110 protein-coding genes, 2 tRNA genes and 4 pseudogenes (2 of these 116 running past the window's edge) are annotated in these 111,294 nt (G+C 61.4%); 61 read left to right on the plus strand and 55 right to left on the minus strand.

From position 1 onward, the window contains the following. On the plus strand, positions 1-74 hold the 3' portion of the coding sequence (locus NBT81_RS10415; protein WP_338738238.1) for a DUF7115 domain-containing protein. The gene continues 1,003 nt to the left of window position 1, outside the view; the window shows 74 of its 1,077 coding nt (coding positions 1,004-1,077); its start codon lies off the left edge, out of view; the stop codon is at positions 72-74. Here the strand turns inward: NBT81_RS10415 and NBT81_RS10420 are convergent. After that, complete coding sequence (locus NBT81_RS10420; protein WP_338738240.1) at positions 71-469, minus strand: DUF5830 family protein; 399 nt, start codon at positions 467-469, stop codon at positions 71-73. The two genes, NBT81_RS10415 and NBT81_RS10420, sit on opposite strands and share 4 nt — an antisense overlap. A 57-nt stretch (positions 470-526) precedes the next feature. On the opposite strand from NBT81_RS10420, the gene NBT81_RS10425 reads away from it, so the two are divergent. Next, a complete protein-coding gene (locus NBT81_RS10425; protein WP_338738242.1) occupies positions 527-1,159 on the plus strand; it encodes a VTT domain-containing protein in 633 nt (210 codons plus the stop codon). Positions 1,160-1,166: 7 nt separating this feature from the next. On the opposite strand, the gene gpmI is transcribed toward NBT81_RS10425, so the two are convergent. Beyond that, the gene (gene gpmI, locus NBT81_RS10430) at positions 1,167-2,681 is read right to left on the minus strand and encodes a 2,3-bisphosphoglycerate-independent phosphoglycerate mutase (protein WP_338738244.1); all 1,515 of its coding nucleotides are present in this window, start codon (positions 2,679-2,681) and stop codon (positions 1,167-1,169) included. Positions 2,682-2,805: 124 nt separating this feature from the next. On the opposite strand from gpmI, the gene NBT81_RS10435 reads away from it, so the two are divergent. Together NBT81_RS10435 and NBT81_RS10440 are read left to right on the plus strand one after the other, a co-directional pair. After that, complete coding sequence (locus NBT81_RS10435; protein WP_338738246.1) at positions 2,806-4,158, plus strand: RimK family alpha-L-glutamate ligase; 1,353 nt, start codon at positions 2,806-2,808, stop codon at positions 4,156-4,158. Positions 4,159-4,201: 43 nt separating this feature from the next. Further along, the gene (locus NBT81_RS10440) at positions 4,202-5,302 is read left to right on the plus strand and encodes a hemolysin family protein (protein ID WP_338738248.1); all 1,101 of its coding nucleotides are present in this window, start codon (positions 4,202-4,204) and stop codon (positions 5,300-5,302) included. On the opposite strand, the gene NBT81_RS10445 is transcribed toward NBT81_RS10440, so the two are convergent. Continuing rightward, positions 5,290-5,865, minus strand: a complete 576-nt coding sequence (locus tag NBT81_RS10445) for a DNA-3-methyladenine glycosylase 2 family protein (RefSeq protein ID WP_338738250.1) — start codon at positions 5,863-5,865, stop codon at positions 5,290-5,292. The two genes, NBT81_RS10440 and NBT81_RS10445, sit on opposite strands and share 13 nt — an antisense overlap. Next, positions 5,862-6,551, minus strand: a complete 690-nt coding sequence (locus NBT81_RS10450) for a DUF1405 domain-containing protein (protein WP_338738252.1) — start codon at positions 6,549-6,551, stop codon at positions 5,862-5,864. The genes NBT81_RS10445 and NBT81_RS10450 overlap by 4 nt, the downstream gene beginning before the upstream one ends. 96 nt (positions 6,552-6,647) lie before the next feature. Between NBT81_RS10450 and NBT81_RS10455 the strand changes: the two genes are divergently transcribed. The 3 genes from NBT81_RS10455 (at position 6,648) to NBT81_RS10465 (ending at position 9,255) form a co-directional block, all read left to right on the plus strand. Further along, positions 6,648-7,892 carry a TIGR00300 family protein gene (locus tag NBT81_RS10455; RefSeq protein WP_338738254.1) on the plus strand — a complete coding sequence of 415 codons (1,245 nt, stop codon included), beginning with the start codon at positions 6,648-6,650 and terminating at the stop codon, positions 7,890-7,892. A 65-nt stretch (positions 7,893-7,957) separates the two neighbouring features. Beyond that, complete coding sequence (locus NBT81_RS10460; protein WP_338738256.1) at positions 7,958-8,971, plus strand: DUF7490 domain-containing protein; 1,014 nt, start codon at positions 7,958-7,960, stop codon at positions 8,969-8,971. Next, positions 8,968-9,255 carry a hypothetical protein gene (locus NBT81_RS10465; RefSeq protein ID WP_338738258.1) on the plus strand — a complete coding sequence of 96 codons (288 nt, stop codon included), beginning with the start codon at positions 8,968-8,970 and terminating at the stop codon, positions 9,253-9,255. The genes NBT81_RS10460 and NBT81_RS10465 overlap by 4 nt, the downstream gene beginning before the upstream one ends. Here NBT81_RS10465 and NBT81_RS10470 read toward each other — a convergent pair. Further along, positions 9,252-10,073: a ZIP family metal transporter gene (locus NBT81_RS10470; RefSeq protein WP_338738260.1), complete on the minus strand. Its 822-nt coding sequence runs from the start codon at positions 10,071-10,073 to the stop codon at positions 9,252-9,254. The two genes, NBT81_RS10465 and NBT81_RS10470, sit on opposite strands and share 4 nt — an antisense overlap. A 66-nt stretch (positions 10,074-10,139) precedes the next feature. Beyond that, positions 10,140-10,817 carry an SDR family oxidoreductase gene (locus NBT81_RS10475; RefSeq protein ID WP_338738262.1) on the minus strand — a complete coding sequence of 226 codons (678 nt, stop codon included), beginning with the start codon at positions 10,815-10,817 and terminating at the stop codon, positions 10,140-10,142. A 139-nt stretch (positions 10,818-10,956) separates the two neighbouring features. On the opposite strand from NBT81_RS10475, the gene NBT81_RS10480 reads away from it, so the two are divergent. From NBT81_RS10480 to cruF, 6 genes are all read left to right on the plus strand, one after another. Further along, positions 10,957-11,091: a hypothetical protein gene (locus NBT81_RS10480; protein ID WP_338738264.1), complete on the plus strand. Its 135-nt coding sequence runs from the start codon at positions 10,957-10,959 to the stop codon at positions 11,089-11,091. A 49-nt stretch (positions 11,092-11,140) separates the two neighbouring features. Further along, complete coding sequence (locus tag NBT81_RS10485; protein ID WP_338738266.1) at positions 11,141-11,590, plus strand: hypothetical protein; 450 nt, start codon at positions 11,141-11,143, stop codon at positions 11,588-11,590. Between the two features lie 70 nt (positions 11,591-11,660). Then, positions 11,661-13,079, plus strand: a complete 1,419-nt coding sequence (locus NBT81_RS10490) for an FAD-dependent oxidoreductase (RefSeq protein ID WP_338738268.1) — start codon at positions 11,661-11,663, stop codon at positions 13,077-13,079. Between the two features lie 108 nt (positions 13,080-13,187). Beyond that, the gene (locus tag NBT81_RS10495) at positions 13,188-14,690 is read left to right on the plus strand and encodes a phytoene desaturase family protein (RefSeq protein ID WP_338738270.1); all 1,503 of its coding nucleotides are present in this window, start codon (positions 13,188-13,190) and stop codon (positions 14,688-14,690) included. Next, positions 14,687-15,529 (plus strand): prenyltransferase, encoded by an 843-nt coding sequence (locus NBT81_RS10500; RefSeq protein WP_338738272.1) that lies wholly within the window; start codon positions 14,687-14,689, stop codon positions 15,527-15,529. The genes NBT81_RS10495 and NBT81_RS10500 overlap by 4 nt, the downstream gene beginning before the upstream one ends. Further along, positions 15,522-16,376, plus strand: a complete 855-nt coding sequence (cruF, locus tag NBT81_RS10505) for a bisanhydrobacterioruberin hydratase (protein ID WP_338738274.1) — start codon at positions 15,522-15,524, stop codon at positions 16,374-16,376. The genes NBT81_RS10500 and cruF overlap by 8 nt, the downstream gene beginning before the upstream one ends. Here cruF and NBT81_RS10510 read toward each other — a convergent pair. From NBT81_RS10510 to NBT81_RS10520, 3 genes are all read right to left on the minus strand, one after another. Then, on the minus strand, positions 16,373-17,398 hold the full coding sequence (locus tag NBT81_RS10510) for a phytoene/squalene synthase family protein (protein ID WP_338738276.1): 1,026 nt from the start codon (positions 17,396-17,398) through the stop codon (positions 16,373-16,375). The genes cruF and NBT81_RS10510 overlap by 4 nt on opposite strands. Before the next feature lie 66 nt (positions 17,399-17,464). Then, the gene (locus tag NBT81_RS10515) at positions 17,465-17,584 is read right to left on the minus strand and encodes an HVO_2523 family zinc finger protein (protein ID WP_338738278.1); all 120 of its coding nucleotides are present in this window, start codon (positions 17,582-17,584) and stop codon (positions 17,465-17,467) included. Positions 17,585-17,731: 147 nt separating this feature from the next. Continuing rightward, positions 17,732-20,845 carry an adenosylcobalamin-dependent ribonucleoside-diphosphate reductase gene (locus NBT81_RS10520; RefSeq protein ID WP_338738280.1) on the minus strand — a complete coding sequence of 1,038 codons (3,114 nt, stop codon included), beginning with the start codon at positions 20,843-20,845 and terminating at the stop codon, positions 17,732-17,734. Positions 20,846-21,344: 499 nt separating this feature from the next. On the opposite strand from NBT81_RS10520, the gene NBT81_RS10525 reads away from it, so the two are divergent. Continuing rightward, complete coding sequence (locus tag NBT81_RS10525; protein ID WP_338738282.1) at positions 21,345-21,539, plus strand: hypothetical protein; 195 nt, start codon at positions 21,345-21,347, stop codon at positions 21,537-21,539. On the opposite strand, the gene trpG is transcribed toward NBT81_RS10525, so the two are convergent. The 4 genes from trpG to trpD are packed head-to-tail and all read right to left on the minus strand — an operon-like array spanning position 21,536 to position 25,417. Further along, the gene (trpG, locus tag NBT81_RS10530) at positions 21,536-22,168 is read right to left on the minus strand and encodes an anthranilate synthase component II (RefSeq protein WP_338738284.1); all 633 of its coding nucleotides are present in this window, start codon (positions 22,166-22,168) and stop codon (positions 21,536-21,538) included. The genes NBT81_RS10525 and trpG overlap by 4 nt on opposite strands. After that, positions 22,165-23,784 (minus strand): anthranilate synthase component I, encoded by a 1,620-nt coding sequence (gene trpE / locus NBT81_RS10535; protein WP_338738286.1) that lies wholly within the window; start codon positions 23,782-23,784, stop codon positions 22,165-22,167. Before trpE ends, trpG begins: the two co-directional genes overlap by 4 nt. Then, complete coding sequence (locus tag NBT81_RS10540) at positions 23,781-24,422, minus strand: phosphoribosylanthranilate isomerase (protein ID WP_338738288.1); 642 nt, start codon at positions 24,420-24,422, stop codon at positions 23,781-23,783. Before NBT81_RS10540 ends, trpE begins: the two co-directional genes overlap by 4 nt. Beyond that, the gene (gene trpD, locus NBT81_RS10545) at positions 24,422-25,417 is read right to left on the minus strand and encodes an anthranilate phosphoribosyltransferase (RefSeq protein ID WP_338738290.1); all 996 of its coding nucleotides are present in this window, start codon (positions 25,415-25,417) and stop codon (positions 24,422-24,424) included. Before trpD ends, NBT81_RS10540 begins: the two co-directional genes overlap by 1 nt. Before the next feature lie 185 nt (positions 25,418-25,602). Here trpD and NBT81_RS10550 point away from each other — a divergent pair. Then, positions 25,603-25,677, plus strand: a tRNA-Val gene (locus NBT81_RS10550). Between the two features lie 347 nt (positions 25,678-26,024). Here the strand turns inward: NBT81_RS10550 and NBT81_RS10555 are convergent. Then, positions 26,025-26,225, minus strand: coding sequence for a hypothetical protein (locus NBT81_RS10555; protein ID WP_338738293.1), 201 nt, complete (start codon positions 26,223-26,225; stop codon positions 26,025-26,027). A gap of 42 nt (positions 26,226-26,267) precedes the next feature. On the opposite strand from NBT81_RS10555, the gene NBT81_RS10560 reads away from it, so the two are divergent. Then, positions 26,268-29,645 (plus strand): hypothetical protein, encoded by a 3,378-nt coding sequence (locus tag NBT81_RS10560; protein WP_338738295.1) that lies wholly within the window; start codon positions 26,268-26,270, stop codon positions 29,643-29,645. A 252-nt stretch (positions 29,646-29,897) separates the two neighbouring features. On the opposite strand, the gene NBT81_RS10565 is transcribed toward NBT81_RS10560, so the two are convergent. After that, a complete protein-coding gene (locus tag NBT81_RS10565) occupies positions 29,898-31,109 on the minus strand; it encodes a polymer-forming cytoskeletal protein (RefSeq protein WP_338738297.1) in 1,212 nt (403 codons plus the stop codon). 379 nt (positions 31,110-31,488) lie between these two features. Between NBT81_RS10565 and NBT81_RS10570 the strand changes: the two genes are divergently transcribed. Together NBT81_RS10570 and NBT81_RS10575 are read left to right on the plus strand one after the other, a co-directional pair. Then, positions 31,489-32,715: an IS701 family transposase gene (locus NBT81_RS10570; protein WP_338738299.1), complete on the plus strand. Its 1,227-nt coding sequence runs from the start codon at positions 31,489-31,491 to the stop codon at positions 32,713-32,715. 122 nt (positions 32,716-32,837) lie between these two features. Then, positions 32,838-33,557, plus strand: a pseudogene (locus NBT81_RS10575) (IS1595 family transposase); the annotation flags it as partial. A gap of 250 nt (positions 33,558-33,807) precedes the next feature. Here the strand turns inward: NBT81_RS10575 and NBT81_RS10580 are convergent. Together NBT81_RS10580 and NBT81_RS10585 are read right to left on the minus strand one after the other, a co-directional pair. Further along, on the minus strand, positions 33,808-34,158 hold the full coding sequence (locus NBT81_RS10580) for a hypothetical protein (RefSeq protein WP_338738301.1): 351 nt from the start codon (positions 34,156-34,158) through the stop codon (positions 33,808-33,810). 236 nt (positions 34,159-34,394) lie between these two features. Continuing rightward, the gene (locus NBT81_RS10585) at positions 34,395-34,619 is read right to left on the minus strand and encodes a hypothetical protein (protein ID WP_338738302.1); all 225 of its coding nucleotides are present in this window, start codon (positions 34,617-34,619) and stop codon (positions 34,395-34,397) included. Between the two features lie 694 nt (positions 34,620-35,313). Between NBT81_RS10585 and NBT81_RS10590 the strand changes: the two genes are divergently transcribed. Continuing rightward, positions 35,314-35,913, plus strand: a complete 600-nt coding sequence (locus NBT81_RS10590) for an IS6 family transposase (RefSeq protein ID WP_338742546.1) — start codon at positions 35,314-35,316, stop codon at positions 35,911-35,913. A 626-nt stretch (positions 35,914-36,539) separates the two neighbouring features. Here the strand turns inward: NBT81_RS10590 and NBT81_RS10595 are convergent. Beyond that, positions 36,540-37,532, minus strand: a complete 993-nt coding sequence (locus tag NBT81_RS10595) for a transposase (protein ID WP_338738304.1) — start codon at positions 37,530-37,532, stop codon at positions 36,540-36,542. 44 nt (positions 37,533-37,576) lie between these two features. Here NBT81_RS10595 and NBT81_RS10600 point away from each other — a divergent pair, with 44 nt between their 5' ends. Continuing rightward, on the plus strand, positions 37,577-39,361 hold the full coding sequence (locus NBT81_RS10600; protein ID WP_338738306.1) for a hypothetical protein: 1,785 nt from the start codon (positions 37,577-37,579) through the stop codon (positions 39,359-39,361). A 414-nt stretch (positions 39,362-39,775) separates the two neighbouring features. On the opposite strand, the gene NBT81_RS10605 is transcribed toward NBT81_RS10600, so the two are convergent. Further along, on the minus strand, positions 39,776-39,982 hold the full coding sequence (locus tag NBT81_RS10605) for a hypothetical protein (RefSeq protein ID WP_338738308.1): 207 nt from the start codon (positions 39,980-39,982) through the stop codon (positions 39,776-39,778). 96 nt (positions 39,983-40,078) lie between these two features. Further along, positions 40,079-40,366 (minus strand): annotated as a pseudogene (locus NBT81_RS10610) (DUF6166 domain-containing protein); the annotation flags it as partial. Positions 40,367-40,484: 118 nt separating this feature from the next. Between NBT81_RS10610 and NBT81_RS10615 the strand changes: the two are divergent. Further along, positions 40,485-41,849 carry a restriction endonuclease gene (locus NBT81_RS10615; RefSeq protein WP_338738310.1) on the plus strand — a complete coding sequence of 455 codons (1,365 nt, stop codon included), beginning with the start codon at positions 40,485-40,487 and terminating at the stop codon, positions 41,847-41,849. Between the two features lie 13 nt (positions 41,850-41,862). Here the strand turns inward: NBT81_RS10615 and NBT81_RS10620 are convergent, their stop codons facing one another. From NBT81_RS10620 to NBT81_RS10665, 10 genes are all read right to left on the minus strand, one after another. After that, a complete protein-coding gene (locus NBT81_RS10620; RefSeq protein ID WP_338738312.1) occupies positions 41,863-42,435 on the minus strand; it encodes a hypothetical protein in 573 nt (190 codons plus the stop codon). 272 nt (positions 42,436-42,707) lie between these two features. Then, positions 42,708-43,127, minus strand: coding sequence for a hypothetical protein (locus NBT81_RS10625; RefSeq protein ID WP_338738314.1), 420 nt, complete (start codon positions 43,125-43,127; stop codon positions 42,708-42,710). Position 43,128: 1 nt separating this feature from the next. Then, complete coding sequence (locus NBT81_RS10630; protein ID WP_338738316.1) at positions 43,129-44,673, minus strand: hypothetical protein; 1,545 nt, start codon at positions 44,671-44,673, stop codon at positions 43,129-43,131. Then, positions 44,666-46,321, minus strand: coding sequence for a hypothetical protein (locus NBT81_RS10635; RefSeq protein ID WP_338738318.1), 1,656 nt, complete (start codon positions 46,319-46,321; stop codon positions 44,666-44,668). Before NBT81_RS10635 ends, NBT81_RS10630 begins: the two co-directional genes overlap by 8 nt. Beyond that, positions 46,318-47,982 carry a hypothetical protein gene (locus tag NBT81_RS10640; protein WP_338738320.1) on the minus strand — a complete coding sequence of 555 codons (1,665 nt, stop codon included), beginning with the start codon at positions 47,980-47,982 and terminating at the stop codon, positions 46,318-46,320. Before NBT81_RS10640 ends, NBT81_RS10635 begins: the two co-directional genes overlap by 4 nt. 478 nt (positions 47,983-48,460) lie before the next feature. Next, entirely contained in the window at positions 48,461-49,096 is a 636-nt protein-coding gene (locus tag NBT81_RS10645) for a hypothetical protein (protein ID WP_338738322.1), read from the minus strand. An 82-nt stretch (positions 49,097-49,178) separates the two neighbouring features. Further along, positions 49,179-49,574 (minus strand): DUF7567 family protein, encoded by a 396-nt coding sequence (locus NBT81_RS10650; protein WP_338738324.1) that lies wholly within the window; start codon positions 49,572-49,574, stop codon positions 49,179-49,181. Positions 49,575-49,652: 78 nt separating this feature from the next. After that, complete coding sequence (locus tag NBT81_RS10655; RefSeq protein WP_338738326.1) at positions 49,653-50,018, minus strand: DUF7568 family protein; 366 nt, start codon at positions 50,016-50,018, stop codon at positions 49,653-49,655. A 3-nt stretch (positions 50,019-50,021) separates the two neighbouring features. Beyond that, positions 50,022-50,513 carry a hypothetical protein gene (locus NBT81_RS10660; protein WP_338738328.1) on the minus strand — a complete coding sequence of 164 codons (492 nt, stop codon included), beginning with the start codon at positions 50,511-50,513 and terminating at the stop codon, positions 50,022-50,024. A 104-nt stretch (positions 50,514-50,617) separates the two neighbouring features. After that, entirely contained in the window at positions 50,618-51,040 is a 423-nt protein-coding gene (locus NBT81_RS10665) for a hypothetical protein (RefSeq protein WP_338738330.1), read from the minus strand. A gap of 689 nt (positions 51,041-51,729) precedes the next feature. Between NBT81_RS10665 and NBT81_RS10670 the strand changes: the two genes are divergently transcribed. Next, positions 51,730-52,473 (plus strand): type IV pilin, encoded by a 744-nt coding sequence (locus NBT81_RS10670; RefSeq protein WP_390278549.1) that lies wholly within the window; start codon positions 51,730-51,732, stop codon positions 52,471-52,473. A 76-nt stretch (positions 52,474-52,549) separates the two neighbouring features. On the opposite strand, the gene NBT81_RS10675 is transcribed toward NBT81_RS10670, so the two are convergent. Then, positions 52,550-53,371, minus strand: a complete 822-nt coding sequence (locus NBT81_RS10675) for an IS5 family transposase (protein ID WP_338738332.1) — start codon at positions 53,369-53,371, stop codon at positions 52,550-52,552. 58 nt (positions 53,372-53,429) lie between these two features. Between NBT81_RS10675 and NBT81_RS10680 the strand changes: the two genes are divergently transcribed. The 6 genes from NBT81_RS10680 (at position 53,430) to NBT81_RS10705 (ending at position 57,743) form a co-directional block, all read left to right on the plus strand. After that, a complete protein-coding gene (locus tag NBT81_RS10680) occupies positions 53,430-54,317 on the plus strand; it encodes a hypothetical protein (RefSeq protein ID WP_338738334.1) in 888 nt (295 codons plus the stop codon). Between the two features lie 9 nt (positions 54,318-54,326). Beyond that, the gene (locus NBT81_RS10685; RefSeq protein WP_338738336.1) at positions 54,327-55,076 is read left to right on the plus strand and encodes a hypothetical protein; all 750 of its coding nucleotides are present in this window, start codon (positions 54,327-54,329) and stop codon (positions 55,074-55,076) included. Positions 55,077-55,126: 50 nt separating this feature from the next. Next, positions 55,127-55,783, plus strand: coding sequence for a hypothetical protein (locus tag NBT81_RS10690; protein ID WP_338738338.1), 657 nt, complete (start codon positions 55,127-55,129; stop codon positions 55,781-55,783). Between the two features lie 699 nt (positions 55,784-56,482). Continuing rightward, on the plus strand, positions 56,483-56,845 hold the full coding sequence (locus NBT81_RS10695; protein ID WP_267665571.1) for a hypothetical protein: 363 nt from the start codon (positions 56,483-56,485) through the stop codon (positions 56,843-56,845). Positions 56,846-57,107: 262 nt separating this feature from the next. Beyond that, positions 57,108-57,377 carry an AbrB/MazE/SpoVT family DNA-binding domain-containing protein gene (locus NBT81_RS10700; RefSeq protein WP_338738344.1) on the plus strand — a complete coding sequence of 90 codons (270 nt, stop codon included), beginning with the start codon at positions 57,108-57,110 and terminating at the stop codon, positions 57,375-57,377. Between the two features lie 15 nt (positions 57,378-57,392). Beyond that, positions 57,393-57,743 carry a type II toxin-antitoxin system PemK/MazF family toxin gene (locus NBT81_RS10705; RefSeq protein ID WP_338738347.1) on the plus strand — a complete coding sequence of 117 codons (351 nt, stop codon included), beginning with the start codon at positions 57,393-57,395 and terminating at the stop codon, positions 57,741-57,743. Positions 57,744-58,252: 509 nt separating this feature from the next. Here NBT81_RS10705 and NBT81_RS17345 read toward each other — a convergent pair. Further along, positions 58,253-58,957 carry a tyrosine-type recombinase/integrase gene (locus NBT81_RS17345; protein ID WP_425498642.1) on the minus strand — a complete coding sequence of 235 codons (705 nt, stop codon included), beginning with the start codon at positions 58,955-58,957 and terminating at the stop codon, positions 58,253-58,255. A 240-nt stretch (positions 58,958-59,197) separates the two neighbouring features. Here NBT81_RS17345 and NBT81_RS10710 point away from each other — a divergent pair, with 240 nt between their 5' ends. After that, positions 59,198-59,569 carry a DUF7475 family protein gene (locus tag NBT81_RS10710; protein ID WP_338738349.1) on the plus strand — a complete coding sequence of 124 codons (372 nt, stop codon included), beginning with the start codon at positions 59,198-59,200 and terminating at the stop codon, positions 59,567-59,569. Positions 59,570-59,757: 188 nt separating this feature from the next. Continuing rightward, a complete protein-coding gene (locus NBT81_RS10715; protein ID WP_092695449.1) occupies positions 59,758-59,988 on the plus strand; it encodes a hypothetical protein in 231 nt (76 codons plus the stop codon). Positions 59,989-60,330: 342 nt separating this feature from the next. Here the strand turns inward: NBT81_RS10715 and NBT81_RS10720 are convergent, their stop codons facing one another. Together NBT81_RS10720 and NBT81_RS10725 are read right to left on the minus strand one after the other, a co-directional pair. After that, positions 60,331-61,485, minus strand: a complete 1,155-nt coding sequence (locus NBT81_RS10720; protein WP_338738357.1) for a hypothetical protein — start codon at positions 61,483-61,485, stop codon at positions 60,331-60,333. A gap of 587 nt (positions 61,486-62,072) precedes the next feature. Further along, on the minus strand, positions 62,073-62,708 hold the full coding sequence (locus tag NBT81_RS10725; protein ID WP_338738359.1) for an IS6 family transposase: 636 nt from the start codon (positions 62,706-62,708) through the stop codon (positions 62,073-62,075). Between the two features lie 103 nt (positions 62,709-62,811). Between NBT81_RS10725 and NBT81_RS10730 the strand changes: the two are divergent. After that, positions 62,812-62,996: pseudogene (locus NBT81_RS10730) on the plus strand (IS5/IS1182 family transposase); the annotation flags it as partial. 275 nt (positions 62,997-63,271) lie between these two features. Then, positions 63,272-65,038 carry a transposase gene (locus NBT81_RS10735; protein ID WP_338738361.1) on the plus strand — a complete coding sequence of 589 codons (1,767 nt, stop codon included), beginning with the start codon at positions 63,272-63,274 and terminating at the stop codon, positions 65,036-65,038. A gap of 204 nt (positions 65,039-65,242) precedes the next feature. On the opposite strand, the gene NBT81_RS10740 is transcribed toward NBT81_RS10735, so the two are convergent. Beyond that, positions 65,243-65,653 (minus strand): DUF5684 domain-containing protein, encoded by a 411-nt coding sequence (locus NBT81_RS10740; RefSeq protein ID WP_338738363.1) that lies wholly within the window; start codon positions 65,651-65,653, stop codon positions 65,243-65,245. 732 nt (positions 65,654-66,385) lie between these two features. Beyond that, positions 66,386-66,538, minus strand: coding sequence for a C2H2-type zinc finger protein (locus tag NBT81_RS10745; RefSeq protein ID WP_338738365.1), 153 nt, complete (start codon positions 66,536-66,538; stop codon positions 66,386-66,388). 654 nt (positions 66,539-67,192) lie between these two features. Here NBT81_RS10745 and NBT81_RS10750 point away from each other — a divergent pair. Further along, positions 67,193-67,747: a hypothetical protein gene (locus NBT81_RS10750; protein WP_338738367.1), complete on the plus strand. Its 555-nt coding sequence runs from the start codon at positions 67,193-67,195 to the stop codon at positions 67,745-67,747. Positions 67,748-67,849: 102 nt separating this feature from the next. Then, positions 67,850-68,842: a hypothetical protein gene (locus NBT81_RS10755; RefSeq protein WP_338738369.1), complete on the plus strand. Its 993-nt coding sequence runs from the start codon at positions 67,850-67,852 to the stop codon at positions 68,840-68,842. 435 nt (positions 68,843-69,277) lie between these two features. Here the strand turns inward: NBT81_RS10755 and NBT81_RS10760 are convergent, their stop codons facing one another. From NBT81_RS10760 to NBT81_RS10770, 3 genes are read right to left on the minus strand one after another with little or no spacing between them, the layout of a single operon-like run. After that, positions 69,278-70,630, minus strand: coding sequence for a DUF790 family protein (locus NBT81_RS10760; RefSeq protein WP_338738371.1), 1,353 nt, complete (start codon positions 70,628-70,630; stop codon positions 69,278-69,280). Then, a complete protein-coding gene (locus tag NBT81_RS10765; RefSeq protein ID WP_338738373.1) occupies positions 70,617-72,026 on the minus strand; it encodes a DEAD/DEAH box helicase family protein in 1,410 nt (469 codons plus the stop codon). The genes NBT81_RS10760 and NBT81_RS10765 overlap by 14 nt, the downstream gene beginning before the upstream one ends. Positions 72,027-72,086: 60 nt before the next feature. Beyond that, the gene (locus NBT81_RS10770; RefSeq protein WP_338738375.1) at positions 72,087-72,446 is read right to left on the minus strand and encodes a hypothetical protein; all 360 of its coding nucleotides are present in this window, start codon (positions 72,444-72,446) and stop codon (positions 72,087-72,089) included. 61 nt (positions 72,447-72,507) lie between these two features. On the opposite strand from NBT81_RS10770, the gene NBT81_RS10775 reads away from it, so the two are divergent. Both NBT81_RS10775 and NBT81_RS10780 read left to right on the plus strand, forming a co-directional pair. After that, on the plus strand, positions 72,508-73,368 hold the full coding sequence (locus NBT81_RS10775) for a hypothetical protein (protein ID WP_338738377.1): 861 nt from the start codon (positions 72,508-72,510) through the stop codon (positions 73,366-73,368). A 77-nt stretch (positions 73,369-73,445) separates the two neighbouring features. Continuing rightward, on the plus strand, positions 73,446-73,613 hold the full coding sequence (locus NBT81_RS10780; RefSeq protein WP_089385250.1) for a DUF1931 domain-containing protein: 168 nt from the start codon (positions 73,446-73,448) through the stop codon (positions 73,611-73,613). 593 nt (positions 73,614-74,206) lie between these two features. Here the strand turns inward: NBT81_RS10780 and NBT81_RS10785 are convergent. Beyond that, positions 74,207-74,764, minus strand: a complete 558-nt coding sequence (locus NBT81_RS10785) for a PAS domain-containing protein (RefSeq protein ID WP_338738383.1) — start codon at positions 74,762-74,764, stop codon at positions 74,207-74,209. 403 nt (positions 74,765-75,167) lie between these two features. On the opposite strand from NBT81_RS10785, the gene NBT81_RS10790 reads away from it, so the two are divergent. The 3 genes and pseudogenes from NBT81_RS10790 to NBT81_RS10795 all read left to right on the plus strand — a co-directional run bounded on the left by NBT81_RS10790 (position 75,168) and on the right by NBT81_RS10795 (position 77,514). Next, positions 75,168-75,644, plus strand: coding sequence for a cysteine dioxygenase family protein (locus NBT81_RS10790; protein ID WP_338738385.1), 477 nt, complete (start codon positions 75,168-75,170; stop codon positions 75,642-75,644). 219 nt (positions 75,645-75,863) lie between these two features. Continuing rightward, positions 75,864-76,001: pseudogene (locus NBT81_RS17350) on the plus strand (citrate/2-methylcitrate synthase); the annotation flags it as partial. A 103-nt stretch (positions 76,002-76,104) separates the two neighbouring features. Next, on the plus strand, positions 76,105-77,514 hold the full coding sequence (locus NBT81_RS10795; protein WP_338738387.1) for an NAD(P)/FAD-dependent oxidoreductase: 1,410 nt from the start codon (positions 76,105-76,107) through the stop codon (positions 77,512-77,514). A gap of 1,280 nt (positions 77,515-78,794) precedes the next feature. Here the strand turns inward: NBT81_RS10795 and NBT81_RS10800 are convergent. Then, the gene (locus NBT81_RS10800; RefSeq protein WP_338738389.1) at positions 78,795-79,190 is read right to left on the minus strand and encodes a hypothetical protein; all 396 of its coding nucleotides are present in this window, start codon (positions 79,188-79,190) and stop codon (positions 78,795-78,797) included. 547 nt (positions 79,191-79,737) lie between these two features. On the opposite strand from NBT81_RS10800, the gene NBT81_RS10805 reads away from it, so the two are divergent. The 3 genes from NBT81_RS10805 (at position 79,738) to NBT81_RS10815 (ending at position 81,990) form a co-directional block, all read left to right on the plus strand. Beyond that, on the plus strand, positions 79,738-79,980 hold the full coding sequence (locus tag NBT81_RS10805; protein ID WP_338738391.1) for a hypothetical protein: 243 nt from the start codon (positions 79,738-79,740) through the stop codon (positions 79,978-79,980). A 202-nt stretch (positions 79,981-80,182) separates the two neighbouring features. Continuing rightward, entirely contained in the window at positions 80,183-80,506 is a 324-nt protein-coding gene (locus tag NBT81_RS10810; RefSeq protein WP_338738393.1) for a cupin domain-containing protein, read from the plus strand. A 785-nt stretch (positions 80,507-81,291) separates the two neighbouring features. Further along, entirely contained in the window at positions 81,292-81,990 is a 699-nt protein-coding gene (locus NBT81_RS10815; protein WP_338738395.1) for a TIGR00266 family protein, read from the plus strand. 21 nt (positions 81,991-82,011) lie between these two features. Here the strand turns inward: NBT81_RS10815 and NBT81_RS10820 are convergent, their stop codons facing one another. Then, on the minus strand, positions 82,012-83,238 hold the full coding sequence (locus tag NBT81_RS10820) for an IS701 family transposase (RefSeq protein WP_338738299.1): 1,227 nt from the start codon (positions 83,236-83,238) through the stop codon (positions 82,012-82,014). A gap of 75 nt (positions 83,239-83,313) precedes the next feature. Between NBT81_RS10820 and NBT81_RS10825 the strand changes: the two genes are divergently transcribed. Beyond that, positions 83,314-83,640, plus strand: coding sequence for a hypothetical protein (locus tag NBT81_RS10825; protein WP_338738397.1), 327 nt, complete (start codon positions 83,314-83,316; stop codon positions 83,638-83,640). A 121-nt stretch (positions 83,641-83,761) separates the two neighbouring features. Then, positions 83,762-83,977, plus strand: a complete 216-nt coding sequence (locus NBT81_RS10830; RefSeq protein WP_338738399.1) for a FaeA/PapI family transcriptional regulator — start codon at positions 83,762-83,764, stop codon at positions 83,975-83,977. Positions 83,978-84,015: 38 nt separating this feature from the next. On the opposite strand, the gene NBT81_RS10835 is transcribed toward NBT81_RS10830, so the two are convergent. Next, positions 84,016-84,897 carry a hypothetical protein gene (locus tag NBT81_RS10835; RefSeq protein ID WP_338738401.1) on the minus strand — a complete coding sequence of 294 codons (882 nt, stop codon included), beginning with the start codon at positions 84,895-84,897 and terminating at the stop codon, positions 84,016-84,018. A 55-nt stretch (positions 84,898-84,952) separates the two neighbouring features. On the opposite strand from NBT81_RS10835, the gene NBT81_RS10840 reads away from it, so the two are divergent. From NBT81_RS10840 to NBT81_RS10855, 4 genes are all read left to right on the plus strand, one after another. Beyond that, positions 84,953-85,099, plus strand: a complete 147-nt coding sequence (locus NBT81_RS10840) for a hypothetical protein (RefSeq protein WP_338738403.1) — start codon at positions 84,953-84,955, stop codon at positions 85,097-85,099. A gap of 348 nt (positions 85,100-85,447) precedes the next feature. Further along, on the plus strand, positions 85,448-85,615 hold the full coding sequence (locus NBT81_RS10845) for a hypothetical protein (RefSeq protein WP_338738405.1): 168 nt from the start codon (positions 85,448-85,450) through the stop codon (positions 85,613-85,615). Next, positions 85,615-86,739: a tyrosine-type recombinase/integrase gene (locus NBT81_RS10850; RefSeq protein ID WP_338738407.1), complete on the plus strand. Its 1,125-nt coding sequence runs from the start codon at positions 85,615-85,617 to the stop codon at positions 86,737-86,739. The genes NBT81_RS10845 and NBT81_RS10850 overlap by 1 nt, the downstream gene beginning before the upstream one ends. A 467-nt stretch (positions 86,740-87,206) precedes the next feature. Continuing rightward, entirely contained in the window at positions 87,207-88,352 is a 1,146-nt protein-coding gene (locus NBT81_RS10855) for a CBS domain-containing protein (RefSeq protein WP_338738409.1), read from the plus strand. Here the strand turns inward: NBT81_RS10855 and radB are convergent. After that, entirely contained in the window at positions 88,347-89,075 is a 729-nt protein-coding gene (gene radB / locus NBT81_RS10860; protein WP_338738411.1) for a DNA repair and recombination protein RadB, read from the minus strand. The two genes, NBT81_RS10855 and radB, sit on opposite strands and share 6 nt — an antisense overlap. A gap of 72 nt (positions 89,076-89,147) precedes the next feature. Between radB and NBT81_RS10865 the strand changes: the two genes are divergently transcribed. After that, a complete protein-coding gene (locus NBT81_RS10865; protein WP_338738413.1) occupies positions 89,148-89,885 on the plus strand; it encodes a hypothetical protein in 738 nt (245 codons plus the stop codon). A gap of 3 nt (positions 89,886-89,888) precedes the next feature. On the opposite strand, the gene larC is transcribed toward NBT81_RS10865, so the two are convergent. Continuing rightward, a complete protein-coding gene (larC, locus tag NBT81_RS10870; RefSeq protein WP_338738415.1) occupies positions 89,889-91,148 on the minus strand; it encodes a nickel pincer cofactor biosynthesis protein LarC in 1,260 nt (419 codons plus the stop codon). A 185-nt stretch (positions 91,149-91,333) separates the two neighbouring features. On the opposite strand from larC, the gene NBT81_RS10875 reads away from it, so the two are divergent. Beyond that, positions 91,334-93,565 (plus strand): CDC48 family AAA ATPase, encoded by a 2,232-nt coding sequence (locus NBT81_RS10875; protein WP_338738417.1) that lies wholly within the window; start codon positions 91,334-91,336, stop codon positions 93,563-93,565. Between the two features lie 56 nt (positions 93,566-93,621). Continuing rightward, positions 93,622-93,764 (plus strand) — tRNA-OTHER (locus NBT81_RS10880). A 10-nt stretch (positions 93,765-93,774) separates the two neighbouring features. Here the strand turns inward: NBT81_RS10880 and NBT81_RS10885 are convergent. Continuing rightward, positions 93,775-93,933 carry a DUF7563 family protein gene (locus tag NBT81_RS10885; protein WP_338738418.1) on the minus strand — a complete coding sequence of 53 codons (159 nt, stop codon included), beginning with the start codon at positions 93,931-93,933 and terminating at the stop codon, positions 93,775-93,777. Positions 93,934-94,025: 92 nt separating this feature from the next. Here NBT81_RS10885 and NBT81_RS10890 point away from each other — a divergent pair, with 92 nt between their 5' ends. After that, positions 94,026-94,565, plus strand: coding sequence for a CBS domain-containing protein (locus tag NBT81_RS10890; protein ID WP_338738420.1), 540 nt, complete (start codon positions 94,026-94,028; stop codon positions 94,563-94,565). Between the two features lie 111 nt (positions 94,566-94,676). Here NBT81_RS10890 and purM read toward each other — a convergent pair whose 3' ends face one another. Continuing rightward, positions 94,677-95,645 (minus strand): phosphoribosylformylglycinamidine cyclo-ligase, encoded by a 969-nt coding sequence (purM, locus tag NBT81_RS10895; RefSeq protein ID WP_338738422.1) that lies wholly within the window; start codon positions 95,643-95,645, stop codon positions 94,677-94,679. Positions 95,646-95,737: 92 nt separating this feature from the next. Between purM and NBT81_RS10900 the strand changes: the two genes are divergently transcribed. The 3 genes from NBT81_RS10900 to NBT81_RS10910 all read left to right on the plus strand — a co-directional run bounded on the left by NBT81_RS10900 (position 95,738) and on the right by NBT81_RS10910 (position 97,225). Continuing rightward, positions 95,738-95,902 carry a hypothetical protein gene (locus tag NBT81_RS10900; protein ID WP_338738424.1) on the plus strand — a complete coding sequence of 55 codons (165 nt, stop codon included), beginning with the start codon at positions 95,738-95,740 and terminating at the stop codon, positions 95,900-95,902. Further along, the gene (gene corA / locus NBT81_RS10905; protein WP_338738426.1) at positions 95,899-96,894 is read left to right on the plus strand and encodes a magnesium/cobalt transporter CorA; all 996 of its coding nucleotides are present in this window, start codon (positions 95,899-95,901) and stop codon (positions 96,892-96,894) included. Before NBT81_RS10900 ends, corA begins: the two co-directional genes overlap by 4 nt. 181 nt (positions 96,895-97,075) lie before the next feature. Next, on the plus strand, positions 97,076-97,225 hold the full coding sequence (locus NBT81_RS10910) for a hypothetical protein (RefSeq protein ID WP_338738428.1): 150 nt from the start codon (positions 97,076-97,078) through the stop codon (positions 97,223-97,225). A gap of 90 nt (positions 97,226-97,315) precedes the next feature. Here the strand turns inward: NBT81_RS10910 and NBT81_RS10915 are convergent, their stop codons facing one another. From NBT81_RS10915 to NBT81_RS10930, 4 genes are read right to left on the minus strand one after another with little or no spacing between them, the layout of a single operon-like run. Beyond that, complete coding sequence (locus NBT81_RS10915) at positions 97,316-98,734, minus strand: MATE family efflux transporter (protein ID WP_338738430.1); 1,419 nt, start codon at positions 98,732-98,734, stop codon at positions 97,316-97,318. Beyond that, positions 98,734-99,333 carry a TetR/AcrR family transcriptional regulator gene (locus tag NBT81_RS10920; RefSeq protein ID WP_338738433.1) on the minus strand — a complete coding sequence of 200 codons (600 nt, stop codon included), beginning with the start codon at positions 99,331-99,333 and terminating at the stop codon, positions 98,734-98,736. The genes NBT81_RS10915 and NBT81_RS10920 overlap by 1 nt, the downstream gene beginning before the upstream one ends. A gap of 57 nt (positions 99,334-99,390) precedes the next feature. Then, complete coding sequence (locus NBT81_RS10925) at positions 99,391-100,020, minus strand: metalloprotease (RefSeq protein ID WP_338738435.1); 630 nt, start codon at positions 100,018-100,020, stop codon at positions 99,391-99,393. After that, positions 100,017-101,696, minus strand: coding sequence for a TraB/GumN family protein (locus NBT81_RS10930; RefSeq protein WP_338738437.1), 1,680 nt, complete (start codon positions 101,694-101,696; stop codon positions 100,017-100,019). The genes NBT81_RS10925 and NBT81_RS10930 overlap by 4 nt, the downstream gene beginning before the upstream one ends. A gap of 52 nt (positions 101,697-101,748) precedes the next feature. Between NBT81_RS10930 and NBT81_RS10935 the strand changes: the two genes are divergently transcribed. Then, complete coding sequence (locus NBT81_RS10935) at positions 101,749-103,074, plus strand: glycerate kinase type-2 family protein (protein WP_338738439.1); 1,326 nt, start codon at positions 101,749-101,751, stop codon at positions 103,072-103,074. Positions 103,075-103,171: 97 nt separating this feature from the next. Here the strand turns inward: NBT81_RS10935 and dpsA are convergent, their stop codons facing one another. Next, complete coding sequence (dpsA, locus tag NBT81_RS10940; protein WP_338738442.1) at positions 103,172-103,720, minus strand: DNA starvation/stationary phase protection protein DpsA; 549 nt, start codon at positions 103,718-103,720, stop codon at positions 103,172-103,174. A gap of 179 nt (positions 103,721-103,899) precedes the next feature. Between dpsA and NBT81_RS10945 the strand changes: the two genes are divergently transcribed. The 4 genes from NBT81_RS10945 to NBT81_RS10960 all read left to right on the plus strand — a co-directional run bounded on the left by NBT81_RS10945 (position 103,900) and on the right by NBT81_RS10960 (position 105,859). Further along, on the plus strand, positions 103,900-104,538 hold the full coding sequence (locus NBT81_RS10945; protein ID WP_338738444.1) for a helix-turn-helix domain-containing protein: 639 nt from the start codon (positions 103,900-103,902) through the stop codon (positions 104,536-104,538). A gap of 48 nt (positions 104,539-104,586) precedes the next feature. Further along, a complete protein-coding gene (locus NBT81_RS10950) occupies positions 104,587-105,048 on the plus strand; it encodes a bifunctional nuclease family protein (RefSeq protein WP_338738446.1) in 462 nt (153 codons plus the stop codon). Between the two features lie 72 nt (positions 105,049-105,120). After that, on the plus strand, positions 105,121-105,609 hold the full coding sequence (locus tag NBT81_RS10955) for an acyl-CoA thioesterase (protein ID WP_338738448.1): 489 nt from the start codon (positions 105,121-105,123) through the stop codon (positions 105,607-105,609). A 103-nt stretch (positions 105,610-105,712) separates the two neighbouring features. After that, complete coding sequence (locus NBT81_RS10960; RefSeq protein ID WP_338738450.1) at positions 105,713-105,859, plus strand: hypothetical protein; 147 nt, start codon at positions 105,713-105,715, stop codon at positions 105,857-105,859. A gap of 105 nt (positions 105,860-105,964) precedes the next feature. On the opposite strand, the gene NBT81_RS10965 is transcribed toward NBT81_RS10960, so the two are convergent. After that, positions 105,965-106,423: a hypothetical protein gene (locus NBT81_RS10965; RefSeq protein ID WP_338738452.1), complete on the minus strand. Its 459-nt coding sequence runs from the start codon at positions 106,421-106,423 to the stop codon at positions 105,965-105,967. Between the two features lie 210 nt (positions 106,424-106,633). Here NBT81_RS10965 and ileS point away from each other — a divergent pair, with 210 nt between their 5' ends. Beyond that, entirely contained in the window at positions 106,634-109,831 is a 3,198-nt protein-coding gene (gene ileS, locus NBT81_RS10970) for an isoleucine--tRNA ligase (RefSeq protein ID WP_338738454.1), read from the plus strand. Positions 109,832-109,840: 9 nt separating this feature from the next. On the opposite strand, the gene aglM is transcribed toward ileS, so the two are convergent. Both aglM and NBT81_RS10980 read right to left on the minus strand, forming a co-directional pair. Beyond that, positions 109,841-111,145, minus strand: a complete 1,305-nt coding sequence (gene aglM / locus NBT81_RS10975) for a UDP-glucose 6-dehydrogenase AglM (RefSeq protein WP_338738456.1) — start codon at positions 111,143-111,145, stop codon at positions 109,841-109,843. A 54-nt stretch (positions 111,146-111,199) separates the two neighbouring features. Continuing rightward, positions 111,200-111,294 carry the 3' portion of an FAD-dependent oxidoreductase gene (locus NBT81_RS10980; protein WP_338738458.1) on the minus strand. The gene runs 1,129 nt beyond the window's last position, so 95 of the gene's 1,224 nt are visible here — the last part of the coding sequence; the start codon falls outside the window, past its right edge; its stop codon occupies positions 111,200-111,202.

Genomic DNA, 111,294 nt, shown 5'->3' on the forward strand with positions numbered 1-111,294 from the left:
AACAGAACGAACGGCTCGACCGCCAGCGGCGGACGATCGAGCGGCTGATCGAGGAGCTCCGACAGGGGCGCTAGTCGCGGCCGAGCACTTTTCGCACACAGGAGGAGCCGAACGGCCCGAGTTCGCCCGATTCGAACCGGACGAAGTGGCCGGTCGAGAGCCCGGCCCCGCAGCGCCGACACTCGAACTCGCCGTCGCGGGCGACGACGTCGCGCTCGAAGCGGACGAACCCCCCGCTCCGGACCCGGATACGGCCATCTTCGCGGTCGATCAGTCCCCGGAGTTCGGCCTCGTCGAGGACCGTCCGCGTGAGCGTCGGGTCGGTCGTCACCGTCTCGATGCGGTCGACCACGGCGGCCAGCGACAGGTCGTCGCGTTCGAGGTTGGCGAGGAGGTCAAGGGCGAGTTCGAGGCGGTCGTCGGTCGATCCCGTCCCGGTCACGCCCGACCGTTCGACGGGGGCGACCATGAATCCCGCGACGGGAGCGAACACAAACCGTTTGACCGGGGGCGACGACCGGGGTGTATGGACCGTCGCCTGCGACTCCTCACGGGGGTGGCGCTCGTCGCCGTCGTCGCGACGCTCGCGTGGGCGCGCTCGCCGTCGTGGGCGCTCTCTCGCCTGGCGTGGCTGGCCGCCGACCCGGGCCGGCTGACGGCCGCGCTCGTCGTCGTTGCCGTCGTCCGGCCGCTGTTCGCGTGGCCGACGACGCTGCTCGCGGTGGTCGCCGGCTACGGCCTCGGCCCGTGGGGGTTCCCGCTCGCGCTCGGCCTCGTCGTCGTCACCAGCCTCCCCCCGTACTGGCTGGCCGGGCGCGGCGCGGGGGCGGGCCGCATCGCCGCCGCCGGCGAGCGACTGGTCGCCGAGGCGGGCGACCTCCGGAGCGTCGCCGGCAGTCGACTCCTCCCGCTCCCTTCGGACGTGGTGTCGGCGGGTGCGGGCGTCGCCGGCGTCCCGCTTCGGGCCTTCGCCCTCGGGACGGCCGTCGGCGAGGTTCCGTGGGTCGCCGTCGGCGTCGTCGCCGGCGACTCGCTCGGTGGGTTGGAGCGGGCGTCGCTCGGCGCCGCGATGGAGCCTGGCGTCGTCGTCGGGGCGGCGCTGCTCGCGACCCTCGCCTTCGCCGGCCCGGTGTACCGTCTCGTCGTCACGGCGGAGTGATCGACGGTCAGTCGAGCAGCGACTCGCCCGTCATCGCCGCCGGCTCGCCGACGCCGACGAGTTCGAGGACGGTCGGTGCCACGTCACACAGCGAGCCGCCGGACCGGATCCGGCGGCCGCCCGAGGGGTCAGCCCCGGGTGCGAGGTAGACGATCGGCACCGGGTTGGCGGTGTGGGCGGTGTGAGGGTCGTCGACCGTCCCCATGTCGTCGGCGTTGCCGTGATCGGCGGTGAGGAGGACGTGGCCACCGGCCGCGTGGACGGCGTCGACGAGCCGGCCGAGTTGGACGTCGACCGCTTCGACGGCCTCGACTGCCGCCTCGAACTCGCCCGTGTGGCCGACCATGTCCGGGTTGGCGTAGTTCAACACCAGCACGTCCGGGTCGTCGTGATCGATGTGATCGATGGCGGCGTCGGTCACCGCGGCGGCGCTCATCTCCGGTCTGCGGTCGTAGGTCGGGACGTCCGGACTCTCGACGATCCGACGCCGTTCGCCCTCGAACTCCACCTCCCGACCGCCGTTGAGGAAGTAGGTGACGTGGGCGTACTTCTCGGATTCGGCGATCCGAAGCTGGGTCTTTCCCGCCCGCGAGAGCGTCTCACCGAGGGTGTCGGGGAGGTCGAGTGGCGGGAAGGCGACGGGGAGGTCGAACCGCTCGTCGTACGCGGTCATCGTGACGAGGTGGACCTCCGGCGGGTCGGTGTCGAACTTCCACTCGCGATCGAAGTCGGTCAGCATCCGGACGAGTTGTCGGGCGCGGTCGGCTCGGAAGTTGACGAAGACGGCGGCGTCGCCGTCCTGCGGGGCCGGACCGCCCTCGATCAGCGTCGGTTCGACGAACTCGTCGGTCTCGTCGCGGTCGTAGGCGGCCTCGACGGCGTCGACGGCCGTCGGGGCGACGTGGTCGGCCTCGCGGTCGACGACCGCGTCGTAGGCGCGTTTCGTCCGCTCCCAGTTCCCGTCGCGGTCCATCGCGTAGTACCGGCCGGTCACCGTCGCCACGTCGCCGGTGCCGTGGTCGTCGACGACCGCCTCCAGGTCCGCGAGGGCGTCGGCACCCGCGGTCGGCGGCGTGTCGCGCCCGTCGGTGAAGGCGTGAGTCACCGCCTCGACATCGTGGCGGGCGGCGAGGTCGATCAGGGCGTGGCAGTGTCGCTGGTGGGCGTGGACCCCGCCCGCGCTGACCAACCCCAGCAGGTGGAGGCGGCCGCCCGTCTGGGCGACGCTTTCGACGGCCCCGCGGAGCGCTTCGTTCTCGAAGAAGGAGCCGTCCGCGATGGCGTCGTCGATATGGGCAAGCGGCTGGGTGACGACGCGGCCGGCGCCGATGTTGAGGTGGCCAACCTCGCTGTTGCCCATCTGCCCCTCGGGGAGGCCGACCCGACGTCCGGAGACGTCGAGCGTGCCCGACGCCCCGGTGGCGAGATAGCGGTCGAAACGCGGCGTGTCCGCGGCCGAGACGGCGTTGCGGCCGGGACCGTCCAGCCCCCAGCCGTCGAGGATGACCAGCGCGGCGTCCATGCCGGAGCCGACGGCTCGGTCGGTTATCTACCTGTTGGATCGTGAGAGAGCCGTCACGCTCGTCGATTCGCCCCGACGACCGGGCCACCGATATTCATATGATCACGTGTCGGGAACGTAACCCATGACGAGCGAGCCAAACGGCATCCGGGTCGGTGTACTGTCGCTACACAACAGCAAGGAGACGAAGGCGATTCTGAACGCCGTCGAGGACCTGGGCCACGACCCGGTGTGGCTCCGCCGGGAGAACACCGCCGTCTCCATCGAGGACAGCGAGGTGACGGTCGACCCGGACGTGGACGTGGTCGCCAACCGTCTGTTGCTCTCGACGACGGGCGACCCCGCCGAACTGCTCGGTCTGGCGACGACGTTCGAGCGCATCCGGCCGATGTTGAACGAACCGGACGCGGTGTTGACCGCCATCCACAAGTTCGCGACGGCGGCGACGCTCGCGGACTGGAACGTGCGCGTCCCCGACGCCTTCCTCGCGCTGTCGAACGAGGGACTCAACGCCGGCCGCGAGCGCTTCGGCGACGTGGCCGTCTACAAGACCGCCATCGGCACCCACGGGGGCGGCACGTGGAAGGTCGACCTCACCGACCCCGTCAACCCGCGGGTCGGCACCCGGCAGGCGTTCCTCCAGGAACTGGTCGAGCGCGATCCGGACAGCCACCGCGACCTCCGGGTGTACGTCGTCGACGACGAGATCGTCGGAGCCATGTACCGGTACGCGCCGGAGGGTGACTGGCGGACCAACGTCGCGCTCGGTGGCGACGTTGCCGACGCGAGCGACGACCTCCCCGAGGCGGCCGCCGAGACGGCGCTGTACACGACCGAAGTTATGGGTCTGGACTACGCCGGCGTCGACCTCATCGAGGGTGACGACGGCTGGTTCGTCCTCGAGGTCAACCCCACGGCGGGGTTCAAAGGGCTGCACCAGGCGACTGGCATCAGCCCCGCACCCCACATCGCGAAACTCGCCATCGAACGCGCCGGCGGAGCGGTCGACGACGACCGGGTTCGCGACCTTGCCGCGACGCTCGACGACTCGACGCCGTCGTGCATGCCACGGATCACGCCGCCCGAACGGGAGGATCTTCCCGTCATCGGCTACATCGAGGACGTCGTCGCCAGCGGCACCAGCGGGTCGGCCCAGGTCAAGGGGAAATCGGACACCGGCGCGACCCGGACCAGCATCGACACCGGACTCGCCGCCGAAATCGGTGCGGGACCGATCAAGAGCATGACTCGCGTCAAGTCGGGGAGCGTCAAGTCGGGGAAGGCCCGTCCGGTGGTCGACCTGGTCCTCGGCATCGGCGGCACTCAACACACCGTCACCGCGAGTGTCGAGGACCGGAGCCACATGGACTACCCCCTATTGTTGGGACGGGACGTCCTCGAACACTACTGCGTCGACGTGCGTCGGCGCTCGGACGACGCCGACGACAGGCCGGAGGGAGAGATTCTGGAGGAGTGAGCGGTCGCAGACGTTTTCACCCGGCCCGCGGTAGACGCCGCCGATGACTCCGCTGGAGATCAGTCTCCGCCTCCTCGCCGGCGTCCTGCTCATCCTCGCGAACGGCTTTTTCGTCGCCATCGAGTTCGCGCTCACCCGCGTGCGGCAGTACCCCGAATCCGAGTTCGACACCCCGGCGCTGCGCCGGGCGTGGGAGATGACCCAGGACCTGGAGATCTACCTCACGAGCTGTCAGGTGGGGATCACCGCCACCAGTATCGCCGTCGGCATCATCGCCGAACCGGCGCTGGCGGCGCTGTTCGACCCCGTCTTCACCGGGGGAGCCCTCGCGGGTGTCGGGGCCGGGACCTTGATCGCGTACGCGATCATCAACCTCGTCCACCTGACCCACGGCGAGCAGACGCCGACGTACCTCGGCGTCGAGCGCTCGAAGTTCGTCTGTCGGTACGGCGCGCGGCCGATGTACTGGTTCGCGTGGCTCATCTCGCCGGTGATGCGCGTCGGCGACACCGTCGCCAAGGCGACGCTCAAACTCTTCGGCATCGAGATGACGGGGGCGTGGCTCGAAACCGAAGAGCAGGTCATCGAGTCCCGGGCCGACCTCCGGACCCGCCTCACCTCCCTGCTCGATCGGGGCGACCTGCCCGAGGAGCGCCGCGAAGAAGTGCTCAACGCCCTGGCAGTCGACGAGACCCCTGTCGAGGAGATCATGACCGACGCCGACGACGTGATCGCGCTCTCGACGACGGCGTCGGTCGAGGGGAACCTGGAGACGATCAGGGAGACGCCCCACACCCGCTTTCCCCTGATCGGCGAGGAGCCGACCGACTTCCGCGGCATCGTCTACGTCCCCTCGATCCTGACCCACATCGACGACCTCGAGGCCGGCGAGACGACGTTCGAGGCCATCGCCGCGCCGCCGATGACCCTGTCGACCGACACGAGCGTCAGCGACGCCTTCGACCAGTTCCAGGCCGAGGAGCAGGAACTCGCCCTCGTTATCGGTGACGGTGAGGTGGCCGGACTGGTAACCGCGACCGACGCCCTCGAAGCCGTGATGGGCGAACTCGACGACCCGCTGGATCGGGCGTGGGGCGGGGCGGGAGAGGAGGTCGGAGCCGACGGCGACGCTCACGCCTCGTAGTGTGCCCAGACGTACAGCGTGGCGTAGGACCGGTACGGTCGCCACGTCTCCGCGACCGACCGCATCGCCTCCCGGGAGTCACAGTCGTACAGGTCTTCGAGTCCCCGCCGGACGGCGAGGTCGCCGAGGGGAAGGACGTCCTCGCGGCCCAGCGCGAACATGCAGCACATCTCCGCGGTCCACCGACCGACCCCCGTTATCTCGGTCAGCGCCTCGACCACCGCCTCGTCCGATCGCCCGTCGAAGGCGGTCCGGGAGAGGTCGAGATCGCGGAACGCCGCCGCGGCGTTCCGGAGGTAGTCGACTTTTGTGCCCGACAGGCCGGCGTCACGGAGCGCCTCCCGGTCGGCGTCGAGGACGGTTTCGGGGGTCACCTCGCCCAGCAGGTCGAACGCGCGCTCTCGGATCGCCTCGGCGCTCGCGGTCGACACCTGCTGGTTGATGATGCTCACGACGAGACGGCGGAACGGGTCGTCCGCGAGGGTGAGCGACACCTCGCCGTGGGTCTCCATCAGGTCGGCCATCACGGGATCGGTCCGGAGGACGCGCCGCCAGTCGCTCATTCGGCCCCTCCCGACCCCGGTCCGGGAGCCAGCGGATCGACTCGACCGAGGCGGTCGAAGACGCGACTCGCGACGCCGACGGCGAGAACCGACAGCACGACGGTCGCCAGGGGCAAGAGGAGACCGGGGTCGTACCGGAGCGGCGGGTGGTAGCCCAGCGCGTAGTCGAAGACGTCGTTCACGAGGAGGGCGCCGAGGGCGACTTTCAGCGCTCGGTCGGTCGTCCGTCCGTAGTGAGGGATGGCGAAGGCCTCGACGACGAACAGGAGGTGGGTGAGGACGATGCCCCAGTAGTCCCACAGGGCGGCCCCAGTGAAGCCGACGTAGAGGTCGGGCCGGAGGGTCAGCGCCACGACGGTCCAGAGGCCGTACTTGAGGAGCCAGACGAACGCGAAGGTGTGGAGGTAGGCGAGCGGAACGTTCACCGGGGCGTTCCGGACCCGCCGCCGGAGGTTGGGGAGAAGCGTCGCGATGGACAGCGTCGCCAGCGCGATGGCGGTCGGCGAGTCGGCGAAGAGCGGGTAGAGGATCGACGGAAGCGCCGCGAGCGAGGGGTCGGAGTGGACGTAGAAGCTCACGCCGACGAGGAAGGCAGTCCCGTTGGCGACCAGGAGGACCGAGAGACTGGCCGGGTTGCCGAGGTAGTGCTCCACGTAGCGTCCGCCGTCGAACGGGACGGAAACCATCGGTCGTGACGAGGGCCGGTCGGGGGTAAAGCCTGTCGCGTCACGTCGCGGTCGACACCCACAACTCTGATACCCCGGTCGCCCGTTTTCCCGGTAATGACTGCCACGCGTACGGTCGAACTGGAAGGGCACATCATCGACTCGGGGATGATGCAGCGGTGTTTCGGTATCGTGATGGACATGGGCGGCTCCTTCGAAGTCGAGGAGTTCGACATCGGCCGCCACAAGGACGAGGTGTCGTACTGCCGGATGCGGGTGCAGGCCGACGACGAGGACACCCTCCGGTCGATCCTCCACGAGCTCCACCAGAACGGGGCGAACCTCTCGGACCCCTCGGACGCGACCCTGGATCCCGCGCCCGCCGACCAAGTGGTTCCCATGGGCTTCTACTCGACGACCAACCACCCGACGCAGGTGCGCTACGAGGGGGAGTGGATCCCCGTCGAGGACGTGGAGATGGACTGCGCCATCGTGGTCGACCCCGACGGTCCGGACGGCCCCCGGGCGCACACGAAGGTGCTGAACGCCATCAACGAGGGCGACCTCGTGGTGACGGGCGAGGCGGGGATCCGTGTCCAACCCCCCGAACGCCCCCGGGACGCCTCCGGCCCCTTCGGGTTCATGCAGGGTGGCGTCTCCAGCGAACGGCCCTCGGAGTCGCTCATCGAACAGGTCGCAGAGGCCATCGCCGAGACCAAACGCGAGGGCGGGACGGTGCTCGCGGTGTGTGGGCCGGCGCTGATCCACTCGGGTGCGGGCGACGAACTCGCGCGCCTCGTCCGGGAGGAGTACGTCGACATGATCAGCGCCGGCAACGGGTTCGCCGTCCACGACCTCGAACGCGGCATCTACGGCACCTCGCTGGGGATGGACATGGAGACGCTCGAACACCCTCGACAGGGACACAAACACCACATCTACACGATCAGCGAGGTGATCCGGGCGGGTGGCATCGAGGAGGCCGTCGAGGAGGGACTGGTCGAGGAGGGTGTGATGTACGAGTGTGTCTCCAACGACGTGCCGTACGTCCTCGCGGGATCGATCCGCGACGACGGACCACTTCCCGACACCATCACCGACTCCGTCGAGGCCCAGAACGCCATCAGGGAGCAAGCCCACGAGGCCGACATGGTGTTGATGCTGGCGACGCTGCTGCACTCGGTCGCGGTGGGGAACTGCCTCCCGTCGACGACGAAGGTGGTCTGTGTCGACATCAACCCCGCGACGGTGACCCAACTGCTCGACCGCGGGAGTTCGCAGGCCATCGGTATGGTGACCGACATCGGTACGTTCGTTCCGACGCTGGCCGAGAAGTTGCTCGACGAGGACGACGCGGCCTGAACGAGGCACAAACCGCCGTTTGAGCCTCCCCAAAGCCTTTGCCGTCACCCGGAGTCGTCCTGGGTATGCGTCGCGAAACAGCGCTGGCCGGCGGTGTGGTCGGCGTCGTCGTCGTCGCCGTCGTCGCCGCCGTGCTGGTCCCCGGCGCGCTCGCGGACCCGACCGACGACCGGCCGGTCCGTCCCGGCCCGGTCGACATCGCCGACATGGACCTCTCGGCCGGCGACGTGACGGGGGATACGGTCGTCTTGAACGTGGAGACCCGCCTCTCACACCGCGGGCCACCCGCACGGAACGTCAGCCTGCGGGTGCAGGCCGTCGACGCGGAGTCGGGGCTCGTCGAGACGGGGCGATCGGTCGATGTCGGTGACCTGACCGCCGAGGGGGAGACGGCCGTGTCGACGAACTTGACCGTTCCCCGCGAGGGTGGCTATCGCGTCCGGGCGGTCGCCTACCGCGACGGGGAGCGCGTCGACAGCGGGGCACGCGAACTCCGCGGGTTGGAGGCGCTCCAGCCCGCCTACGCGCGGAGCGCCGTCGCGTTCGCCGACCGGGAGGCCCTCCCGCCGATTTCCTTCTCGGTCGCCGAGACGGACGACGAGCGGACCACCCTCGCCATGCAGGCCGCCTTGACCAACGGGGGCGACGACCAGCCCGAGGACCTGGAGGTCACGCTGACCCTCCGGCAGGCCGACTCGAACATCGTCGCCAACCGGACGACCGTCCCCGTCGAGTCGGTGCGTCCCGGCCGGACGGAGACGGTCGACACCCGGCTGACGGTTCCGTCGGGGTACAACTACTACATCGACGCCGTGCTCTGGAAGGACGGCGTCGTCGTCGACACCGCACGCGGGGCCGCGAACCTCGATCCCTCGGAGACGATCAGCGTCAACGAGACCCGACAGGACGTGGAACTGCGCGTCGGCGACTTCACCCGCGGCGACGGTGGCTCCGGCGACCGGCCCGTTCCCGAAGCGACGGGTCAACCGACGTCGAGCGCCGGCCCCGGCTTCGGCGTCGCCGTCGCCCTCGCGGCCCTCGTCGCCGCTGCGCTACTCGTCCGGAGGAAGAGTCAATGAGCGAGACCACCACCGACACCGAACCGAGCACAGGCTCCGACGACGACAGTAGCGATACCGACACCGGTGTGCGCGTCCGGCGCTACGCCAACTACGCCGTCCTCCTCGTGTTGGGACTGCTCGCCCTCGTCGCCGTGATCCGGCTGTACTTCAGCGTTTCGAACGCCATCACGACGTGGGTCGCCAGCGAGTACCGCTCGCTCTTTCAGGCGGCGTTCAACCTCGTCGTGTTGCTGGCGGCGGGGCTCGGTATCTCCTACCAGCTCCGACGGCTGTACGGCTAGGTGACGACGACCCACGCGAGAAACACCGCGACGCCGCCGAGCGCCGTGCTGAGGACGCCGTGGACCCGGAGTCGGTCAAGCAGGGCGTGGGCGTCGCCGCTCACCGTCAGTAGCTCGTGGACCTCGCTCCCGAGTTCGCACTGGGGCAGGAAGTCCATGGCGACGTGGAGGAAGATACCGGCGGCGAAGCCGAAGACGACGCCCCGGACGGACGGCGCGGCCGGCAGATCGATCAGACTCGAGAGGATGGCGGCGATGCCGACGCCGGCGGCGGGGACGAGCAGTGCCGTCGGCTCCCGACCGTTCGAGACGAGTCGTCGGGCCGCTGCGTACCCCGCCGGTCCCTTGTGCGAGACGATGGCGAGGCCGAGGATCGGCCCGAGGTCGGGCATGTTCCCGTAGACGATGCCGATTATGACCCCTGCGGCGAAGGCGTGTGCCGACAGCGCCGCGGTCGTACGGCCCATCGGCAGGTCGTGGTGGGCGAGGCGGTGCCCGACCGTGTGGCCGGCGAACCCGGCCAGGAGGCCGAAGGCGACGCCGAAGCCACCGAAGTTCGGATCGTGGGCGATGGCCTGTGGCACGAGAAACACCGCGGCACTCGTCACCATCGCGCCGCTCGCAAGCCCGTACCCCCACACGAGCGCCCACGGGCGATCGCCGGGCGACCGCCGTCCGAGTGCGACGCCACCGGCCATGGCGAGGAAGGCGACCCACGAGATGCCGAGCAGTTTCCAGGCGTTCACCCTCGCGGCCAGTACGGACAGCGCCACGAGTAGCCCCGTCGCGGCGACGCCGAGATGCGAGCGTTGGATCATATTAACAACAAAATAATAGAAGTTAATAATACGTTCGATTCGGTGAGCCGGCCGTCGGTCGCCGTCCTACCGGGTCGCTCGCTTCCACGCCCGCAGGTCGAGAATTTCCCCGTCGACGGCGCCGGCGTCGACGTCGCGGGCCGCCCACACGAACATCGGCGCGACGTCGTCGGGGTCACGACCCTTCCCGCCGCTCAGTCCCGTGGCCACGTAGCCGGGGTCGACGACACCCACCGGTTGCTCGATGTCGGCCGAGAACCCCCGAACCAGCGCCTCCGCGCCCGCCTTCGAGACGGCGTACGGCCCCATGCCCGGTGTCGCCTCGCGGGCGACCGATCCCGACGGGACGAGGATCCGACCGTCGGCGGCGAGGTGGGGCAACGCTTCCCTGATCGTCGCGAAGACGCCCCGGACGTTCGTCCGCATCGTGTCGTCGAACGCGGCGTACGACGCCTCGTCGAGCGGACTCTCCCCCGGGTCGCCACGGGAGATCGCGGCGTTCGCCACCACCACATCGATGTCGCCCCCGTGGGCGCCCGTCTCCATCAGTCGCTCCACGTCGTCCTCGTCGCGCACGTCGGCTCGGACTGCGGTCGCCCCGTCGACGCCGCCGGCCACGGCCTCCACTTCCTCCAGCGTCCGGGCACAGCACGTAACGTGTGCTCCCTCGTCGACGAACCGACGGACGACGCTCGCACCGATTCCACGACTTGCTCCCGTCACCACGGCGTTCGTCCCGTCCATACGCGTCGTTCGGGTGCCACGAGTATGAAAGACAGGACGGGTCGTGAACCCTGTGACCGTTTCTCAATCACGGTCGTTTATTTGCGATACACCAAATTAATTTCAGAATTTTTAAGCCCTCCCGTCTCGAATCGGAGGTATGAGCCGATACACCGACTCCGACGAGCGTACCGACACCGACTACTACCTCCCCGGCGTTTCGATCAGGTCGACCGAACCCGGTCCAGTCGAACGGTTTTTCAGACGGCTGTTCCGCCGTCGCGGTCGCTTCTGACGCCGCCGTTTCGTGACCGTTTTGCCCTTCGCCGACCTCCCACTGCTAGATGACCCTCCGCGCGTTCGATCCGCTCCACGTCGTCGCGGCCCATCTCGTCATCCTGGTCGCCGTCATCCACTTGGCGCTCGGCGTCAGCAACTGGCTCACCTACCTCGCGGGCGGGATCATCGTCCCGCCGGACGTCCGCTGGCCGCTTTTCGTCCTCTCGGGTGTCGCCATCGTGGCCGGTCTGGTCGCCGCCATCGCCGGCGTCGACCGCCGACCCCTCTACGCCGCTGGTGTGGGGTTGATGATCGTCTACGTCGTCGGCTACTTCGCCTGGCACGTGGGCGGCCACCGACCGCTCCTGATCGTCGGTCCCGGCACCCACCACCACGGCTCGACGCTCGCCTACCTGGTCGCACACGTCTTCGCTGGCCCCGTCGAGTTCCTCGCCCTCGTCAGCGAGACGGCCCTCGCCAGCCTCCTCGGGGTTCTCTACTACCGCGAGGACTGACCGCCGCCGGCAGCGCGCGGCTCGTGGGAACGCGGCACACTCTTTTGCCCGACAGCATCGAAGGACGGGCATGGCACGCGATCCGTTCGTCGTCGGCGGCGGCGACGCCGCCGGTCTGAGCGCAGCGAGCAAGTTCCGACGCGAATCCGACCGGGAGGTCGTCGTCCTCGAACGCGGGCGGTGGGTCTCGTATGCCCACTGTGGCCTCCCCTACTTCGTCGAGGGCTCCGTCGGCCGGCTGACCGACCTCCTGTCGCTCTCGCCGGCGGACATCGAGGAGCGGGGGATCGACCTCCGACGGGGCCACGAGGCGGTGGCTGTCGACCCCGACGACCGGACGGTGACGGTCCGAACCGACGGCGAGCGGTACGAGCTGTCCTACGACGAGTTGCTCGTCGCGACGGGCGCGAGCGCGACGACCGGCCCGTTCGACGCCGGCCGCGACGGCGTCTTCACGATCCACGGCCTCGACAGCGCGGCCGCCCTCGACGCCTACCTCTCGCCGCCGGACGACTACGACCGCGCCCGCCTCGGCGACGGCCCCGTCGACGAAGCGCTGGTCGAACACAACGCCGCGCTCGACCCGCCTGCACGGGCGGCCATCGTCGGCGGTGGCTACGTCGGCGTCGAGATGGCCGAGGCGCTCGCCGCCCGTGACCTCGACGTCCACCTGTTCCAGCGCTCCGACCACCTCCTCGCGCCGTTCGGGGAGGCAGTCGGGGAGCGGGTCGCGTCCCACCTCGAGGCCCGGGGCGTGACCGTCCACGCCGGTCGGCCGGTCGATCGAATCGAGGGCGAGGATCGTGTCGAGGCGGTCGTGGCGGGAGGTGAGCGCTACCCGTTCGGTCTGGCGGTCCTCGGCGTCGGCATCGAACCGAACGCGAGTGTCCTCGACGGCACCGGGGTCGGCCGAGGCTCGGCGGGGGCGATCCGAACCGACGCGTACGGGCGGACCTCGGTTCCGGGAATCTACGCCGCGGGCGACGTGGCGACGGCACGCCACGCCGTCACCGGCGAGGAGGCGTGGGTCCCGCTCGGGCTGACGGCCAACCGCGCCGGACGGGCCATCGGTGCGACGGTCGCCGGCGATCCGACGCCCGTCGGCGACGTGGCCGGGACTGCGGTCGTGAAGGCGTTCGACTTGGAGTGTGGCCGCGTCGGATTGGTCCCCGAGGCGGCCACGGAAGCGGGCTTCGACCCCATGACCGAGACGATCACCGCGGGGTCGCGGTCGAGTTACTACCCCGGCGGCGACGACACGGTCGTCACGCTCGTCGCCGATCGGACGACCGAACGCGTCCTCGGGGGGAGCATCGTCGGCCGCGACCGCGCGGCGATCCGGATCGACACGCTGGCGACGGCCATCGAGGCCGACATGACGGTCGGTGACCTCGAACGGTTGGATCTGGCCTACGCACCGCCGTTCAGCCCGGTGTGGGACCCCGTCCTCGTCGCCGCGAAGGTGCTCGGCGGTCGGCTCGACGACTGACGTTCGCGGTGACCGCTCGGTCGCCACACCTGCCGCCCGTCCCGGAGATCGGACACCGACCCCGTCAGTGCCGGGTAGTATATACGGATCACGTTCGTACGGGGAGCCATGTCTGCCAGTCCGCCGGTCGGAGACGCCGACGGTCGGTCGGTCGTCGTCGTCGGGAGCGGCTTCGGTGGTCTCTCGACGGCCTGCTACCTCGCCGACGCCGGCGCGGACGTGACCGTCCTCGAGAAGAACGAACAACTCGGCGGCCGGGCGAGCCGTCTCCACGCCGACGGGTTCCGCTTCGATATGGGGCCCTCTTGGTATCTCATGCCCGACGTGTTCGAGGACTTCTTCGGCGACTTCGGCCGCCGACCGGACCAGTACTACACCCTCGAACGCCTCGACCCCCACTACCGCATCTTCTTCAAGGACGGCGACCGGGCCGACCTCGTCCCCGACATGGACGAAAATCGCGACCTGTTCGAGTCGTACGAACCCGGCGCGGGCGCGGCACTCGACGACTACCTCGACCGGGCCGCCTACACCTACGACGTGGGGATGGAACACTTCGTCTACGAGGACCGCCCGCGCCTGCGGGACTACGTCGACCTCGACGTCCTGCGGTACGCCCGCGGCCTCTCGCTACTGGGGACGATGCAGGACCACGTCGAAGAGTACTTCGAGCACCCCAAACTCCAACAGATCGTCCAGTACTCGCTCGTGTTCTTGGGTGGTGCACCCAACAACACGCCCGCGCTCTACAACCTGATGAGCCACGTCGACTTCAACCTCGGTGTCTACTACCCCGAAGGAGGTATGGGAAGCGTCGTCGACGGCGTGGTCGCGATGGCCGAAGAACTCGGCGTCGACTTCCGGGTCGATCATCCGGTCGCGGAGATCAGGGGCCGCGAGGGTGGATTCGCCGTCCGCACTGAGGACGGCCGCGAGTTCTTCCCCGACGAGGTGGTCTCCGACGCCGACTACGCCCACACCGAACAGGAGTTGCTCCGCCCCGAGGACCGCCAGTACGACGCCGACTACTGGGACTCGCGCACCTACGCCCCCTCCGCCTTCCTCCTCTATCTCGGCGTCGAGGGCGACGTGGAGCCGCTCGCTCACCACACGCTCGTCCTGCCCACGGACTGGGACGATCACTTCGAGACTATCTTCGGCGACCCGGCGTGGCCCGAGGACCCGGCCTACTACCTCTGTGTCCCCTCCGAGACCGACGACACCGTCGCCCCCGACGGCCACAGCAACCTCTTCGCACTCGTCCCCCTCGCGCCGGGACTGGACGACACGCCCGAGCGCCGCGAGCGGTTCCGCGACCTGGTGCTGGACGACATCGCCGACCACACCGGCGTCGACCTCCGGGACCGCATCGTCTTCGAGGAGTGCTTCTCCGTCTCCGAGTTCGCCGATCGGTACAACAGCACGCAGGGGACCGCACTCGGCCTCGCACACACCCTGAGACAGACCTCGCTCCTCCGCCCGCCCCACGCCTCGAGCGAGGTCGACGGCCTCTACTTCACCGGATCGTACACCACGCCCGGCATCGGTGTCCCCATGTGTCTCATCAGCGGCCGACTGACGGCGGAGACGATGGCCCGCGAACGCTCATGACCCTCGACGGTCGGCTCCGCTACCTGGTCGTCTGCTCGCGGCCGCGGTTCTGGCTCTACCTCGCCGGCCCCGTCGCCGTCGGCGTCGCCTACGCCGCGTCCACGACGGCCGACCTGTTCACGCCGCCGACCCTAACGCTCGCCGCGTACTTCCTCGTCCCCGCGAACGTCCTGCTGTACGGCGTCAACGACGTGTTCGACGCCGACATCGACGGGCTGAACCCCAAGAAAGACGAGCGCGAGGTGCGGTACGGCGGCGACCCCCTGATCCCCGCCGCCGTCGTCGCGAGCGCGCTCCTCGTTCTCGTCCCCACCGCGCTGACGCCACCGCTGGCGTGGCCGTGGCTCGCCGGATTCGTCGTCCTGGGCGTGGCCTACAGTGCCCCGCCTGCCCGCCTGAAGACCCGGCCGCCACTCGACTCGCTCTCGAACGGCCTGTACGTCCTCCCGGGTGTCGCCGCCTACGCCGCCGTCGCGGGAACCAACCCTCCCGCCCTCGCCGTCGTCGGCGGCTGGCTGTGGGCGATGGCGATGCACACCTTCTCCGCGATTCCCGACATCGACCCCGACCGCCGGGCGGGTATCGAGACGACTGCGACCCGCCTCGGCGAGGGGTGGACGTACGCCTACTGTGCGGGCTGTTGGACGGCCGCCGCCGTCGCATTCGGCCTGCTCGACCCCCGTCTCGGCGTGCTCCTCGCGCTCTATCCCGTCGGCGTCGTCCTCGTCGCGCGGTCGTCAGTCGACGTCGCCCGGGCGTATTGGTGGTACCCCGCGGTCAACACCGTCGTCGGTGCGCTGTTCACCATGGGCGGGCTCTGGAGGCTCGTCCATGGCTGACGACGGCCTAGAACGTCGCGCTGTGGCGACCAGCCCGACCCGCGACGTCGTTCAGGCTCGACTCGACGCCCTCGTCCGCGAGAACCGCTTCACTATCGCCGTCGTCTTCCCCGCCGTGGGTGCCGTCCTCCTCGTCGCGAGCGCCGAGGGACTCCTCCCGGCGCCGCTCGCGTTCAACCCGTGGCTCGTGCTCGCGGGCGTCCTGGTGATGCGCGCGCCGCTGCTCGTGGGCGTCGGACCGCTCCTCGACTGGCGGGCGGCAGTCGGCGTCGCCGGCCTCTGTGCGTACGCCTACGCCGTCGAGTACGTCGGCGTCACCACCGGGTGGCCGTACGGCGAGTTCCACTACACCGTCGACCTCGGCCCGACGGTCGGCGGGATTCCGCTCGCGCTCCCTGTCTTCTTCCTTCCGCTCGTACTGAACGGCTACCTGCTCTGTCTGCTTCTCCTCGGTGACCGCGCGGGACGCGTCGCCGTCCGCCTCCCCGTCGTCGTCGCCACGGTGGTGCTGATGGACCTCGTTCTCGACCCCGGTGCGGTGGCGCTCGGGTTCTGGACGTACGCCAACGGCGGTGCGTTCTACGGCGTCCCGCGCTCGAACTTCCTCGGGTGGGTGGGATCGGCGACCCTCTCGGTCCTCGTCCTCGACCGAGTGCTCGACCGGACTGCGCTCCTCGACCGTCTGGATCTGTGTCCGTTCATGCTCGACGATCTCGTCTCTTTCGTCCTGCTCTGGGGTGGTATCAACGCGTGGTTCGGCAACGCCCTCCCCGTCGCTCTCGCGGCGCTGTTCGGGCTCGGACTCCTGTGGACCGACCGATTCGACTCGACGCCGTTCCGACCTTAGCGGGTGGGCAACCAGTCGAGGAGGCTCGTCTCGGCCTCCGGCCCCGTCCCGGTTGGGGCGCTCGCCGGCACCGCGCCGACACGGTAGAACACCGCTTCGGGGTCCCGGAGCACGGCCCAGTTGAGCGCGGTGCGGACGAGCAGCGACACCTTCCGCCCCGTCGAGAGTTCGGGCGTCGCGCTCAGCACGTCGAACTCGCGCTCGCGGATGAGTCGGTGGTGGTCGGCGTACAGCACCGCCGCGAGCGTCACTGCGAACTGGCAGTCCTCGGGGAGGTACTGGATGCCCGCCACGCCGTCCTGGTACAGCCCCTCGGTCCGCTGCATCTCGTGGCGCATCGCGTCGGCGAAGGCCTCGGAGTACTCCAAATCGAGGATCGCTTCGGGGTCGACGCCGTACTCTTCGAGCGTCGTCGCCGGGAGGTAGATCCGGTCGCGTTCGACGGCGTCTTCACCGACGTCCCGGAGGAAGTTCGTCAGTTGGAACGCCTCGCCGAGCGCCGTCGCGTGGGGGAGTGCCTCCTCGTACGCTTCGGGGTCCATCACCGCCGTCATCATCCGCCCGACTGCGGCCGCGGAGCCGTCCATGTACGCCCGGAGTTCCTCGTAGGACTCGTACCGTTCCTTCGTCACGTCCGTCAGCATCGCGTCGACGAACGCGTGGACGTCGGCGTCGTCGATGCCGTGTCGGTCGCGCATCTCCGCGAAGGCAGCGAGGACCGGGTCGTCCGCCGCCGACTGGCTCTGGTTTGCCGAGGAGCGTGGCTCCTCGCTCTCGCTCTTCGAGGAGCGTGGCTCCTCGCCCAGCGCCGCCGCGCGGAGCCGTTCGAGTTCCCTCCGCTGTTCGTCCGGTGGCACCCCCTCTGCGTCGTCGACCACCTCGTCGGCCACCCGGAAGAACGCGTAGAGGACGTAGGTGGCCTCGCGGATGCGTGTGGGGAGGAGTCGGGTGGCGAAGTGGAACGTCGTCCCCGTCCGCCGCTGTATCTCCTTGCCCTGTGAGACGCCGTCGTCGGTCACCACGGCTGACCCTCCCGACGGTGTGCCGTGGCGGGGCGGCCGTTGACGACGTGTGCGTACCCGTTCATCTCACCAGAACGTGTCGCTGCAGTCGTAGACGACGCCGTGGTTCGGACAGACGTACTTGCAGTGACGGCGGTTCATCGCCGTCTCGCAGCGTGGACAGGGGCGCCCACCTGACACTGACATATACGATACGATCGTCCCGGACCGACATGACTGTTCCGCCGGCATCGGAAGCGGTGTCGGGATTTGAACCTCGGCTCCGCGACGGCACGTCGTTCGGAACCACCGGATCCGACGCCCGGCCGGGTGACCTATCGTCGAACGCTCAGGTCAGCACTCCGACCAGCCACACGACTCGCAGGTCTTGCAGCCCTCGGTGTAGTTGAGGTTCATCCCGCCACACTCGGGGCACTCGGGGCTCTCGCCGGCTGCGAGGAGGTCCGCCGTATCGTCGTCGACACCGGACGCGGCGGTCGCCCCGCCGTCGGCTTCCGGTTCGGGCTCCTCGTCCATCGCCCGCGCTTCGGCCTTCTCCAGTTCCGAGAGGTTCTGCTGTTTGGGATAGGGGCGGTCGATCTCGTCGTCGAGGTAGCGCCGCATCGCCGTGCCGATGGCGTCCGGGATGGAGTTGATCTGTTCGCCCTTGTCCCACGCGACCTTCGGCGAGCGGATACCCTGCAGTTCGGAGGCGATCTCGCGGGGGTCGACGCCCGACCGGAGCGCCGTCGAGATGGTCTTCGCCAGCGCCTCGGTGAAGGAGGCGGTGAAGCCCCCGGAGTTGCCGATGTTGGCGAACAGTTCGAACGGCCGTCCGGCGTCGTCCTCGTTGATGTTGACGTACAGTTTCCCGTAGCCGGTGTCGATGCGCTGGGTGACGCCGTGGAGTACGTCCGGCCGCGGGCGCTTGGTGCCGAGTTCCGGTTCGCGTTCGCCGTCGGCGGCCGCGAGCAGCTCCTCCAACTGCGCGTCGAGGACGGCTTGGACGTCCTCGTTCTCGAGGAAGCCCTCGACGCCGCCGAACACCTCCTCGATCTGTTCGACGAGTGCTTCGGCGGCCTCGCTCTCGTCGGCGAACTCGGTGTTTTTCGCGCGGGTCGTCAGCACCTGCTTCGAGCGCGTGCCGTCGCGGTAGACGGTGACGCCCTTCCCGCCGTGCTCGTAGATGTAGCGGTACACCTCGTCCATGTCCTCGATGGACGCCGAGTTGGGGAAGTTGCAGGTCTTCGAGATGGCTGAGTCGACACCCTGCTGACACGCACACTGGACGGCGGCGTGTTGCTTCCCGGAGAGGTCGCCGGTGACCACGAACAGTTCGCCGATGGCGTTCGGCACCGTCTCCAGTCCCTCGACGCCGTCGAACGCGTTTGCGGCCATCTGCTCTTGGGCCTCCGCTTTCACCGCGTCGATGTCGAGGTCGTTGGCCTCCAGCGTCCGCAGGAAGTAGTCGTCGAACTCGACGAGCATCTCGTCGCCCTGCACGTCGTCGGAGACGTTCTTGTAGTAGGCGACGTTGTAGATGGGCTCACAGCCGCCGGTCGTGTTGCCGACCATCGAGGTGGTGCCGGTCGGCGCGATGGTCGTCGTGTTGTGGTTGCGGATCGGGTAGCCGTCGGCCCACTCGTCGGCGTCCTCGCCGGTGTGGTGTTCGAACCACTCGCGATACCTCGTGGGGTCGGCGTACTTCGAGTCGTCCCAGTCGGCGAAGGAGCCACGGTCGGCGGCGAGTTCGTGGGACGCCCGCTTCGAGCCGTGGTTGATGTGGGTCATCAACTGGCGGGCGACCTCGTTGCCCGTGTCGCTCCCGTAGCGGATGCCGAGTTGGACGTACAGTTGGGCGAGTCCCATGACGCCCAGGCCGATCTTGCGCATCTCGCGGACCTTCTGCTCGATCTCGTCGACCGGGAAGTCCGACATGGTGACGACGTTCTCGAGGAAGCGAGTGCCGTACTCGATGCGGTGGTCGAACTCGTCCCAGTCGATCGCCGCCTCCAAGAACGCCTCGACCGCCGCTTCGGTCGTGTCGTACTCGTCCTCGTGGTGCTCGGCCCACACCCGCCAGTCCGGCGCGCCGGTGTCGGCGAGCGTCGAGAGGTTGATGTGTCCGAGGTTGCAGGCCTCGTACTCCTCCAACGGCTGTTCGCCGCATGGATTTGTTGCAAGAATCCTATGACTTGGATTTTCTTCTATATCGAACGAATGCTTTTTGTTCACCCGTTCGAGGTAGATGACGCCGGGTTCGCCGTTCTCGTGGGCTCCCTCGACGATGTCCTCCCAGATCACCTCGGCCGGCATCGACAGTTCCTCGCCGACCTCGACGTACTCGCCGAGGCCGAACATATCGTACAGTTCCTTCGTCTCCGGGGTGGCGACGTGGGCTTCGCCGGTCCGGGGATTGGTGAAGGTGAACTCCTCGCCCGCCTGCAGCGCTTTCATGAAGGCGTCCGTGATGCCGACGGAGATGTTGAAGTTGGAGAGGTGACCCTCGACGGCGTTGCGGAGGTGTTTGGGAACCTTCCCCTCGTCGTCGATGAGTTCACGGGCCTCCTCCAAGGCGTCCGCAAAGGAGTTGTGCGTGAAGTCGTCGGGGTCGTTGAGTCGGAGCGTGTGAGCCAGCGAGACGTCCTTGTTCTTGGCGTGGATGAACTGGATGACGTCGGGGTGGGAGATGCGCATGACGCCCATCTGTGCGCCCCGACGCGCGCCCCCCTGCGCGATGGTCTCGCACATCTGGTCGAAGGTGCGCATGAACGTGATCGGTCCCGACGCGATGCCGCCGGTCGAGCCGACGGGGTCGCCGTAGGGGCGGAGCCGCCAGAACGCGTAGCCCATGCCGCCGCCGGACTGGAACACCTGTGCGGCCTCCTTGGCCGTCTGGTGGATGTCGTCGATGTCGTCCTCGGGCGAGTCGACGAAACACGCCGAGAGTTGCTGGAGTTCGTCGCCCGCGTTCATCAGCGTCGGCGAGTTCGGCATAAAGGAGAGGTCCTCCATCAGCGTCTCGAACTCCGTCCGCGTCCCCTCGACGGTCTCCCGAACGTCCTCCGGCAGTTCCGGCACGACCGTCTCGTAGGCGAACTTGTTGACGTTGTACTCGGTGAGCGCCGTCTCCGCGTCCGCATCGGCCGTCGTCCCCGTACCGAACACCTCCTCGGCGAGTTCGTCCCGTCGAGGGTGGTCCGGCTTCAACTGGTCTGGCGTGACCGTGATCTCCGTCCCCTGCTTGCGCGCCTCGAACACCGCCTCCGCGAGGGCGATGTTCTTCGCGACGCGCGGGAAGAGGTCCTCCGGATCCTCGATCAGTTCCCCATTGGCGTCCTTCCGGAGGTACCGTGCTGGCAGGATGTTGTGGTACGCGTTGGCGGTGAGTCGCTCCTCGAGCGTCTCGCCGTCCGTGCGTTTGATCGGTAGTTCTACTTCGTCGGCGTCGAAATCGTGCGTACTCATGTGTGCTGGTGGTCGGTTCGTGTGTCCCCCCGCCGCCGCCCCGACCCGGCGTCCGGCGTGATCCAACCGCTGACTCGAATCGCGTGGATGACGATTACCCCAAGTGGAATCGGGCGTGTAAAGGCGTTGGTTCGGGTGTCCCAAGCCGCCGATATATCCGACTTCTATCTACTTTCTGATATCGGAGACGGCGCGTGGCCGCCTGTACGGTAACATCAACGCTTCCGTACGCATATAACGGTATTCAGATCGAAGTGAAAGTGAAATACGAGTCCCGTAATTCGCAGACACAACGCCGAAATGCACCCGAAGGGATGGGGGGTAAGTCGGCGGGTGCTGTGGGCGGCGACACTCCGAGCACCGCGGGACGATCGCTCACACACTACCGCCGTGAGCGCGTCTCACGATCGGATATATTCATATTCTGATATACAAGATACGGCTGCCCGACAGAACGCCGCCCACAGACTTATGCGCCCGCTGTGAGTCGTGTCATGACATGTCGCTCACACCGCACGTCGTCGCCCAGCTGGGTGGGCTGCTCGGCGGACCGCTCGGACAACTCCTCCTGGCCATCGTCGCCGTCGGCGTCGTCGTGTTGGTCGGACGCGTCGTCCTGTCGGTGGCGTGGCGACTGGTGACCATCGCGGCCGTCGTGGTCGGCCTCCTGTTTCTGGCGTCGCTGTTCCTCTAGGCGTGGGCGTCCGGCGTCCGCGCCGCCCGGAGGAAGTTGTCGATCACGTCGTGGCCGACCGCAGTCAGCACGCTCTCCGGGTGGAACTGTACGCACTCGATGGGGTGGTCGTGGTGGCGGATCCCCATGACTAGTTCCGTCCGCTCGCCGTCGTGTTCGTGGGTCGTCGTCGCGGTCACCGCGAAGACGTCCGGAACCGCCGTGGCCACCAGCGAGTGGTAGCGACCGGCGCGAAAGCCCGGTTCGAGGCCGGCGAATACACCCTCCCCGTCGTGGTCGACGGGGAAGGCCTTCCCGTGGATCGGTTCGGGGGCGTGGCCGACGGCCCCTCCGTAGGCGTAGACGGCGGCTTCGAGGCCGAGACAGACCCCCAGGGTCGGGATATCCGGACTCACCTCTCGGAGGACGGCGGTGGTGACGCCAACGTCCCGGTCGTTCTTCGGGTGGCCCGGACCGGGGCTGATGACGATGGCGTCGGGATCGACGGCGCGGACCTCCTCCAGGGTGGCCGTGTTCTTCCGTACCTCGACGGCGATGTCCTCGCCCGTCACCGGGTCGGGGTGGTCCGAGATGTACTCGACCAGGTTGTACGTAAACGAGTCGAAGTTGTCAATCACGAGGACGTTCATCGCGTCACCTCCGGCGTCGTCTCGATGCGTTCGATGGCGTCGAGGACGCCACCCATCTTCTGTTCGGTCTCCTCGTACTCGCTCGCCGGATCGCTGTCGGCGACGATGCCCGCCCCCGCTTGGACCGTGATCCGGTCGGGGTCGCCACGCTCGACCGTCGCCGTCCGGATGACGATGGCGAACTCGACGTCGCCGGACCACGAGTAGTAACCGACGCCGCCGCCGTACACCCCACGGGAGTCGCGTTCGAGCTCGTCGATGATCTCCATGGCGCGCACCTTGGGCGCGCCGGTCAGCGTCCCCGCCGGGAAGGCCGCACGCGTCGCGTCGAAGGCGTCGAACGGTGGCGATCGCTCCCCGCCCGCACCGGGGTCGCTCGCGTCGGTGGCGAGCGTCCCAGTCACCGTCGACTCGATGTGCTGGACGTGGGAGTACTTCAGGACGTTCATGAACTCCTCGACTCTGACCGATCCCGGCTCCGAGACACGACGCACGTCGTTGCGCGCCAGGTCCACGAGCATCGTGTGTTCGGCCCGCTCTTTCCCGTCTGCGAGCATCTCGCCCGCGAGACGCCGGTCCTCGACCGGCCCCGATCCGCGGGGACAGGTGCCCGCGATGGGGTTGGAGACGACGCGGTCGCCCCGTACCGAGACGAGCGTCTCCGGACTCGCACCCACGATGGAACGGTCACCGTGGCGCAGGAGGTACATGTACGGCGACGGGTTGACGGCTCGGAGCGCCTCGTAGAGTCCGAGGGGGTCGATTTCTCCCTCGAGTTCCCGCTTGCGCGAGACGACGCCCTGATAGATGTCGCCGTCGAGGACGTGGCGCTTCGCCCGCCGGACGGCGTCCTCGTACGCCTCGCGCGGGCCGACGCGCTCGCCCGTCCGGACGAACCCGCCAGTCTCGGGGACGTCCGCCTCGGCGAGCGTCGCGTCGACCGTGGTCGCCTCGTCGACGAGAGCGTCGTAGACGGTTCCTGCGTCCATGTCGGGGTCGACGACGGGCGTGAAGACGAGTTCGACCGTGTCCTCGACGTGATCGAAGGCGAGCGTCCGCGTCGTCAGGACGAACTCGGCGTCGGGGACGATCGGGTCGGGCCGGTCGACCCCCACCTCGTCGAGCCACAGGTCGTAGACGGCGTCGTAGGCGAGGAAGCCGACCAGTCCCCCGTCGAGATGCTGGCGATCGACCGACGGGAAGCCGACCCGGTCGAGGGCCGGGAGCGCCGTCCGGAGGGCGTCGAGGACGTCGGCACCGGCATCATCGGCGCCCGCCCGGTCCGCCACCAGTTCCCCGGCCCGGCCGCCGAGTTCGTCGACGGTCACGTCGCTCCCGGTGACCGAGACGACCGCCTCGGGGTCGTAGCCCACGAAGGAGTAGCGGGCGTGCCGGTCGCCGCTCTCGCCCGAGGTGAACGCTCCTTCGGGGTCGCTCGACGGCGTCTTCTCCGCGCTCTCGAGGAGGAAGCCGTAGTCGCTCCGGTCGTCGAGGGCGGCGTACGCCGACAGGGGGGTCGTCTCGGCGTCGAGTTCGACGGCGAGGTGGGCGACGACCGGATCCGTTCGGCCGTCGAGGGCGTCGACGAAGTCCGCCCGGTCGGCGTCGGGCGTCACGCCGGTACCTCCACGTCCGCCTCGCGGACGAACCGGGCGACTGCGTCGTGGTCCTTCCGCCCCCCGGTCCGCTCGACGCCGCTGGAGACGTCGACCGCGTAGGGGCCGACCGTCCGCACCGCCTCGGCGACGTTCGCCGGAGTCAGGCCGCCCGCGAGGACGACCGGCGTCGAGAGGTCGGTGACCAGATCGGCCGCCGCGTCCCAGTCGTGTGGTTCGCCCGTCCCGCCCGCGCCGGACTCGGTCGTCGAGTCGAGCAGGACGGCGTCGGCCACCTCGTCGTAGCGACGGGCGCGGTCGGCGTCGTCGGCGTCGACGGCGGTGATCACGTCCGCTCGCGCCTCACGGCGGACGTAACGGATCTCCTCGGCGTCGAAGTCGCCGTGCAACTGGATCGCGTCGGGCGCGACGGCCCCGGCGAGTTCGGCCGCTCGCGTCGCCGAGTCGGGCATCGACACCAGCACCGTCGAGAGGAACGGCGGCGCGGCGGCGATCAGGTCGGCCGCCCGATCGGGTTCGACCTCGCGGGGGGTGTCGACCGACACCTCGGCGAGGACGCCGACCGCGTCCGCACCGGCGTCGGCGACCGCCCGGAGGTCCGCCTCCGTCGTCACGCCACAGATCTTCGATCGGACCATCAGGCACCCCGAAGGTCGTCGAGTTTCGCTGCCGCCGACCCGGAGTCGATGGCCTCGCGGGCGGCGTCGACGCCCGATTCGAGGTCGGCTGCCCGCCCCGCGACGTAGATGGCTGCACCCGCGTTCGCGAGGATGATGTCGCGTTTCGGTCCCGTCACCTCGCCCTCGACGATCCCCCGGAGGTCCGCCGCGTTCGCCTCCGGACCGCCGCCCGCGACCGCCTCGATCGGTGCCCTGTCGAGGCCGAGGTCGGCGGGCGTCAGCGTGTACTCGGTCACCTCCTCGCCGTCGACCTCCGCGACGGTCGTCGCGTCATGGAGGGTGATCTCGTCCATCCCGGCACCGTGGACCACCATCGCCCGCTCGATACCCATCTGGGCGAGCGCACGCGCGAGAACTGGCACGAGGTCGGGATCGTAGACCCCGACCACCTGCGCGTCCGCGCCGGCGGGGTTGGTCAGCGGTCCGAGGACGTTGAACACCGTCCGCATTCCCAGTTCCTTCCGCGGACCGATGACGGCCTTCATCGCCGGGTGGAAGACGGGCGCGAGCATGAAGCCGATCCCGTCGTGTTCGATGGCCTCCTCGACGGCGGGGGGTTCGGCCTCGACGTCGACACCCGCGACCTCGAGGACGTCCGCGCTCCCCGACGAGGAGGAGACGGAGTAGTTGCCGTGTTTGGCGACCGCGACGTCCGCCCCCGCGGCGACGATGGCGCTCGTCGTCGAGACGTTGATCGTGTCGTAGTCGTCGCCGCCGGTGCCGCAGGTGTCGACCAGCGGCGTCCGGTCGGGATCGATGGTTCGGGCCGCGTCGCGCATCCCCTGTGCGAACCCCGCAATCTCGGTCTCCGTCTCGCCTTTCGATCGGAGCGCCGCCAGCAACGCCCCGATCTGGGCTTCCGTCGCCTCCTCGAAGACGGCGCGGGCCGCGTCCCGTGCCTCGGTCCGTGTCAAGTCCTCTCCGTCGGTAACGCGTTCGATGTAGTCCTGCATGGATGGGCACCAGTGTATTGGTTTGGGATACAATGGACAAATCTATACATCTATTTAACGCTGTCGTCCGGGGGATCGGCAGACGACGCCGGGCACATAACTCCCTCGGAATCGTGGCGCGGGCCACCGTTCCGAAAGGTTCAATTACCGTGCCGGGGTAGCAGATGATGCGACGAACGACGGCCGGGTTGGTGGTCTAGTCCGGTTATGACACCTCCTTGACATGGAGGAGGCCGGCGGTTCAATTCCGCCCCAACCCATTCTCTTAAGTCAACTACCCCAAACAGTCCGAACTCTGTCGTCTCCGACAGGGGGTGGTGGCGGTGAGCCGGACCGTCGAGGTCACCCCACCTATTTGTGAGTACTGCGGGTGCTTCATTGAGGATCGCGACCAATCCTGCCCGGCTCGCGATGAGGGGGTGTGTCATCCGTGACCCGCGACGAGCCTGTCGCGGAGTGTTTCCAATGTGGAGCGCCTGCAAGCGAATCGTTCGGCTCCGCGGCACTCTGTACGGACTGTCTTGACGTCGTTGAGGCAGGTGAAAGCCCTCCTAAATCCGAAGAAAACCGGGGTCAAAACCAGCCGGAAAACGGAGAGAACGCCGAATCACATGTAGAGAATACCGCGCAGTCGGGCGAGTCTAATACTGGGGAGACAAATAATTTCGCTGATCCGGGTTCGGAGTACTACCCCGCTCCGAGCGTCGAGCAGGACACGTACCCTGACGACCTCCTTGATGTCCACCAGTGGCTCGCGTGGCTTCCCACCGAGGACGGACGGAAGGTCCCCCGCGCGCCGTACGTTCATCGCGACCACCCAGAGCGGTTCGTCGATTCGCAGGATTCCGGGGTGTGGAGCGACTTCAGTACCGTCAAACACGCTGCCGATTGGGACGGCTTCGGTGTCGCGTTTGTCATTCAAAATCCGAACAACGACGAGTACGACCACGAGGGCGATCCGTACGTCCTCATCGACTACGACGACGTCCGTGACCCCGAGACTGGAGCGATCCACTCCACCGTTCGCGAGCACGTCGACCGAGCCGACTCTTACGCCGACGTCTCGACGAGCGGGACGGGCGTCCACATCTTCTGTCGGGGCGAACTCCCTGATGGCGTGAAGGCCATTGAGGCCGCGCTCCCGCACGACGAACGGTTCCCCGACGCGGAGATCGAGGTCTACGACTCCGCCCGCTACTCCGCGATGACCGGCACCCATCTTGTAGGGACGCCCGATCATACGACGGACTGCCAAGCGTTCCTCGAGGAGCTGGCCGAAGAGTTCGCGACGGTCGCCGAGGGCACACCCGACGAACTCCTCCAAGAGCCCGAGAAGAGCGCCGAGGAGATCGGCGACATCGAGACGACCGACAACTTCCAAGACGTCCTCGACGCGATCCAGCACACCGGGCCGAGCGACATCCGGCTCAGGTCGACCATCACCCACGAACGTGCCGACGGGACGAAATCGATGGATCCGTCGTGGGCGCAGTCGAAGTCGGGAACCCGCCTCGCCGAGATCGGTGACGGATGGGTCTACCGGAAAGGGATGGTCGGCCTTGATGCCCTCCAGGTCGTCGCCCTCGAGGAGCGGATCATCTCCCGCGTCGACGAGTACCCAAGCGGCGAGGCCTTCTGGGACGCCGTCGACGCGCTACGGGATCGGGGAGCACACATCCCCGAGTACGAATCGAGTGAGTCGACGAGTACCCCCCGCGTCGTTGAGTGTGTGCCGCCGGCTGACGATCTGGAGCCGGTCGACATCGACGCCGTTCGCGAGCAGATTCGTGGCCCCATCTACGACGGCTTCGGCGAGCGCGACGACGCGCCGACCGTCTGCGCACACGATCCTGGTGCCGGCAAGACGACGACGGCCCACCTCGCGGCCGACGACCGCGACCGCTCGCTCTCGTTCCTCTTCGACAAGCACGCAAAGGCTCACGAACACCGCGCCGACGGGATCACCCCCGACGTCGATCTCCATCTCCGCGGAGCCTCCCAGCCGCGGGAGGACGACTGTGCCCGCGTCGCCTACGAGGGCGAGACGTGCGACGAGCACGGCGACCCTTCGAACTGCCCGCGGATGTGCCCGCTTTACGACCTCCCCAAGGGCCACGCCGAGCGCGAGGCGTTCGACGCCCTGGCGGCCGAGGTGGGGCCGGTCCGCGCCCACCTCATCCTCGAACCCCACGGTGGCGACGGCTGCGCCTGGATCGACGAGTTCGCCGACCTTGAGGGCGCCAACGCCGTCGTCGGGGTCCACGAGTACCAACGGCTCAAGACAGTCCGCAGTACTGGCGACGAGCCGCGAGACGTTCTCGTCGACGAGAGCCCCGGCGTGCTCGCCGACGACCGGCGGCTGACGGTTGGCGATCTCGTCCGGCTCGCGAACACCCTCGAAGACTGGCACGGCCGCGACCGCGTCGGCGAAACGCTCCGGCGGGTCGGCCGCTTCGCTCGCGACGTTGCTGACGCCTTGGTGGCGGGTGAAGACCTCGGCGCGATCACGCCGCCGACACCGGTGGTCGACGACTACGAGAGCTACGACGCCGCCGCGGGGCACTACATGGAGTACGTCGAGGCGGACGACGAGGACAGCCGGACGGTCGAAGCGCTCGCGAGGGCGCGGCGGGCGTTCCTCGATCACCACCTCGGCGCGATTCGCGACCCGGACCGGGAGTGGGACGGGACGCCGCTCGCCTTTGACGCACTACTCGCCGCCGCGGCGACCGCCGGCCTCGACGAGGACCTCGTTCGGGCGGTGGCCGGGCGGCCGCTTGACCTCGACCGTTGTCCGGTGTGCACCTCGGAGCTGGAGTTCGGTGGTGGTGGTCGGCACTGCCCTGAGTGTTCCTGGAGCGAGCAGGAGGGCACCCTCATGGCCGGCGATCCCACGCCGGCGCGGATCCTTGCCTGGATCGACGCCGACCCACGTGACCCGGCCGAGGAGCCGGCACTCGTCCGCCGGCGACTTCCCCGCGTCGACGATCTCCCTGATGATCCGCTCGTCCTCGACGCGACGGCGACGTCCGAGAGGATCGCCGCGCTCTACGGCGCCGACCAAGACGACGTCCAGATCGCCGGTGCCGAGCAGTACGCCCTCCCTGGTGCCCGGATCACACAGATCCTCGACGGTCAGTATCACGCCTCGACACTCCGGAAGGCCGTCGACGAGGATCGGTCGACCGCCCGGCGCGTGCAGGCCCGCCTCGACCGTGCGGAGGTCGCCTACGACCGCACGCTCGTCGTCGGCCGCCAGGACACGCGGGATCTGTTTAACCTCCCTGATAACGCCCGGTTCATTCACTTCCACGCCGCCCGGGGGCTGAACTTCGAGGAGTGCGACGCCGTCATCGTCGTCGGTGCGCCCCACCCCGACATCGAGGATCTCCGCCGGGAGGCTGAACTCCTCGCACAGGGGCGAGAGGACCTCCGTGTCGGCGGTATTGAGCACTCCACTCGCGGGGACTGTCCGAACCCGCCGATCTACCGGAAGCTCCGGTACACCGACGAGGAGGGGCGAGGGCGAGCCGTCGCGACCAAGCACTACACCGGTCTCGTCGGCGCGCTGTTCCGCGAGGCCCGGGAGAAGGAACTCGAACAGGTGATCCACCGGGTGCGGCCGCTGCTCACCAATCCCGAGGATCCTGTCGACGTCGAACTCCTCACGAACGTCCCGACATCGGTTCCAATCGACGAGGTGTGTACGCTCGAGGAGCTGGCTGAGACGCCGGCGGCAATGCTGCCGGTTACCGACGGCGCTCTCGATCTCGCCGAGACGCTCGCGAATATCGCTGCCGGTGAGGGCCCCGATGGCTTCCGTGCCGACGCCCTCGTTGAGCGAGATGGCGACGACGTCCGGTTCCGGATCCGGGAGGTCCACCGGGTCGCTCGCGTCACCGGACACGACGTGTGTGAGCGGACCGTCCGGCGCTGGATCGAGGACCTGCAGGATCTCGGCCTTGTCGACGCCGGCGACTACGCACCCCGCGAGGGTGTGCCCTATTCGGCCGACGGAACCACTTTGACACGGGCGTTAGAGGTTCTAACGAATAACGCCGATGTCGAAGTGGCGGTAAAGCGCCGCTTGGCGGCTCTCGCGTCAGAACTCGACTCGGCAGCCGAGTGGCTACGCCGGGCGAGTGAACTTGTTGACCTTCGTGCCGGTGTCGATCCAGTATTGTCCGCTCCAAACGGAGGTGATCGACCGCCAGACGACAGCGACTAATCCAACTGGCGACTCCGTGAATTGTCTCTGATAGCGGCGCAGACAGGCAAAGAAACCGCAACAGCGACATCCGTAGCAACTGGTACGAAGGGCCTGCTGAATAGAGAGGATGAGCTCAGCAGAGCGAGTTTACTCTTTTCAGAGAATCGTCCTGTCAAACAAATGTTCATCGTGCATGTACAGATTACATAATAATAGTACCAGACGATTATCCATCAGATATTACGATAGAATTTACATCATTTCTTGTTTTTAATTATTGCACGGAGAGTAACCCGCGATATTTTCGTTAGTACTGCCTTGTATACCTTGGCCACCACCACGATTATTATCAGTTATGCTTCCACCAGCGGAAACGTCGCCAGATACCTCAGCTCCTGAGTTCACGTTCGCATTGCCGCCTGCCCGAATATTCCCGTCTACCTCAGCTCCTGAGTTCACGTTCACATTGCCATTGGCAATGATATCTCCAGTAACCGTGTTTCCAGAATTGATTTTCACATTACCAGTGACTGCAATGTCCCCGTTTCGATCTCCGTCGACATTTTCGTCTCCAGGCTCGCATTGAGGGGCGGTATTTGATTCGTCATCTTGCGACACCACTCCAACTCCTTGCTTTGCAGATGCTTGGCCCTCTGGGGCGGAGTCTATCCCGACAGTGTTGAAATTGAGAGCATCGGCATCAACAGTCAGGACCACCCAGTAAATGTCTGACTCGCCGGGATATGATTCCGTTCCTTGGTATGAAAGCGTACTCGATCCCGATGTATCGATGGCCTCATCCCAGTACGTGGAACCATTCAGTCTGCTGGGTATTTTGATTGTAAGGTCACCCTCAAAGTCGCTGATATTTACACTGGCACTCTCGACTGGATACAGATTTAAGGTCACTCTACCAGTTGACGAAACGCTGAATTTGTTTTGTAGCGCGGTTACACGGGCTGTTTCATTCCCCGCGATGATATTTTGCTCTTGATAAATTGCGATCCCTCCACCATTATTTCGTTCATCAAGATAGAGAACTGAATTTTCATACCATATTGGACCGATATCCAGTTCGTTATACCCATTTTGATATTCAAGGAATCGAGTCGGTACTGTCTCTTGACCGTCACCAGACTGCTCCTCAATACGGATATCATATGATTGGCTTGTCCGTAATGTCCCAGACGGTGGGGGAGGATTAACTGTGATTATTCGACTCGGATAGTTTGTCCCAAGTTCTACTGTCGGATACTGGGAAACATCCGCTTGTCCAGCCGTCGAAATGGAACTCCGGACATCAACCATTCCATTTCGTACTTCTTGGAAATGCTGGAATTCAACTCCACTATTTTGTTGAGGAACGACATAAGCTTGGTAGCCTGCGAGCGTGATAATAAGAAACCCAAAAAGCAAAATAAAGCCGATGAGTGGTGCTGCTCCTCGGTTATCCTGATTTAGTGAAGAATTGAATAAGGACATCCGAATATTTAGATTACCTCTTCATTTATTTCTCTCCTCACCGGACTTAGAGCTGTTCGGAGATCCGCAGGACTCGGGCAAGTGTACAACAGCCAGTTGAGTCCGATGAGAAAGTGCAAATAATATGGGTCAGAATGTTGTAGTTGGTTCCAAACTCCGACTTGGACAGCGATGCCCCCAAATATTCCTCCAATAAGTAATGGGGAGAGTGCGATGAGTCGGATCGTATATATGTCTGGAGTGCAGTCGAGATCGATTTGTAATCGGAGAGGCACATATGAGGTGAGTTTGACCGAAGTCGGAGAGACAGCTCTTGCAACTAGTAAACTCAGCTTTGAACGTTGAAGTAGGAGCGTGACGTAGGCGGTAGCGAAAACGGATGATGCCGATTACGGACTTCTTGTCGTGCACGCACGTGTTCGACGAGTTTGAGTCGTTGTCATCTGCGCAATGTCATCACGCGAAAACCTACGCCACCGGTCTTGTTGCGGCCAGCAACAAGACCGTGGCAGGCATCGCACGCGAAGTCCTTCCAGCTGGAGACAAACGCGCTCTCAACAAGTTCCTCACCGAGTACAACTGGGACGAACAGCAATTCAACCACGAACGCCTCGAAGAACTCCAAAAACACGGTGAAACACGCTGGTCAAAGGATGGCTACATTATCCTCGACGACACGATTACCGAGAAAGCCGGGGACGACGTCCCCGGCGTCGGCCACTTCTACGATCACGCTGAAGGTGACACTGTCTGGGGCCAAGACCTCATCTACGCCTTCTACGCCGACGACAAAACCGCCTACCCACTCACCTTCCGCCTCTACGAAAAACAGGACGAAGACGACCAAAATCACGACACCAAGTACGATCTCGCCCGCGAGATCGTCACCGAACTCGAAGACGAGGTAGGTGTCCCGGCGGACACCTACCTCTTCGACTCGTGGTTCGCCCACGATTCTGACCTTCCTGAACGCATCGAATCCTACGACAAAGACTGGATCGGCCCGCTCCGGAGCAACCGACAGGTGACCTACGCCGGCGAAGAGATCAGCGTCGATGCGCTGGCAGAGCGCATCGACACGGTCGAGCGTAACGTTGAGGACGAAACCTACCACATCTGGACAAAGAAGCTTCCCGTCTCCCAACTGGGAGACGTGAAGCTGGTCCTCGCTGAGAAAGAAACTGACGAAGAAAACGAAAAGAACCCGGTCAAGTACCTCGCCACGAACAAGATCGACGCACCGACCGAGCACATTATCCGCTCCTACGGGATGCGGTGGCGCATCGAGACGTTCTTCGAGGACTCGAAGCAGGATCTCGGCTTGGGAGACTGCGAGATGCAGACCGACGAAGGTGCCAGTCGGCACTGGCACCTTCTGATGGCTGCCTACAGTCTCGTCCGTCTTGATCCCGACTTGAGCGCCTTGGGGACGGTTCGCTCGAAAGCGTCATCGCTTCGAGCGAACCTCGAACACTCCCTGAAAGAAGCCGTGTACAACCTTCTCTCGTGGGTTCGAGACAACGATGATCGTAGCGTCGACGACCTGATGGAAGATATTGATCACCTCTTCGTTCACTCAACAGCCGACGCTAACGTTCAAAGCTGAGTAGTAAATGCGTCACTTCATGAAAAATAATTGAAAAGATGGGGAAGCAAACCGCCAGAACGAACGTTTGAAAAAAGCTCACTATCATGATTTTCGTTTCTCAGTACTTAAAATCAGTGGGCACGTTCAACCCCAAGATCAGCACGATGTTCGCGCACGCGAAGGTCGGCCTCAACGAACACTTGTTCGCATTCTACACTTTGCTCCGGTTCAACACGAGCATTGGTCAACTTGACTCTGAATTTGACGTGTCGTACCGATCGCTTCGGCGGCGCGTCAAGCAGTTCGCCAGAACGCTCGACGCGCCAGCTATCTCTCTCGTTGGCGCCGTCGAAATCGACGGATTCTACGTGTCTGCGAGACTGAAAGACCGCGAGCGCGACTTCCAGTCACGCTTGTGTGATCTCTCGAAACGTGGTCGTGGAAGCTATGCCGATGACAAGCCACCAGTGTTCACACTCGCTGATCGCGGCAGCGATCAGCGATGCACCGACCCAGCGAAATCGGCTGACGAATCGACCATTAGACTCTTTCTCGACGACCGCGAAGAGGAGTCTCTGACTGTCTTCACCGACGGATTTCGAGCGTACGATCCACTCGAAGACGAGGAAGACTTCCAGCGAGAAGAGGAGATTCACGGCGATGGCGGATACGTCAATGGAGATGCACGCGTGAACAGCGGCGAGAGCCACAGTCGCGCCAGCGACGCGTGGCTCTCGCCGCATCAAGGTGTCTCGAAAGACAAATTCACATCCTACCTCAGAGTCTTTCAGTTTCGTCGGCGAATCTTCCGTAAACCCGGTCAGGAAGCTCTCAAAGAGGTTGTTCGAACTGTGCTCTGACTCACACAACGTGCTTCCTATAGGCGTCCGTCAATATTGATGTGACCTATACGCGCTGTGTATTCAGCACGGCAGTCGAAACTTATCACTGCCTGAGAGTATCAACACAATCATCGATCTGGAAAATCGGCATACTGGAGCAACAATGCCCACGTGGATTGTAATGGGTCTTGATCGCCTCGCCCCCTTTCAAATCGATGTAACCACCATCATAGCGGCTTTGTCGTCTGAGAGTCAGTCACACAGCAAATCACAACGATACGACCCGGAACGGCTCGAAACGCTCGGTCGACTGTTGCTGTTCGCGCTGACGCTCTCGTTCTCGACGCTCGATCTCGTCCTCGGCAAGTGCGACGAGCGTCGCTTCGTCGACGTCGACGCCGGCATTCAGGGCTCGGCTGTCGTAGGGGCCGAGTTTCCACGTCGGTCCGCTGACGATCTCCTCGAGCTCGCTGTCGTCGAGTGACCGCATGAACTTTCGACGCCGTCGACGGCGCCGCGCGAGTTCCTGCTTTGCTCGTCGAACCTTGCGCTCGTCGACTCCGTTCGCGATGATCCGTTCGAGGCGGCCATCACCGAATTGCTCGATGGTTCCGACCATGCAGGGTTACACGGGAACGAGGGATAAGAAGGGGGGAGACGTTTCACGCGAGGGGGGGTACGCGGGGACGCCCACCCTCCCCAGTTGACGGGAGTCGGGGGTGAGTCGGACGTGGGTCGGACGTGGGCGAACCCGGGCGACACGTGGGACCCGGGGTGGGACCGACCTGGGCCCACGTCCGCCCACCCCTATTGGTTGAGACCCCCCATTTGCCCCCCCCAAGGACCCCCCAACGACTAATCCTCCTCTTCAACCCCGACGATCGTCTCCCGCTCGATTGGGAGCCATGGTGTCGATAGTTCCGAAGCTGTCTCAGTATCTAAGTCGTCGGCGACCTGTTGCTTGTTCCGTAGATCAGCGAGATAGTGTTTCGCAGCGGCGTCGATGGCACCGGCCTTCGTGTTCTCACCAGTCGCTTCCATGAGCCGCCGGATGCGGTCCTCCCTCTCGTTGACGTCCATTCTTAAGCGCATAGTCTGAGGATGCACACCGGGAGTCTGGCGGTGGTTCGCTCGGGTTCCTAAACGTTTGATCTTTAAATACCTATCTCGATTGTCGGCGCAATCGGCAGCAAGTACCGACGCTTCGATGACGATTCTGCACACAAGACCAGATTTGCAACTGGTTCGGTACGCCGATTTGTGTGCACAACGAGGATATGCGATTCCTCTGTCTCTCACCCCATGGTCACACTCGTCTCAACACAAGAGGCCTGATCGATTTCACATCTGGACCATATCATATTGGTCGTAAATAGTGAATCAATAGGCTTTGCTTGGAGGTGAGAGTGACTCAAGCGAATAGGCAACTTGAGGCACACTTTTATGAATCTATCCAGACATCTGCAGGCTATGAACGCTTGGGACTGGTTAGGAATAGCATTGGTAATCGCGGGGGCTTTGATTTCTCTTACCGGTGTCGGAGCAGTCATCGGAATCCCACTTCTGCTACTCGGAATCATCATCGTGGTTCTGAGCCAGTTCACGAGTTTTCTCGTCGGCATTGGGCAATCCAGAAGTAGTGCGTCAGCACCAGGCTCAGCGTCGGCAAGTAACTCAGGCGTCCTCTACTGGTCGCGTTAAGTTAGAGGATGAGGCGGACGAGTTCTGAGTGCTTATGACAGAGTTCGACCGTCTCAACGGATGTATCGAGTAGATCGACTTGTCGTTTGTGGAGCGAAAGCGGACTCCCGAGTGGGCGATTCAACTGGGCATCCGGTGTCATCTCGCCGGTATGTCAACAAGGGATGCCAGTCAGTTTCTCGATGAGTTGGGAGTCCAACGCAGTCACGTCGCGGTTCACAACTGGGTGCACAAGGCCGATCTACAGCCGATGTCGACGGTGAGTGCGGATCAACTTGCGGTTGACGAGAAAGTGATCCGTATCAACGGCGACGACTACTGGCTGTACGGTGCCGTCGATCCCCAAACAAACGAAATCCTGCAGTTCAGGCTGTTTCCAGCGACGACGAAACAGACGACGCGATGGTTTCTGACCGAGCTGCATCGGCAATATCGGCTAGATGGCGTCGAATTTCTCGTCGATGACGCCGATTATCTAGTGAACGTCCTCGACGAAGACGGGTACCGATTCCAGATGATTTCACACGGGAATCGGAATGCCATCGAACGTGTCTTTTGGGAGATAGAACGACGGACCTCCTCATTTGCAACCAGTTTCAGCCATGTCGAACCACAGACAGCAGAATCGTGGCTCAAAGCCCTCGCCGTCCGGCACAATTCACGCCAAAGTTAACGCGACCCCTCTACTCCGGCCGTGACCACGACACACTCACACCGAACTCATTTGACCACTACGATTTTGAACTCACGGAAGCCGCTGTTCTGGAATATACCGTTGACTCACTAACCGGTGAACCTCTCAATATCATACTCACAACGCAAGACGAGTTGGAGCGGTTCAATTACCGGGAAGATATTCGTAGACTTGAGAAGGGCTCCGAGTACGGGACGACCAAAGCCGAAATTCGCACACGGCTGAATCCGGCACAGTACAGTATTATTGTGGATAACACTGGCAGGCTGGAAGGCACGAATAGCGGCAAGCCGGTGGATTTCGAGATCGAATACGAAGTCAGATCATAGGCACTCACAAACTTGATCGCTTGGCGACCCTAAGTTTCCCCATCTTTATTATCTGGACATTACAAGAAATCGGCCATGTCCGAAGCTGGCGTTCACTTCGAACTCTACCGCTATCTTGAGAACGCCATCGACGACGAACCGAACCGAGGCAACCGCACATACCAAGCGGTCGCCCCAGAATTCGGCGATGGAATTCAAGGCTACGCAGATCTTGTCCTCTTCGACTCCACGGACGAACCTGTTCTGGTTATTGAGGAGGGTGTCATAGAACTCTTCTCACACCGTGATGATTGTGCTTCCCGGATTGTCTCCGCGTTCGTAGTTGGTGATTGCGACGACGAGGCGCAGACACAACGCGAGGAACACCTGCGCTCGTGCATGGACGCGGCCTCGGGCGTGCGTTCGCCCGAGGCCGCAGCCCTTGACTGATTCGTTGGTTCGTTCGACGCCACTCCGGCGGTTGTACGTCTCGTCTAGCGTTGATTGCTTCAGCTGAACGTCGTTGCTGTGTTTTTCAATGCGGTCTTCTACCCTGTACTCGATATCTTTCGGGTCGTCGGTGTTTCGTGGATTGTACGGAGCGACTGGCACGACCCCTGCGGCCAGCAGGTGGTCGTGCCAGTCGAGCGTGTCGTAGGCACTGTCTCCAAGCATCCACATCGGTTTCCCGACGGCGAGCGCGTCACGCGTGACGCGCATCGCCGTCTCTTCTGGTGCTTGTTTGCTCTCGGTGAACTCGGCTGCAATCGGGATCTTTTGCCCGGTTGAGACGATCGTGCAGCCGTAGCCGTAGTAGTACTCGTCATCGGTTGGATCATAGCACTTCGATGCGTCTGGATCGGCGGGCATCGCTCTCACGTCGGTTGAATCGATAGAATACGTCAAGTCGAGCAGGCCCCGCAAGGCGGCCTGCTCGACGAGATGGTCGAAGACCCGGTCAACAACGTGCTCAAGATCAGTGAGGAATCGATCGACCGCGTCTCTCGACGGCGGTCGATCGAAGCTACAGCTGAGCCAGACAACGGTGTTGTTCAGTTCTCGTGCAACCGGACGGATACCGTAGATGTTCTTGTAATAGCAATGGAGAAAGCCACGCATCATCTCGGGCGGCTCAAGATCTCGTGTTCGCCCCGTCTCCGCCGGGGCGAACACGTCGAACCCTTCAAGAAACTCGAAGGAGAGGTGCTCGAACAACGCCAACGTCTCCGTTTCCACGGCATTGAAGAACGATTCTACCGAAGGATCATCTTGCAGGGTCGCTGAACTCATTCCACCTCAGCGTTCACCCTGCTCTTTGGTATGCGAACTGTTCTATGACACCCTCTATTGAGGCCAAGCGGCCCAGCGGAGATACCGCCCAACGAGAGATCGATCCCTACGCCCCGTCCGTGATACGTCAGGCGTTCAACTACGCCGCTGAACTCGGAGCACCCTACTTCGCGACGTATAATGGCGACCGTTTCGTGCTTTTCCGCACCTTCGAGGAAGGCCGCCAGCTTCTCCAACGGTCGACGAAGTCCTACGTAGTCACGGGCGTCGAGAAATTCGCCGATACGATTCTCGACGAGATAGCCCGACTCGAAGCGGACGAGAACAAATGGGACAGTCTTGACGACGCCTTCATTCAGCGTATCCGGAGCCTCCACGAGCTGATCACGCCAGAACTCGAAGCGGCTCTTGCAGATCGCCTCAGCGACGATGAGTCGTTCCGCGCCTCGTTCGTTTCGTGGGCGAACGCCCAAGGACTCGAATACGATGACGGGGACAGCGAGGATCGCGAGATGATCCGCGAGAACTTCGCTGAGCAGGCGGCGTATCTTCTGGTGAACAAGATCGTCTTCTACAAGATCCTCGAAAACTCCGACGCCTACGGGGACGACATCCGGCCCCTCGCTGTTAGCATCCACCGTGTTCGCGCTGATTTAGAGGAACACTTCGAGGACGTCGTCGACGAGATCGCCTCGCTCGTAGAGGAAGACACTGAGCCGAACCAGATGATTCGCACCGAAAACTACCGCCTCGTCACGAGAACCCAGCACGCGCTTCGTGACGAACAAAAATGGAGTGTCTTCTTCAACGCGCCGGCGGTATACTTCGACATCGTCGGACAGGAAGACATCGTTTCCCTTTCGGAAGTTGCCGAGGTCACAAGAGGATTCACCAGCGGAGCAAACGATTTCTACTACGGACGGATGGAGGAGTGGGAAGAACTGGGCTTAGAGCAGTACACCGAACCCCTTCTGAAAGCCACGGGCCAAGTTGATCGAATCCTATTTAATGACGACGTAGCCGACGAGTGGAGCTATTTGGAGATTCATGACCTCGTCAAGGAGGCGCTTAATGACGATGATGAATATCTTGATGTATCTGAGGCCGACCGAGTCAAAGAGTGGTTAGCGACGAACGGTCACACGGATCTCGCTGAGTACATCGAGTGGGGGGAGGATCAGGGATACCATGATCGACCCACTACCTCCGCACGAGACATCTGGTTCGACCTCGGAGGTGCTGAAACAGCTCCAATCATTATGACTGATTTCACTTGGCGCGAACACCGAGTCGTGTGGAATAACGTTGGGGCTCTTGGGAGTACACAATTCTACTACGTCGTACCGGACGATGATGTCGATCCGAAGGTTTTGTGTGGCATCCTCAACTCGCGGCTCGTCTGGTTGATGTCGGAACTCAAGCGCCGGTGGGCAGAGGGACAGGGTATGGCCCGATCCCGGCTGAAGGTCTACGAAACTGAACAGCTCCCCATCCCCGACCCGCGGGGACTCACAGTTGAAGAGCGAGAGCGCATCGTGGACTGTTTTGAGGCGCTGATGGACCGTGAGGTGGAACTCGGCGAAGACGCGTCTGTCGAGGCTACTGAGTCCGAACGAGATTCGCTTGATTCCGCGGTCTTGGAGCCCCTCGGAATGTCTGAACGGCTCGACGAAATCAAGGAAGGCGTTGAGCGTATGGTCGCAATGCGTGAGCAGGCCGCCGGCGAGGATACTAACGTACTCATTGAGCGGCCCGAGGAGACCGAAGTCATCGAACTTGAAGGCGTCTCGGAGGCCCGTGAGAGCACCACGCTCGGTGATTTCCAATAGCCGATGACTAATCTATTTCTCGTCCCGGTGGGTGGCGACTGGATCGACCGATTCGAGAAGACGGTCGCTTCACCGCTGTCGAACTTAGAGGATGCACCCGCCGAGTTACCACAAGAGTCGCCGGTTCGAGTATGGGGTACGACGGTTGGTGAGGACAGCAAGAAGCGGACGACGTTCGAATCGATGGAGCCTGACGATCCGATTCTGTTCCTCCACGACGGCGAGTTCATCGCCTCTGGGCGGGTCGGTGAGACATTCGAAGACCCTGATCTCGGTGCGTGGCTCTGGGATTCACCGCAGAGTCGGTTCATTTACACCGTTGCCGACTACCAAGAGATCGCAGTCCCACGTCGGGAGGTATGGGAGATACTCGGCTATAGTCCAAACTACCCGCTCTACGGATTTTCGCGGACCTCAGACGACGCCATCAGTACTCTGCTTCAGACGTACAACTCGGTTGAGGAGGCGTTCCAAGACCTCCGCAGTGGCGAGATCGATGACGGCAGTCCCAGCCCGGACGAACCGACTGAAGATACCGAGGAAGACGAGGGAGAAAGCGAGGAGGTAGTCCGCGAGCATACGGAGATTCAGTGGTATCTCATACAACTCGGACTGGAACATGGATACGAGGTCTACGTCGCGACCAACGATCAAAACCGAACTTACGAGGGACATCGGCTGGGTGAGGATTGCGTCGACAGCCTTTCACTTACTGGACTCGGTTTTGAACTTCTGGTAGTGATCGAGGGCGAACGCCTCGTCGCCCGTGTAATCGAGCAGGAGTGCGAGCGCGAGCTGTGCCGGACCACTGCCACCATACCCCCATTCGAACCCCGAGGGACTGTGGTTCACCAGTGCGAGACTCCGCTCTGGCGTGAGCTGTTCTTGGTCCGATTGGTTCTCGACGATGGCGCGGCCTCTACGACGGTAGCCGACGTAGACAGCGTCGCCGTCATCCGAGACCCGTGACTGTACGTGCGAGCGTGGGTCGCTGATTCCACTCATAGGTCGGTTCGCGGGCGGTTCGATCACCCCCGCACCCCTCTCGGGGGTCAACAAACGGGACGGCGCAGCGTTCGGCAACGTATTTGGTAGTTGCAACGTACTGTCCACATAGTTGAGGATGGCTGTACTGGACGATCTCTCAGGGTTCGAGTTCGAGGACGTGATGGAGGACGTGTTCCGCAACCTCGGCTACGAGAACGTCCGCCAGGCCGACCGCACAGCTGACGAAGGTCGCGACGTCATCATGGAGGAGGTCGTCGACGGCACGCGGCGCGCGATCATCGTCGAGTGCAAGCACACGGGGACGGTCGGGCGGCCGGTCGTCCAGAAACTCCATTCGGCGATCGCGACGTTCGACTTCGACGGCCCGAAACGCGGGATGGTCGTCACGACCGGACGGTTCACGAATCCTGCTCAAGAATACGCTAATCGCCTTCAGCAAAACGACGATCCCCATCCAATCGAGTTGCTCGATGGTGAGGATCTCCGGGAGATTGCCGGCGAGATCGGCCTCGACCTCTACAACGGTCGGATAGAGATTCTCTGCGACGAGACGCTACGTCCCTACGACCCGGCCGCCGAGTTCGACACCCCCGTCGCGGAGGCGTTCCGCGACATCAAGAACATTGAGGCCGCCGACCTCCCAGAACCGCATTCGGCGGTGACGTTCCGCCCGGTGGTCGCGGTCACTGCCGACACGAAAGCCGTCTTCGAGACGTCGGTGGGCGTCATCCACCGGATCAACGACCGGACCCGATTCGTTGTCCACGCCGAACGCGGGGAGCCGCAGGTCGTCGACCAGGATGTCGGGACGTTGGTCACGGAGAACCTCCACGCGACGGTCGAACTCGACACCGAGCAGTTCCGAGAGGTGTTCGACGATGTCGAGGAGAGCCGGTTCGGGCAGACCCAAACGGAGTACAAGGAGTGGGCCGTCGAGCGACTCCAGCAGTATCACACGACAACGGTCTCCTACACTGGCGACAACAACGTCACGTATAACAAAACCTGTGAGCCGACCCGCTCGGATATCTCCGTCCAGTCGATCGAACCAGTGTACCTCCCCGAGGTTCGGCATATAACCGACATCCAGGAGTACACCTACCCCTACGAGTACTACGCGGCAGGCCCGTCAAGAGTGACTGCCGAGGACGGGATCCATCGGTGCGTCCACTGTGACACGAGCGGCGTCGACGAGACGTACACTTACTGTCCGAACTGCGGGGCGATCGCCTGCGACAGCCACATCGAGACCGAACGGCTCGAAGGGGAACCGGTCTGTACAGGCTGTGCAGTGACGGCACGGTTCGCACTGAAGACGAAGTACTTCTACGACGAGGAGAATCTCGAGGCGTTCCGGGAGGAGTATACCGAGATGCCGCTTCACGAGAAGGCGATGGAGAACAAGTGGATGGCCGGGGGGAGCGTGGTCGCGACGCTGCTTCTCGTCGTCGGACTCCTCGTCATCGGCGGCATCATCTGAGCGGGCTCGGTGTTCACGCCGGCTCAGCGACCATCTCTTCGAGCGCGTGCTCAAGCGGTCCGTGGAACTGCCAGCTAGCCCGCTCGAAGGCTTCCTCTGTCGGGCCATCCCAGCGCGGGAACGCGGAGTGACCGCTCACCTTGACGGTCCACTCGGATGGCTCCTCGAACGGATTCCGTGTCGGAAGTCCGACGATGTAGAGGTATTCCTCGTCGCCGTGAATGCCGTCGGCCGGATTCTCGACGCCGTGCCCGAGCAGGAACAGTGGCTGGTCGAGGTGCTTCATATTGGTCGGCTCGAGAAGATCCGCTGGCTGCGCTGCATCGATTGTTCTGTCAGGATCACCATCCAGATACAGGTCGATCGTCGAGAGCTTGTCGAGGAACACGAACGTCGCCGCCGTGTAGGTTGGACCGCGTTCAGCGCGGGTCGCATCGAGCAGTTCCTTTAGTTGGGCGAGATCTCGTAGGACGCTCTCTGGGTAGCCGTCTGAATGGCGGTACACCTGTGCGACGCGCTCTGCATCATTTGGTTTGTCATCCTGGTCGACTCGTTGTACGAATCGGAGCTGACTTCGTGTCGACATCGATTACCGCCGGCACGAGTGCGCCGGCACCTATCGCCGGTGCTCTAATAAACATACTCAAATGTGTGCTCGCTAAACATCGTCTCTGTTCGACTCTGTGGCCTCCTTGACGGTGATCGTCAGGTTATGGCTCTCGCAATCAGCTTCGAAACCGACGGCGAAGGAATCCACCCCGCGAGCTGCGTGGGAGGTGCGGTGCTGTTTAGCCAATTCTGTTTTCTAACAGGATCAGGTGATCTATTAAGAGCAGATAGTCGCAGGTGTGAATGAAACTAATCTTCGATTTCGTCGAAGGAGATCCCTCTGATACGATATTGATGTTTCCCTTCGATGTCTTTGCGACGAGTTGCCCGTTCTGAGTCGGTAATGATTAGTACTGGACTTGAGCGACCGTCTCGCCGGGCGTAATTCTTAAGATCTGGAATTGCTGCCGACACGGATGTTTCAACTTCGATTAATGACAAAGGAAACTTCCCGAAGAAATCTGCGCCCAGCATCGAGAAATTGCGTATGTCAACAATGAGGTCTGGTGCTCCTGACTGTCCGTCGAAGTGGCGGCGATCCACCGACAAGTCTCCGAGTTTTTCTTCGCAACCGTTTTTCCGAACCACTAACTCCGCGTCATCGTACTTCTCTTTCAGACATTCGTACGTATCCGCAACGATCTCGTTGTGCTCGTAGGCATCAGTCATGTTACGCGCCCTCGATCGAGATGGAGACTAAACCTTCATGCTTGAGGTCATGAATGACTCCAAGGACTTCCGTCTGGTCCATCTCTAAGTCATCAGAAATCGACTTGATTACATCGCTGTTCGCACCCTTGTTTGCTTCCCCATCTAATATGAACTCGAATACACTCGCTTGTGTTGGATCGAGATGGTCCTCAGTGATAATGTCCGTAATCTCGGTGCGGATCGTTCGGCACTTCCGTGCCTGGTGCACGAGGTTTTCGACAGTCTCTGCTCGGGATACGGCTAGTTCAACTTCATTGAGTGATTGGGCTTTTTGATCGATTCCGAATATCTCGGCCAGTTCTTTTCCGGTTTGGATTTCATGTTCAATTCTATTTCTGAGGCCCTTGAGTTCCTGTTCTGCCTTTTCAATCAGTTCGGAGAAACCCTCCTGTGCTTCGTCGTAGTCCTCTATATCCCCACTGAGTATCTTGTCACGGGTAGCGAGAAGATCACTATGTTTAGTATCAATTCTCGATAAGGACGTTTGGATAAAATCGAGCGACTCCGTCGAGTTATCGGGTACTCCAAATCGACTGACAGACTCGGTAGCAACGTCGTTCATCACATCGAAAATAGAGAGGACCTCACGACAACCAGTAACTACATCATCAACAGTTTCGGCGGCTCGTAATCTGTTTTCTAGCTCATCTTGTCCGGTGTCGGTTGGAGAACCCACTGACACTTCGATCAGTAACTCGTATCGTTCGTGGAGTTCAGATACGACATTCCCGGCGTCTGAGAGAGTCTTGTCTGCTTCGAGGACACGCTCGCGAGCCAGTGTCGTGAACTGATCGAAGGCATTCGCGTCGTCGACAATTGATTGGATCCGGTCGAAGAGTAAATCATCAATACGGGTACGAACACTCGATCCCAACGGCTCTGGGAGGTCACTGTTCCAGGGATACGGCCACCGCTCTGCAATATCTTCCAGCTCATCCGCGATATTATCAATCCTATCAACGTTACTTACATCGACCAGTTCTTCTTTGATCAACCGAGCTATTGAGGTGTGTACCGTCCCTCCATCAGCATTGATTGACTGCAAGGCGGTTTTTGCAGTGTCAATGGCTGAGTTAACTCGATCGACATCTTGTTCGACAACCTCAATCAACTCTTCTCTGATATTCTCATCAAGGGGGCCTGTTCCAGCGTTAACCAACCAATCTTCGATATCTTCGACCGTTTTTTCAGCCTCGGGATGATGGAGGACACTTCGAAAGTCTGCCACAAAGTCCTCAAGAGCATCTTCGAATCCACCTGGTTTGAACGATGCGGAGCCCGCAACGAGATTTTCGAAGACATCTCCCAATGAGCGATCGAAGGCCTCTCGTACCATCTTCTGCTCTTCTTTGTCGAGATTATCCAGTGTCGACCTCGTTTCTTCGTCCAACTCGTCAAGGGTGTCTTCAAGATCATCCAATGCAGTCTTCTCGTCGTGGATGTCTTGCTCTACCTCTAGCGCCTTCTCAAGAGTGCTGAGGGTGTCTGGACTAGCATCACTCATCGTTGACCTCCATGTGTTCACTTAGAGTCTGAAGTTGGGTCCGTCTGCTTTCACGTTCTGTTTCGAGTTCGCCAATTTCACCAGCGAGCCGTTCCAGCTGATCAACAACTTGGAATACCTCGTCAATGTCTTGGCGTGCATCTGTTAACATTTCATCCCACTCATCCTGAATATCGCGGATATCGTCTGCTTTATTCGAGAAATCAAGGCCAGGGAGTTCTGATTTCACTTCTTCGAGAACTGTCTCGCACCTTTCCTCGACCGTATCTTTTACAGCGTCTTTTCGCGGGAGATCGATATTCACCGAACTGGCCTCGATCGTCGCATATGCAGAGTCAATGTCGTCTATCTTCGTTTTTGTCCGGTCGGCGAGACTCTGGAAACGATTCGTGTGTTCGCCGAGGTCTGTTTCTCGGGATTCGAGTTCTTGACGTCGGTCGTCGATATTCTCCTGAAGGGTCGAATACAGACTAGAACGTCCCTCACGATCGTATCCAAGCACGAATTTTGCAGTGGGTTGTGAAATCCGGTCTGCGACCCGACAGAACTCTCGGAGATCACCGACGACACTAGAGTCGTGTTGGATTTTCCCACTGGGATACACCGAGCTATGGTCTTCAATACGATCGTATACTGAATCGAGTTGATCGATCGTCTCATCAAGAGATTCTTTTGCTTGGTCGTACTCAACATTGATTTTGTCTTTCTTATCTTGGATGACCTGAATCGCATCGACCATTCGAACTAGCAAGTCTGCGAGATTAGATCCAGTACCGTCATATTGGTTCGAGAGAACTCGAAGGAGGCCTGGCTCTTGCATGTATGTTGTTGCCAAATCTGCGCGAGGCGAAAGCCGGTTGAGTTTCGTTCGGAGATTTAGCGTATCGGCCTCCTCTGCCTTTTGAATCGCCGTGGTGAATTCCGAACGGAAGTCGTTCTGCCGCTGATCGTATCCGTATTCAATGATACGCGTGTAACCACCCCCACCCCCCGAAATTGGGCCCAGATATTTTTTAGAGTCTAGACCTCGGTCACGCGCTGTCTCAAAGAACCTAAGACACCTATCTCGTTCTTCGGAAGCGGCACGTGCCAACAGTAGATAATCGACACGGGCGTTCTGGGAGGCTGTCAACCGATTCTCGAACAAATCGAATAGCTCTGTAGAGCTTTGATCTCCCAAGGTGACGGGAAAGAGTGTTTTGAGATTCTCCTGGAACTCGTCCGTCTGCTGTTCAATCCTCGTTGCGAAGTACTCGTTGAGCTTTTCGATGTAGTAATCAATTTTCCGAACACCCTCGTCGGCGATGTCGTCTCGACTGATCGTCTCCGGGATGGGGGCTGTCTGATCTAGTTCTAGTAGATTGTACAGAAGACTGGTCGCAAAGGTGTCCAACCGTCGTTCGTCGAGTGTTGTGACTTGGAGCTGATCGAGTTCGGCGGCTACTTGAATACGTTCGTCGCTGTTGGAAATGACCTCCTGAGTGGCAGTCTCGACATCCTGGATGTCGTCGTCGTTCCCGAGGAGTACGATCGCGAATATACAATTTGGCTCAAGCGCGTCTTTGGCGACTTTATCCTGTAAAAACGGCTGAACCAGGGATTCAAGCGCCGGCTCTTCGGCCGGAACGGGATAGAGTGAAGAGTTCATCGGGGATCCTCCTGAATAGTGTCACCGAATTCTTGCAACCGATCTGATGCAGCCTGCATATTCTCCAGCATCGTAACTAGTTCCTGATACTGGTCGTCCGTGTTCGTTTCGTGTCCTGCAAAACTCAATCGTGGATTCGTAATGAGACTCGGGAATGCTAGACTCGGCGTCTTCAGGCCAATCGATACGTAAGAATCCATCGTGGAGGATTCGCTCGTCGAAAAGAGGTCGAAGAAGTCAGCGAAGTCTTGATATATATCTTGTGCGCTCATTTGATCAAGACTCTGCGTGACATCATAGAGGAACTCAATAGTCTCCTCTTCCTCGTTACCTAATTCTTCAAGAGCAATATCGTGCATCCGGCGAACGAGCGGACGAAGGATCATATCAACAGCCCTATCTCCTTGTGCTGGGGCTGGACTCATGATCTGTCCGAAGACCATTTCTCCGTCTTCGTCAGCGATACTTTGGAGTACCCTCTCTCCAAATTGTGAGAGCTGCGAATCAGATACTCCGGAGTGATACGCATCCAAGTCCGTTAATCCCTTTTCAATTGTTCTGTATACCTCTCCGACAGGTGTTAGATGTGTGTCACAAAGCGCGAAATCGGTAGCTTCTGACTGAAGTGCAGACTGGAAGGCCGCCGGTTCATCAAATTCGCTAAGCTGATGGGGTGAAGGAGTGGTGAGGAGGGCCGCGATACGATCGCGTGATTTGTTGCTGAGTTCGTCGAGATATGAGTCCAGACTCTCTCTATCCAAGACTTCAACACGGGAAATTTGTTGCGTTGCAATATCGAAAAGACGGTTGTAGTTGCCTTCAACACCGTCTCCGAGGTTAGCTTTTGCATCGAGAGCCGATTGTAGCCAGCCGGGGCGTCCCCGTGAGTGCCACCAAGCGTAGTTTTCGGTCCCGGCAGACAAGTCACGTTCGAGGATTTGGTGAACTTGTCTCGGACGGATAATCGGCAGATTGATGCTCTGGACTCGCCGCGCTTCTGCTTCACCAAGTTCGTGAGCGCTGGCGTAGCCAAACGCGCCGATCATGTATACTCGGGAAGTCCCTTTGTCAATTTCGTCGACGACCTCTCGGAGAGGGCCAGTCGTTCCTTCCGTGTGTTCATCTAGCCGTTTATATCCCTCTTCCATCTCGTCGACAAGAACAATGAGTTCGTTTTCCTTCGACGCAATCTGTTCAGGGTCCTCCACTCCAAGTTCCGAGAAATACTCGTCGGGAGTGGGTCGCTGGCGGGCTCTCGGTAGATAGTCGTCGGTATCGAAGGTCTCGTTCTGTTCGATCTTGTTGCGTATCTCTCGGAGCCTCTCGATACAGATATCCTCAAAGTATCCATGGAGATTCGATTGATGGATGATACCGTGTCCGTCGGCTTCGGCTCGCTGGACGAGTTCGTCAATGAGATCACTAAGATCAAGATAGATAGCTGGCTTGGCCTGGTCTTGCCAAGCATATCTGAATCCGTGTAGGAGTAGCAAGCTCTTGCCTGCCCCAATAGCTCCCACGGCGTATGTGGCCTCAACTGGGTCGGGGAACTGTTCGATGTTCGCTTCGACCGTTTCTCGGCACAGTCTGTGTCTCTTAGTCAGGTCTTTCCACTCGACATTCAGCGTCGCTGTACGTTTTATCCCTCTACTTTTGCTCATGCGTAATCATGTTGACAGCCTATTATAAACGTGCTTGATAAAATGTGGACAATATGCCGCGACCATATAGTCCAAAATATCACTTCTGGAACGAGTGAACGCAGACGCTCAGAAGATCGCCCAATAACGACCAACGCTCTTCCGTAGGAGATTCTTGATTGAATTCGCGCTTGAATCTCCATAGCTGTACGTGGCGTGGCCCCCGGCTCTCCGCAGAGAACTCAGTCCGAGACACTCAACGCGGAACCGCAAGAAGGCACGTCATCGACAATGTGCTACGCAAGAGCGAACGACCAATCTTTCAAAGGGAGATCGCTACTGAATCCAACTCTGGAACTTAATTCAAGATGTATAGTGAATGTGCTGACCTAACAGCTGTTTCACCCGTGGTTGAGTGAAAAGAACAAGGGCTGCTGTTGGCTGCATCCCCTGTATCCAGCACTTCAGTATGGTCAGCTGTTGACCGGTTCGACAGGACCTAGTAATCAACTCTCTGGGCTCGCGTAAGCGTAATAGACTCGATCTCTTCACGATGGATGTCCTCCTCAAGCCCGTTCTCACTCACTACTCGTAGCACTCCTTCAGGACCACCGCGAATCGCCTCGGCACCCGCCGCGAAGTACTTCGAGCGACCATCGTTACCCCAGACTTCGACGCGGATCTCTGCACCCTCAACGTCACTACCCCATTGCCGCTCAACATATATCTCCCAGCACTCGCTACAGACCGCTTTGGCCTGTTTCTCTAGATTCCCGCTGAATGAGTCCGGTTCGAATGATAAGGAATGATGGAGTGCCTCGCTGCAAACGCACTCAGCCGACGTGATCTCTCCTCCCTCATCCCGTTCAACTCGAACCAGACAGCCGTTTACGCCGGCCATAGAATCGTCGTTGAGATCAACGTATGGCCGATCAAGCCGATTCTGACAGTGTCGACACGTAATGTCCTCTGCTGTAACGTCTTCATCTAGTTCGAAGTGCTCTCCCTCGATCGGTAAGCGCACTTCATCACAGAGACTCGACCATCCGAATCCGGTACTCGGGGGCATATGATTGTTGTAGAAGACGTGCGTAAGCTCGTCGTCAGTCGTCCAGCGATAGGGTGTCGGGTACATAGCGTGAACACCCTCCCACAGAGACAATAAAACCGACTCCAACGAGGGTCCGTCTGCGAGACGACAGTGACAATTGGTTTCCCTACGCAAGGTGGGAGACGTCTGCAGGCTCGTCGACATCGTCGAACTCGCCTCGCTCAACCGGCTCCCAGTCGTCGCCAGGTTCCGGACTCCACCAATCGACCTCGTAGGCACCCGGTGCGCCGAAGACCTTCACCCGCGCCGATCCATCCGGAATGTCGCGACGGAGCTTCTCGTCAACGTGGAGATTCCAGGTCGAATCGGTGTCGAAGCAGGCGAGGACGGCCTCCTCGTAGCCGCGTGTCTCTCGGGATTCCTGGAGTTCGACCTGCGTGTTGCAGTTCTTGCAGAACACACCTTCGAACGGAATGTGACTGAATACCTCGTGCCCGCAGACGGGACACCAGAGGAACTCGAACAGTGCTTCGCTGTGCCGGTCGATGATTTCCAGACTCATCTGTGTATCTGGCCCGATTGAGACGGGCCACCCATTCCGGCTAAGAAATAAACGTCACCGCAGATACGCTCCCATCAATCACCGTTCGGCGGCGTACACGATTCTCGAGGATGCTTCGTACCCACAGTTCCGGCACTCAAACCAGCGCTGGACCTTGGCGCCGTCAGCCGTTTTTCCACCGATTGCCACGTCGTTGTTCGGACACTCGGGACAACTCAGTTCGGGCGCTGGCCGTTTCCGGAGCTCGTCACGGAACGCTTTCGCGTCCTTCGTCTCGTACCCCCGCGACCACACTGGGTAGCCGTCGACGAGGATTACGCCACGCCACTTGTAACGGTAGGAGTCCGGTGCTCGGTGTAAGACCGCCCGAGCGCCGGTCTCGGTGTTTTGATACTCGAGTGTGGGCGTGCGGCTCTCGCGCTGCCAGTTTGTGATTTGAGGCATCTGTTAGAAGTGGACGTCTGCGGGCACGATCCAGAGTTCTTCACTCTCCTCGAGGACTCGATCCAGCTGCTCACGGTGGCGAATACCGTTCGCGTATTCGTTGTACAGGAAGATCGTCGGGCCGTCGTACGCACCGACCTGGTGGAAGGCGTGCCGGGCGAGGTCCTCGTCGCGCATAATCTCCTCGTCGGAGAGCTCCTCGATGGCTTCTTTTATTCGGTCGAGGTTGCGCTCGAACTCTTCTTTCGTCGCCTCCCAGCCACGTTCGAGCAGGTCTTGGCCGTCATCGGAGTCGATGGGGGCCGCAGTCGGCAACTCACCCCATCGCGCCTTCCCTGCAACGGATGTGTCCTCCTCGTCGAAGGTCACGTAGTAATCGAAAACGGCGCCGGCGTGTGGGTCCGCGCCGACCAGGCGGTCGAACACCGTCTTTCCGGTGGCCAGTGCGTCGTCGTGGGTCGATTCTTCTACCAGAGCGTAAATTACCATGTGCATCTCGAACACCTCGAAACGCCGACGCACCGGGAATCGTTGCTCGCTCCAGCTGCGCCGGCACCCATCGCCGGCGCTCGAAAAACTCTCCTCGTGACGGCGGATTCTCAGGACTCGTCCGCTCGTTCGACAGTGATGGTCAGGTCGCCCGACGCGTAGTCTGCCTCGAAGTCGACCGCGAACGCGTCCGACTCGTAGGCGGCGTGGTAGGCGCGGTGGCGTTCGAGCGAGCCAGTCGCCTTGAAGTGGAAGAACGCGGCCGCCGTGTAGGGCTTGCTCTGTGTTTCGACCTGCGACTCGACGGATGCGGGGAGCGCGATTTGGGGCGTTTCCGTGTCGATACTCGCAGCGAACTCCTTCGCTTCCTCGACGGTTGCTTGCGAATGTGCCGGTGTCTCGCCGGTCAGCACGTTCACCGGAGTTTCCGTGTCGTCGGTGAACAGGACGTCTTCGAAAGTGTGTGTTCCGAGGATCGCCTCGGGGCCTAGCTCACAGTCTTCGAATGGGTCGCTTGATGATTGCTCGGACATGGAATCACGAAGCCACAGTGGGGGCTCAAGCCATCAGCCCCCGATATACGGCTCCCGTTCACCCGACAGGTGACTGATCAACAGTTACTCGTCGATCGGTTCGAGCCCGCTAAGATCGGCATGCAGGACTTCGCCATCGCGAACGACGTACCGCTTTGCGAGGACTGGGATTCGACACTTCGTATACCCGGTCGTTTGGCCCCGTTGAAATCCTATAAGTTGATACTCTCGTCACTGAAACAGCCAATAGGTAGGACTGCATACGACGAACGCGGGCTATCCCCTCGAACAATCGCCTACGAACTCGGTTTCTCGAAGAGCCGCGTGACCGTCCACATGGAACGCCTCGGCGTAATCCATCGGCACAGACATGAACAAACGCATCGGCGGCTCTACGACTAAGAGGAACTCTCACCCGAGGAAATTGCGGCCCGTGAAGGATTCAACTGTTCCCCGACTACCGTCCGGAAATGGCTCGCTCACCACGACCTGATTGATTCCGACACCGAACAAATCGCCCACGGTCGCTTGGATAAACTCGGACAAGCAAACTAACCAATCGGCAATCTGTCCGATAACCTCTAAACAGTTCAGCCTAATCTTCTGATTAACAAGTGTCCCCTACCGACTCTCCCTCGACATTGGTCGATAATGAGCGGGGGGTGTCCCCAGTGATAGGGACGATACTCATGGTCGCAGTGACGGTTATACTCGCGGCTACTATCGGTACGTTTGTACTCGGGTTCGCTGGCGATTTAGCTCAAGGCGACCCGTTGGTCGACTTCCGAATGAACCAAGACGGAACGACAGTCGTCCTCACCCATGCTGGTGGGGAGACTCTCGACGGAGAAAATGTGTACATCGTCTCTGATTCGAGCGGCTGGTTAGGTAACTATGCCGGGACAAACGGAGAGGCTTGCGACACGACGATTTCAACAGTAAAACCGGGAACAGAGTGTCAAATTTCGGGAGCGCCAAGCGGTGAATTTGCCGTCGTTTGGCGGTCGAATGGCCGTTCTTCTATACTCTTCCAAGGTCGAGTCTTCGGTGATGGGTCTGCGTCAAACCCAACGCCGACACCGACTTCGACCCCGACCTCTACGCCGACTTCAACTCCCACGTCTACACCCACTGTGACCCCTACGCCGACACCGACACCAACAGCGACTCCCACACCCTCGAACAGCCCCCCGACAGCCGATTTCACGACTACCAGAAGAGGGAAGTCGTCTAACGTGGAGTTAGACGGGTCACCATCGAGTGACTCCGACGGGTCAATAGACTTGTATGAGTGGGATATTGGCGCAGATGGCTCGGTTGACTACACCGGTGAAACAGTCAGTAATGTCAACGTCCCGGCGGGGACGGACGTGAAACTGATAGTCACTGACGACGACGGGGCTACCGACAGCATAACGAAGACGGTGAACTGACTCCGATTCCCCCAGATGCAACGACAAGCACGCGGACGACGATGGTCTTCGTTAGTGAGTCGCCTACATCTAACGTTCAGAGTGCCTTGTCGATGTTGTGAGTGAGACAGCCGACAACGAGTTCACGGAACTGCTTCCACCAGTGTCGTGAGCGGATGAATGCGCCATATTTCCGTTTAAGCCGAGAGTTTACCGTCTCGTTCTGGCTACGTTGACCGTAGAGGTTGGCGTCTAGTCGAGCGTTCCATGCCCTGTGAAGTGACGAAAACTCGCGGTGCTTGATGATCGGTCGAACACCAGTTTCACGGGCTAACGCGCGAACCTTCTGGTCGTCGTATCCCTTGTCACCAAGGAGAACCGTTACTTTCCCGGTATTCCGCTTGATAAGCGACGGTGCAATCTTCGAGTCGTGTTTTCGTGTCGTCGTCACGTGTAAGTCGATGATTGCGTTCACTCTCGTGTCCACGAGAAGTGTAACTTTCAACTGCTGAATCGTCAGCTTCGTTCGCTTTGTGTAGTGTTTTGAAGCGCGACTGCGGTCGAACCCAGAAGCGTCGATCCCGACGACACCGTTGGTGGGGAGAAGTGTGACCGAGTGGTTGAGCAGGACGCGCCAAACCGCCATATCGAGCCGATTAAACGCCTTACATAGCGTCGAAGGTGACGGTAGTTCCTCAAGATTGATGGCATTCCGAATCCGTGGCATCTCGATAAGCTCGTCAAGCAACTCGCGGTAGGTTGTATTCTTCCGCACCTTGAGACAGAGAAGAACGATGTGCTGGTGAAGTGTATACCGCCGTTTCGAGAACTTCGATGAGTAGCGAGCGACAGTTCGCCGTGCTAAGTGGAACGCCTGCTCGACAAACCGGAGTAACCGCGACTTCGGGAGGGTCTGCATTCGGTCACACTACCGGGCGTATCTGTAACTCTTTGAGGATTTCAACAGAGCCGGTCGTTTGGATGTCGAATTCTTCGTCGCCGTCGATGTACTCAGCGAGCTGTCTGATAGGGAACAGCTTTTCACGTCGCCCGATGGAAATTCCGATATGGCTGTCCTGAATGCCCTCCGCCGGACGCCGAGTGCTCTCCGCCGAAATCCGGTCGTGCTCGTCCCGATACTCGTGATATCGCTTTTCCAAATCCCACAGTTAGCCTTGCAGGCTGTCAACCCACTGCTCAGCAGCGTCGTCTCGCTCGGAGTGTCGCTCGTATTCCTCGTCGTTATGCCATTCTTCCAAGGTGGATTGATCGCGATGGCCGACGAAGCCCTCGATGGACGAACAGCACTGCAGACGTTCGTCGACGACGGGAAAGCCAACTACGTCTCCATCCTCGTCGCGTATCTCGCCCTGGTGGCGGTCAACTTCGCGCTCGGGATGGTCGCGTTCTTCGTCGCGCTGTTCGGCGGCATCTTCGTCATCGGAAGCGGTGGTCTCGAATCAGCCAGCATCGCTGTTCTCGCCGTCATGGGAATCGTTGTCGCCATCGTCGTCCTTCTGTATCTCCTAGCGCTCTTTTTCGTCCAATTCTACGGCCAGGCGATCGTGCTCGAAGATATGGGCGCGGTCGACGGGCTCAAACGCAGCGTGTCGGTCGTTCGTGAGCACCTGGTGAGTACGCTCGGCTACTCGATCCTCGTCGGAGTCCTCGGTGGAGTGTTCGGTGGTGTGTTCGGCGTGCTCTCGCTGTTGCTGTCACCGCAATCGGCAGCGGCGCTTCATCTCCCGGAGCTGTCACTCCCGCTCGTGGCCGTCGTCGGCCTCCTCGTCCTCGTGGTCGGGACGCTGTTCGGTGGATTCTTCGGAGTGTACTCCGTGTCGTTCTATCGAGAGCTCACAACGTAATCAGTCAGCATGGTCTTCGGACTCTCCGGAAGTCAACTGTTCGGCGTCGGCCTCGCCGTCGTCGGGACGATCGTCCTCGCGTTCAGTGCGCGGTACGTCTGGCGTGCTACCAGCATCTACCGGGCTGAGGTCGTCTCGATGCTCGGTGAGACGACTCCTGGGGCGCTCGTTCGTGTCTCCGGGACGGCCCAGCAGGGCGACGCCGACCTCCTGAGCGCGCCTTTCAGCGGGAACGACTGTCTTGCCCTCCGATACGCCGTCGAAGAACGCCGCTTGAGTCCGTTCTTGCTCCCCTGGTTCGTGACGATCCACGAATTGGCGGGTTCGGATGCGTTCCGTGTGCGCACAGCCGAAGCCGATGTCGATATCGTCGAGCCGGCACGCACCGTGACACTCGAACGCGAAATCGTCGCGACCGTCCCGCCGAGCGACGAGCCCCCCGAGCGCATCGCACGGTTCGAGCGGACCACTGACGCCGTCCCAGTGACGACGTACTGGCGATCCCCTCCATCGCTCGTCCGACCGCTCACGAGGCGTCTCTCGCTCGGGACTCGCCGCTACAGCGAACAGCGTGCGATGCCCGGCGATGAGGTCACTGTCGTTGGCCGTGTCACCGAGACTGGCGACGGCATCGACCCACTCGTCGTCTCCGATCGTCCGCCCAGCCAGACGCTCGTCCGGATGGCCAAGACGTCACTCGTCGGGGTCTGTCTCGGTGTGTTCAATGTCGCGCTGGGCCTCGTGCTCGTTTTACTCTGAACGACTCGATAACAGAACATCTACACCGACGGTTCGTCCACATGCTATCGATGCCCTCCACCACGAACCCTGTCGATCGACCTTCAGAGGCGGTCGATGTCGCTCAGCGATACCAGCGACTCGAACGGCCGCTCAGCTATGTGGTTGCGCTTCTCGTGGGGCTCGTCGTCGGCGCTGCATTCCTCCTGTTCTCACTGCTACAGGCAGTTCTCGTCGGGCTGCCCCTCGGCGCGCTGGTCCGTATTCCGGTGTTTCGGACCAGCGGCACCGCTCGACTGATTACAGACGCCGACCCCGAAACAGTCCGGGCCGACTTTGCGGGGGCAACCCCGCCCCCACTCGCTTTTCAGTGGGGGATCGCCGACGCTGTACACACGACCGATGACGGCGCGACCTACGAGTTCTCGTACCTACTCGGCCTACGTTCTACCGAGATGACTGTCGAGACGCGCTCGAACGCTCCCGATGGGGATCCAGATGGTGATATCGAACTGCTCGTGACCGCCGGCGGTCGGCCGTGGGGGACGTACACGGCCTCGATCAGACAGGACGACGACCACACAGTCGTCGACGTCGACTGGACCTCGGATCGTCGGTTCGGCCTTCGACGGCTCCCACAGCAGTTCGTCGCCGAACGATACCGGGCTGACGCACTCGCTGCACAGGGCTATACGGTTGCCGAACGTGAGACCTCACTCCTGTTCTGACGTGTTGAAGATCGATCGGCGGTTGGTCGTGGTGCCCCGACATCGAGAGTTCCTGTCCCCCCGTGTCGAATCCGCGCTCGCCGAAGGCGTCGAGTGCACGTTCGTACGCCGCCTCCCCGTCGGCCGTATAGAGTGACGGCAGATTCACCCGGCGCTTGTAGGTCGACTCATCGTCCAGGTACGTGATAACGAGTCGTGGTCGTGTCAGCCCCTCCTCACCGCGTGTCGTCGAGACATCCTCGATATCGTCGAGCGGAATGCGATCAGGAGACCGGAATCCTCGAGCGTAGTTCACTCCAACGAGGATAGTGAGAATGCCGAGCAGTCCTGCGAGAAGCAGTCTGACTACAGCGCGAATCGCGCTCACGAGCCAACTGATGGCAAACAGCAGTCCAGATACGTACCCGAGGAAAATCGCCTTGCGCCATCGCTCCTCGCTCTACCAGTACCCCCAATAGAGCGAGCGGGCATACCCGACGGCAGACTCATCGAAGTGGACGGCATCGTCTGTGAGACGTGCGACTCCGCGCTTCGTTCTGAACGACTCGATGGAGGGCACGAGAGACTATCGATGCCGAACCGTGGTGTGTGTTGTGATATATTGGATTGAGTGAGTTCTTAGAATTTGACACGGATCGTCTGATGAATATAGAGCTTCTATACAGCAAAAATAAACACATTCAATTTCAACAGCGAGGTGTGAAGTTCAATAAGCCCCTCCCGCTGGCTGTTCTGATTGGTTGCTGCATTGGTGGTGGAGTTCACCGATACCTCCTTTCGGATTGGTTCTTTGTGTCAAGCATAGCAACGGTATACATCGGGATTACATACTTCATTTTAGCGTATGACATCACACTGCTCGGTGAACAGTTCATGTTCGATACTAGGTACGACAGGCTTGGCCATGCCGTCGGTGTCTTCGGATTGAGCATAGGTCCGTTAGCACTCATAGAATATGTTGGTCTTCAAGGGTCTGAGGTTGTCGGCGTGCTAATGTGGTCGATTGGTATAATTGCGTATTTTATTATCATATCGAATGTACAGAGTCAACCGCGGCAGTAGCGACTGGTGACGCACGAGTTGTCCATCGGTAGAAGCGGAAGCATCAGTGGTAATTGCTGAATATGCGCTCTCTATACAGCAAAGGCTCGACAAACTACCCGATTGCTGTCAGCAAGGCGGTACGAGATACAGAGGATGCAGTCAGCAATGGAACTGCGTTATTTTCTCCATCTAAATCCTGAAGCAACCGGTAAAGCGTGCCTGCGAATTGAATGACCATGCCACCGACATCTATATCAGTATGAAAAAAGTATGAATGGATATGCCCGAACACAAACGGAAAGTCGGAAATCGGGGGCAGGTGACGATTCCGAAGGAACTGCGGGACCGTCGTGGTATTGAAGGTGGTGACGAAATCGAATTCGTCGAAGTGAATGACGAGATCATACTCAAACCGCCGACAGATGAGGAACGGCTTGCTGAAGGATATCGAAAGAGAGCCGAGCGGTCTCGTGAGTTGGCTGAAGAAATGGAAGAAGCATCGTCAGAAGCAACCGAGCATCTCGGTGACGCACCCGGCTGGAGCGAGTGAATTCTGGAGTCAACTGTGCAGGTACGCCGCGGCGACATTGTCATCGTTGAACTGAACCCCACGAAAGGGAGTGAGCAGCAAGGAAAGAGCCGGCCCTGTGTTGTCATCCAGAACGATGTTGGGAATCAGTACTCATCGACAACCATCATCGCTCCATTCACAACGCAGTACACGTCTGGAGACACGTACCCGTTCGAGGTGGAAGTACTGGCTTCGGATACTGCCCTCGATCACGACTCAGTGGCAGATCTAAGTCAAATCCGGGTTATCGACATCGACGAACGTGTGAAAAAGAATATTGGATCTGTCCCGTCATCGGACATGGTAAAAATCGACTCGGCAATCAAAGATAGCCTCGGCATTTGAGCGAAAAGTTCCGTCAGTGTATAGTCTGTATTGACCGATCCGACCAGCTCGTTTTTTGAAGAGCTTCTGTGCGAGATACGCGCGCTCTATCTTGCACAGCCTCAATATTCTATCTGATTGCTATCACAAACAGCGTGCAAGACTCAGAGGATGAAGTCAGCATGGCGCGATTGTTTATCTCGAACGTGGTCGCCTGAACCATCTGGTAGGAGTGTATTGCGAATCTCACGGTGGCTTGCTTTTCAAAGATACAGAAGGCGATCAGGCCGCTATTATGAGTAGTGGGAACCTTGGCCTCAGAGGTTCCCGAAGGCCCCAACCACGTGTGGAGGCCACCATTAATATAACTAATTATCATGCAACATAACCCCTTTGTCTACATCGACCGAATCGAATTGATCAAAACTTCGTGCGAGATATGCGCCTTCCATCTTGCATAGCCCTCAGATACCATAACGGACCTGTCAGGCGTAGGGCTACAGCATGTGGCGACAGCTCTATCGCTTCCTTCACCGGTGATGGACTTGCCGAAGAGCGTCGGCAGTGGCTCTCCCGGAGATGCGAATGTATTTTTGCGCTGTCGCCAGGTCGCTCCAGCCCATCAGCGCCTGGAGTGGAACGGGTGCGACCCCTTGATATGCGTGGTAGCTGGCAGCGGTCGCCCTGAGACAATGAGGATATACTCGACCCTCAATATCTGCGACCTCAGCGACAGCGTTCACTCGTCTGTTGACCGCGGTTCGTGACCGAGGAAACGCTTCGTACTCGTCTGTGAACCGTTCAAGACACAACTCAAGCCGGAGCGACAGGTCAACCGGAATCGCCCGAGCTGAGGCGACTGTCTTCGGATGCCAGCGTCCCTTCATCGCCTCTTCCTGTGTGAGTTGCTCATTATGGGTGGTTTCCTGTGATGCCTGGCGGCGGCAATAGCCACACTCACAGGGTTCGTGTTGGGGAATGCGAAGCAGCATCCGATCCCAATCGAGCCAGTCGGCACGGAAGTGAGCGATTTCACCAGCACGCAATCCGAGTCGGCCAGCGGCAAGACACACGAACCGCGCCTGCAAGTCTCGCGGCTCTGGCAGTGAACTACACGCTTCCAGGAGAAGTTCGAACTCCCGGTCTGTGAGCACATCCTCGTGGGTGTGCCGCGTGGTCAACGATTGTCGATGCTTCTGTGCCCATTCATTCGACTGATCATAGTTGTCCGTCATCCACCACAAGAACGTTGCTCCCCGAATTGAAAGGCGACATATCGGTAACAAGTCAACTCAGCGCCCGCTGAATATAGAGCTTGGAGCTTGCATCCAGCGCATCATATAGCTCAGTGACGAACTTGAGCACCTCCCTCACTACCGGAAAAATGATCTACTCAAGATCTGTCCCCCAAGTCAGAGCAGTGATCGTGTATAGTAGCCACAATACTTTAGTTAAACTAAGCACAGTATCGTGATGTGTCTTCAGCGTCCAAATCAGTCACGTCTGACACGTCTTCAGCCGGGGTCTACTCACAGTTAGAAATCATAGTAATCGGGCTACTGGTGATTACAGCCGCTACGCACCTGTATGCTGGGTTTATCGAGTCTGCACCACCACTTCTACTGGCCGGGCTTGGATTTCTCGGAGGAATCGGGCTCTATACCTGGGGTTACAAGCGCTCGCTTCTTACGCTAGTGGCGATTCCGTATACCGCGGTACAGATTCCACTGTGGTACGTAGCAAAGGCTGGTAGTTTCACGCTTGTCGGATATATTGACAAAGCTGTACAAGTCATTCTAGTCATTGCTCTGGTCGCCCTGGTGATTAGACAACGTCGGGAGCCGTAATAATATCTTCAGCGCAAACCCAAAAAGATCCGTCTAGTGAGGTAGTTGTACTGAGCGGTTCCTGTTTGGTGTGAGAAGTCTTCTATGACACTCTCTCGAAACTCCAAATAATAAACGTTGCGGCGAAAATAGGATTTTGAAAACGATAATATATCTTTATTTTTCCACAGCTCATATTGGTAGATGCAATGGTAGTAGAAACAGCAGAGCTACAATCGGAACTCGAAGCAAAGGGAGAACTGATGCTCGCAGTCTCAGAATTCGACGAACCACTGGAGATGCATCTCCATGATACGGAGATTGAAGATGGTGTCATCACGATCGAATTGACCGATGGTGTCCTCACGTTCGATGTCGATGAAGTGGTGGCCTTCTGGCACCACACACACTCGTTCGCAGATCTCGGACTGGAAGACTGAGTTCGCCGGCCGGTGAGTTACAGTCCGGCAGATTCAGTATAAAGCCAAGATAATCGACACACTACCCATCCAGATGTGGTGTGCCGGTCTATTGACGACTGGCAGATGAGGAACCGACCTGAGCGCGCTGGCTCTATCCTCTGTAGTGACCGACCATCGGTGCTCCATCCTACGGGTCAATGAGTGCTGTATTCGCGCGGTGTATCTGTCACTCCAATAGTGATGATATACTTAGATCATTTCCAGTCGAGTGACCGACCCCAAGGATCAGCACAGTAGCCTCGTTTGTTTTGGGGGGAGTTTTTTCAATCGACCGGTAAAGTGCAGGTGTGGGTCTTCGTCTTAGGAAGCGGTGAGTGCGGCAACGAGCCGGTCCGGTTCGGAGACGTGGCGGAGAATACGCATCGTTGCGTTAGTTTCGACAGTGACCGTGTCGCCATTTGTAGAGGTGACAGCAACGTCAGCAAGTGGGAGTGTCCACTGTGTAGCCCCCAATATGGGGGCGTATGCGGCGATGTGGCGGTCGTGGACTCGGTATTCGACAGCACCGTGGGTAAATAGGTACTCCGCGATCTTGACCGGCACGACCGGCAGTACGAGTAGCGGCACGGCCACGATAACCGGGATGAGTGCTGAACGGGCAACTGAAAATCCACTAGTTGCCCCGAACAGTATCGCCAGCCCGCCGCCGAGGAAAACGAGAATCCATGCCGGGAGCAGCGCATCGTCCGTCACAGTTGCTCGGATTGCGCCCCGCCAGACAGCCGACTGCGAAGTCTCGACTACTGCTTGCGGGCGTCCCTCGGGAGAGACTGGCGGGTCTGGAGCGGGCTGGGGATCGGGAGAGAGTCGGAGCGCGGAGGCGACTCGGCCGGTCCAGTGGTCGAATTTTCCGGGTCGCTGACGCAAAAGCCAATAGCCAGCCCACCCGCCACAGATGAGTAGTGACTGTTGCCCAGTCGCCTCGGTCGAAACTTGACTCAGACCGATAAGAAGTGCCGAAACGAGGAGCAATTCCAGCGCCCGCCGGATGGGTGTATGAACGCCGATGTCGGTGAATTGCCGGCGGCCAAAGTACACATCGCGGGTCTCAGTGGCGAGCGCCAGTCCGACGGCGGCTACCGACGCGGTGACCAGCGTCCCTCCACGCAAATCACTGACTGCTGATTCCGGTGTGATCACAGCAAGGCCCAACAGTGTCCAGAGATAGATGACAGCAACGACCCCGGTGAACACCGGGGTGTTCCGAGGATAGAGTGGGGGAAAGCGGCCCAACGATACGGCACCGTGGCGTGTACTAAGATCATCAACGGTCATCCCGTAGACGCCGAAGTCGTAATTGAACGCTGCCTCACGTTCGGCGAAAAGTCCGATGACACCAGCCCATCCCACGACCACATAGCCCGCAAGCCAGAGTACGACGCCAAGCGTGTTCGCCGTAGCACCAGCGGCGGCGGCGCCAGCCAGTACGAACGCTGCGCAAAGCGCCCAGAGCATGGCATGAGGGGGTGTCAGGCGGAGAGGAAGACTGGTTGTCACCATTCGAAGGTTCGCTGATAGCTCATTGTACGTTCAGGTATCGAGTCGGCGCCACAACCCGTGGTGCGCCCTTCTCCTGCTATGAACGATACCATCTCGGATTCCATTTTTTCAGAACAAAGGTTGTAGCCGTTGCCACGGCGACACTCACCAGTAACACGATAATAGCGTTTGTCCATCGCTGTATTCCGGTCAAGCCGGTTCGATACCAAGCGAACACGGCGACGGTGATGCCGATACCCGCAATAGCTGCAATCTCATCTCTACTCAAGCCAGCCATTATCACGGTCCCCCATCCGAATATACGCGGCTGTATAGCGTCCATCCGATCGCCGAGACCGCGACGATGACGCCGATAGCCGTAGGGATAGTGTCCGCAGAACCGTTGAACGACCAGTCAAAAATCAGGTAACCGACGACGGCAATCAGCGCAATGAGAGCCCCGATGGCTCTGACCGCTGGTGAATCCGAACGACCTGCTCCGGGCATACGTGACCGACATCCGCGTGCGATATTAAATCCAAGGGCAGAGTTACCGGTACTGTTCAGATTAGTTGATTCCATGCGAAGGCGAACGATCGAAGCCACTCATTTGCAGTTTCTGCTTCGGCGTTACTGAAACAGTTCGAGAAGCTGGTAGTTCTTCGTTTTATCTCACGAAAGACACGTTCGACGCTGTTCCGATTTCCGTGGCGTTCGTATCTGAAATCGAGGCCGTGGCGACGGCACGCGTCGTTCAGAGGTTTCGCACCATCGACGAGAAACACCGCGTCGTCAACGTCGTGTTTCTCGCGTAATTCGCGGAAGAACGCGTAAGCGATTACGTTCGTTCTTGTCGGCTCAAGCTTTGTATGGAGTAATTCGTTCGTCTCTGGATCAACCGCGGCGTACAGCCAATACTGCTCGTCGTTGAGTCGGATCACCGTTTCATCAACCGCAACGTGATCCGGGCTTCGACCCTCTTCGGGCTGTAGATCTGCCTTGTGAACCCAGTTGTGAACGGTGGATCGTGCCCGCTCAACACCGAATATCTCAAGAATAGAGACAGTATTCGAAAGTGATAGTCCAGCAAGATGGAGCTGAATACTGAGCTTCATAAACAGCCGCGGTGTTGCCTCTCGTTCCACAAAACCTAACTCGATTCGATCGATACAACCGTTGAGGCTAGCGTTTTCGGGCATGGATCACTCAGAAAACGCTACGCCTCACCTTTCAATCCTTATCTGAACATCGCCGAGTTACCAGCCCTGAAACGTCGCTACGACTGATTATCTGACACACTGCGAGACGTACAACAACCGGACAGGAGTCGAACGAGCGATGCAGTCAAGGACTGCGGCCTCGGACACGTCCGCGCCCGAGACCGCGTTCACGCACGAACAGAGGTGTTCATTGCGCTCTGTCTCCGGTTCGTTGTTGCCACCACCAACTACGAGAGAGGAAACGATCCGGGCTTTGAGAAGCTATGAGATGGATTCTATGACAGGCTCTACTGAGCAATCCGCTGACCAGAAAACCGGTGGCAGTCCCGCGCAAGATTCGCGCTGTGTATTCAGCAACACCTACAATTTGTTCTTGATCTCTGTCAATAGCGGCGTGCGAGATACAGAGCATGACGGCACCGTAGAAAGGGTAGTCGATAAGTGACTAGAATCCATTGGATAACTCTGCTCTAACTTTGATCTATAATTTTCATAGGTTATTTACATCAGCGTCCCGTTAAATCAATAAACTGGTTGATAACGTGTTTAAAGAAAATAACGAGTATCAACAGGAAAAGCTATTTTCGCCTGTAAAGAACCTTTCTACCAGTATTGAAGAGAAATTACAAAATCACTGGTCAACTCATTTTCATCAACATATATTTACTCAGATAGATGAAACAAAGTTCGAGCGGCTATACCACGACGGGTATAGCCGTCCGAACAAGCCCGTCAATGAGCTTGTCTCACTGGAGATTATCAAACACCTGCTTGGTCTCTCTGACGAAGAACTTGAATACGCCTATATCTTCGATTTTCGCGTCAGAAACGCACTTGGGAAAGAAACACTCGGCGACAACATCTGCCAAAAGACGTTCACCAATTTCCGCCGGCGGTTGATGGAACACGAAGAAGAGACTGGTCAGGATCTGTTACACGAGGTTTTCGAAGATCATCGCAACTATTTCCAAGAAGAGTTTGAGATCGATGCCAGTACGCAGCGGATGGATTCAACGTTTATCGAGGCGAACATCAAGCAACTCTCCCGTGTTGATCTCTTCGCCAAAGTTCTCCACAACTTCCTGTGCGATCTCCCTGAGGAGATCGTACAGGAGTTGCCCGCTGGTATCGACGAGTTCGCAGACACCGATAACTTGGAACTGTCCTACCAGCTTGAACCAGGCGAGATTCCAGCAACCATGGAAACACTCGCTGAGCATACCGCGTGGCTTGTTGATCGGTTCGAAGATGACGATGAATACGCCGAGTTGGAGAGCTTTGCTCATCTTCAGCAGGTTCTCGACGAACAGTGTTATCGCATTGCTGAACTCGAAGATGACGATGATGAGGACGATTCTGCTGACCAACGCCAGCCCGGTGACGACTCGTCACCGGACTGGCAACCACTCCGAACGTACACCTCTCCCGAAGAGAGTACCAACACTGAACAAAATGAAGAAAACACAGGCTCATCCGGAGAAAACGCCGATGACCAGTCCGATCACGTCGGGCTGAAAGAGCCCGACGAGATCGACAGTGGCACGATGCAAAACCCTCACGATGAGGACGCAACCTACCGCTCGAAGAACGGTGAGGACTATCACGGATACAAGGCGAATGTAGCGGAGACGTGCAATGGTGAGAATCCATTCCGACTCATCACTGCGGTTCGGGTCGATACCAACAACACGGACGACGGCGACCTCCTTGACGAGGACGTAACGACCCTCTCAACTGAGACTGGGTTACGTGACCTGCTCGTGGATGGCGGGTACACGCACAAGGAAGTAGAGAAGCGCTGCCGTGATCAGGAGATCACGCAGCACTTCTCTGGAATCGTCGGTCAACGGCCTGGAGCGGAAAAGATGTCGCTGGCTGCGCCGGAGTGGGACGGGACGAGAATGGTTGCGTGTCCTGCCGGACACGAACCATTCGACCAGAACCACTACGAAACCGGTCGTATTTCTGGAAAGATGGAGAAGGAGTTCTGTGACGAGTGTCCGCACAGAGAGAGCTGTTTCGTCAAGGAACAACAGAAACACTATAGCTACGGTTTCAGAGAACGGCGGGTAGAAATTGCGCAGCGACGCAAGCGGTTAGATGACCCGGCTGAACAGGAGTTTCTGAAGTTACGTGCCGGCGCTGAGTCGTTGATCAACGAGATGTATCACAAAGACGGGGAGAAAACGAAGTTCGCAGGAAAAATCAAGGTGAAAAACGGGTCAATAGCGAAAGCTATCGGGAGAAACCTGAAGCGAGCCTCCGGATTCTTGGAATCGGAGGCGAAGCAAGAGAAATCGGCGGGATAGTCGGGCAGACAATTCTGTTTGTCGCTGTCAGCTAGATCTTCTGTGGTGACGGCTCGCTTCCGGTGAGATATTCACTGGTGATTGGGGCGGGGTGTTCCCGGCGGAACACCCCTTTCTACGGTGCCCTCAGAGCATCCATCTTGTACCACGTACTCGACTGGATTCCGTCTGTGTGCTGGACTACCGATAGATAAACACGGGTTTTCAACCGAACTGTGTGGAGTCTTGATACCGGGCGTCACCAAACCCGAGGAGTGGGTAGAATATGAATGGTAGAATCGCCAGTCCGAGCCCGAACAAGACTCCTTTGCCGAACTTGCCTGCTACGTCAATAGCGATTTTGAGCAACGCAATGAGGTTGATTACGGGTATGAATAGTAAGATCAACCACCACCACGCATTCCCACTTACTTTGATCAGAACGTAGGTGTTGTATATTGGAATGATTGAAGCCCATCCCGGTTCGTCGGCCTTCTCAAAGGTTTTCCAAAACCCGGCAACTATCACGATGATGAGGGCCAACTGTACAACCAATCCGATGAGGCCACCGAGCAATTCGGCGATGCCGCCGCTACTATTCTGTAACGGAACAACCAGATTCAGTATTGTTGTCATCACCTGCACTGTTACTTTGCTGTCTCATAATACTTAGGTGGAAGTCGATTTGAAACCGGGTTAGGACCTTTTATCGATCAATACTGTGTACGCGCTGTCTATTCATCGCTTGGAGAATCATTTTATTCTGTAGCTGATAGGTCACCGAGTAACCGATGCAGAGATTGTATTTTGCAACGTGACGATTTTTCATCAGTTTCTGGCTGATCATTCGATAGGTCGAATGGTCTCAATGACCCGACGCTGAGCTTCCCGAGCTGCTTCGGAACAAATTGATTCAGCGTTGATAGGTGCTGAGACTCGCATTCTGATTGGATTGGAGTTAGTAGGCAAAAAGATAATGCGGAGAGTAGAGTCCATGATACCTTTAAAAACACGGGAACCCTCTATAGAGAGGTCGTATTCACTTGTTAGCTCCTCTCCGAATTTTTGATCTGTTTCCATTGTCTCAAGATTTGATACGGATGTTGTACCAGTTCGAACTGTCAATGTCCAGTCATTAGCCGAACGGCCGATTTGCTCTGACCCTACTTTGACAGTGGCACCAGGTGTACCCTCAACTCCATCAACAGTGAATGTTGCAGCTGTTGGAACTTCGAACGGGAGGTGCCACTGCTGCTGTCGGCGATGCTGTATCGGTACCGACGGCGTCGCAGCCCGAAGCAGGTGTCCGCTGACGGTGGCGACGAGCGAAAATAGCGGGGATCGGCGCAACCGATGTCGGGACCGCGCCTAATGCGTTTCGTGGGTGTGGTCTCGCAGCCCGTCGGCTGTCTCGAAGCTCTCGTCACAGACGGCACACGTGTTGTGGTGCAGCGCAACGTGTTGGGTAACGCCGACGGCGGCGTCGAACTGTGCATCGCAGGTGGTGCATGAGTATGCCATTGCAATATTAACTCACGAGAGATAGCATAAAAAGAGTTATTAAAAAGAGGGTGGGGAAAGTTGTGTGCGAGTATTAATTTTCGCCCGATTCTAACTAATGCCCGACGGACAGCGGTGAAACGAGCGTCAGCGCAGAGGCGCAAAAACCAGCACTACGAGGACACTCGGAGGAATCGATTGGCGTAGCCCGGTGCCCGTTGGGCGATTTATCGACGCGCTTCTCTGTGTACGAGAGTGGGAGCGACGGGCATGCTCCACCTGATGCTTCCGTATTACCGTCACTACCCTCATTACCACCGCCACCGCCACTACAGCCAGCGAGCACGACTGTTCCAATGGTACCCACACCTGACAACAGTGTTCTCCGTTGCATGAGTCCAAATACTATTAACCAATAATAAAATCATTGGGTAAATTATGATTGCACGGTTATCAGATCAGCATATCTCGTAGTATTATTATTTGATAAAGAATATCCATTCCTTTGCTCATGAGGTCGTGAGAAATACAAGATGAGTATGCTGAATATGCGCTGTCTATTCACCATCTGCCGAATGAACTCTCTGTTTTCTGTCAGGGACTCTCTAATCATTCCGATCAGGGGAGACTGAGAGTCTGGATAACATCTTTGTGAGTGTGTGACTATCCCAAGATATGAACAAGTCCGATCCATCGCAGGTGCGCATTGAGGATCGGGAAGATGCACTCCGACTGTTGACGACGAGCGAGATCTCGCTGCCGGATGGATTGACAGTCAGGAAAGTTCGGGAGCGTGGCGCATGGTGGCAGATCAATAAAGGGGACTTCAGTTTCCGTCTTGAACGGCACCCCTCTCCGCTGTTAGCTGCCTCAATAGCTGGAGGGCCAACACCTGCACGCTGGCACATTCGGACCCGCTATCGCTACCACCCCACCAGTGGCGAGTGGGAGGTGGCAGAGCTCACCCGCGAGTTCTCGTTCGATGCGACCCTCTTGATCGATTACGTATTTGAGCGCGGGGCAACACGAGAGCTCTGGCAGGACGCGGTTGCTCGAATTCAGGCGTCCGACGATCCTGAAACGGCGTTTGCTGAGGAGTTCGACCAGTTTATCGAGAGCTATCGCCAGCAGTGGCGTAACGTCCCTGCTGAGCAACGCACCGAGATGCTTGCCGTTCTTGAACAGGCTGCCCGCCACCGAGCAGGCATCGCTGAGGACGACTCGGAGTAAGTTTCTAGGCGGCATACACTGGATGCGCTGACCGAAGGTCTTCTGAGGATTCCAGCCTGAATCGCCCGCAGACATTTAGCACCTGACCCTCTCCATGCAGGTATGTCGTTCCGAGTTAGCTGGCATAATCTCATCGAGCGGTTGGATGAGCTGCCAGAGGGAGCTACTCTCCGGACGCCGCTGTCCCACGACCGGTTTCGGATCACCGATGTCCAAGAGCACCGCGTCGTGATCCAGTTTATACATAGCGGTGACTCACAGCCGCTCCAGCAGGACCAATTCGAGACACTATATCGCCGGATTACTGACTCCGAGGCGAGATTTGAGTTAGACCGACTCCCACCCAATGCGGACCCCTACCCAGCGGTGTGGAGTCTCCATCCACGCTTTGAGATCGATGAGGATGCCGGCGTAATCGTCGAAAAGAACGGGCCGACCACTACCCAGATTCTCGACGCTGGGGATGAGCCAGAGAGTGAGGAGAAAGAGCGGACTGAGCCAGACTTGGACGTATATGCGGATGCACTCTTGCTGGCTGATGTACTGGAGCGACACGAGGTAACCACCCTCGAAAAAATAGATACAGACGTGTTAGTGAATCTTTACACGCTGCTCTCGGATGTCCAACGGAACGCCAACGACCTCCGACAGGATGTGAGCGATGTGCTTCTCAACCGGCTCCATCACGATCAACCCGTCTCTGGACCGTTTGGGTCCGTCCAACGGACGACACGCAGAAATCGGTCGCTCAAACCCGATGAAGAGGTACTGGAAACGCTGGAAGAAGCCGGAATTGAGCGCGAGCGCGTGCTGGGCGTCGACCGGAGCAAAGTGGACGACGCAATTGAGGTCACAACCCTATCTGACAGTGACGTGTACGACATCGAAGAATCAGAGTATGTCCGGAAGGCCGAGGTTGACGAGGAACACAAAGAAACACGGTTGCAGGGGCTGAAAGACCAGCTGGCTGCTACAGAGGGGAGCGAGGCGGAAGAGCTCCGTGAGGAAATCAAAGAGCTTGAAAATCGGATCGCGGAGCTAACCGAATTCAAATCCGGCTCACAGTTTCACACAAATACCCGAGGAGGACCGTGATGAAACAGTGACCGTCGTCAGTAAGGACGTATGATGGTGTTTCTCACGAATGCATCCTCGAGTACGTGCAGGACGCATATTTGACTGCGGGACGAATTTCAGCGCAATCAGAATGATGATTCTGTAGCAGCTGGGTGATTGTTGGCTTGCCAGTAGTCTTCCGTGTTACAGCTACTGTGGCTGGACCGGCTCTTCGCATTCGTAGCACTCCGCAAAGAGGCGTTTTTCCTCTTCAACCTCATACTCGATGAGTATCGCTCCGGCTGGAACAGCCGACCCACAGAATGGACATGTACCGAGTTCCGACACTGCATTGGACATGATGTGATGAGTGACTTGGAGCGTGTGACAGGACTCCAAGTACCACAGTGATCTACGCACCCCGCTTTTGTATAACCAATGAGAGTCCAGCGGAAGTAATAGGCGAGATCAACTCTATTGCCGTGGTGAGAACTCAACTGCGTACTCCTTCACTAATTCAATCACATCGTAGACATGGATACCCGACTTGAACCACAAGACACGGTCATCCAGTCCATCGAAATCTTCAGACGAGCAGTCCAACCGCTCAGACACGGCGACAATAAGGTTGTCTCGGTCAGCGTTCCGTATCTTCGCCAGTTTTTCATTCAGATACTCGGGCGTCCAGAATCCGACAATCTCGAATACCACTCGGCGTCCATCAGGGTGTTCGATAGCGAAGTCCGGGAGCATTACCTCTGCTCCTAGATCCAGTACGTCATCCTCACGGACGAGTTGCCAGTCAGTGTTGGCACGTTCCCACTTTTGGGCAAGTGTGCGTTCCACATCGGAGTCAAAATCGCTCTGAGCCGAGTAGTGCGAGGAGAGTTCGTCCGTGTGGTCAAGCTCAAACGAGAGCGTTTGACTCGTTGCTCCTCCATCGTCATCAAGAATATCAGCTTCCATCTCCCAACGGTCGCACAACGGGAGAGCTGGAAGGAAGTTTGACATCCGTATTCCGTATTTCCTCGATTTCGAAAAAAGAGACGCTGCTCCATCCAGAATGGCCTCGTACCCGTCAGCAACGTCAGTACTGGAAACGCGGTTGCCGTTGGCGTCGATTGGATAGATGCGGTGCATCAGCCCAAACAGTTTCACGTAGCTGAACACCGTCGCAAACGAGTCCCAGACTCGTACCCGCATCTCTGTCGCATCGTACAGTACTGCTTGTGCCAGAGCGAGATTGTAGCGTGTGAGAAGCCAATCGACCGTTATCGTATCCTCAGCATACGATTCCTCACTATCTCCAGTCAACCGTGTCGTGGTTGTCCCGTCGTCAGCCTTCTCATACTCATCGGACGTACGGTGTCCGAATCGTACAAGTCGCTTGTTCTCCTCTAAATCGGCGTACATGCCTCGGTAGCAGTCTTCGAGTGAGATTCCGAGCTGGTCAGCAACAGCACTGTACACCTCCAACTTTTGTGTGTCCTCACCGAGCGTGGGCTGACGTGCAATCGGGTACGAATCGTTCGCTTTCTCAAAAAGCCGCTGCCGGATCTCCTGTGGATCTACTGGTGCGACGGTTTCGAATTCGCACTCGTCTTTCAGGAGTTTCGCCAGCCCTTGTACGATCTTGTAGTCCGTGTCTACGATAGTGAGTTGGTCTATCGTCTCCTCCAGCCTACCCTTGGATTGTCCGAGATGCTCCTCGAAGATTTGGATGAGTTCTGTTGCGGTCTCTCGGTACTGCTGGTCGTCCGCGTCGATGAACAGCGGGGAGATAGTTCCGTCGTACGTACGTGAGCGGGCGAGGTCAGCTGTCAGCATTAGCACTCACCCCTTTGCGTCGCCGTTCAGACACGTAGGTCTCCATCGTGTCTTCCGTGATGATTTCGTAGAGTCGGGCTGGCTGGCGGTCGTCTGTTGGACGCAGAATCCGTCCCAGCCGTTGTGCGTACTGTCGTTTCGATGCACTTCCAGAGAGGATGACACCTACGTTTGCAGACGGTACGTCGATTCCCTCATCCAGCACCTGCGAAGTAGCAAGCATCGAGTACTTTCCTGTTCGAAATCGCTCTAGAATCTCTGTTCGCTCCTCAGTCTCGGTCTGATGCGTGATACAGGGAACAACAAACTCTTGAGAGATCTCGTATGCAAACTCGTTGTTCGCTGTAAAGATGATGGTACGGTCGTCGTGGTGTCTCCTCAGCAGATTATCCAGCGTATCGAGTTTCTTTTCGGCGGTCCGAGCAATTTTCTCGGCTCGTTGTTTAGCGATGAGGGCGCGTCGCCCCTGCGGATCGTATGACGTGCGCTTGAGAAATTCCTGATAGCCGCTCTCTTTCCAGAGATCAAAATCATGACTGTCGACGTAGTCGCGGTAAATCTGGTATTCCTCAGTATACTGCTCCCGTTCCTCATCAGTTAGTTCCACGCTGAGATGGAGCGTCTCGTACTCGCTGAGATACTCCCCGGCAAGTTCGTCGACTCCTTCTCGATACACAACCGTGCCCAACAGCTCCTCTAGTTCTTCATGTTTGCCGTCAGCACGCTCGTAGGTAGCCGTGAGTCCAAGTCGATACGGAGCAATCGTCATCTCAGGGATCTGTTGGTAGGTCGGTGCCGGAAGGTGGTGTACTTCGTCCACCACGAGAAGCCCGAACCGGTCGCCGTAGTCGTTGATATACCGGTACGCAGAGTCGTAGGTCGTCACCGTAATGTTGGTCACATTGTGGCTTCCACCGCCCAAGACGCCGATTCCATCAGGGAGTTGATTCCCGAAAGCGTTTGTGAGAGTGGCGTGCCACTGGTTCATCAGGTCGATAGTCGGCACGACAACAAGCGTGCTGACACCAGCATCAGCAATTGCTTGGACGGCGAGAAACGTCTTTCCGCTTCCTGTGGGGAGGATCACACTGCCCTGACGGTTGTTATCCTGCCACGCTGAGAGTGCCTCCTGCTGGTAATCACGGGGTTCGATAGCGACAGAAGGCGTGAGATGGAACTTCGAGTACGCACGAGCCTCGTCTTCCAATTCAGTCACAGTTCCCATTGGCTGTTCAAGGCTGGCTTGCCCATCAGATCCACTCACCCACTCTCGAATGTCACGGTAATGGTGTGCCTGTGCTCGGTACTCATCAACACGGTCGTCCCACTCAGCATACGGCACAGACTCAGGAGCGTCTTCAACAAGGAGTGTCCCGTCATCAAACGAGAGACGCATTCAACTCTCTTTATGTAGGTCGGATACTTGTCGTTGCTGGAGTGGAGAACGAGGAAGTGACTACACCGAAAGGTCGTCAGCGATTGAGCGCAATTCGCTCTTTGTTGGTCGCCTCCCGATCTCGACTCTACGGTCGCCAACCCAGAATCCGAACTGTTGGTGGTTAACATCGAAGTGGAGCCCACAGGAGACATCCGGGTCGGCTTGGTCGTACTCTGCCTTGCTCACGTTCTCACCATCTCGGAGTGTCTCTAAAAGGTACTCGGCAACGTGTGGGCGTTGCTTCAGTGCTAAGATATGGTCAGTTGCTACGTATTTTAGGACATCTTCACCTGTATCGTATTCATCGCCCATGAGATAGAACTCGCCCCTGTAATCGTGTGATTCGATGGTAACACTGAGAGCATACGTCGCGGTCATATGCTACTATTACCGTTTTGAGACACAAGCATTACGACTGGGGTTTCTGTAGAGAGAACCAATGGTGCCAGACAGACGATCAGATCCAATCGAAATAGGGGCGCTTGAACAGCAGTTAGCAACTGCTGACGATGGGGATGTGGCGGCACTCATGCAGGCAGTAGCAACGTATGAGGCTGGGCTATCGTCAGCACACGAACAAGGGGAGTCCGACCGCTATCAGGGGATTACCCGTGCGTATCGGGAACGACTCATCGCTGTGCTTGATGATGCTGTACTAGTGGAGGATTGGGAGTTGCTTGAAGAGTTTCTTGACGCCTATCACCCGGACACATCAGACGAGTTCCCCCATGTGACGACAGTCCTTCAGAATGTCACGGGTCGGTATCTGATCCGGACCCGACTCACAGAGGGTGTAACAGAGATTCCAGTCAAATCGTTGGAGTTCTTCAGTTCAATTCTTGATCGTGTCGAAGGCGACGGATACGATTTCATCAACGAGGGAGTCCATCCGTACGGTTGGGGGATCGGACATCCTGATCACGCTGTTGCAGACACCATTCACCAGCATGCCTCGAAGGACATCTTTATCGTAAATCCAATGCTCGAACATGCATTCTACGCGGACCAACACGCGGCTATCGACTTACTGGAACGAATCGTGAATGACGACAACATCAGCAGAAGCTTTGCCCATCCACGAGGAGAAATATCCGAAACCCGCCATCTTTTGGATGCACCCGCCGGAGCGGTGAGTGAGTTTTCGCCGACGATCCCGCGCTACTGGGAATGGCAGGAGGAGTTTGACTTCGAATTTAGGCTTGATGATGATGTTGAGCAACGGATACGGAAGCTCGTGAGTAACGAGGGACTGGATAATGAACTCTCGGGCGACTGGGAGATTGCTGACCTAACTCTGTGACCAGTCTCGGAATTGTACCATTACTCACGAGCCAATTTGCCAATATTTACTACTCTGACCCGTTAACACCGGATTGTATGACAGACCTGATCGTCAATAGCGGGGTGCAGGATGCACTAGAAGACCACCCAGTTGCAGCAGATTTCTACGATGCTCTGGATGAAGAAGTAGCCGAACTTATTGAGGAAGCCTCCCGTCGTGCTGAAGCGAACGACCGCAAGACTGTCATGCCACAAGACTTGTAACGGTCTGAGAGTTCACTAACGATCCATTCTAGCCGAGTCAGTACAGCGCAAATCTGAGCATCCTGAGATTGTGAACTCCTGTGTAGTTGGACGAAGTGGTCCTGCTGTTGTGTGTACCATCGTGATCGGTTACGGCAGTTGGGCAGAAGCAATCCTGAAAGAAACCCTAGGTCAATATCAAAGGACTACTGGTAGTTTCTCCACGCTGTGACCGTATAGTCGGAGGCGGACAACACGAGCCACGGCGTTCCATATTCAATAACTACTAGTAGATCGTGCTGACCCGAAAGTCGGTAGAAGACAGCGAGATATCGGTACACTCAGCAGTTATCGGTGGAGATCGCATCCGGCTGTGGAATACAGGGGATGTACAGCGCTCGACGGTTACCATTGGAAGTGGTCTATGGATGGTATCACTCACCGAGAGGCATTGTCATCAGAAACCCGACTGGAAGCGACTGCTGAATATAGAGGATGTATCTCACACGGAATCCAAACCGAAGTCAAACCACCCGTCCGGAACGCAGGTGCGAGCGCGGGTACGGATACCGGACGAGCGTTTCGACCGGGGCTGGCGGAGTGTGCTGCCGCGATTAGCCCTCCGGCACGGCAGCCTGCAGTCCGAACCAGTGTTCGACGGTCCCGGTCGCGTCCGGAACGGGGACGAGTGACACCCGATTCGTGAACGAAGTGCCGTCCGCACGGTAGTTGCACAGTTCGACGGTAATCCCGTCCCAGCTCCGGGTCGCGTCTCGGAGGTCGGCGACGGTAGCGCGACCGGTGTCGGGCCCCTGTAACTGCCGCAGGTTCTCGCCACGGAGTTCCGACAGCGAGTACCCGGTCAGCCGGCGAGTTGCACGGTTCGCATACAGGACGGGATTATCGCGGTACGCCGGGCCGCTGAGCACGACGCCGAGCGGCGCATCCGCCAACGTCCACGCACGCCAGACGAGTCGCCTCGCGGGTGGCGCTACGCGTCCGATGGCGGACGGCGGATCGAACGTGTCCGGCTCCGTCCCGAGTCGGTCGGCGTCGAATCCGTGCGTGGCCGCGAGTCGGGTGACTGTCTCGCGAAACGAGCCGAGATCCGCGGTGAGCGTCTCGCGGAGCGTCGCGCGCAACGCCGGACGCGGTGTGGGCCCTCGATCCATACCGTCTCCTCCGTGCACGCGTTCATAACGGTAGCGACCGAGGAGCGCACGTCAGCGGGGCCAACTGAGACTGGCACCGGCTTTTATCACCCTGAGGCCGTGGTGGACATCATGCACCGCCGGACGCGGCCGGCTGGCTGGTACGGCTGCCGATGTCGTCGATGACATTTGAATCATAGCATATGGTAGCACCGACATAGCCGACTCGGGTGAATATTACCTCGACGCCGACCGACTCCACACGTTCGTCGACACGGTCAAGCGCACCGCCGAGGACCACGACGACGTTCCGGCCCTCCTGAGTGCGCTCCGGGACCCGTTCGCGGACCTCCTCGCGGCTGACGACTGGCTTCCCGACCGCTATCGCAACCTCCCACTGGAGGGCTACGACAACAGGAGCGATATGGGCGGTGACATCGCACAGTGGCTACTCTACCGACAGAACGAGTCCCTCTCGATATCCAGCCTCGTCGTCCCGCCAGGTGTCGAGACGCCCGTCCACGATCATCTAGCGTGGGGGCTCGTGGGTCTCTATCAGGGCACTCAGCAGGAGACGTTCTTTCGCCGTGTAGACGACGGCACGGCCGACCAGGGGCACGCCGAACTCGAGCGAGTCGAGACGCGACGGGCCGGCCCCGGTGACTGCTACGAACTGATCCCGCCGGACGGCGACATCCACTCGGTCGAAACGACGTCGGACGTACCGAGCGTGAGTATCCACGTCCTCGGTGCCGACATCGGGTGTATCCCGCGGCACGCCTTCGATGCCGACGCCGATTCGGTGAATTTGTTCCAGTCGGGCTACACGAACGTCGACTGTGAGGAGATGGTCGACGACGACGGTCACGGGCACGTCCACACGCACGACGAACTCCCCTGAGGTGGCGCACGGCGGTCACCGCCGCTCGGATCATGGACTCAGCGCATCGATATTCACTGTGATGACCGTCGGGAGCACTTACGCCGACATCCACAGCGACCATGGGGAGATCGAATTTCTCTCCCGATCACTCCACCGTTTGGCCACCCGGAGAGTCATCGAAACGGGTCCGAGAATTCGACGGGTGGGGCAGAACTCCCCGAGGGAGTAATCCTGGAAATCGACCCTAACGTCGGCGTCTACTCCGGGCGCGTCTACTACCAGCTCGGCGTTCCGAGCGATCTCCACGCCCACATCTTCGCGGTGCGCCGCGTCGGCGGGTGTGTCGGATACAGTCCCGAGTACGCCTCGGACGACCGTCTCGTCCGGACCCCGTCGGCTACGACGCCGGGCACGCGGTTGCGCCGCCGCCGCAGCGTCCCGCCGCAATTTTACCTGTTACGCTCCTCAGAACGAATGGATGAGTACCCACGTTGCAATCGTCGGTGCATACGGCAGCGCCGGAGTCGCGGCCGCACAGCGACTCGTCGACGTCGACGGCGTCGAGTTGACACTTGTCGACGATGGCGACCCCGGCGGCGGCCTCTGTATTCTCCGTGGCTGTATGCCCTCAAAGGAAGTCCTCTCGGCCGCCGAACACCGCTTTGCGGCCCGGCACGACCCCCGCCTCGACGGCCCGCTCCCCGATGTCGACTTGGGGGCGGTCGTCGAGCGCAAGGACGAGCACACGAGCGATTTCGCCGCCCACCGGCGGGCCGCCGTCGAGGCGCTGACCGAGCGCGAGGGCATCGAGTTCCGCCACGAGCCGGCGGCGTTCGTCGACGACCGGCGCCTCGAGGTCGGGGACCGGACGATCGAACCGGATTACGTCGTTGTCGCCACCGGCTCGACGGTCAGCCTCCCGGACCTCCCCGGCATCGACGATGTCCCCGTTCGGACCAGCGCCGACGTTCTTGACGCGACGGCCTTCGGTGACTCCGGCGTCGTCATGGGCTTCGGTTACGTTGGGATGGAACTCGTTCCCTATCTCGCCGAGGCGGGTGGAATGGATCTCACCATCGTCGAACACGATGCCCGTCCGCTGGACGAGGCCGACCCACCGTTTGGCGACGCCCTGCTCGAATACTACCGCGAGGCGTTCGGCTTGACCGTCCTCACCGAGACCAACGAACGGCGCGTGGAACCGACCGATGACGGTGGTGTTCGGTTGTTCGTCGACGGGGACGAGGAAGGGAGCGAGCGGGCCATCGAGGCCGACGAACTGTTCGCGTTCACTGGGCGTCGCCCCGCACTCGACGGGGTGGGACTGGAGCACACCGACCTCGACCCGGGTCCCGGGTGGGTCGAGGATACGATGCAAGCGCGCGACGACGACCGGGTGTTCGTCGTGGGCGACGTCAACGGGAGGGAACCCATCCTCCACGTCGCCAAGGAACAGGGGGTCACCGCCGCGGCGAACATCCGCGCCCACCGGGACGGCGACCTGCTCGAACCCTACGAGAACGTCCACCACCACGTCGTATTCTCCGGGCTCGGCGTTCTCCCATTCGCCCGCGTGGGCCACTCTGCGACGACCGCCCGGGAGGCCGGCCACGACCACGTCGTCGTGACGCGGGAGGCATCGAGCGACGGTGTCTTCAAAACAAAAAACGTCGCCGACGGCCTCGGGCGCTTGGTCGTCGGAACGGACGGAACGGTGCTCGGCTGGCAGGGCCTTCACTACCACGCCGACGCGATGGCCAAGACGATGCAGGTCGCCGTCGAGTTGGGGCTGGATGTCCGCGACCTCCCGGACCGCGCTTACCACCCGACGACGCCCGAGATACTCGACGGGCTGTTCCGTGACGCTGCCGCTGAACTGGGGGACTAGCCTTCGCGTCGCCGCTGTGCGCCTGCACGAGCTTGATCAGCTGACCCGTGGTACAGTAACTCGTGGGCGCTACATCGGAGGACGTTTGTGATGTCCGTGGGGACGCGTTCCGGCCGAATGGGAACTGAGACGCCACGTCCAGACCGCCGGACTCGCGACTGAGCCGTCCGGGAGATGCCGTTCGGCGGGGGCTCCGGGGGCCTCGGTGGCGGATACGGACCACTTGAGGGTCATCCGTCGTCGATACAGCTCCGTCTGATAGCCCATCTGCTCTCAAAAATCGGCGATTAGATACTCAAACTCGGTCGGATCTATAGTAGCGTTTGGAACTGTTTGCACACCTGATCCTCAGACTGCATGCAATCAGGTGTGCGATGACTTACAAAGGCTACTATATTTCGCACAGTTTTGAGAGTAGCGCGTTCGCCATGCGTGCATGTATGTATGAGTGATAAATAGTGTAGACACTATCAGAAGCAGGTGCTACGTATCCTGCACAGGTAGGGATACGAGATAGAGCAGTACGCATAATGAGAAAGGGTGGGTCTGTGATAATCAATCACTCCACGGCTAAACTCGGCTCAGACGGGGTTCCTTTCCTGTGCTACTTTTCATTCGCTCACCACTTCTCAACTATTTCGTCGGAATCCAACGTTACGTGGAAGTACGTGGCTACCCTCCCCGCTTGTCTCGGACAGTATGACCGTTAAGTTCTACATCTTCAGGTAGTTCGTCTTCGTCAATTCCTACGTACCAAAGGTATTCCCCGTTTCCATCTTCAGCCGTGGCTCTGAAGATTACCGTATCTCCGTGGGCCAAGACGAGTGACTCGTACTCCTTATTTCTCCGCTTCCACATCTGCCACGCAGACATGAACGAATCATCTGATCCAGCGAACGCTTTAGACGTGATTTGTTGAATACAACTGTTGAGCATATCAAAGTATTTTATTATGCTTTATGAGCATTAACTGACTCTTTATTATCCCACTGATTAACACAGGTGATACATTGAGATTACCGATGTACGACGAAACGTTGCTTTCGCTGAGGTCGTCGACCGGCTGAGTTACTACGAATGATTTCTCGTTGTGCGGTCACCACACCTGAGAACTGTTAGTAGTCCGCTCCGATGACGCAGCGGATACGCACCGGTTACCTGCCAGAAATAGTGTGACCGATACAGAGAGTGAATTCAGAGGATGAGTCTCTCATAGAGGCGACTTATGAGGTGCTTTGTACTCACAATACCGGACACGGTACTGAACAGTCCGCTATGAGTTACCCTATCTGCACTGCAAATACGATCTGATCGTTCAGTAGAATGTGAAGCGGTTGACCGGCGTCATTCCACTCTTGACTCTCTGAGTAGGGTGATTCTCCAGTGTCGTCAGTATATGTGACTTCTACGTCGTAGTCACTGTCCATTATCACCTCATTGTTGATTTTCTGTCTCGAATGGGGGTCCATATCGAGACTGTTGTCAATATTCGACGACTCGGCACCGCGTTGCGTGACCGTCACCTCAACTGTCCGCGATACCTCTGCTTCGTTATGAAGAATCACATCAGTCGCGCCTCGATTACTCCCGGGTCCATCAACACAGCCAGCAATTCCGGCAACACCGGCTATACCCATACCAGCAAGGAAGGTTCGTCGTGATCGCGTCAAACTCATACACCGGGTTCGAAGCACTGCAGTAAAAGAGCCGTCTTTGCTTCAATCTCTCTTTGTGTCTATTTAGGTCCGACCGACTCGCGCCTTCTATCTTGCACTGACGCTATCGACCCATCCATTCTCTATCATAATCGTCGTGACCGACTCAGAGCGTGAGTTCAGTACGAATCGCAGGGTGCGACTCGTTTGTATTTCGGGAACTTCGCGTGACAAAAATAGCGATTTGATGCACCACCACCTATTACTCACAGCCGGGCTTCTCTCCTGTATGGAAGCGAAGGAGTACGCTATCCTGTTCGTGTTAGACGTGTTAGCGACAGTAGTTGGGATCTTTTTGTATATCGGTATTGGTGGTTCATTCTGACTGGCCAGGGAGAACTGACCGTTCCCTAACCTGTATCTGTCCGTCCTGACCAGATCGTGGGAGACTATCGCTAATGACCGATTCGCGCGCTATCTCTCAAAAAGTACTCATGCTGGATATGACAAATAAAAGAGGATTTTTAGTCTTCCGGAATTTTATACAAGCTGGCTTTAAGAGTTTGATATGGCCTCTATTCCAGAACCACAGTCTGTTACAGACTACGTCGCAGATGGTGCACGTATCGCGGCAATCCTCCTTATTTGGGGTGTGCTTGCTGCGTTTTTCAGTTACGGTGTGACTGAACTCACAACCTCCTTTGAGCGAGTCTTTACGCAGCTTGGAGGGCTATTGGCGATAGTAGGCTTTCTCAATGCCCTTCTCTACATCCTCTATCGTACTGTCGATTACTGGTACGAAGCAGCGTGACAATGCCACACATGTAGCGAACTGTTTGCTGAATATGCGCCTTGTATCTTGCATGACGGATAGAATATCATTAGAATCTGGTAGAAAGCGGGTAGGTTTCGCTCGTTATGATGGGGTGTAGGCTCGGTCTGTACGCAGCCAAGCTGTTCGTCTTGACTCAAGCCGGACAGACTAAACCAATCGGTACCTAATTGTATTCTGTATGGAATCATTTATTGTAAGCGATGCTGCAGCGGACGTTTCGGATGATGAAGAGTCAATTGAAAAACTTCGAACTGATGCCGTCAGCCTCGAAATAATGACCTTTGAGGAGGGCGACGAGGATCCGATGCATGCCCACGGCGAAGATGAGATCTATCATGTTGACTCCGGGAACGCAAAACTCAACGTTGAGGGAGAGACCCGCGATGTCTCTGCGGGTGACGTGATCCATCTTGAACCGGGAACCGATCATCAGTTCCTTGAGTTTGAAGACAAACTTGTTATGACTGTGCTGTACGCTCCAGCTAAGGGATCGGCTGAGTAAGGCTCAGCCGTCTTGATATCAAGTTGTATCCGAGACAGATTCCTGTCAATAGTAGTGAAATCGTCCTAACCTAAATCAGTGAGTTGAATTGCCTCACCTGATGTAGTTGCGATCTGGCCAACGAAGGCCGTGGGCACTGAGCCCTGTGTGTAGCCGACGTTTTCATCTGCGAGCCACTGTGGGATAACGTCGTTGCCAAGGATGGGTCGTTCGCGAGCGGGTACCATACTGAACAGAGTGCAACGTTCACACACATTCGAGGACAGCGGCGTGACACGGTATCACTCCGAGTCACACGAGGATATGAGGGGCGTCATTGATCTGATCAAATGACCATGGAACCAATCGAAACGCAGTCTCCTCTACACACAGCGATCCCTGACACAACGTTAGTTTCAGGGGTGGTAGCCAATACCATACCTGTTGTTGGGGTACTCGCGTTCGATATGTTGGCCCTGTAGTTTCGGCATACACCGGTTGATGCAGACCGATAACCTCGTAGAGTTAGCCGAGGAGTATGCAGTGCAACCACGCAATTGGCTCGCTGTCTGTTCGCTGTTGCTGGGGCTGAAACGGTGGTACACAGTATATGGCCCTACACTCCAATCAACTACCTGCAGATGAGATTCAACAGGAAGCAGATAGCTGGCATAACCGCTGTGGCACTCACTGTAGTGTATAGCCTTCGCCGCTGGCGTGATGACTCCGCCACTGTAGACGACTCCGAGTTCGATCCTGAATAGACGGCTCCAATTGCGGACTGATAACCGATCGAAATACCACCAATGGACTACGAATTCTCACACCGACCGTCGTACACGCACTTGACCGTCTCACTACAACAGGGTGAATCAATCATCGCTGAACCCGGTGCGATGGTCGGTCACTCGACGACTGTTGATGTCGAGACTGAAACGAGCCGCGATGGATTGCTCAGTTCAGCTAAATCGATGCTGGGCGGCGAATCGATGTTTACCAACACGTTCGTTGCCAGAGAGGGGTCAGGACAGGTTACCCTGGCACCGCCAACACCAGGAGACATGATGGCCCACGAACTCAGGAATGGAACACTGTATTCGACTGACGGGGCGTTTGTCGCCGGAACAGAAGGTATTGATATCGATTCGGAGGTCGGTGGTCTCAAATCGATGCTCAGCGGGGCCGGGATCACGCCGCTCGCACTGAAAGGTAGCGGCACAGTCTTTATTGACGCATACGGCGGCCTTGAGAAGTTAGAGTTGGCCGCAGGCGAATCGTACGTTCTGGATAACGAGCATCTTATCGCGTGGGATGACACGATCGAGTACTCCACTCGACGGGTTGGCGATCTAAAATCAACGCTGTTGAGTGGTGAAGGGCTTGTCTTCGAGTTTACTGGCCCTGGGACAGCGTGGTACCAGACCCGTGATATGGACTCACTGGTGGAGGTCATCGCTCCGCGACTGCCGAATCAGGACTCAGGCAACGGCATTGAGTTGGAATAAATGGTTGCCTGAATGCAGTACTCAGCTTTGAACGTTAGCGTCGGCTGTTGAGTGAACGAAGAGGTGATCAATATCTTCCATCAGGTCGTCGACGCTACGATCATCGTTGTCTCGAACCCACGAGAGAAGGTTGTACACGGCTTCTTTCAGGGAGTGTTCGAGGTTCGCTCGAAGCGATGACGCTTTCGAGCGAACCGTCCCCAAGGCGCTCAAGTCGGGATCAAGACGGACGAGACTGTAGGCAGCCATCAGAAGGTGCCAGTGCCGACTGGCACCTTCGTCGGTCTGCATCTCGCAGTCTCCCAAGCCGAGATCCTGCTTCGAGTCCTCGAAGAACGTCTCGATGCGCCACCGCATCCCGTAGGAGCGGATAATGTGCTCGGTCGGTGCGTCGATCTTGTTCGTGGCGAGGTACTTGACCGGGTTCTTTTCGTTTTCTTCGTCAGTTTCTTTCTCAGCGAGGACCAGCTTCACGTCTCCCAGTTGGGAGACGGGAAGCTTCTTTGTCCAGATGTGGTAGGTTTCGTCCTCAACGTTACGCTCGACCGTGTCGATGCGCTCTGCCAGCGCATCGACGCTGATCTCTTCGCCGGCGTAGGTCACCTGTCGGTTGCTCCGGAGCGGGCCGATCCAGTCTTTGTCGTAGGATTCGATGCGTTCAGGAAGGTCAGAATCGTGGGCGAACCACGAGTCGAAGAGGTAGGTGTCCGCCGGGACACCTACCTCGTCTTCGAGTTCGGTGACGATCTCGCGGGCGAGATCGTACTTGGTGTCGTGATTTTGGTCGTCTTCGTCCTGTTTTTCGTAGAGGCGGAAGGTGAGTGGGTAGGCGGTTTTGTCGTCGGCGTAGAAGGCGTAGATGAGGTCTTGGCCCCAGACAGTGTCACCTTCAGCGTGATCGTAGAAGTGGCCGACGCCGGGGACGTCGTCCCCGGCTTTCTCGGTAATCGTGTCGTCGAGGATAATGTAGCCATCCTTTGACCAGCGTGTTTCACCGTGTTTTTGGAGTTCTTCGAGGCGTTCGTGGTTGAATTGCTGTTCGTCCCAGTTGTACTCGGTGAGGAACTTGTTGAGAGCGCGTTTGTCTCCAGCTGGAAGGACTTCGCGTGCGATGCCTGCCACGGTCTTGTTGCTGGCCGCAACAAGACCGGTGGCGTAGGTTTTCGCGTGATGACATTGCGCAGATGACAACGACTCAAACTCGTCGAACACGTGCGTGCACGACAAGAAGTCCGTAATCGGCATCATCCGTTTTCGCTACCGCCTACGTCACGCTCCTACTTCAACGTTCAAAGCTGAGTTACTGGATTTAGCGATGCGGCGATGCGACTCATTGAATACGTCGACGTGATCTGGCTGAACGACGACTACATCGAGAAGATGTTCGAGGTCGAGAGCACTACGAGCATCTATAGCGGTATCCTCCGGATGACGGACTTCGTGGTCAAGGTGCCGAACTTGGCGGTCGATATGCACATCGTTGCACCCGCCGAGGATGAGGAACAGGTCCGGAGACAAATGACTCGTCCGACGTTTCAGCACGTCATGGATCGGGCACAACACTGTTCGCTCCAGTATCTCTCCTTCCAAGAAGTTCGCAATAAGCGCAGTTTGGTAGAGCAGGCTGGTCCGTTACAAGCTGTTTTCTGAAACCTGTCGGGGTCTTCGCTTCAGGTCGGCCTCAGTCGGGAATTCGGACACCGGTGGTCTGATTCTATTACTTGCTATGTAGCAAATAGACTTACAAATATAGAGCCACAACCGACTTATCGTGCAGCAAGAACTGATAGACGTGACTCGCCCCGAGTCGGCCTATCTCAACGCCGTCCGTGACCACGAGCCTGCGGCGACGAGCGAGATCGCCGACTCCGTCGGTGTGACCAGGCAGGGGGCGGACTATCGACTACGACAGCTTGAGGACGAGGGGAAGGTCCAGAGTAAGATGGTGGGTAACTCTCTCGTATGGATGCTCGTCGACGAGGAGTGAGCGTGCCAACGGTCTATCCGGCGTTGTGGGGGCTACAGTCAATCCTCGTCAGCATCAGTCGACGTCGCCGAAGGCTCCCCTGTGTCTTCTACAGGCCTCGAACTATCGCGTTTGGGGAGCCAATCTGGCACCGAGTGGCCGCCACTTCGGAGGGAGTCGTAATAGTCAAACAGGTCTCCATCATCAACCTTGCCAGCGTAAATGAGCTGAGCGATCTCAAACCGGTCGAGCTCCGGATCACGTTGTTCAAATCGTTCGAGCAGTTCGTTTTCCTTTGCGTCGTCAGGCAGTACCTTCGAGACGGGGACGGAGGGTCCGTCTCTTTCTGCCTCCTGATCCGAGCCGAGTGCACCGTCCGTGCGTTCATACAACCGCTGCGCATATTTTGGGTCCAGATTGCCGTCGGTGTGCAAGAATTTGATATATGCTGTTTTCTCGATCTCGGTGAGTTCATCAAATTCGCCCGTTCGTACCTTCTCAGTGATCCGAACAAAGTCCAGGTCTTCGGGCTGAGTCTTCTCCACAAGGATGGAGTCGTTTTCAAGACGGACCGTGACATAGGTGAAATCTGGCGACGAGCCTTCTGGATCGTACTCAGCCCGTCGGATCGCATTCTTGAGGATAGAGGCAAACCGATGACGCCCTTCTTTTTTCCCTCTATCTGCGTAGACAACTGCCCGATACAGGATCGACAACGCGGCAGTGATACCCTTTTGATCGGAAGCAGCCAATTCCTCAAAGACCAGTTCAAAATGCTTCTCAGGAAGTCTGTCTTGGAGCAGCGAGAAGTCGTGTACTGCAGCGGTAAGCCGCTTTCTGATTCGGGTATACATCGTTCGCGGTTGGGCCGGATCGCGCTCTCCGCGAAGTGCTTCTCGTTGTCCCTTCGTCAGGATCGATGTGGGTCTATCTTCTCCCATGACAAAATAATCTGTAGCGTTGCTACTAAGAACTTGTGGGTGTATATGACTGCATATGGCACAGAGTCAGGACGATCCGTTCACCTCGTTGGGCGCACGACGGTCCACCGTCGACCACCTCGAGGAGATCAAGCCCTACGAGTCGATGAGTTGGGACGAGTTCCTGGCCGAGATGGCCGAGGTCTACGAGAACAGAGAGTAATGACTCTCACGACCGTTGCACTGGACGCCACGACAGGTGCGGGACCCAAACCAGCCCTGTACGTGGCGAACCATACTGCCGACGACGCCATGCAGGCATCGTCACGCCGTATTACGTGCCGGCGTGACATGGCCTTTTCGGCGTCGTCCGGTTTTCGCCGGGCCGCAACCGGCGTCATCGATGAATACTGAAAACGGAACTCAGACGACTGCAACGAAGTGTTCAATCGGTTGGATCGGTAAGTCCGACCGTTTCGGCTATCCGACAAGTGTCGAACCTGAAGACATCGACGGGACCGACGAAACGGATCCCTACGCCCGCAAGCACGTCGGGGAGGTGAGTTCGTAGATGCCGCCAGCCGCTACGATTACGCCACTACCCGACGCCGACGAGTGTGGGTTTCCCGAGTGCGAGGAAACCGAACTCCTCGCCCGTGTCGACCCCGACGGCGTCGACGAGTCGCTGGTTCTCTGTCCGACTCATCGCGTCACCTTCCTCCGGGGGAGTGGTGACTGATGGCGACGTCCACAAAGAGTTACCGCGTCCGGATCGGCGGAGTCGCCGACGGTGGAAATCCTACACCCGACCTGAGTCCGCGGGCGGCCTTCGAGCGATGGCTCGGTCGGCTCCGTGCATCTAAGGCCGACTTGACTGTCTCCGGCTATCACTACCAGCTCAAACTCTTCATCGAGTTCTGCGAGCAGGAGGGTATCACTTCGATCGACGATCTCTCCGGATGGGATATTGATACCTACGAGACGCACAGACGCAAGAAAGGCGTCGAACTCAACTCGCTCAGTAAGGAGTTGGGAACGCTCAAGCGCTTCCTGGAGTACTGTGCCCGGATCGAGGTCGTCGACGAGTCGCTTCCCGAGAAGGTCGACCCACCGGATGTCCCCCGCGATGCACAGGTTGACGAGACCCGGCTGGAACCCCACCGAGCGAGTGCGTTGCTTTCGTACTACGATGAGCATGCCTACGGGACCCGACCCCATGCGTTGCTCACGCTGGCGTGGTACGTCGGTGCACGGCTCGGCGCGCTTCGTGGGCTTGACATCGACGACTACGACAGCGACGAGGCGTATCTTGAGTTCATCCACCGGCCGCGGGAAGATACACCGCTGAAAAACGGTGCTGACGGTGAGCGCGCCGTAGGGCTCTCGCGGGAGGTCTGTGATGTCCTTGATGCCTACCTCGAAGGAGAGCGTCACGAGAATTACGACGACTACGGTCGTCGACCGCTGTTCACGTCCGAAGTCGGGCGTGGATCCCGTTCGGCAATTCGGAGTTGGACGTACCTCGCGACAGTCCCCTGCCTGCACACCGAGTGCCCGCACGGGCACGATCCCGAGACCTGCGAATACCTCGACTACTCGAAGTCAAGTCAGTGTCCGTCTTCGCGCAGTCCGCACCAGGTCCGGACCGGATCGATCACCTGGCAGCTCAATCGTGGCGTCCCGATCGAAGCGGTCGCTGAGCGTGTGAACACGTCTGTCCGGACGCTGAAGCGCCACTACGATCAGCCGACCAAGCGCGAGGAACTCGAGGAGCGTCGTCGGGAACACGTCGACAAACTCGGATTCGATGAAGACGAGGATGATCAGGATGCCGTCGGCGAGAACGGGGGTGAGCAGGAGTGACGTTGTTCCTTCCCGCCCCAACCCACTTCTGCCGGCGCTACGCGAGGAGCGGAGCGACGAGCCAGCGCCGGTGAAGCGGTTCCGTGGAGTGAATCCAGAGGACGAGCGCAGCGACGTCCTCGCGGTTCGATTCCGCCCCAACCCATTCTATCGAGGCAAGTTCGGGCAGCCCCGACTGTGTCGCAGTCCCCTCACCTGTCACATCCTGTGGCGGTGGATGGCGTGTGTCCCTCCGTCGCACTCGATCCGCCCCTCATCTCGACGGCGATTCGCTCGAGCAGGTCGTGTACGGTCCTTCGACCCCGCCGTCGAGACCGACGCCGGCCATCCGGTGGGGGTTCCTCGACGGTTTCGATCGACCGGTGGTTCGGTGTGATCTCCGTCTGGTGTTCCAGCAGGACCACGTACGCGAGGTCGGTCGGGGAAGAGAAACAAGTTTCAAGCCGGGGGGCAACCCACGTGTAGATATGGACATCGCCGATATCGCGACCTCGGAGTATATCGAAATCGACGTCGACGAACGACTGGGGAAGGTTCAGTCGATCTTCGAGCGCGAGAATCCCAAGGGGCTCATCGTCACGCGGGACGGCGAGTACGCCGGCGTCATCGGCGAACGGGACCTCGTCCGATCGCGCATCGAAGACGACACCAAGGCCGACGTACTGATGCGGTCCGCGCCACGGGTCGACCGCACCGAGGACGTGCGCGAGGTGGCGCGCGTTCTCGTCGAGGGCGGGACGAAGGTCGCCCCCGTCTACGAGGGCGACGCCCTCTGGGGGATCGTCACCGCCGACGCCATCCTCGAGGCGGTGCTCGACAGCCTCGACGCGCTGACGGTCGACCAGATCCAGACCGACGACGTGGTCACCATCGGCGAGAAGTCCCACGTCGGGCAGGCGATCAACCGTCTGCGCGAACACGGCGTCTCCCGACTGCCCGTCGTCGACGAGGACGGCCTCCTCGTCGGCATCCTCACCACCCACGACATCGTCGACTTCGTCGTCCGGGATCCGGACCGACAGGGTCGTGGCGACCGGCGTGGCGACCTCGACCGGATGCTCGACCTCCCGGTGTACGATCTCATGACCAGTCCCGTGCTGACGACCCTCGGGACCGAAACCGTCGAGGACGCCGTCCGACAGATGCTCGACAACGACGTCTCCGGCCTGGTCGTCACGCCGAGCGGCGAGGACGGCGACAGCGTCGCCGGTGTCCTCACCAAGACGGACGTGCTGCGGGCGCTCACGTTCACCGAGGAGGACCGGATGGACGTCCAGATCACCAACGTCAAACTGCTCGACACCATCTCCCGCGAGGAGATCGTCGAGGGCATCACCGGCGTGGCGGACAAGTACCAGAAGATGCAGGTCCACCACGCCCACGTCCGTTTCCACGAACACAAGGAGAAACTCCGCGGAACGCCCCTGATCCAGTGTCAGATCCGCCTGCGGACCAACCACGGGCAGGTCGGCGGCTCCGGCGAGGGGTACGGCGCCGACCACGCCTTCCACGTCGCCGCCGACACGCTCGAACGCAACGTCCTCGAACTGAAGGGACTCCGCGCCGACGAGCAGTACCGCGGGCAGTTGCTCCGGAAACTGGGCGAGCTATAGCGTCTCCTCGCCGGCCGCCAGTCCGTCGCCGGTGATGCGGAACGTCGCCGTCTCGCCCGCCGGTTTCGATCGGTGTTTCTCCAGCGTCGCCCGTCTGTTGCCGCCTCGGAACCGATCCAGCCGGAGGACCGTCCCGGTCCAGTGGTTCAGGGTGTGGCCGCCGAGCGCCCGCGCCCGGTCGCCGTCGGGGTCGGTGAACACTTGGTTCGTGACGACCACCGCGAGGTCGTGTTTGCGCGCGAGCGACAGCAGGTGGGTGATCTGTCGCCCGACCTGCCGGAGCGTCTCCCCCTCGTCGGCGTCGTGGCGTTCGAGTCGGTAGAAGCCGGTCGCGCTGTCGAGGACGAGTAGTTCCGCCCGCGGTGCGAACTCCGCGGCGTCGCGGACCGCCTCCTCCTGTTCGGCGAACTCGTGGGCCTCGGTAACCACGAGACGGGACGCAACTGCCTCGAAGTCGTCGTCGCTCGCAGCGGTCGCGAGCTGTCTGAATCGGTCGACCGAGAGCCCCTCCGTGTCGATGTAGACGGCGGTCCCGCCGGCGACGGCGACCTGGACGGCCGCCGAGAGCGCGAGGTTCGTCTTCCCGGCCGCCGGCGGGCCGTACACCTGAGTGACGGTCCCGCGTTCGAACCCACCGCCCAGCAGGTCGTCGAGCGGGGGGCAGCCGGTCGGCACCGGGGGCGATCCCGACGCCGCGTCCGGCGCTGACTCTGGTTCGGGCACACGATCACTCGGTCGCAGTGACTCATAAACCTTCGACACCACGCTTTATTCCCGCGGGACCGAAGGACCGCCGTGATCGTCGTCGCCACCGCCGACTTCGAACTGTACCACGAGGCCGTCTCCCTCCTCCGGGACCGCGGCGTGGCGTTCACCACCGTCGATCCGGGGGCCGACCTCCCCGACGAGGCGTCGGTCGTCGTCGCCGCGCCGGACGACCCGGTCGTCGACGCCGACGCGGACGTGGAACGCGTGACTGCGGCGGCGGCGGCGGAGGCCCGCCGCGCCGTCGACGAGGCGCTCGCACACCTGCGGGCCGGCGGCGGACGGACCGTCGTCGGCGTCGATCCCGGCACGCGCCCTGGTATCGCCGTCCTCTCTGGCGAGACGGTCGTCGCCGCCTTTCACGTCCCCCTCGGCGACGCCGTCGAGACCGTTCACCGGGAGGTCGCGGACGCGGTCGACCCACTCGTTCGGATCGGCGACGGGGCTCGACTCCACGGTGCGCGACTGGTCGACGACCTCGACGACGTGACGGTGGAACTCGTCGACGAGACGGGGACGACGCCCTACCTCGGCACGGGCGCTCGGGGGATGGGTGACGTCCTCGCCGCGGTCAACATCGCCCGACTGGAGGGCGAACGCGTCGATTCCCGGGATATCGAGCCGACGACGGGCGAACTCCAGCGGATCAAGGACCGCTCCCGGCGCGTCTCGACCGACGACCGGACCATCGACGACGCCCTCGCCCGGCAGGTCGCAGTCGGCGACCTCACCATCGAGGAGGCACTCGACGCCCACCGCGAGGGGTGATCGCTACTCGCCCTCGGACGCCGCCTCCGCCCGTCGCCGGACCTCCCGAACCGTCAGTCCCGTCTCGCTCGCGACGGCCAGTGCATCGTCGTACTCCGCGCTCCGGTCGTACACCGCACCCTCGGCGTCGGATGCCACCTTCACCCGGACCTCGTAGGCATCGCCCTCGATGTCGATCGTCACCGTCTCCACCGAGCGGTCGGCAACCCACCGGTGGCCGGCGCTCCCCTCGCGGACGCCGAGGGTCCCCGTCTCCTCGGCGAGTCGCCGCGCCACCCGCTCGGCGTCCTCCGGGCGGGCGACGACCTTCACGAGGTGGCCCGGTCTGGACTTCTTCATTGTCGCCGGCAGGACCGACACGTCGAGTGCGCCCGCGTCGCCGAGCGTCTCCTGGAGGCTCCCGAGGGTCTCGGGCGTCGCGTCGTCGAGGTTGGTCTCCAGGACGGCGATGGACTCCCGACGGAGGCCGCCGCCGTCGCCGACGAGGACGCGGAGGGCGTTCGGGTGCCCCTGCACGTCCGCGTCACCGGCCCCGTACCCGACGGTGTCGACGTCGAGGCTCGGGAGGTGGTCGACGCCGTCCGCGACTTCCGCGAGGATCGCCGCCCCCGTCGGCGTGAGGAGTTCCCGATCGACCGGTCCACCCCGGATCGACCAGTCCGCGTCCGCGACGAGTTCGGCCACCGCCGGCGCGGGCACGGGGTAACTCCCGTGGCTCATCGACACCGTCCCGGCGCCGACCGACACCGGGGTCGTCACGACGCGGTCGGGGTCGAGGTCGGCCAACAGGAGACACGCCCCAACCACGTCGGCGATGGCGTCGTCCGCCCCGACCTCGTGGAAGTGCGTGTCCTCGAGGTCGGTCCCGTGGACCGCCGCCTCCGCCTCGCCGAGGCGACGGAAGGTCGCGAGTGCGTCCCGCTGGACCGCGGGTGGGAGGCCCATCCCTTCGACGACCTCGACGACCTCCGAGTAGGTGCGTCGGGGACCGACCCCTTCGGCGTGCGTGTGTTCGTGGTCGTCGTGATCGTGGTCGTGGCTGTGCGTGTGATCGTGATCGTGATTGTCGTCCCCGACCTCTACGAGGACGTCGACGGTCGTCGCGGTCACGCCCGCTCTGGTCGTCGACCCGACGGCGTAGCGCACGTCGAGTGCGTCCGACACGCGGTCGAGGACGTCCGGATCGGCCCCGGCGTCGACCAGCGCCGCACAGACCATGTCGCCGCTCGCCCCCATCCGTCCGTCGAACGCGACCGTTTGCATACCGGATCGCTCACGCTCGACGGTCAAACGGCTTGCGACCGCCACCGGATCGGTAGGGGTTTGTACACCCCGTGTGTATGCTACTACATGACATGCCCAGCGGCCACGCGTGAACGGGTGATCGGCGGCAACAACAAACTTATGCCCCGCCACCGGCGAGACATCACCATCTTCGCGGATACATCATGAACGAAGTCCAACTCGAAGTGGCGAAGGCGTACCCGAACGACTCGGGACGCGGTATCGCCCGGCTGGACCCCGACACGCTGCTCCACCTGAAGCTGTCGCCCGGTGACATCATCGAGATCGAAGGGGCGGATCGGACGGCGGCGAAGGTGTGGCGTGCCGACCGGCAGGACTGGAACACGGACACGGTCCGGATCGACGGGTTCACCCGGCAGAACGCCGACGTCGGCATCGGCGAACGCGTCACCATCCGGAAGGCCGAGGCGACGAAGGCGGACAAGTTGGTGCTCGCCCCGCCGGAGGAGGCGAGCGTCCAGTTCGGCTCCGACGCCGCTGGTATGGTCAAGCGGCAGATCCTCAAGCGACCGGTGGTCGAACGCGACATCGTCCCCGTGATGTCGAGTACGAACCACCCGTTCATGCGGTCGCCGGGGCAGGCCATCCCGCTGATCGCCGTCGAGACCGACCCCGACGGCGTCTGCCTGATCACCGAAGACACCGAGGTCGAACTCCGCGAGGAGCCGATCTCCGGGTTCGAGAAGACCGGCGGCGGCATCACCTACGAGGACATCGGCGGCCTCCAAAACGAGATCCAGCGCGTTCGGGAGATGGTCGAACTCCCGATGAAACACCCGCAGATCTTCAAGAAACTCGGGATCGAACCGCCCCAGGGGGTGCTCCTGCACGGGCCGCCCGGGACGGGCAAAACCCTACTCGCGAAGGCGGTCGCCAACGAGACGTCGGCGAGTTTCTTCTCCATCGCCGGTCCCGAGATCATCTCCAAGTACTACGGCGAGTCCGAACAGCAGTTGCGCGAGATCTTCGAGGACGCCAAAGACGAGTCGCCGTCGATCATCTTCATCGACGAACTCGACTCCATCGCGCCCAAACGCGAGGACGTGACCGGCGAGGTCGAACGACGAGTCGTCGCCCAACTGCTGACGATGATGGACGGCCTCGAGACGCGGGGACAGGTCATCGTCATCGCGGCGACCAACCGGGTCGACTCCGTCGACCCCGCCCTGCGGCGGCCGGGCCGGTTCGACCGTGAGATCGAGATCGGGGTCCCCGACGAGGCGGGCCGCAAGGAGATTCTCCAGATCCACACCCGCGGGATGCCCCTCTCCGACGACGTGAGCCTCGATCACCTCGCCGACGAGACCCACGGGTTCGTCGGTGCGGACATCGAGAGCCTCACCAAGGAGGCCGCGATGAAGGCGCTCCGGCGCTACTTGCCGGAGATCGACCTCGACGAGGAGGACATCCCGCCGAGTCTCATCGACCGCATGATCGTCAAGCGCCAGGACTTCGGCGGCGCACTCAACGAGGTCGAACCCTCCGCGATGCGGGAAGTGTTGGTCGAGCTCCCGAAGATCACGTGGGACGACGTCGGGGGACTAGAGGACCCCAAACAGAACGTCAAGGAGGCCGTCGAGTGGCCGCTCTCCTCCCCGGAGAAGTTCGACCGCATGGGGATCGACCCGCCGAAGGGCGTCCTGCTGTACGGGCCGCCGGGAACGGGGAAGACCCTGATGGCGAAGGCCGTCGCCAACGAGACCAACGCCAACTTCATCTCCGTCCGTGGTCCCCAACTCCTCTCGAAGTGGGTCGGCGAATCGGAGAAGGCGATCCGGCAGACCTTCCGCAAGGCCCGGCAGGTTGCGCCGACGGTCATCTTCTTCGACGAACTCGACTCCCTCGCACCGTCGCGGGGCAACGAGGTCGGCAACAACGTCTCCGAACGGGTCGTCAACCAACTCCTGACCGAACTTGACGGGCTCGAAGAGATGGGCAACGTGATGGTCATCGGCGCGACCAACCGGCCCGACATGATCGATCCCGCTCTCCTGCGTTCGGGACGGTTCGATCGGCTGGTGTTCATCGGCGAACCGGAGATGGAGGGCCGCGAGCAGATCCTGAAGATACACACGGGTGACTCGCCGCTCGCGCCCGACGTGAGTCTGCGCGAGGTCGCGGAGATCACCGACGGCTACGTCGGTTCCGACTTGGAGAGTATCGCCCGCGAGGCCGCGATGGTCGCCCTGCGCGAGGACGACGACGCCGAACACGTGGAGATGCGTCACTTCCGCCAGGCCATGGAGAACGTCCGTCCCACGATCACCGACGAGATCATGGACTACTACGAGCGGATCGAAGAGCAGTTCAAGGGTGGTGGCGGCGGCGAGGGCCTCGCCGGACGCGGTAGCGGCGGCCGGATCGGGTTCCAGTAGCGCGCTCCCACCCCCGGCCGGTGCGTATTAGTGACTCGTCGGCGTACTCTCGAGGTGGAAGGGTGGCTCAGTGGTAGAGCGTCCTCCGTCGTACCCTCCCTCGGCCGGCGACGCCGGTTCGAGGGTTCGGACGGGTGACGGGGTAGTCGGCCGATACGGTCGGCGATGGCTTCGCGTGGTTCGAATCCCGCCCCTTCCACTCGGTCCAGTCAGGTGTTTCGGGGGGACCGGGCGTCCCGAACGGTCGCCCCGTCCCGTACGACGTCTTCACAGCGGGGACAGACCCGTGGGTCCTCGACGCTGTTGGGCGTAAACACCCTGGCGTAATCGCGCGTGACGAACGCCCCACAGTTCTGACACTCTGGCATACACCGAGGAATTTCACGTCAGATTTTATAAGATTTGGGGCCGGTGACGATCCCGTCGAAAGTGATTTTAATAACCTTTAGTTATTACACCTATGGAACTACCGACGCCGCAGGATCTCCGGGAGCGGCGAACGTCGCTGGAGTTGACACAGAGTGCTCTCGCGGAGATGGCCGGAGTCTCTCAGCCGCTGATCGCACGGATCGAGGGTGGCGACGTCGACCCCCGGCTGTCGACGCTGCGTCGCATCGTCGCCGCCCTCGACGAGGCCGAGGGAGGTGTCGTGCGTGCGGAGGACCTGATGAACGAGGTGTTGGCGAGTGTCGAACCCGACGACTCTGTCTCCGACGCCGAGCGACGGATGGAGGAGGCGGCCTTCTCGCAGTTGCCGGTGTTGCAGGGCGGGCTTCCGGTCGGCTCCATCAGTTACAGCGACATCCGTCACGAGGGCGAGAACGTGGGGCAGAAGGCGGTCGCCGAGATCATGAGCGAGCAGTTCCCGACCGTCTCGCGAGAGGACTCGGTGGATAAGATCAGCAACCTGCTGGACTACTACAAGGCCGTCATCGTCACCGAGAGCGGCGAGGCGGTCGGCATCATCACCGAGGCCGACATCGCGGCCGAACTCTCCTGAGGTTTTTGTCGGAGGGAGCGGCCACCGCCTCGCGTGCGCTGACCGTTCGTCCGGGGTCGGTCCGCGGTCGTGCGTCCACCCGATCCCGGTTCGATGCAGGACGCCTGTTCGCTACAGTTCCAGGCCGCGGATCGCGACGCCCTCGCCGGCTTCGACCCGACCGATCACTCGACCGTCGACCGTCTCCGCCAGCGAGTCCGCCTCCGCCGGGTCGACCGCCGCGACGAACCCGGTCCCCATGTTGAACGTGCGGTGCATCTCCTCGTCGGAGACGTTGCCCAGCGACTGGACGAACTCGAACACCGGTTGCGGGGCGAACGCGTCGTCGATCACGTACCGGGCGTCGCCGAGTCGCTCCAGGTTGGTCCAGCCCCCGCCCGTGACGTGTGCGGCGGCGCGGACGCCGTGGTCGCGCATCGGGTCGAGGAGATCGGTGTAGATCCGCGTCGGTTCGAGGAGCGCCTCGCCGATCGTGTCGTAGTCGCCGAACGGGCAGGGGTCGGTGTACGATCCCTCCCGTGTGACGGCCGTCCGGGCGAGTGTCAGCCCGTTCGAGTGGATACCGGAAGAGCGGACGCCGACGAGGGCGTCGCCCACCTCGGCGCTCCCGGGAAAGACGGCGTCCTTGGCCGCGAGGCCGGCACACGTCCCCGCGAGGTCCAACCCCGAGATCACCTCCGGCATCACCGCCGTCTCGCCGCCCACGAGTTCGATCCCGGCGCGGTCGGCTCCCTCGGCGAGCCCCTCACCCACCTGCTCGGCGAACCGTTCGTCGGGTTCGTCGACCGCGAGGTAGTCGACGAAGGCCACCGGTCGGACGCCCGCCGCGACGAGGTCGTTCGCGTTCATCGCGATGCAGTCGATGCCGACGGTCGAGTAATCGTTGAGGGCGTCGGCGACGAGGAGTTTCGTTCCAACGCCGTCGGTGGCCAACCCCAGATACCGGTCTCCGATGTCGAGGAGGCCGGCGTAGTCACCCGCGCTCTCGCCGACCGCTCCGACGAGGGCGGCGGTAGCCGCCTCGCTCTCCGCGATATCGACACCGGCCGCCGAGTACGTGAGTTCGTCGTCCTCGCTCATGACCCACACCGCGGCGGCCGGACGCAAAAACACACCGTTTGGTCGCCCGACGGCCGACGGTGTATTTGGTGATGGCGTGCGAGTCCCCCCCCATGGACCGAAGGTTCCTGGTCGGTGTCGGTCTCACCGCCGCCGGCGTCTGTGGCTACGTCGTCGGGACGGTCGTCCCCTACCCCGGGCGCGCGTTCTCGCTCACCGCCGTCATGCTCGGAATCACGCTCGCGGCCATCGGCGACCGACGGGGGACGACTGCGTGACGGTTCGAACCCTCGTCTACGACGGCGACCACGTCGAGACGCGCGACGCCGACGACGCCGAATCTCTCCGCGTGGCCCGCGAGGCGACCGGAACAACCTGGGTCCGCACCTCCGATCCCACCGACACCGAGTACGACCGACTGAGCGCCGCGTTCGACCTCCATCCCCTCGAAATCGAGGACATGCGGAGCAACGCCTCCCCGAAGGTCGAGGTGTTCTCGGGACACACGTTTCTGCTCGTCAAGACCGCCAGTCTCCGCGGCGGCGAGACGACCTTCGAAGAGGAGATACGCGACCGTCCGGTCGGTCTGTTCTTCGGTCCCGACTGGATCGTCACGATCGCGACCGAGGAGACCGGAGCCGTCGAGACGGTGTGGGACCGGGTCCGGCGTGAGGATCCCCGGCTCCTCCAGCACGACGCCGACTTCACCGCCTACCGCGTCGTCGACGCAGTCGTCGACGAGTACTTCGTCGTTCTCGACGAGATCGGTCGCGACATCGAGGCCGTCGAGGACCGCATCATCGACGATCCCGACACGGAGACACTGGAGATCCTCAACAGTCTCCGCCGAGAACTGCTGTCGATCCGGCGGATCGTCTGGCCGACCCGTGACGCGGTGAGTATCCTCTCGAAGGGCGACGCCGACCACGTCCGGGAGTCGACCGAGAAGTACTACCGCGACGTGTACGACCACCTCGTCCAGCACGTCGAACTCGTCGAGACGTACCGTGACCTCGCCAGTGGGGCCCGCGACATCTACCTCAACACGCTCTCGCAGTCGACCAACGAGGTGATGAAGCGCCTCACCGTCGTCGCGACGATCATCCTCCCGCTGACTTTCGTCGTCGGCGTCTACGGCATGAACTTCGCTGGGGGCCCGTTCAGCATGCCCGAACTCGGCTGGCGATACAGCTATCCTGCGGTCCTGCTCGGGATGGTCCTCACTGCCGCCGTCATGCTCCAGTACTTCCGGTCGGAAGGGTGGCTGTGATACATGTACATCCGGTCCTCGGGGATCGTCCCGTGCCGCCGCGAGGCGGTCGGTGAGATACCCGTAGTACTCCTCGCCCGTCGCGGCGAACGGCTCCAGCGGTCCGGGATCGACACCGGGGTCGTACACGCGATCGAACATCGACCAGACGGATCGCTCCGGGGACGTCCGGAACCCGCTCGTGGACGGGCGTGATCGACGGGAGGGCGTCGCCGGTCACGTGTCCCGTCTCGGTCAGGTCGAGCTGGTCGAGGAGGTAGTCGGCGGCGAGTCCCGCGGATCCGAACGCCGAGAACCCGGCGACGACGGATCGCTTCGATCCGAGATGTGACAGGGCGGGTCGAGATCGGTGTCGGGTGGCATGCGCCGAGGTACGCCGGTCGGTCACTTGTGGGGCCCGCCGATCACGCGGACCGCCGGGTCAGTCGTCCGCCGGGTCGTCGACGACGTCCGCGACGCGCGGGTCGGGTGTCTCGCTCGACCGCCACGTCCCCCGGCGATACCAGAGGTACGCGATCACCGCGCCGAGGACGTTCGAGATCAGGAAGGAGATCCAGACCCCCGCCGGTCCCATGGGTCCGGAGGCGACCCACGCGATTGGGAGGCGGATCCCGCCCAGCATCGTCACGGCGATGGCGGCGGCGGTGAGCGTCTTGCCGGCCCCACGGAACCCGCCGTTGTACGAGCGCATGATCCCGATGAAGCCGAAGGAGGGAGCCACGTACCGGAGGAACGTCGCTCCCACCTCGATGACCTCGGCGTCGTCGGTGAACAGGCCGACGATGGGATCGGCGAACAGGTAGGTCACCACGCCGGCGGCCGCGAGGACGACGAACGTGGTCCGCGCGGCGACGCCGGCAGTCAGGGCCGCCCGGTCGTAGTTCCCCGCGCCGATGTTCTGTCCGGCCATCGTCTCGACACCGCGTGCGACGGCGATGGCGGGGAGGAAGATCACGGAGAACACCCGGACTCCGATGCCGAACGCGGCCACTACGGGCGTCGAGAACGTCCCGACGATGAACATCAGGAGGTTGATGGCGACGGCCTGGCCGGTCCCCTCGACCGAGGCAGGGACGCCGATGCGGAGGAGTCGCCGCCCGTAGGCGGGGTCGGGCACCACGTCCCGGGGACGGATGCGGACACCACGCCGCCCGGAGACCATGATCCAGAGACCGACGACGAGTGCCAACCCGCGGGTGAAGATGGTTGCGATGGCCGCACCTTCGATCCCCCACTGGGGGAAGGGTCCCCACCCGAAGATGAGGATCGGATCGAGGATGATGTTGAGGACGACCGATCCGAGCATGACGAGCATCGGCGTGATCGTGTCGCCGTACCCTCGCATGAGCGAGATGAACACGAGGAAGCCGAACATGAAGAAGATGCCCAGCGAGATGATCTCCATGTACGCGGTCGCCAGGGGCAACACGTCCGGTTCCGGGCCGAGGAGCGCGAGGACGTCGCCGACGGAGAAGTAGGCCACCGCGCCGACGACGACGGAGACGAGGGCGGCGAACCCGACGGTCTGGGAGGCGGCGTACTCGGCTTCCGCGCCCTCGTCGGCCCCCGTATACTGGGCGACGAGGATACTCCCCGCCACCGCGAGCCCCATGCCCAGCGAGATGATGAGAAACACCATCGGGAAGGCGAAACTGATCGCGGCGAGGGCCTCGGTGCTGTACTGGCCGATCCAGAACGTGTCGGCGAGGTTGTACGCGGTCTGGAGCAGGTTGGTGACCACGATGGGCAGGGAGAGATACAACAGCGGCGGCCCCACGTCGCCGCTCGTCAGGTCGAACTCGTCGCGGGATTTGAACAGATCCCGCGGGTCGGGAGCCATCAGGCCGCCCCCCCGGCCAGACGGTCGTCGATCGCCGCCCGGACCGCCGCGCGGACGCCCTCGTCGTCGCCGAGGACGACCCGTCGGGAGTGGCCGCCGTCGACGAGCGTCACCAGGAGTGTCGCGGTCGTCTCCGGGTCGACGTCGGCACGAAAGACGCCGGCGTCGACGCACTCGGCCACGACGCGCCTGACCTCGCCGTGGAGATAGCGGTCGAACCGCTCCAGTCGGTCGCGGAAGTCCTCGTCGTGGGGGGCACGGGCCTTGATCTCGAACAGGGCGGTCCGGAGTTCCTCGTTCGCCGCCGTCCGCGGTGGGTCGAGTGCGTCGTCGATCAGCGTGCGGAGGCGGTCGGCGGCGTCCCCCGGGACCTCGTCGGGGGCCGCGACGCCGTCCGTGTAGGCGTCGAAGAGGTGATCGAGGAAGGCGAGCAACAGGCCACGCTTGGTGTCGTAGTGGTAGTGGAGGGCGGCTTTGCTCTTTTGCCACTCGTCGGCGATGTCCTGCATCGTCAGGTCGGCGTAGCCGTGGCGACAGAGGGCGCGGTAGGTCGCACACATGATGTCGTCGGTTCGGTCGGGAACCGGGTCGTCGGACACACGCTAACTGACCGGTCAGTCAGCAAAAGGCTTCGGAACTCGATCCCACTCCGCCGCTCAGAACCCGATGCCCAAGACGAACACCACGACGACGGCGAGGACGGCGGTGGGGACGAACGCGAGGACGAAGACGCCCTTGCTCCAGTCGAGGACGGTCCGGCCGTCGAGCGCGCCGAACGGGATGAGGTTGAACGCCGCCAGGAAGAGGTTGATGGCGACGCCGCGCCCGCCGACGAGCGAGAGCAGCGGCGATCCGGCGGCCAGCCCGACGACGTAGACGGGTGCGAAGACGGCTGCGAGGAGGCCGTTGGTGACGGGGCCGGCCAGCGCGATCAGTCCGTGCTCACGGGGCGTGAGACGGCCGCGGTGGTGGACTGCCCCCGGTGCGGCGAAGAGGAAGCCGACGAGGGCGCTCACGAGCGCCAAAAATAACATCCCGTAGTCGGCCCGGAACTTCGCGACCTGTCCGAACCGGACCGCGATCACCTTGTGGGCGAGTTCGTGCAACAGGAAGCCGAAGCCGGCGGTGACGAGGCTGACGACGAGGGGGACGACGACGCCCTCCGAGAGCAGGCTGTCGATGGCCCGGTTCCCGCCGCCGGCGAAGAAGATGGCAAAGGCGGCGCCGAGGACGACCCACGCGACGGCCAGATCACGGAGTTCGCGCGTGCTGAACCGGATGGTCACGCGACGGTCCTCCAGATGAGTTCGGCGCTGTTTCGCGCACCCTCGATCATCAACCGCCCGACCCCCTCGACGCCGCCGATCTCGGTCGCGAAGAGGGGGAGCACGTACACCGCGAACAGGACGCTCGCGATCATGCTCCCGATGTTCGTCATCGCGACGATCATGATGAGTCGGAAGAGGGGGACGCCGAACATCTCGGAGACGAGACGGCGGATCGGCTTCTCCTCGTCGCTCAGCAGGTCGTTGAGCCGCCCGATGTCGGCGACGTTGACCGGGGTGTTCCGGAGTTCGACGTAGCCGGTGAACCACCCCGGTGCGAGCAGCGGGTTGACCGACGTCATCCACGCGACGAGGCCGCCGACCAGCGTCGCGGACCAGCGCGCCCCGGCGAGTTTGGCGAGGCCGGCCGCGAAGACGCCGTTGATGAGAAACCACGCGGCGAACAGTCGGAGGAGGAAGCCGTCCCGGACGCCGGCCATCGCCAGCAGGACGAAGAAGGCGACGAAGCCGACCGAGACGAGGACGCCTGCGGCCTTCAGCCACGGGAATCCATCCCCCGAGTCGGTGCCGACGAGCGACTCACGAGGCGGGAGCGTTTCCGGGGCCGCGAGGTAGCCCTCGATCCCCTCGCGGTGGCCCGCACCCACGACCGCCACCACGTCCCGTCCGGTCTCGCGCAGGGCGACGAGTTCGTGGGCGATGTACGCGTCGCGTTCGTCGATGAGGGCACGGGCCCCGCCGGGGCTGAACGTACGGAACTCCTCCATCATGACGCTCACCACGTCGGCGTCCGTGAGGTCTGCCAGGTCGAGTTCCTCCAACTCCTCCTCGTCGGTCCCGCCGTAGCCGAGCAGGTGGGCGACCGTCCCGCCGAGCAAGCCGACGGTCGCGCCGCCGGTGATCCCGACGGCGAGGCTCCCGACGGCGCGGGCGACGAAGGTGCCGAGCGACGCGACGACGCCGTCGGCGAGGCCGAGGCCGACGCCACCCACGAGTCCCGTGGCGATACCGACGCCGACGGCCGCGAGGAGCGCCTCGTCGGGGTCGAGGACCGCGTCCACCAGGGTGTGCGCCACCAACCCCACGCCGAGCGCGATCAGGACGCCACCGGTGATCCGCGAGAGGACGGACAGCGTGAGTCCCAGTTCCGGTCCGAACAGGCCGACGATCGGCCCGGCGATCAGTCCGGCGGCGAGGCCGACGACCAGTCCGACTCCGCGGGCGTCGGTGACGCCGAAGGCGAGGCCGCCGACGAGGCGGAACTTCGCTATGGGCCCGAGCCGCGCCCAGAATCGCTGGATCGTCGTCTGGATGTCGCGGTCGACCAGCGCCACGTCGATGCCGAGGTCCTCCGCCGTCTCGACAGCCGCCATCATATCCGCGCCGGGTTCGATGTCGAACTGCTCGCCGAGGCGAGCCTGGACGTACGAGAGCATCCAGTAGGCGAGAAACTGGAAGACGGTGTTGCCCCGCAACAGGTCGCCGGGTTCGATGTCGTCCGGCGTCTCGCCCTGTAGCTGTCGGTACCGGCCCTCGTCGAGTTCCACCGCGACCACGTCCGGTCGCTCCGCCTCGATGACGTCCTCGACCTCCCGAACGCTGTCGGCCGAGACGTGTGCCGTACCCACGACCCGAACCCGCCCCTCCCGGTCGGCCGACGCCGTGGGATCGCTCATTACCCCGCGGTACTGTCGCACGCTTTTTACCCTTGTCGGAGAGAGGCGGCGTATGGTCTCCATCGACAACGAAGCGGCGCTGGCATCGACGCCCGCGCGGGAGACGGCGCTCGCCTGTCTGCGAGCGGGTATCGACGCGGCCAGACCCGACCGCGTCGTCGCCGACTCGGTCCGTCTCGACGGCGACGTGCTCCACGTCGGCGACGCGACGTACGACCTCGCGGGCGTCGACCGAATCGTCGTCGTCGGCGGCGGGAAAGCCGCCGACGGCGTCGCGACGGCCCTGGAAGGCGTCCTCGGCGACCGGATCGACGCCGGCGTCGTCGTCACGCCCGATCCCGGAGACGGCGACCGGATCGACCGCGTCCGGGGCCACCACCCGGTCCCAAGCGCCGAGGGCGTCGCCGGAACCGACCGGATCCGCGATATCGTCTCCGACGCCGGCGAGCGGACGCTGGTGCTCGCGGTCATCACTGGCGGCGGGAGCGCGCTGTTGCCCGCGCCGGCCGAGGGAATCTCGCTCGACGATCTTCGCCGAACGACCGACGCGCTCCTCGACGCCGGCGCCGAGATCGGCGACCTCAACGCGGTGCGCAAACACCTCTCGACGCTCAAGGGCGGCGGTCTCGCACAGTTGGCCGCCCCCGCGACCGTCGCGAGCCTCGTGTTCAGCGACGTGGTCGGCAACGACCTGAGCGTCATCGCCAGCGGCCCCGCCGCACCGGACGACTCCACCTACGAGGAGGCGTTCTCGGTGCTGGATCGGTACGGCGTCGACCCGCCGGCCGCGGTCAGGGATCGGCTGGATCGGGGTGCTGCGGGCGACCTCCCGGAGACGCCCGGACCGGACGACCCCGTCTTCGAGCGTGTGGCGAACCACGTCCTCGCGGATGCGTTCACCGCCATCGACGCGGCGCGATCAGTCGCCCGCGACCGGGGGTACGGCACCTGCGTCCTCTCCTCGTCGGTGCGGGGCGAGGCCCGGGAGGCGGCGCTGACACACGTCGCCGTCGCCGAGGAGGTGACCGCGACGGGCAACCCCGTCGACCCGCCAGCGGTCGTCCTCTCCGGCGGCGAGACGACGGCGACCGTTCGCGGCGACGGCGTCGGCGGTCCGAACGGCGAGTTCGCGCTCTCGGCGGCGGTCGAACTCCCCGACTCGGCGACGCTCGCCTGCGTCGACACCGACGGCCGCGACGGCAGCAGCGACTTCGCCGGTGCGGTGGTCGACGGGGACACCGTGTCCGATACCGACGCCGCGCGGCGCGCCCTCGCCGATAGCGACGCCTTCGGCCACCTCGGCGACCGCGACGCCGCCGTCACCACCGGTCCGACGGGGACGAACGTCAACGACCTCCGGGTGCTCGTCGTGGAGTGAGGCCGCTCTGCGAACCGCGTCCGCTGGGTTGCGACGCCGCAAAAGAGCGGTCGAACACCGTCACCGGTCGTCCGCCAGCAGAACGGGAGGGGAGGCGTTACTTCGTCGCCGATTCGAGGACAAGCGTGTCGCCCTCGAGGTAGTGTTCGAGGTGGTGGGCGTGCTCCTCGAGCGTGATCAACTGCTCGCGGAGCATCTCGGCGGTCGCGTGGTCGCCGAGGCCCTCGGCCAGTTCGACGTGGTCGCGCACCGTCTCGATGATCTCGCCGTACATCTCCATGTCGTTGTGGAGCGAGGTCCGGATGTCGTACACGTCGTCGTCTTCGGGCTCTACGGGAGCGTGCGCCTCGAGGCGCTTGCCGCCCGCGAGTGGGACGCCGCCCAGCGCCTGTGCGCGCTCCGCGAGTTCGTCGGCCGCGGCCTCGGCGTCGCCGGCCGCCTCGCCGAGATACTCGTGGATCTCGAGGAACTCCGCGCCCTCGACGTTCCAGTGGTGTTTCTTCAGCTGGTGGTAGAGGACGTACGTCGCGGCGAGGTCCGTGTTGAGCGCCTCGACGAGCTGTTCGGTCTTGTCCTGGTCGATGCGGAGCGCCTCGGACGCCTCGATCGAATCGGCCTGCTGTCGGACGGATTCCTGTTTGCTCATTGCAGTTACCCGTAGGGCCTCCACCCACTTACCCTTTTTCGCTGTGAGTGGTTGTCACGGCTTCAAACCCTCGAAATTGGGGTTCTGAGGTGGTTGTGCGACCCGGCTCGTGACGTCCCTGCGGTCGGTTATAGCGGAGAGAGGAAGTTTTGTACCGCCCCCCACCGTAGGGCACCGGTATGGCAGATTTGCTGCCCTCGCGTCCCGACACCTCCGCGGCCGAGGAGACCGACCCCCGGGTGGTCGGCCTCGACAGCGAGGACGCCGACGACCTGTTGTCGGCGCTCTCCTCGGACACCGCCCGCGAGGTGCTCGCGACCCTCCACGACGAACCGGACACGCCCTCCGGCGTGGCCGACCGCGTCGACACGACCCTCCAGAACGCACAGTACCACCTCGGCAACCTCGACGACGCGAACCTCATCGAGGAGATAGACACCATCTACTCCGAGAAGGGCCGGGAGATGAGCGTCTACGCCCCCGCCGATCGACCCCTCGTCGTGTTCGCCGGTAGCGAAGCGGAGAGCGGCGGCCTCGAGAGTGCGCTCAAGAGCCTCCTCGGGGCCGTCGGATTGCTGGGCGTCGCGAGCCTCGTCGTCCAGTGGCGGTTCGGCGACTTCCCCGGTCTCGGCGCGATGGGTGGGGCAGACGCTGGCGGCGACGGCGGTGGCGGCGTCTCGACGATGAGCACCGAATCCGCACGAACCGCCGCCGACGCCGGTGGCTCGCTCCCGCCGGGCCTCCTCTTCTTCCTCGGTGGCCTCCTCGTCCTCGCGGCCGTCGGGACCGCCCTGTTCCTCCGTCGGCGTCGACGCTGACCGCCGCCCGCCCGTAGCTATTCATACTCCCCGTTCGAACGGCTGGCCATGGAGCACACCGCCGAGGTGACCGGTATCGGGGTTGGAACCGGCGAGGACGGGTCGAACGTCCCCGCGGTCCTCCTCGCCGCCAGGGAGGAGTACCTACCCGTCGTTATCACGGCCGATCAGGCGCGGGCGATCCAACTCGGATTGTCGGGTGAACCGTTCGAGCGACCGCTCACGCACGACCTCCTCGTCGAGATGCTCACCGAGTTCGGTGGTGCGATCGACGGTATCCGCATAGACGACCTCGCCGACGGTACCTTCTACGCCAAGGTCGACGTCGAGCGGTACGAGGAGGGCCAGTCCCGGTCGTTCGTCTTCGACGCCCGTCCCAGCGACGCCATCGCCCTCGCGGTCCGGGTCGACTGCCCGATCACGGTCACCGACGGCGTCCTCGACAGCGCCGGCCGACCGGAAGACGAGTTCGAACCCGAACGGATCGACGACCTCGACGACGACCGCTGACCCGATCGATCCGATCCGGTCTCGCCCCGCCGACCGGGTGGACTTTTCACCACACCCCCCGACGCTCCCCGTATGACCGACGGCGAGACGGCGACACTCGCGGAGTCACACACCGAGATGACCGAGTTGGTGCTTCCCAACGACACCAACACCCACGGCCGAGCGCTCGGGGGCGCCGTCCTCCACTGGATGGACGTCTGTGGCGCCATCGCCGCGATGCGCTTCGCGACGAGTGGCGTCGTCACTGCGGCGATGGACCACGTCGATTTCAAGAGCCCGATCGATCTGGGCGAGGTGGTCGTCGTCGAGGCGTACATCTACGACACCGGCCGGACCAGCATCGACGTGAACGTCGAGGTGCGCGCGGAGGACCCACGCACGGGGGACGAACGCGACGCGACCTCCTCGTTTTTCACGTTCGTCGCCGTCGACGACGACGGCGAGCCGACGACCGTCCCCGATCTGGCGTGTCCGACCGAGGGCGAGCGTCGCCTCCGCGACGCCGCCGTCGACGACCGGGCCGCCCAACTGGAACGGTTGGTCGAGCGGATGGAGGGCTGAGATGGGACGCTGGTCCGGTCGAAACCCTCGGTAAAGCTGGGGTTCCGAACGGATCCACTCGGCGCGGCGAACGCTTTACGAGGCCGCGTGCCGTGTTCCGGGTATGGTCGTCCCGGAACTCGAGGAATGTCCGAACTGCGGGAACGAAGACATCTACTGCTACTCCACCGGCCTGAAGGTACACGATATCGAGAAATACTGTACCGAATGTGAAACGGAGTTCAACCTCGGGGAGGCCATCTATGGGTGAGCGTGTCTCACCGGAGTTGGACGGCGGGGCGGACATCGATTTCGGCGTGGGATAACCGTCGCCATCGCGCCGACTGGACACTCCTCTCCGAGGACAGCGACCCGCTCACTCGAAGTCCGGCAGGTCGTCCGGAGCCTCGTACTCCGTCTCCCAGTCGACGTACTGCTCTTTCAGCACCTCACAGACGAGTTGCCCGAGTTCCGTCAGCCCGGCGTTGATCGCCGAGACGGTGCCCCACGAGTCTAGGTCGGGGTGGTACTCCCGTTCTTTCCAGTCCTCGGGGATGCCCGGCGCGTGGTAGCCCACCCGCTCTGCGAAGGCGTCCCAGAAGAAGTCGAACTGCCTGAGCATCCCGAGGTCGGTGACGATGTCGAACTCCGTCTCGTCGACGCCGGTGTCGGCAGCCCACTCCTCGAACGCGTCCTCCCAGGCGCCGTCCCGGAGCAGTTCCTCCAGTTCGTCGCGCTTGTAGTCCGTGTCGCCGACCACCTCGGCGTCGTCGTACTCGTTCGGATCGACCCCCTCGAGTTCCGGCGGCGGCGGTACCTCGACGTTCAGGCTCATACGCCGGGTACGTCGTCCGCGGCGATAAATCCCGCCGGTCGCTCCGATCGGCCGCTTCGGACGCCTTTTCGGGTCCGGGTGACTACCTCGCCGTCACCCAGCCTCGACACGTCGGCGTCGACGAACTGCTGATCCGACCGAACCGGTGCTGTAGGAGACGGTCCGCGCCACGACCACCGTTTTGATATACGCGCGGGGTTTGGGTCGAGTATGGACGACGCCGACGACGTCAGCGACCAGTACACTCCCGAGGACGTCGAGTCCTCGGTGAACGCGTACTGGGAGGAAAACGACGCCTACGAGGCAGCTAAGGAGGCCCACGCGGACGACCCGACCTTCTTCTTCGTCGACGGGCCGCCGTACACGAGCGGCCAGATGCATCTCGGGACGGCCTGGAACAAGACGCTGAAGGACGCGATCATCCGCTACAAGCGGATGTCGGGCTACGACGTGACCGACCGCCCGGGCTACGACATGCACGGCCTCCCCATCGAGGTGAAAGTCGAGGAGGAACTCGGCTTCGACTCCAAGAAGGACATCGAGGAGTACGGGATGGAGGCGTTCATCGAGGAGTGCAAATCCTTCGCGGAGCGCAATCGCGAGAAGATGGACGAGGACTTTCGCTCCATCGGCGCGTGGATGGACTGGGACGACCCGTACCGCACCGTCTCCCCGGAGTACATGGAGGCGACGTGGTGGGCGTTCAAGCGCGTCCACGAGAACGGCCTCGTCGAACGGGGCAAGCGCGCGATCAACCAGTGTCCCCGGTGTGAGACCGCCATCGCCGACAACGAGGTGGAGTACCACGAGATCGAGTCGCCGTCGATCTACGTGCGGTTTCCTCTGCGCGAGCGCGAGGGGTCGCTCGTCATCTGGACGACGACGCCGTGGACCATCCCCGCCAACGAGTTCGTCGCAGTCGACGCCGAGATGACCTACCAGGCCGTCGACGCCGAACGCGACGGCGAGACCGACCGCCTCTATATCGCCGAACCCTGCGTCGAGGACGTGCTCCGCCGTGGCCGGTACGAGGAGTACGAGGTCGTCGAGGAACTCGACGGCTCGGACCTCGTCGGATGGACCTACGACCACCCGCTCGCCGAGGAAGTCCCCGACCACGCAAACGGCGAGGGGACAGGGCAGGTGTACGCCGCCGACTACGTCGAGGCCGACCGCACGGGGTTGGTCCACTCCGCGCCCGGCCACGGCGAGGTGGACTTCGAACGCGGCCAGGAACTCGGGCTCGAGATATTCTCGCCCGTCGCCGGCGACGGTACCTTCACCGACGAGGCCGGGCGGTACGCGGGGCAGTTCGTCCGCGACGCCAACGACGACATCGTCGAGGACCTCGACGCCAAGGGACTGTTGCTCGCCGCCGACAGCCATACCCACCGGTACGGGCAGTGCTGGCGGTGCGACACCGACATCGTCTACCTCGCGACCGACCAGTGGTTCATCACCGTCACCGACGTGAAAGACGAACTGCTTTCGAACATCGACGACAGCGACTGGCACCCCGAGTGGGCCCGGGACAGTAGATTCAGAAACTTCGTCGAGGACGCCCCGGACTGGAACGTCTCCCGCCAGCGCTACTGGGGCATTCCCCTCCCGGTCTGGGTGCCCGAGGACGACCCGGATCCGAGTGCCGACGACATCCTCGTGATCGGGACGCGGGAGGAACTCGCCGAGCGTGCGGACGGCGAGGTCGACCCCGAGACGATCGACCTCCACCGCCCGAGCGTCGACCCCATCACGATCACCGAGGACGGGACCACCTACGAGCGCGTCCCCGACGTCTTCGACGTCTGGATCGACTCCTCGGTGGCGACGTGGGGCACCCTCGACTACCCGAGCGACGAGTCGCGGTTCGAGGACCTCTGGCCCGCCGATCTCATCGTCGAGGCCCACGACCAAACCCGCGGCTGGTTCTGGTCGCAGTTGGGAATGGGCACCGCCGCCCTCGACGAGATACCCTACGAGGAGGTCGTCATGCACGGCTTCGCCAACGACAGCGACGGCCGGAAGATGTCGAAGTCGCTGGGCAACATCGTCACGCCGGAGGAGGCCATCGACCGCTACGGGCGCGACCCGCTCCGGGCCTATCTCCTCAGTCACGATCAACACGGGACCGATCTCTCCTTCGAGTGGGAGGGGTTGGAGGAGACCCAGTCGACGCTCAACATCTTCTGGAACGTCTTCCGGTTCCCGCTGCAGTACATGGCACTCGACGACTACGACCCGGCCGAGGCCGACCTCTCGGACGGCGAACTGACCGTCGTCGACGAGTGGGTGCTCGCCCGGCTTCAGACCGTCGAGGCCGAGGTGGCCGACGCGTGGGACGACTACGCCGTCCACGACGCCCTGAACGCCGTCCTTGACTTCCTGACCGAGGACGTCTCCCGATTCTACGTCAAGGCGATCCGCGAACGGATGTGGGAGGAGCGCGATTCGGCGTCGAAACGCGGCGCCTACGCGACGCTTGCGACCGTCTTAGACGAGACGATCCGTCTGCTCGCGCCCGTCACGCCCTACCTCGCCGAGGAGATGTACCAGACCCTCGACGGCGACGCGACGACCGTCCACCAACTGTCCTCCCCGACCGCCGACGACGCGTGGCACGACCCCGGCTTGGAGCGCGACGTGGCCGTCCTGCGAGCGGTCGAGGAGGCGGCGGCCAACGCCCGCCAACAGGGCGGGCGCAAACTCCGGTGGCCGGTCACGCGCGTGACCGTCGAGACGGACGACGAGGGCGTCGCGGACGCCGTCCGATCGCTCCGCGACCTGCTCGGCGAACGGGTCAACGCCCGGTCGGTCGAGGTGACCGACGCCTTCGACGAACTGATCGAGCGTGCCGAGCCACGGATGAGCGTCATCGGCCCGGAGTTCGGCGGCGACGCCCAAGAGGTGATGGCGGCCGTCGAGGGCGAACGCCGGAGCGAACTGGCGGCCGACGAGGGTGAGCATCCCTACACCACGACCGTCGACGGTGACCGGGTCGGCCTCACCGAGGAGATGGTCGACTTCCGCGCCGAACCGCCCGAGGGCGTTTCGAGCGCCGACTTCGACGTCGAACTCGACGGCGACCGGACCGGCGGGAGCGTCTACGTCGACACGTCGCTGACCGACGACATCGAGGCCGAGGGGTACGCCCGGGACGTGGTCCGGCGGATCCAGGAGATGCGCAAGCGCCTCGACCTCGACGTCGAGGAGTCGATCCGCACCCGGATCGATGTCGACGACGACCGGGTCGCCGGCTTCGTCGACGACCGGCGCGACCTGATCGCGGAAGAGACCCGGACCGCGGAGTTCGACGCCGACGCCGACGACCTGATCGAGGAGTGGGACGTCGAGGGCGTCGCCGTCACCATCGGCATCGAACGGTTAGAGGCCGAACAGCGGGCGGCCTGATCGTTCCCCTCACCACGTCAACCCTTCGTACGTGATCCCGTCGCGTCGCTCGACGATCCGCCGGCCGTCGATCACGACGTCGCCGGACATCAGATCGAACTCCAGATCGAGGTCGGCAAAGGCCGGCCAGTCCGTGACGACGAGCGTCGCGACGGCTCCCGAGAGGGTCGGCGACGGCGAGGCGAGCACCTCCACGTCCGGGAACCGCTCGCGGATGGCCGCGGCCGCGCCCTCGTTCGGGTCGTAGGCGACGACCGACGCGCCCCGCTCTTGGAGGCCCTCGATGATCGGGATCGCCCGCGAGTTGCGCACGTCGTCGGTCCCGGGTTTGAACGCGAGGCCGAGGACGGCGACGCGTTCGCCGGAGACGTCGACGTGGCTATCGAGGAGGTCCAACATCCGCTGGGGTTGGCGGTCGTTCACGTCGATTGCCGCCTGCAGGAGCGCAGGGTCGTACCCCTCCTCTCGGGCGGCGGCGACGATGGCGTTGACGTCTTTCGGGAAGCAACTCCCACCAAATCCCACGCCGCTCCGGAGGAACTGCTCGCCGATCCGGTCGTCGAGGCCGATGGCCTCCGCCACCTCGTAGGCGTCGACGCCGTACTCCTTGCAGATGTTCCCGATGTCGTTGACGAGGCTGACCTTCGCGGCGAGGAAGGCGTTGTTGGCGTATTTGATCATCTCCGCCTCGCGGAGCCCGGTCCGGACGACCGAGACGTCGGACTTCTCGAGGAGCGGTGCGTACACCGACTCCAGTGCGTCGAGCGCTCGGTCGTCGTCGGCCCCGAAGACGACCTTATCGGGACTCGTGAAGTCGTCGACGGCGCTCCCCTCGCGCAGGAACTCGGGGTTGGTCGCGAGGCCGAAGTCGACGCCGATCCGCCCGCCGGATTCGAGTTCGAGCGTCGGCCCGATCACGTCCTCGGTCGTCCCCGGGACGACCGTACTCTTGACGACGACGGTCGGGTAGTCCTCGATGTCGCCGAGGACCCCCCCGAGCGATTCGGCGCCGGCCTCGACGACCGCGGTGTCGATGCTCCCGTCGTCGTTCGACGGGGTCGGGAGCGCGAGAAAGATCACGTCGGGACCGAAGTCGACGAGGTCCCCGTAGTCGGTCGTCGCGAAGAGCGACGACCCGGCGTACTGCGAGAGCAAGTCGCCGAGCCCCGGTTCGGAGATCGGCGCGTCCCCCTCGTTCAGCCGTCGGACGATCGACTCGTCCACGTCGACGTTCATGACCTCGTGGCCGAGGTCGGCGAAACAGGCCGCGACCGTCGTCCCGACGTAGCCGCTACCGACGATACCCAGTTTCATCACCTCTCCCGTGTTGCGGCGTGGCAAAGAGGATTCGGATACGCGGGCGGCCGATTACCGACCGTCCGCACCGTCCGCCGGGCCGTCTGCGGGTGCGTCCACCCCGAACTCGTCGACGAGGGCGTCGAGTCGCTCCGGATCGTCCGTTC

Source organism: Haloplanus sp. CK5-1 (genome assembly GCF_037201915.1).
Lineage (GTDB): Archaea > Halobacteriota > Halobacteria > Halobacteriales > Haloferacaceae > Haloplanus > Haloplanus salilacus.

Bases quoted from the DNA above. Each gene is read 5' to 3' on its own strand.
- NBT81_RS10420 (WP_338738240.1), bottom strand. From the start codon at position 469: ATGGTCGCCCCCGTCGAACGGTCGGGCGTGACCGGGACGGGATCGACC.
- NBT81_RS10425 (WP_338738242.1), top strand. From the start codon at position 527: ATGGACCGTCGCCTGCGACTCCTCACGGGGGTGGCGCTCGTCGCCGTC.
- gpmI (WP_338738244.1), bottom strand. From the start codon at position 2,681: ATGGACGCCGCGCTGGTCATCCTCGACGGCTGGGGGCTGGACGGTCCC.
- NBT81_RS10435 (WP_338738246.1), top strand. From the start codon at position 2,806: ATGACGAGCGAGCCAAACGGCATCCGGGTCGGTGTACTGTCGCTACAC.
- NBT81_RS10440 (WP_338738248.1), top strand. From the start codon at position 4,202: ATGACTCCGCTGGAGATCAGTCTCCGCCTCCTCGCCGGCGTCCTGCTC.
- NBT81_RS10445 (WP_338738250.1), bottom strand. From the start codon at position 5,865: ATGAGCGACTGGCGGCGCGTCCTCCGGACCGATCCCGTGATGGCCGAC.
- NBT81_RS10450 (WP_338738252.1), bottom strand. From the start codon at position 6,551: ATGGTTTCCGTCCCGTTCGACGGCGGACGCTACGTGGAGCACTACCTC.
- NBT81_RS10455 (WP_338738254.1), top strand. From the start codon at position 6,648: ATGACTGCCACGCGTACGGTCGAACTGGAAGGGCACATCATCGACTCG.
- NBT81_RS10460 (WP_338738256.1), top strand. From the start codon at position 7,958: ATGCGTCGCGAAACAGCGCTGGCCGGCGGTGTGGTCGGCGTCGTCGTC.
- NBT81_RS10465 (WP_338738258.1), top strand. From the start codon at position 8,968: ATGAGCGAGACCACCACCGACACCGAACCGAGCACAGGCTCCGACGAC.
- NBT81_RS10470 (WP_338738260.1), bottom strand. From the start codon at position 10,073: ATGATCCAACGCTCGCATCTCGGCGTCGCCGCGACGGGGCTACTCGTG.
- NBT81_RS10475 (WP_338738262.1), bottom strand. From the start codon at position 10,817: ATGGACGGGACGAACGCCGTGGTGACGGGAGCAAGTCGTGGAATCGGT.
- NBT81_RS10480 (WP_338738264.1), top strand. From the start codon at position 10,957: ATGAGCCGATACACCGACTCCGACGAGCGTACCGACACCGACTACTAC.
- NBT81_RS10485 (WP_338738266.1), top strand. From the start codon at position 11,141: ATGACCCTCCGCGCGTTCGATCCGCTCCACGTCGTCGCGGCCCATCTC.
- NBT81_RS10490 (WP_338738268.1), top strand. From the start codon at position 11,661: ATGGCACGCGATCCGTTCGTCGTCGGCGGCGGCGACGCCGCCGGTCTG.
- NBT81_RS10495 (WP_338738270.1), top strand. From the start codon at position 13,188: ATGTCTGCCAGTCCGCCGGTCGGAGACGCCGACGGTCGGTCGGTCGTC.
- NBT81_RS10500 (WP_338738272.1), top strand. From the start codon at position 14,687: ATGACCCTCGACGGTCGGCTCCGCTACCTGGTCGTCTGCTCGCGGCCG.
- cruF (WP_338738274.1), top strand. From the start codon at position 15,522: ATGGCTGACGACGGCCTAGAACGTCGCGCTGTGGCGACCAGCCCGACC.
- NBT81_RS10515 (WP_338738278.1), bottom strand. From the start codon at position 17,584: ATGTCAGTGTCAGGTGGGCGCCCCTGTCCACGCTGCGAGACGGCGATG.
- NBT81_RS10520 (WP_338738280.1), bottom strand. From the start codon at position 20,845: ATGAGTACGCACGATTTCGACGCCGACGAAGTAGAACTACCGATCAAA.
- NBT81_RS10525 (WP_338738282.1), top strand. From the start codon at position 21,345: ATGTCGCTCACACCGCACGTCGTCGCCCAGCTGGGTGGGCTGCTCGGC.
- trpG (WP_338738284.1), bottom strand. From the start codon at position 22,168: ATGAACGTCCTCGTGATTGACAACTTCGACTCGTTTACGTACAACCTG.
- NBT81_RS10540 (WP_338738288.1), bottom strand. From the start codon at position 24,422: ATGGTCCGATCGAAGATCTGTGGCGTGACGACGGAGGCGGACCTCCGG.
- trpD (WP_338738290.1), bottom strand. From the start codon at position 25,417: ATGCAGGACTACATCGAACGCGTTACCGACGGAGAGGACTTGACACGG.
- NBT81_RS10555 (WP_338738293.1), bottom strand. From the start codon at position 26,225: ATGAACGTACGGCGCGCGGGGGACCTTCCGTCCGTCCTCGGTGGGAAG.
- NBT81_RS10565 (WP_338738297.1), bottom strand. From the start codon at position 31,109: ATGTCCTTATTCAATTCTTCACTAAATCAGGATAACCGAGGAGCAGCA.
- NBT81_RS10570 (WP_338738299.1), top strand. From the start codon at position 31,489: ATGATGCCGATTACGGACTTCTTGTCGTGCACGCACGTGTTCGACGAG.
- NBT81_RS10580 (WP_338738301.1), bottom strand. From the start codon at position 34,158: ATGGTCGGAACCATCGAGCAATTCGGTGATGGCCGCCTCGAACGGATC.
- NBT81_RS10585 (WP_338738302.1), bottom strand. From the start codon at position 34,619: ATGGACGTCAACGAGAGGGAGGACCGCATCCGGCGGCTCATGGAAGCG.
- NBT81_RS10595 (WP_338738304.1), bottom strand. From the start codon at position 37,532: ATGAGTTCAGCGACCCTGCAAGATGATCCTTCGGTAGAATCGTTCTTC.
- NBT81_RS10600 (WP_338738306.1), top strand. From the start codon at position 37,577: ATGACACCCTCTATTGAGGCCAAGCGGCCCAGCGGAGATACCGCCCAA.
- NBT81_RS10605 (WP_338738308.1), bottom strand. From the start codon at position 39,982: ATGTTCCAGTCCGAGTTGTATGAGATACCACTGAATCTCCGTATGCTC.
- NBT81_RS10615 (WP_338738310.1), top strand. From the start codon at position 40,485: ATGGCTGTACTGGACGATCTCTCAGGGTTCGAGTTCGAGGACGTGATG.
- NBT81_RS10620 (WP_338738312.1), bottom strand. From the start codon at position 42,435: ATGTCGACACGAAGTCAGCTCCGATTCGTACAACGAGTCGACCAGGAT.
- NBT81_RS10625 (WP_338738314.1), bottom strand. From the start codon at position 43,127: ATGACTGATGCCTACGAGCACAACGAGATCGTTGCGGATACGTACGAA.
- NBT81_RS10630 (WP_338738316.1), bottom strand. From the start codon at position 44,673: ATGAGTGATGCTAGTCCAGACACCCTCAGCACTCTTGAGAAGGCGCTA.
- NBT81_RS10635 (WP_338738318.1), bottom strand. From the start codon at position 46,321: ATGAACTCTTCACTCTATCCCGTTCCGGCCGAAGAGCCGGCGCTTGAA.
- NBT81_RS10640 (WP_338738320.1), bottom strand. From the start codon at position 47,982: ATGAGCAAAAGTAGAGGGATAAAACGTACAGCGACGCTGAATGTCGAG.
- NBT81_RS10645 (WP_338738322.1), bottom strand. From the start codon at position 49,096: ATGTACCCGACACCCTATCGCTGGACGACTGACGACGAGCTTACGCAC.
- NBT81_RS10650 (WP_338738324.1), bottom strand. From the start codon at position 49,574: ATGAGTCTGGAAATCATCGACCGGCACAGCGAAGCACTGTTCGAGTTC.
- NBT81_RS10655 (WP_338738326.1), bottom strand. From the start codon at position 50,018: ATGCCTCAAATCACAAACTGGCAGCGCGAGAGCCGCACGCCCACACTC.
- NBT81_RS10660 (WP_338738328.1), bottom strand. From the start codon at position 50,513: ATGCACATGGTAATTTACGCTCTGGTAGAAGAATCGACCCACGACGAC.
- NBT81_RS10665 (WP_338738330.1), bottom strand. From the start codon at position 51,040: ATGTCCGAGCAATCATCAAGCGACCCATTCGAAGACTGTGAGCTAGGC.
- NBT81_RS10670 (WP_390278549.1), top strand. From the start codon at position 51,730: ATGGTCGCAGTGACGGTTATACTCGCGGCTACTATCGGTACGTTTGTA.
- NBT81_RS10675 (WP_338738332.1), bottom strand. From the start codon at position 53,371: ATGCAGACCCTCCCGAAGTCGCGGTTACTCCGGTTTGTCGAGCAGGCG.
- NBT81_RS10685 (WP_338738336.1), top strand. From the start codon at position 54,327: ATGGTCTTCGGACTCTCCGGAAGTCAACTGTTCGGCGTCGGCCTCGCC.
- NBT81_RS10690 (WP_338738338.1), top strand. From the start codon at position 55,127: ATGCCCTCCACCACGAACCCTGTCGATCGACCTTCAGAGGCGGTCGAT.
- NBT81_RS10700 (WP_338738344.1), top strand. From the start codon at position 57,108: ATGCCCGAACACAAACGGAAAGTCGGAAATCGGGGGCAGGTGACGATT.
- NBT81_RS17345 (WP_425498642.1), bottom strand. From the start codon at position 58,957: ATGACGGACAACTATGATCAGTCGAATGAATGGGCACAGAAGCATCGA.
- NBT81_RS10715 (WP_092695449.1), top strand. From the start codon at position 59,758: ATGGTAGTAGAAACAGCAGAGCTACAATCGGAACTCGAAGCAAAGGGA.
- NBT81_RS10720 (WP_338738357.1), bottom strand. From the start codon at position 61,485: ATGCTCTGGGCGCTTTGCGCAGCGTTCGTACTGGCTGGCGCCGCCGCC.
- NBT81_RS10725 (WP_338738359.1), bottom strand. From the start codon at position 62,708: ATGCCCGAAAACGCTAGCCTCAACGGTTGTATCGATCGAATCGAGTTA.
- NBT81_RS10740 (WP_338738363.1), bottom strand. From the start codon at position 65,653: ATGACAACAATACTGAATCTGGTTGTTCCGTTACAGAATAGTAGCGGC.
- NBT81_RS10745 (WP_338738365.1), bottom strand. From the start codon at position 66,538: ATGGCATACTCATGCACCACCTGCGATGCACAGTTCGACGCCGCCGTC.
- NBT81_RS10750 (WP_338738367.1), top strand. From the start codon at position 67,193: ATGAACAAGTCCGATCCATCGCAGGTGCGCATTGAGGATCGGGAAGAT.
- NBT81_RS10755 (WP_338738369.1), top strand. From the start codon at position 67,850: ATGTCGTTCCGAGTTAGCTGGCATAATCTCATCGAGCGGTTGGATGAG.
- NBT81_RS10760 (WP_338738371.1), bottom strand. From the start codon at position 70,630: ATGCTGACAGCTGACCTCGCCCGCTCACGTACGTACGACGGAACTATC.
- NBT81_RS10765 (WP_338738373.1), bottom strand. From the start codon at position 72,026: ATGCGTCTCTCGTTTGATGACGGGACACTCCTTGTTGAAGACGCTCCT.
- NBT81_RS10770 (WP_338738375.1), bottom strand. From the start codon at position 72,446: ATGACCGCGACGTATGCTCTCAGTGTTACCATCGAATCACACGATTAC.
- NBT81_RS10775 (WP_338738377.1), top strand. From the start codon at position 72,508: ATGGTGCCAGACAGACGATCAGATCCAATCGAAATAGGGGCGCTTGAA.
- NBT81_RS10780 (WP_089385250.1), top strand. From the start codon at position 73,446: ATGACAGACCTGATCGTCAATAGCGGGGTGCAGGATGCACTAGAAGAC.
- NBT81_RS10785 (WP_338738383.1), bottom strand. From the start codon at position 74,764: ATGGATCGAGGGCCCACACCGCGTCCGGCGTTGCGCGCGACGCTCCGC.
- NBT81_RS10790 (WP_338738385.1), top strand. From the start codon at position 75,168: ATGGGCGGTGACATCGCACAGTGGCTACTCTACCGACAGAACGAGTCC.
- NBT81_RS10795 (WP_338738387.1), top strand. From the start codon at position 76,105: ATGAGTACCCACGTTGCAATCGTCGGTGCATACGGCAGCGCCGGAGTC.
- NBT81_RS10800 (WP_338738389.1), bottom strand. From the start codon at position 79,190: ATGAGTTTGACGCGATCACGACGAACCTTCCTTGCTGGTATGGGTATA.
- NBT81_RS10805 (WP_338738391.1), top strand. From the start codon at position 79,738: ATGGCCTCTATTCCAGAACCACAGTCTGTTACAGACTACGTCGCAGAT.
- NBT81_RS10810 (WP_338738393.1), top strand. From the start codon at position 80,183: ATGGAATCATTTATTGTAAGCGATGCTGCAGCGGACGTTTCGGATGAT.
- NBT81_RS10815 (WP_338738395.1), top strand. From the start codon at position 81,292: ATGGACTACGAATTCTCACACCGACCGTCGTACACGCACTTGACCGTC.
- NBT81_RS10820 (WP_338738299.1), bottom strand. From the start codon at position 83,238: ATGATGCCGATTACGGACTTCTTGTCGTGCACGCACGTGTTCGACGAG.
- NBT81_RS10825 (WP_338738397.1), top strand. From the start codon at position 83,314: ATGCGACTCATTGAATACGTCGACGTGATCTGGCTGAACGACGACTAC.
- NBT81_RS10835 (WP_338738401.1), bottom strand. From the start codon at position 84,897: ATGGGAGAAGATAGACCCACATCGATCCTGACGAAGGGACAACGAGAA.
- NBT81_RS10840 (WP_338738403.1), top strand. From the start codon at position 84,953: ATGGCACAGAGTCAGGACGATCCGTTCACCTCGTTGGGCGCACGACGG.
- NBT81_RS10845 (WP_338738405.1), top strand. From the start codon at position 85,448: ATGCCGCCAGCCGCTACGATTACGCCACTACCCGACGCCGACGAGTGT.
- NBT81_RS10850 (WP_338738407.1), top strand. From the start codon at position 85,615: ATGGCGACGTCCACAAAGAGTTACCGCGTCCGGATCGGCGGAGTCGCC.
- NBT81_RS10855 (WP_338738409.1), top strand. From the start codon at position 87,207: ATGGACATCGCCGATATCGCGACCTCGGAGTATATCGAAATCGACGTC.
- larC (WP_338738415.1), bottom strand. From the start codon at position 91,148: ATGCAAACGGTCGCGTTCGACGGACGGATGGGGGCGAGCGGCGACATG.
- NBT81_RS10875 (WP_338738417.1), top strand. From the start codon at position 91,334: ATGAACGAAGTCCAACTCGAAGTGGCGAAGGCGTACCCGAACGACTCG.
- NBT81_RS10885 (WP_338738418.1), bottom strand. From the start codon at position 93,933: ATGCCAGAGTGTCAGAACTGTGGGGCGTTCGTCACGCGCGATTACGCC.
- NBT81_RS10890 (WP_338738420.1), top strand. From the start codon at position 94,026: ATGGAACTACCGACGCCGCAGGATCTCCGGGAGCGGCGAACGTCGCTG.
- purM (WP_338738422.1), bottom strand. From the start codon at position 95,645: ATGAGCGAGGACGACGAACTCACGTACTCGGCGGCCGGTGTCGATATC.
- NBT81_RS10900 (WP_338738424.1), top strand. From the start codon at position 95,738: ATGGACCGAAGGTTCCTGGTCGGTGTCGGTCTCACCGCCGCCGGCGTC.
- NBT81_RS10915 (WP_338738430.1), bottom strand. From the start codon at position 98,734: ATGGCTCCCGACCCGCGGGATCTGTTCAAATCCCGCGACGAGTTCGAC.
- NBT81_RS10930 (WP_338738437.1), bottom strand. From the start codon at position 101,696: ATGAGCGATCCCACGGCGTCGGCCGACCGGGAGGGGCGGGTTCGGGTC.
- NBT81_RS10935 (WP_338738439.1), top strand. From the start codon at position 101,749: ATGGTCTCCATCGACAACGAAGCGGCGCTGGCATCGACGCCCGCGCGG.
- dpsA (WP_338738442.1), bottom strand. From the start codon at position 103,720: ATGAGCAAACAGGAATCCGTCCGACAGCAGGCCGATTCGATCGAGGCG.
- NBT81_RS10945 (WP_338738444.1), top strand. From the start codon at position 103,900: ATGGCAGATTTGCTGCCCTCGCGTCCCGACACCTCCGCGGCCGAGGAG.
- NBT81_RS10950 (WP_338738446.1), top strand. From the start codon at position 104,587: ATGGAGCACACCGCCGAGGTGACCGGTATCGGGGTTGGAACCGGCGAG.
- NBT81_RS10955 (WP_338738448.1), top strand. From the start codon at position 105,121: ATGACCGACGGCGAGACGGCGACACTCGCGGAGTCACACACCGAGATG.
- NBT81_RS10960 (WP_338738450.1), top strand. From the start codon at position 105,713: ATGGTCGTCCCGGAACTCGAGGAATGTCCGAACTGCGGGAACGAAGAC.
- NBT81_RS10965 (WP_338738452.1), bottom strand. From the start codon at position 106,423: ATGAGCCTGAACGTCGAGGTACCGCCGCCGCCGGAACTCGAGGGGGTC.
- ileS (WP_338738454.1), top strand. From the start codon at position 106,634: ATGGACGACGCCGACGACGTCAGCGACCAGTACACTCCCGAGGACGTC.
- aglM (WP_338738456.1), bottom strand. From the start codon at position 111,145: ATGAAACTGGGTATCGTCGGTAGCGGCTACGTCGGGACGACGGTCGCG.